General features: G+C 66.7%; 109 protein-coding genes and 1 pseudogene (2 of these 110 cut by a window edge). 74 read left to right on the forward strand and 36 right to left on the reverse strand.

Annotated elements, in window-relative coordinates; translation table 11 throughout:
* Together SLQ31_RS06670 and SLQ31_RS06675 are read left to right on the forward strand one after the other, a co-directional pair.
* Positions 1-213 carry the 3' portion of a WXG100 family type VII secretion target gene (locus tag SLQ31_RS06670; RefSeq protein ID WP_174397132.1) on the forward strand. It extends 96 nt beyond the left edge of the window, so 213 of the gene's 309 nt are visible here — the last part of the coding sequence; its start codon lies off the left edge, out of view; the stop codon is at positions 211-213.
* Positions 214-227: 14 nt separating this feature from the next.
* Positions 228-521: a WXG100 family type VII secretion target gene (locus SLQ31_RS06675; RefSeq protein WP_319430834.1), complete on the forward strand. Its 294-nt coding sequence runs from the start codon at positions 228-230 to the stop codon at positions 519-521.
* 59 nt (positions 522-580) lie between these two features.
* Here SLQ31_RS06675 and SLQ31_RS06680 read toward each other — a convergent pair whose 3' ends face one another.
* Complete coding sequence (locus SLQ31_RS06680) at positions 581-736, reverse strand: hypothetical protein (protein ID WP_319430836.1); 156 nt, start codon at positions 734-736, stop codon at positions 581-583.
* Positions 737-777: 41 nt separating this feature from the next.
* On the opposite strand from SLQ31_RS06680, the gene SLQ31_RS06685 reads away from it, so the two are divergent.
* From SLQ31_RS06685 to adhP, 3 genes are all read left to right on the forward strand, one after another.
* Positions 778-2073, forward strand: coding sequence for a helix-turn-helix domain-containing protein (locus tag SLQ31_RS06685; protein ID WP_319430838.1), 1296 nt, complete (start codon positions 778-780; stop codon positions 2071-2073).
* A gap of 98 nt (positions 2074-2171) precedes the next feature.
* Positions 2172-3695, forward strand: coding sequence for an aldehyde dehydrogenase (adh, locus tag SLQ31_RS06690; protein ID WP_319430840.1), 1524 nt, complete (start codon positions 2172-2174; stop codon positions 3693-3695).
* A 46-nt stretch (positions 3696-3741) separates the two neighbouring features.
* Positions 3742-4803, forward strand: a complete 1062-nt coding sequence (gene adhP / locus SLQ31_RS06695; RefSeq protein ID WP_319430842.1) for an alcohol dehydrogenase AdhP — start codon at positions 3742-3744, stop codon at positions 4801-4803.
* Here the strand turns inward: adhP and SLQ31_RS06700 are convergent.
* A complete protein-coding gene (locus tag SLQ31_RS06700; RefSeq protein WP_319430844.1) occupies positions 4794-5441 on the reverse strand; it encodes a GNAT family protein in 648 nt (215 codons plus the stop codon). The genes adhP and SLQ31_RS06700 overlap by 10 nt on opposite strands.
* Positions 5442-5503: 62 nt before the next feature.
* On the opposite strand from SLQ31_RS06700, the gene SLQ31_RS06705 reads away from it, so the two are divergent.
* From SLQ31_RS06705 to SLQ31_RS06735, 7 genes are all read left to right on the forward strand, one after another.
* The gene (locus tag SLQ31_RS06705; RefSeq protein ID WP_319430846.1) at positions 5504-6415 is read left to right on the forward strand and encodes a PaaI family thioesterase; all 912 of its coding nucleotides are present in this window, start codon (positions 5504-5506) and stop codon (positions 6413-6415) included.
* Between the two features lie 181 nt (positions 6416-6596).
* Positions 6597-7040, forward strand: coding sequence for a 50S ribosomal protein L13 (gene rplM, locus SLQ31_RS06710; protein WP_319430848.1), 444 nt, complete (start codon positions 6597-6599; stop codon positions 7038-7040).
* Positions 7041-7222: 182 nt separating this feature from the next.
* The gene (gene rpsI, locus SLQ31_RS06715; protein ID WP_319432896.1) at positions 7223-7630 is read left to right on the forward strand and encodes a 30S ribosomal protein S9; all 408 of its coding nucleotides are present in this window, start codon (positions 7223-7225) and stop codon (positions 7628-7630) included.
* A gap of 309 nt (positions 7631-7939) precedes the next feature.
* The gene (locus tag SLQ31_RS06720) at positions 7940-8419 is read left to right on the forward strand and encodes a hypothetical protein (protein WP_319430850.1); all 480 of its coding nucleotides are present in this window, start codon (positions 7940-7942) and stop codon (positions 8417-8419) included.
* A 150-nt stretch (positions 8420-8569) separates the two neighbouring features.
* A complete protein-coding gene (glmM, locus tag SLQ31_RS06725) occupies positions 8570-9907 on the forward strand; it encodes a phosphoglucosamine mutase (protein ID WP_319430852.1) in 1338 nt (445 codons plus the stop codon).
* Between the two features lie 49 nt (positions 9908-9956).
* Positions 9957-10238 (forward strand): type VII secretion target, encoded by a 282-nt coding sequence (locus SLQ31_RS06730; RefSeq protein WP_319430854.1) that lies wholly within the window; start codon positions 9957-9959, stop codon positions 10236-10238.
* Positions 10235-11557: a hypothetical protein gene (locus SLQ31_RS06735; RefSeq protein ID WP_319430856.1), complete on the forward strand. Its 1323-nt coding sequence runs from the start codon at positions 10235-10237 to the stop codon at positions 11555-11557. Before SLQ31_RS06730 ends, SLQ31_RS06735 begins: the two co-directional genes overlap by 4 nt.
* Before the next feature lie 90 nt (positions 11558-11647).
* On the opposite strand, the gene SLQ31_RS06740 is transcribed toward SLQ31_RS06735, so the two are convergent.
* Together SLQ31_RS06740 and SLQ31_RS06745 are read right to left on the reverse strand one after the other, a co-directional pair.
* Positions 11648-12688, reverse strand: a complete 1041-nt coding sequence (locus SLQ31_RS06740) for an LLM class F420-dependent oxidoreductase (protein ID WP_319430857.1) — start codon at positions 12686-12688, stop codon at positions 11648-11650.
* Positions 12689-12731: 43 nt separating this feature from the next.
* Positions 12732-13583 carry a hypothetical protein gene (locus SLQ31_RS06745; RefSeq protein WP_319430859.1) on the reverse strand — a complete coding sequence of 284 codons (852 nt, stop codon included), beginning with the start codon at positions 13581-13583 and terminating at the stop codon, positions 12732-12734.
* A gap of 53 nt (positions 13584-13636) precedes the next feature.
* On the opposite strand from SLQ31_RS06745, the gene glmS reads away from it, so the two are divergent.
* Positions 13637-15505 carry a glutamine--fructose-6-phosphate transaminase (isomerizing) gene (gene glmS / locus SLQ31_RS06750; protein WP_319430861.1) on the forward strand — a complete coding sequence of 623 codons (1869 nt, stop codon included), beginning with the start codon at positions 13637-13639 and terminating at the stop codon, positions 15503-15505.
* Here the strand turns inward: glmS and SLQ31_RS06755 are convergent.
* On the reverse strand, positions 15492-15872 hold the full coding sequence (locus SLQ31_RS06755; RefSeq protein ID WP_319430863.1) for a nuclear transport factor 2 family protein: 381 nt from the start codon (positions 15870-15872) through the stop codon (positions 15492-15494). The genes glmS and SLQ31_RS06755 overlap by 14 nt on opposite strands.
* Before the next feature lie 63 nt (positions 15873-15935).
* On the opposite strand from SLQ31_RS06755, the gene SLQ31_RS06760 reads away from it, so the two are divergent.
* The 3 genes from SLQ31_RS06760 to SLQ31_RS06770 are packed head-to-tail and all read left to right on the forward strand — an operon-like array spanning position 15936 to position 19242.
* Positions 15936-17357: an NAD(P)H-hydrate dehydratase gene (locus SLQ31_RS06760; RefSeq protein WP_319430865.1), complete on the forward strand. Its 1422-nt coding sequence runs from the start codon at positions 15936-15938 to the stop codon at positions 17355-17357.
* Positions 17358-17368: 11 nt separating this feature from the next.
* Positions 17369-18748, forward strand: coding sequence for a glutamate decarboxylase (locus SLQ31_RS06765; RefSeq protein WP_319430866.1), 1380 nt, complete (start codon positions 17369-17371; stop codon positions 18746-18748).
* A complete protein-coding gene (locus tag SLQ31_RS06770; protein WP_319430868.1) occupies positions 18748-19242 on the forward strand; it encodes a nitroreductase/quinone reductase family protein in 495 nt (164 codons plus the stop codon). The genes SLQ31_RS06765 and SLQ31_RS06770 overlap by 1 nt, the downstream gene beginning before the upstream one ends.
* Here SLQ31_RS06770 and SLQ31_RS06775 read toward each other — a convergent pair.
* Both SLQ31_RS06775 and SLQ31_RS06780 read right to left on the reverse strand, forming a co-directional pair.
* Positions 19239-21695: an FAD-dependent oxidoreductase gene (locus SLQ31_RS06775; protein ID WP_319430869.1), complete on the reverse strand. Its 2457-nt coding sequence runs from the start codon at positions 21693-21695 to the stop codon at positions 19239-19241. The genes SLQ31_RS06770 and SLQ31_RS06775 overlap by 4 nt on opposite strands.
* Positions 21696-21711: 16 nt before the next feature.
* Positions 21712-22632, reverse strand: a complete 921-nt coding sequence (locus SLQ31_RS06780; RefSeq protein ID WP_319430870.1) for a phosphotransferase — start codon at positions 22630-22632, stop codon at positions 21712-21714.
* A gap of 56 nt (positions 22633-22688) precedes the next feature.
* Between SLQ31_RS06780 and SLQ31_RS06785 the strand changes: the two genes are divergently transcribed.
* Positions 22689-23393 (forward strand): HAD family phosphatase, encoded by a 705-nt coding sequence (locus tag SLQ31_RS06785; RefSeq protein ID WP_319430872.1) that lies wholly within the window; start codon positions 22689-22691, stop codon positions 23391-23393.
* On the opposite strand, the gene SLQ31_RS06790 is transcribed toward SLQ31_RS06785, so the two are convergent.
* The gene (locus tag SLQ31_RS06790) at positions 23390-24205 is read right to left on the reverse strand and encodes a GntR family transcriptional regulator (RefSeq protein ID WP_319430874.1); all 816 of its coding nucleotides are present in this window, start codon (positions 24203-24205) and stop codon (positions 23390-23392) included. The genes SLQ31_RS06785 and SLQ31_RS06790 overlap by 4 nt on opposite strands.
* A gap of 96 nt (positions 24206-24301) precedes the next feature.
* Here SLQ31_RS06790 and alr point away from each other — a divergent pair, with 96 nt between their 5' ends.
* The 11 genes from alr (at position 24302) to SLQ31_RS29465 (ending at position 33428) form a co-directional block, all read left to right on the forward strand.
* Positions 24302-25489, forward strand: coding sequence for an alanine racemase (alr, locus tag SLQ31_RS06795; protein ID WP_319430876.1), 1188 nt, complete (start codon positions 24302-24304; stop codon positions 25487-25489).
* A 133-nt stretch (positions 25490-25622) separates the two neighbouring features.
* The gene (locus SLQ31_RS06800) at positions 25623-26678 is read left to right on the forward strand and encodes an alpha/beta hydrolase (protein ID WP_319432898.1); all 1056 of its coding nucleotides are present in this window, start codon (positions 25623-25625) and stop codon (positions 26676-26678) included.
* On the forward strand, positions 26671-27144 hold the full coding sequence (tsaE, locus tag SLQ31_RS06805; RefSeq protein ID WP_319430878.1) for a tRNA (adenosine(37)-N6)-threonylcarbamoyltransferase complex ATPase subunit type 1 TsaE: 474 nt from the start codon (positions 26671-26673) through the stop codon (positions 27142-27144). The genes SLQ31_RS06800 and tsaE overlap by 8 nt, the downstream gene beginning before the upstream one ends.
* The gene (tsaB, locus tag SLQ31_RS06810; protein WP_319432900.1) at positions 27141-27779 is read left to right on the forward strand and encodes a tRNA (adenosine(37)-N6)-threonylcarbamoyltransferase complex dimerization subunit type 1 TsaB; all 639 of its coding nucleotides are present in this window, start codon (positions 27141-27143) and stop codon (positions 27777-27779) included. The genes tsaE and tsaB overlap by 4 nt, the downstream gene beginning before the upstream one ends.
* Positions 27776-28231 carry a ribosomal protein S18-alanine N-acetyltransferase gene (gene rimI, locus SLQ31_RS06815; RefSeq protein WP_319430880.1) on the forward strand — a complete coding sequence of 152 codons (456 nt, stop codon included), beginning with the start codon at positions 27776-27778 and terminating at the stop codon, positions 28229-28231. Before tsaB ends, rimI begins: the two co-directional genes overlap by 4 nt.
* On the forward strand, positions 28228-29268 hold the full coding sequence (gene tsaD, locus SLQ31_RS06820; RefSeq protein ID WP_319430882.1) for a tRNA (adenosine(37)-N6)-threonylcarbamoyltransferase complex transferase subunit TsaD: 1041 nt from the start codon (positions 28228-28230) through the stop codon (positions 29266-29268). The genes rimI and tsaD overlap by 4 nt, the downstream gene beginning before the upstream one ends.
* Positions 29268-30260 carry an alpha/beta hydrolase gene (locus tag SLQ31_RS06825; protein WP_319430884.1) on the forward strand — a complete coding sequence of 331 codons (993 nt, stop codon included), beginning with the start codon at positions 29268-29270 and terminating at the stop codon, positions 30258-30260. Before tsaD ends, SLQ31_RS06825 begins: the two co-directional genes overlap by 1 nt.
* A gap of 211 nt (positions 30261-30471) precedes the next feature.
* On the forward strand, positions 30472-30774 hold the full coding sequence (groES, locus tag SLQ31_RS06830; RefSeq protein ID WP_036346100.1) for a co-chaperone GroES: 303 nt from the start codon (positions 30472-30474) through the stop codon (positions 30772-30774).
* Between the two features lie 85 nt (positions 30775-30859).
* The gene (gene groL / locus SLQ31_RS06835; RefSeq protein ID WP_319430886.1) at positions 30860-32479 is read left to right on the forward strand and encodes a chaperonin GroEL; all 1620 of its coding nucleotides are present in this window, start codon (positions 30860-30862) and stop codon (positions 32477-32479) included.
* A 116-nt stretch (positions 32480-32595) separates the two neighbouring features.
* Positions 32596-33063 (forward strand): cupin domain-containing protein, encoded by a 468-nt coding sequence (locus SLQ31_RS06840; RefSeq protein WP_319430887.1) that lies wholly within the window; start codon positions 32596-32598, stop codon positions 33061-33063.
* 245 nt (positions 33064-33308) lie between these two features.
* The gene (locus SLQ31_RS29465) at positions 33309-33428 is read left to right on the forward strand and encodes an excalibur calcium-binding domain-containing protein (protein WP_413641907.1); all 120 of its coding nucleotides are present in this window, start codon (positions 33309-33311) and stop codon (positions 33426-33428) included.
* Between the two features lie 50 nt (positions 33429-33478).
* Here the strand turns inward: SLQ31_RS29465 and SLQ31_RS06845 are convergent, their stop codons facing one another.
* Entirely contained in the window at positions 33479-33934 is a 456-nt protein-coding gene (locus SLQ31_RS06845; RefSeq protein WP_319430888.1) for an OsmC family protein, read from the reverse strand.
* A 76-nt stretch (positions 33935-34010) separates the two neighbouring features.
* On the opposite strand from SLQ31_RS06845, the pseudogene SLQ31_RS06850 reads away from it, so the two are divergent.
* Positions 34011-35241, forward strand: a pseudogene (locus SLQ31_RS06850) (HNH endonuclease signature motif containing protein).
* Between the two features lie 4 nt (positions 35242-35245).
* On the opposite strand, the gene SLQ31_RS06855 reads toward SLQ31_RS06850, so the two are convergent.
* On the reverse strand, positions 35246-35740 hold the full coding sequence (locus tag SLQ31_RS06855) for a hypothetical protein (RefSeq protein ID WP_319430889.1): 495 nt from the start codon (positions 35738-35740) through the stop codon (positions 35246-35248).
* Positions 35741-35794: 54 nt separating this feature from the next.
* A complete protein-coding gene (locus tag SLQ31_RS06860; protein ID WP_319430891.1) occupies positions 35795-36679 on the reverse strand; it encodes an IclR family transcriptional regulator in 885 nt (294 codons plus the stop codon).
* 64 nt (positions 36680-36743) lie between these two features.
* Here SLQ31_RS06860 and SLQ31_RS06865 point away from each other — a divergent pair, with 64 nt between their 5' ends.
* The 6 genes from SLQ31_RS06865 to SLQ31_RS06890 are packed head-to-tail and all read left to right on the forward strand — an operon-like array spanning position 36744 to position 43023.
* Positions 36744-37682 (forward strand): SDR family NAD(P)-dependent oxidoreductase, encoded by a 939-nt coding sequence (locus tag SLQ31_RS06865; RefSeq protein ID WP_319430893.1) that lies wholly within the window; start codon positions 36744-36746, stop codon positions 37680-37682.
* On the forward strand, positions 37679-38482 hold the full coding sequence (locus SLQ31_RS06870; protein ID WP_319430894.1) for an acetoacetate decarboxylase family protein: 804 nt from the start codon (positions 37679-37681) through the stop codon (positions 38480-38482). Before SLQ31_RS06865 ends, SLQ31_RS06870 begins: the two co-directional genes overlap by 4 nt.
* Positions 38483-38485: 3 nt before the next feature.
* Positions 38486-39700 carry an amidohydrolase family protein gene (locus tag SLQ31_RS06875; protein WP_319430895.1) on the forward strand — a complete coding sequence of 405 codons (1215 nt, stop codon included), beginning with the start codon at positions 38486-38488 and terminating at the stop codon, positions 39698-39700.
* Positions 39701-39713: 13 nt separating this feature from the next.
* Entirely contained in the window at positions 39714-40982 is a 1269-nt protein-coding gene (locus tag SLQ31_RS06880) for an amidohydrolase family protein (protein WP_319430897.1), read from the forward strand.
* Positions 40983-41002: 20 nt separating this feature from the next.
* Positions 41003-41812 (forward strand): enoyl-CoA hydratase-related protein, encoded by an 810-nt coding sequence (locus SLQ31_RS06885; protein WP_319432909.1) that lies wholly within the window; start codon positions 41003-41005, stop codon positions 41810-41812.
* Entirely contained in the window at positions 41809-43023 is a 1215-nt protein-coding gene (locus SLQ31_RS06890; RefSeq protein WP_319430899.1) for a CoA transferase, read from the forward strand. Before SLQ31_RS06885 ends, SLQ31_RS06890 begins: the two co-directional genes overlap by 4 nt.
* 1 nt (position 43024) lies before the next feature.
* On the opposite strand, the gene SLQ31_RS06895 is transcribed toward SLQ31_RS06890, so the two are convergent.
* Entirely contained in the window at positions 43025-43597 is a 573-nt protein-coding gene (locus SLQ31_RS06895) for a TetR/AcrR family transcriptional regulator (RefSeq protein WP_319430901.1), read from the reverse strand.
* 138 nt (positions 43598-43735) lie between these two features.
* Between SLQ31_RS06895 and SLQ31_RS06900 the strand changes: the two genes are divergently transcribed.
* The 6 genes from SLQ31_RS06900 (at position 43736) to SLQ31_RS06925 (ending at position 49570) form a co-directional block, all read left to right on the forward strand.
* Complete coding sequence (locus SLQ31_RS06900) at positions 43736-44674, forward strand: oxygenase MpaB family protein (RefSeq protein WP_319430903.1); 939 nt, start codon at positions 43736-43738, stop codon at positions 44672-44674.
* Between the two features lie 26 nt (positions 44675-44700).
* On the forward strand, positions 44701-45279 hold the full coding sequence (locus tag SLQ31_RS06905; RefSeq protein WP_319430905.1) for a cyanamide hydratase: 579 nt from the start codon (positions 44701-44703) through the stop codon (positions 45277-45279).
* A 35-nt stretch (positions 45280-45314) separates the two neighbouring features.
* Positions 45315-45680 (forward strand): nuclear transport factor 2 family protein, encoded by a 366-nt coding sequence (locus tag SLQ31_RS06910; protein ID WP_319430907.1) that lies wholly within the window; start codon positions 45315-45317, stop codon positions 45678-45680.
* A 129-nt stretch (positions 45681-45809) separates the two neighbouring features.
* Positions 45810-46844 carry a zinc-binding dehydrogenase gene (locus SLQ31_RS06915; RefSeq protein WP_319430909.1) on the forward strand — a complete coding sequence of 345 codons (1035 nt, stop codon included), beginning with the start codon at positions 45810-45812 and terminating at the stop codon, positions 46842-46844.
* Positions 46845-46862: 18 nt separating this feature from the next.
* A complete protein-coding gene (locus tag SLQ31_RS06920) occupies positions 46863-47840 on the forward strand; it encodes an aldo/keto reductase (RefSeq protein WP_319430911.1) in 978 nt (325 codons plus the stop codon).
* Between the two features lie 413 nt (positions 47841-48253).
* Entirely contained in the window at positions 48254-49570 is a 1317-nt protein-coding gene (locus SLQ31_RS06925) for an Ig-like domain-containing protein (RefSeq protein WP_319430913.1), read from the forward strand.
* Positions 49571-49602: 32 nt separating this feature from the next.
* Here SLQ31_RS06925 and SLQ31_RS06930 read toward each other — a convergent pair whose 3' ends face one another.
* The gene (locus SLQ31_RS06930) at positions 49603-50559 is read right to left on the reverse strand and encodes a LysR family transcriptional regulator (protein WP_319432911.1); all 957 of its coding nucleotides are present in this window, start codon (positions 50557-50559) and stop codon (positions 49603-49605) included.
* A 121-nt stretch (positions 50560-50680) separates the two neighbouring features.
* Here SLQ31_RS06930 and SLQ31_RS06935 point away from each other — a divergent pair, with 121 nt between their 5' ends.
* From SLQ31_RS06935 to SLQ31_RS06970, 8 genes are all read left to right on the forward strand, one after another.
* Entirely contained in the window at positions 50681-51556 is an 876-nt protein-coding gene (locus tag SLQ31_RS06935) for an SDR family NAD(P)-dependent oxidoreductase (protein WP_319430915.1), read from the forward strand.
* Positions 51557-51559: 3 nt separating this feature from the next.
* Positions 51560-52687, forward strand: coding sequence for a sulfotransferase (locus SLQ31_RS06940; protein ID WP_319430917.1), 1128 nt, complete (start codon positions 51560-51562; stop codon positions 52685-52687).
* Positions 52688-52703: 16 nt separating this feature from the next.
* Positions 52704-53765 carry a hypothetical protein gene (locus tag SLQ31_RS06945; protein ID WP_319430919.1) on the forward strand — a complete coding sequence of 354 codons (1062 nt, stop codon included), beginning with the start codon at positions 52704-52706 and terminating at the stop codon, positions 53763-53765.
* Entirely contained in the window at positions 53766-54536 is a 771-nt protein-coding gene (locus SLQ31_RS06950) for an SDR family oxidoreductase (protein ID WP_319430920.1), read from the forward strand.
* Positions 54537-54661: 125 nt separating this feature from the next.
* Positions 54662-55252, forward strand: coding sequence for a glycoside hydrolase (locus tag SLQ31_RS06955; protein ID WP_319432912.1), 591 nt, complete (start codon positions 54662-54664; stop codon positions 55250-55252).
* A gap of 5 nt (positions 55253-55257) precedes the next feature.
* On the forward strand, positions 55258-56178 hold the full coding sequence (locus tag SLQ31_RS06960; RefSeq protein WP_319430922.1) for a DUF4349 domain-containing protein: 921 nt from the start codon (positions 55258-55260) through the stop codon (positions 56176-56178).
* 1 nt (position 56179) lies between these two features.
* A complete protein-coding gene (locus tag SLQ31_RS06965; RefSeq protein ID WP_319430923.1) occupies positions 56180-57817 on the forward strand; it encodes a CocE/NonD family hydrolase in 1638 nt (545 codons plus the stop codon).
* Positions 57818-57897: 80 nt separating this feature from the next.
* Complete coding sequence (locus SLQ31_RS06970) at positions 57898-58647, forward strand: SDR family oxidoreductase (RefSeq protein WP_319430925.1); 750 nt, start codon at positions 57898-57900, stop codon at positions 58645-58647.
* Positions 58648-58721: 74 nt separating this feature from the next.
* On the opposite strand, the gene SLQ31_RS06975 is transcribed toward SLQ31_RS06970, so the two are convergent.
* On the reverse strand, positions 58722-59012 hold the full coding sequence (locus tag SLQ31_RS06975) for a WhiB family transcriptional regulator (protein ID WP_319430927.1): 291 nt from the start codon (positions 59010-59012) through the stop codon (positions 58722-58724).
* 378 nt (positions 59013-59390) lie between these two features.
* Between SLQ31_RS06975 and SLQ31_RS06980 the strand changes: the two genes are divergently transcribed.
* The 3 genes from SLQ31_RS06980 to SLQ31_RS06990 all read left to right on the forward strand — a co-directional run bounded on the left by SLQ31_RS06980 (position 59391) and on the right by SLQ31_RS06990 (position 62178).
* Positions 59391-60206 (forward strand): hypothetical protein, encoded by an 816-nt coding sequence (locus SLQ31_RS06980; protein ID WP_319430928.1) that lies wholly within the window; start codon positions 59391-59393, stop codon positions 60204-60206.
* Positions 60207-60293: 87 nt separating this feature from the next.
* Positions 60294-60872, forward strand: coding sequence for a sigma-70 family RNA polymerase sigma factor (locus SLQ31_RS06985; protein WP_319430930.1), 579 nt, complete (start codon positions 60294-60296; stop codon positions 60870-60872).
* Positions 60865-62178 (forward strand): anti-sigma-D factor RsdA, encoded by a 1314-nt coding sequence (locus SLQ31_RS06990; protein ID WP_319430932.1) that lies wholly within the window; start codon positions 60865-60867, stop codon positions 62176-62178. Before SLQ31_RS06985 ends, SLQ31_RS06990 begins: the two co-directional genes overlap by 8 nt.
* A 25-nt stretch (positions 62179-62203) precedes the next feature.
* Here the strand turns inward: SLQ31_RS06990 and SLQ31_RS06995 are convergent, their stop codons facing one another.
* Positions 62204-62608 carry a DUF5319 domain-containing protein gene (locus SLQ31_RS06995; RefSeq protein ID WP_319430934.1) on the reverse strand — a complete coding sequence of 135 codons (405 nt, stop codon included), beginning with the start codon at positions 62606-62608 and terminating at the stop codon, positions 62204-62206.
* Positions 62609-62707: 99 nt separating this feature from the next.
* Between SLQ31_RS06995 and guaB the strand changes: the two genes are divergently transcribed.
* The 3 genes from guaB (at position 62708) to SLQ31_RS07010 (ending at position 67322) form a co-directional block, all read left to right on the forward strand.
* Positions 62708-64285, forward strand: coding sequence for an IMP dehydrogenase (guaB, locus tag SLQ31_RS07000; protein ID WP_413641518.1), 1578 nt, complete (start codon positions 62708-62710; stop codon positions 64283-64285).
* A 17-nt stretch (positions 64286-64302) separates the two neighbouring features.
* Positions 64303-65430 (forward strand): GuaB3 family IMP dehydrogenase-related protein, encoded by a 1128-nt coding sequence (locus SLQ31_RS07005; RefSeq protein WP_319432916.1) that lies wholly within the window; start codon positions 64303-64305, stop codon positions 65428-65430.
* A gap of 155 nt (positions 65431-65585) precedes the next feature.
* On the forward strand, positions 65586-67322 hold the full coding sequence (locus SLQ31_RS07010) for a GMC family oxidoreductase (protein WP_319430936.1): 1737 nt from the start codon (positions 65586-65588) through the stop codon (positions 67320-67322).
* On the opposite strand, the gene SLQ31_RS07015 is transcribed toward SLQ31_RS07010, so the two are convergent.
* From SLQ31_RS07015 to SLQ31_RS07025, 3 genes are read right to left on the reverse strand one after another with little or no spacing between them, the layout of a single operon-like run.
* Positions 67319-69682, reverse strand: a complete 2364-nt coding sequence (locus tag SLQ31_RS07015) for a glycoside hydrolase family 65 protein (RefSeq protein ID WP_319430938.1) — start codon at positions 69680-69682, stop codon at positions 67319-67321. The genes SLQ31_RS07010 and SLQ31_RS07015 overlap by 4 nt on opposite strands.
* Positions 69679-70458 carry a beta-phosphoglucomutase family hydrolase gene (locus SLQ31_RS07020; protein WP_319430940.1) on the reverse strand — a complete coding sequence of 260 codons (780 nt, stop codon included), beginning with the start codon at positions 70456-70458 and terminating at the stop codon, positions 69679-69681. The genes SLQ31_RS07015 and SLQ31_RS07020 overlap by 4 nt, the downstream gene beginning before the upstream one ends.
* Positions 70459-70501: 43 nt before the next feature.
* A complete protein-coding gene (locus tag SLQ31_RS07025; protein ID WP_319430942.1) occupies positions 70502-71485 on the reverse strand; it encodes an alpha/beta hydrolase in 984 nt (327 codons plus the stop codon).
* A gap of 57 nt (positions 71486-71542) precedes the next feature.
* On the opposite strand from SLQ31_RS07025, the gene guaA reads away from it, so the two are divergent.
* Together guaA and SLQ31_RS07035 are read left to right on the forward strand one after the other, a co-directional pair.
* Positions 71543-73108, forward strand: coding sequence for a glutamine-hydrolyzing GMP synthase (gene guaA / locus SLQ31_RS07030; protein ID WP_319430943.1), 1566 nt, complete (start codon positions 71543-71545; stop codon positions 73106-73108).
* Between the two features lie 315 nt (positions 73109-73423).
* A complete protein-coding gene (locus tag SLQ31_RS07035) occupies positions 73424-74017 on the forward strand; it encodes a PPE family protein (RefSeq protein WP_319430945.1) in 594 nt (197 codons plus the stop codon).
* 8 nt (positions 74018-74025) lie between these two features.
* On the opposite strand, the gene SLQ31_RS07040 is transcribed toward SLQ31_RS07035, so the two are convergent.
* The gene (locus SLQ31_RS07040; protein ID WP_319430947.1) at positions 74026-74916 is read right to left on the reverse strand and encodes a fructose bisphosphate aldolase; all 891 of its coding nucleotides are present in this window, start codon (positions 74914-74916) and stop codon (positions 74026-74028) included.
* A 108-nt stretch (positions 74917-75024) separates the two neighbouring features.
* Between SLQ31_RS07040 and SLQ31_RS07045 the strand changes: the two genes are divergently transcribed.
* Positions 75025-75711 (forward strand): hypothetical protein, encoded by a 687-nt coding sequence (locus tag SLQ31_RS07045; protein ID WP_319430949.1) that lies wholly within the window; start codon positions 75025-75027, stop codon positions 75709-75711.
* Between the two features lie 30 nt (positions 75712-75741).
* Positions 75742-77298, forward strand: a complete 1557-nt coding sequence (locus SLQ31_RS07050) for a DNA polymerase Y family protein (protein ID WP_319432918.1) — start codon at positions 75742-75744, stop codon at positions 77296-77298.
* A 14-nt stretch (positions 77299-77312) separates the two neighbouring features.
* Here the strand turns inward: SLQ31_RS07050 and SLQ31_RS07055 are convergent, their stop codons facing one another.
* From SLQ31_RS07055 to SLQ31_RS07075, 5 genes are read right to left on the reverse strand one after another with little or no spacing between them, the layout of a single operon-like run.
* Complete coding sequence (locus SLQ31_RS07055; RefSeq protein ID WP_413641911.1) at positions 77313-78365, reverse strand: nucleoside hydrolase; 1053 nt, start codon at positions 78363-78365, stop codon at positions 77313-77315.
* Between the two features lie 49 nt (positions 78366-78414).
* Positions 78415-81030 carry a LuxR C-terminal-related transcriptional regulator gene (locus SLQ31_RS07060; protein WP_319430954.1) on the reverse strand — a complete coding sequence of 872 codons (2616 nt, stop codon included), beginning with the start codon at positions 81028-81030 and terminating at the stop codon, positions 78415-78417.
* Positions 81031-81089: 59 nt separating this feature from the next.
* Entirely contained in the window at positions 81090-82910 is a 1821-nt protein-coding gene (locus tag SLQ31_RS07065) for an SDR family oxidoreductase (RefSeq protein ID WP_319430955.1), read from the reverse strand.
* Between the two features lie 31 nt (positions 82911-82941).
* Positions 82942-83349 (reverse strand): thioesterase family protein, encoded by a 408-nt coding sequence (locus tag SLQ31_RS07070; protein ID WP_319430956.1) that lies wholly within the window; start codon positions 83347-83349, stop codon positions 82942-82944.
* A 1-nt stretch (position 83350) separates the two neighbouring features.
* Complete coding sequence (locus SLQ31_RS07075) at positions 83351-84058, reverse strand: histidine phosphatase family protein (protein WP_319430958.1); 708 nt, start codon at positions 84056-84058, stop codon at positions 83351-83353.
* Between the two features lie 92 nt (positions 84059-84150).
* Between SLQ31_RS07075 and SLQ31_RS07080 the strand changes: the two genes are divergently transcribed.
* Entirely contained in the window at positions 84151-85020 is an 870-nt protein-coding gene (locus tag SLQ31_RS07080) for a MaoC family dehydratase (RefSeq protein WP_319430960.1), read from the forward strand.
* A gap of 24 nt (positions 85021-85044) precedes the next feature.
* Here the strand turns inward: SLQ31_RS07080 and SLQ31_RS07085 are convergent, their stop codons facing one another.
* From SLQ31_RS07085 to helR, 5 genes are all read right to left on the reverse strand, one after another.
* Positions 85045-85770, reverse strand: coding sequence for a VIT family protein (locus tag SLQ31_RS07085; protein WP_319430962.1), 726 nt, complete (start codon positions 85768-85770; stop codon positions 85045-85047).
* Positions 85767-86459 carry a DUF899 domain-containing protein gene (locus tag SLQ31_RS07090; protein ID WP_319430964.1) on the reverse strand — a complete coding sequence of 231 codons (693 nt, stop codon included), beginning with the start codon at positions 86457-86459 and terminating at the stop codon, positions 85767-85769. The genes SLQ31_RS07085 and SLQ31_RS07090 overlap by 4 nt, the downstream gene beginning before the upstream one ends.
* Positions 86460-86526: 67 nt before the next feature.
* On the reverse strand, positions 86527-87309 hold the full coding sequence (locus tag SLQ31_RS07095; protein WP_319430966.1) for a hypothetical protein: 783 nt from the start codon (positions 87307-87309) through the stop codon (positions 86527-86529).
* 76 nt (positions 87310-87385) lie between these two features.
* Positions 87386-88213 (reverse strand): hypothetical protein, encoded by an 828-nt coding sequence (locus tag SLQ31_RS07100; RefSeq protein WP_319430968.1) that lies wholly within the window; start codon positions 88211-88213, stop codon positions 87386-87388.
* A gap of 204 nt (positions 88214-88417) precedes the next feature.
* Positions 88418-90637 (reverse strand): RNA polymerase recycling motor ATPase HelR, encoded by a 2220-nt coding sequence (helR, locus tag SLQ31_RS07105; RefSeq protein WP_319430969.1) that lies wholly within the window; start codon positions 90635-90637, stop codon positions 88418-88420.
* Positions 90638-90742: 105 nt separating this feature from the next.
* Here helR and SLQ31_RS07110 point away from each other — a divergent pair, with 105 nt between their 5' ends.
* Positions 90743-94036 carry an error-prone DNA polymerase gene (locus SLQ31_RS07110; RefSeq protein WP_319430971.1) on the forward strand — a complete coding sequence of 1098 codons (3294 nt, stop codon included), beginning with the start codon at positions 90743-90745 and terminating at the stop codon, positions 94034-94036.
* A gap of 19 nt (positions 94037-94055) precedes the next feature.
* Here SLQ31_RS07110 and SLQ31_RS07115 read toward each other — a convergent pair whose 3' ends face one another.
* Positions 94056-94466, reverse strand: coding sequence for a TIGR03667 family PPOX class F420-dependent oxidoreductase (locus tag SLQ31_RS07115; protein ID WP_319430973.1), 411 nt, complete (start codon positions 94464-94466; stop codon positions 94056-94058).
* Between the two features lie 23 nt (positions 94467-94489).
* Between SLQ31_RS07115 and SLQ31_RS07120 the strand changes: the two genes are divergently transcribed.
* Positions 94490-95131, forward strand: a complete 642-nt coding sequence (locus SLQ31_RS07120; protein WP_319430976.1) for a nitroreductase family protein — start codon at positions 94490-94492, stop codon at positions 95129-95131.
* Position 95132: 1 nt separating this feature from the next.
* Here SLQ31_RS07120 and SLQ31_RS07125 read toward each other — a convergent pair whose 3' ends face one another.
* On the reverse strand, positions 95133-95585 hold the full coding sequence (locus SLQ31_RS07125; RefSeq protein ID WP_413641913.1) for a tRNA (cytidine(34)-2'-O)-methyltransferase: 453 nt from the start codon (positions 95583-95585) through the stop codon (positions 95133-95135).
* Between the two features lie 56 nt (positions 95586-95641).
* Between SLQ31_RS07125 and SLQ31_RS07130 the strand changes: the two genes are divergently transcribed.
* The 11 genes from SLQ31_RS07130 to SLQ31_RS07180 all read left to right on the forward strand — a co-directional run bounded on the left by SLQ31_RS07130 (position 95642) and on the right by SLQ31_RS07180 (position 106568).
* The gene (locus SLQ31_RS07130) at positions 95642-96247 is read left to right on the forward strand and encodes a class I SAM-dependent methyltransferase (RefSeq protein ID WP_319430980.1); all 606 of its coding nucleotides are present in this window, start codon (positions 95642-95644) and stop codon (positions 96245-96247) included.
* 241 nt (positions 96248-96488) lie between these two features.
* On the forward strand, positions 96489-99083 hold the full coding sequence (locus SLQ31_RS07135; RefSeq protein WP_319430982.1) for an ATP-binding protein: 2595 nt from the start codon (positions 96489-96491) through the stop codon (positions 99081-99083).
* Entirely contained in the window at positions 99080-99493 is a 414-nt protein-coding gene (locus SLQ31_RS07140; RefSeq protein ID WP_319430984.1) for a roadblock/LC7 domain-containing protein, read from the forward strand. The genes SLQ31_RS07135 and SLQ31_RS07140 overlap by 4 nt, the downstream gene beginning before the upstream one ends.
* The gene (locus SLQ31_RS07145) at positions 99490-99846 is read left to right on the forward strand and encodes a DUF742 domain-containing protein (RefSeq protein WP_319430986.1); all 357 of its coding nucleotides are present in this window, start codon (positions 99490-99492) and stop codon (positions 99844-99846) included. The genes SLQ31_RS07140 and SLQ31_RS07145 overlap by 4 nt, the downstream gene beginning before the upstream one ends.
* The gene (locus SLQ31_RS07150) at positions 99827-100393 is read left to right on the forward strand and encodes an ATP/GTP-binding protein (protein ID WP_319430988.1); all 567 of its coding nucleotides are present in this window, start codon (positions 99827-99829) and stop codon (positions 100391-100393) included. Before SLQ31_RS07145 ends, SLQ31_RS07150 begins: the two co-directional genes overlap by 20 nt.
* Entirely contained in the window at positions 100393-100944 is a 552-nt protein-coding gene (locus SLQ31_RS07155) for a pentapeptide repeat-containing protein (protein ID WP_319430990.1), read from the forward strand. The genes SLQ31_RS07150 and SLQ31_RS07155 overlap by 1 nt, the downstream gene beginning before the upstream one ends.
* A gap of 245 nt (positions 100945-101189) precedes the next feature.
* The gene (locus tag SLQ31_RS07160) at positions 101190-102125 is read left to right on the forward strand and encodes a cysteine synthase family protein (RefSeq protein ID WP_319432920.1); all 936 of its coding nucleotides are present in this window, start codon (positions 101190-101192) and stop codon (positions 102123-102125) included.
* Positions 102112-103284, forward strand: coding sequence for an LLM class flavin-dependent oxidoreductase (locus SLQ31_RS07165; RefSeq protein ID WP_319430992.1), 1173 nt, complete (start codon positions 102112-102114; stop codon positions 103282-103284). The genes SLQ31_RS07160 and SLQ31_RS07165 overlap by 14 nt, the downstream gene beginning before the upstream one ends.
* Positions 103285-103320: 36 nt before the next feature.
* Positions 103321-104883 carry a sodium:solute symporter family transporter gene (locus SLQ31_RS07170; RefSeq protein WP_319430994.1) on the forward strand — a complete coding sequence of 521 codons (1563 nt, stop codon included), beginning with the start codon at positions 103321-103323 and terminating at the stop codon, positions 104881-104883.
* 27 nt (positions 104884-104910) lie between these two features.
* Positions 104911-105252: a hypothetical protein gene (locus SLQ31_RS07175; RefSeq protein ID WP_319430996.1), complete on the forward strand. Its 342-nt coding sequence runs from the start codon at positions 104911-104913 to the stop codon at positions 105250-105252.
* Entirely contained in the window at positions 105249-106568 is a 1320-nt protein-coding gene (locus SLQ31_RS07180; protein ID WP_319430998.1) for an LLM class flavin-dependent oxidoreductase, read from the forward strand. The genes SLQ31_RS07175 and SLQ31_RS07180 overlap by 4 nt, the downstream gene beginning before the upstream one ends.
* Before the next feature lie 60 nt (positions 106569-106628).
* Here SLQ31_RS07180 and SLQ31_RS07185 read toward each other — a convergent pair whose 3' ends face one another.
* Positions 106629-107030 carry a helix-turn-helix domain-containing protein gene (locus tag SLQ31_RS07185; RefSeq protein ID WP_319432922.1) on the reverse strand — a complete coding sequence of 134 codons (402 nt, stop codon included), beginning with the start codon at positions 107028-107030 and terminating at the stop codon, positions 106629-106631.
* 730 nt (positions 107031-107760) lie between these two features.
* Here SLQ31_RS07185 and SLQ31_RS07190 point away from each other — a divergent pair.
* Complete coding sequence (locus SLQ31_RS07190) at positions 107761-109062, forward strand: hypothetical protein (RefSeq protein WP_319430999.1); 1302 nt, start codon at positions 107761-107763, stop codon at positions 109060-109062.
* A 71-nt stretch (positions 109063-109133) separates the two neighbouring features.
* Here the strand turns inward: SLQ31_RS07190 and SLQ31_RS07195 are convergent, their stop codons facing one another.
* The 4 genes from SLQ31_RS07195 to SLQ31_RS07210 form a co-directional block, all read right to left on the reverse strand.
* On the reverse strand, positions 109134-109532 hold the full coding sequence (locus SLQ31_RS07195) for a nitroreductase family deazaflavin-dependent oxidoreductase (protein ID WP_319431000.1): 399 nt from the start codon (positions 109530-109532) through the stop codon (positions 109134-109136).
* A gap of 48 nt (positions 109533-109580) precedes the next feature.
* Positions 109581-110036, reverse strand: coding sequence for an MPT63 family protein (locus SLQ31_RS07200; protein ID WP_319431001.1), 456 nt, complete (start codon positions 110034-110036; stop codon positions 109581-109583).
* A gap of 84 nt (positions 110037-110120) precedes the next feature.
* Positions 110121-111413: a hypothetical protein gene (locus tag SLQ31_RS07205; RefSeq protein ID WP_319431002.1), complete on the reverse strand. Its 1293-nt coding sequence runs from the start codon at positions 111411-111413 to the stop codon at positions 110121-110123.
* A 117-nt stretch (positions 111414-111530) separates the two neighbouring features.
* Positions 111531-113185 carry the 3' portion of an FHA domain-containing protein gene (locus SLQ31_RS07210; RefSeq protein ID WP_319431004.1) on the reverse strand. 934 nt of this gene lie beyond the right edge of the window, so 1655 of the gene's 2589 nt are visible here — the last part of the coding sequence; its start codon lies off the right edge, out of view — the gene reads right to left on this strand; it ends in the stop codon at positions 111531-111533.

The following is a 113185-nucleotide window of genomic DNA, read 5'->3' on the forward strand; positions in this document are numbered from 1 at the left end:
ATCACCCGAATGGAATCTGTGCCCCCCACGGTGTGGGGTGGGCTGGCGGCGGCGCGATTCAAGACCGTTGTCGCGCACTGGAACAACGAGTCGACCAGGCTATCCAACGCTCTGGCCGGGATCGCCGACACGATCCGGAACAACGAACACGAACTGCGTGAGGCGGCGCAGCTCCATGCGCAGCGCATCGCCGATGTGACCGCAGATCTCTAGCGAAGGAGCGCGACGTGGACCCCATCCTTTCCTACGATTTTGCCGAGATCGACGCGGCGGTACTCGCCGACATCCAGGGCACATCGACTCGGCTCGGCGCTGCACTCGATGACCTCAGCCGGCAGATCGCACCACTGCGGGAGGTGTGGACGGCCGATGCCGCGGCCGCATACCAAGCCGAGCAGGCGAGTTGGCAGCAAGCGGCCTCGGCGCTGCGCGACATCCTCGTGCGCTTGGGAGTGGCCGTGCGCGACGGAGCGGCCGACGTCGCCGATGCCGACCGTCGCGCCGCCGGAATGTGGGGCTGACCGCCCACCGAACTCTGTGCGGCCCAGCCGGAGGAGAGGCCGACAGGGCCGCACAGTCACTACCGCGCAGTGCCCAGCTGCGCGCGGCGCCCCGGCGTCATGGCAACCCCCACCATGATGTCGGGGCGGTCGCGTCGGTCCTCGACCGTCCTCCCGGTCTCGATGTAGGGCAACGAGCACGTCACCGCGCCCGATGTGGCGTAGCGTGACCGCATACGCGCTGGTCGGATTGATCGCGCGAGGAGTGTGATCGCCGATGGGCTCATCCAGAACACCGCGAACCGGGGCCGGCGGCCCGCGACCGTCGGCGTTGCTGCGCGCAGTCCACGAGCTCTTCGTCGCCGGTGAGGTCGACGGCTCCTACCTGGAATCCAGCTCGCTGCGGCCGATCGTGGCCAAGAGCTGGCAGCGCAGCCTTGCCAAGGGCGTCGACCCCGACGGTGCGGCGCAACCCTCGCCGGTGGGTGAGGAACTGGCCCGGCTGCGCGATGCGCACCCGCTGGCACCGGCATTGCCGGTCATTCGGCGATTACTTGTCGACGACGCGGCGGGCTCCGGGGTGGTGGTCGCGGTGACCGGCGCCGACGGAACCCTGCTGTGGGTGGAGGGCGACCGCAATGCCCGCCGCCGCGCGGAGGAGATGAACTTCGTGCCCGGCGCGGACTGGAGCGAACGCGGCGCGGGCACCAACGCGCCCGGAACCGCCCTGGCACTCGACGCCGAGCTGCAGATTCGCGGTTCTGAGCACTTCTCCCGGATGGTGCAGCCGTGGAGCTGCACGGCGGTCCCCGTGCACGACCCGACCACCGGTGCCCTGCTCGGCGCCCTCGACCTGACCGGCGGACCGCGGGTGGCCACCCCGCAGGCGCTGGCCCTGGTCCGCGCCACCGTCGCCGCCGTCGAAAGCCACTTGGCGCTGATGCGGTTGACCGGAGCGGCCGTCGAGACGGCGCCGCGGCGCCCGCGGCTGGCGGTCCTGGGGTCCGAACGACCGCGCTGGCTGGTCACCGACGAGTCCGGGCACCTGCGCGCGACCCCGCTGACCGGCCGGCACGCCGACATCCTGGTGTTGCTCAGCCGGCACCCCGAGGGCCTGAGCGCCGACCACTTGGCAATGCTGCTCGACGACAAGGACCTCGACGTGGTGACGGTGCGCGCCGAGATGTCGCGCCTGCGCAAGGTCGTGGGCGCGGAGGCCATCGACTCACGGCCCTACCGGCTGCTGATGCCGATCACCACTGACATCGGCGAGGTGGACGAGGCGCTCGACGCCGGCGATGTGATGGCTGCCCTGGACCGCTATCCGGGACCGCTTCTCCCGCAATCGATCTCACCGGCGGTTGGGCGGCTGCGTACCGAGATGACGATGACGTTGCGCGGCGCTGTCCTGGCCACCGGTGATCCGGTGGTGTTGCGCCGCTGGCTGAACAGCCCCGACGGACGCGACGATCGGGATGGCTGGCGAGCGCTGCATGACGGCACCCTGCCTGGCTCGGTGCAGCAGGCGCAGGCGCACGGCAGGCTCGCCGGACTGGACATCGACCTGGCCTGAGGCTCGCTCGGCGATATGCAACCGTGCTGCAACCCTGCACTGCCTACCTTCAGTGATAACCGACACAATTCGTCGTCTTGAACAGGTAGGAGAACGCCATGACTGTGTATGCGAGGCCCGGGGCGGAAGGCTCCGTGATGTCGTTTGCGGCCCGTTACGAGAATTTCATCGGTGGTGAGTGGGTCGCGCCGGTGGGGGGCCGGTATTTCGAGAACCCGACTCCGGTGACCGGTGAGGTGTTCTGCGAGGTGGCGCGCTCGACCGACGCCGACATCGAACTGGCGCTGGATGCCGCGCACGCCGCCGCGCCGGGGTGGGGGAAGACGTCCGCGGGTGACCGCGCGCTGATCCTGAACAGGATCGCTGATCGTATCGAGGCCAATCTTGAGTCGATCGCGCTGGCCGAGTCCTGGGATAACGGCAAGCCGATCCGGGAAACCCTCAATGCCGATATTCCGTTGGCAATAGACCACTTTCGCTACTTCGCCGCGGCGATCCGCGCCCAGGAAGGTGCGCTGAGCCAGATCGACGAGGACACCGTCGCTTATCACTTCCACGAGCCGTTGGGGGTGGTCGGCCAGATCATCCCGTGGAACTTCCCGATCCTGATGGCGGTCTGGAAGCTGGCACCCGCGCTGGCAGCCGGAAACGCGGTGGTGCTCAAGCCCGCCGAGCAAACCCCGGCATCAGTGCTGTACCTGATCTCGTTGATCGCCGATCTTCTGCCGGCTGGAGTTCTCAACGTGGTCAACGGGTTTGGCGTGGAAGCGGGCAAGCCGCTGGCGTCCTCGAACCGGATCGCCAAGATCGCCTTCACCGGCGAAACCACCACCGGCCGGCTGATCATGCAGTACGCCAGCCAGAACCTGATCCCGGTCACCCTCGAGCTCGGCGGCAAGAGCCCCAACATCTTCTTCTCCGATGTGATGGCCGCCAACGACGACTACCAGGACAAGGCGCTGGAGGGCTTCACGATGTTCGCCCTCAACCAGGGCGAGGTGTGCACCTGCCCGTCGCGGTCGCTGATCCAGGCCGATATCTACGACGAGTTCCTGGCCATGGCCGCGATCCGCACCAAGGCCGTCCGGCAGGGCGATCCGCTGGATACCGAGACCATGATCGGTGCGCAGGCGTCCAACGATCAGCTGGAAAAGATCCTGTCCTACATCGAGATCGGCAAGAGCGAAGGCGCGCAGATCGTGACCGGCGGTGAGCGCGCCGACCTGGGTGGGGATCTCAACGGCGGCTACTACGTGCAGCCGACGATCTTCACCGGCCACAACGCCATGCGGATCTTCCAGGAAGAGATCTTCGGACCCGTCGTCGCGGTCACCTCGTTCACCGACTACGCCGATGCCATCGAGATCGCCAACGACACCCTCTACGGACTGGGTGCGGGGGTGTGGAGCCGCGACGGCAACACCGCCTACCGCGCGGGCCGCGATATCAAGGCCGGCCGGGTGTGGACCAACTGCTATCACGCCTACCCCGCGCACGCGGCGTTCGGCGGCTACAAGCAATCCGGCATCGGCCGGGAAAACCACAAGATGATGCTCGACCACTACCAGCAGACCAAGAACCTGCTCGTCTCGTACTCCAACAAAGCTCAAGGATTCTTCTGAGTTTAAAAGACCTCCACCGCAACCATTTTCACGAAGGAAAACAACCATGACTCAGACACTTGGCGCCCCCGCCACATCCGCGACCACCGGCACCATGCGTGCCGCCGTCGTCACCGAATTCGGCGCGCCCCTCCAGGTCGAAGACGTCGACCTGCCCACCCCCGGCCACGGCGAAGTCTTGGTCAAGCTGGAGACCTCGGGGGTGTGCCACACCGATCTCCATGCCGCCCACGGCGATTGGCCCGTCAAGCCGAAGCCGCCGTTTATCCCCGGCCACGAGGGGTACGGCACCGTCATCGCCCTCGGCGAGGGGGTCACGGACCTGAAGCTCGGCGACAAGGTCGGCAACGCCTGGCTGTGGTCGGCGTGCGGCAGCTGCGAGTACTGCCGCACCGGCTGGGAGACGCTGTGCGAGAGCCAACAGAACGGCGGCTACAGCGTCAACGGCAGCTTCGGCACCTACATGCTGGTGAATGCGGCCTACGCCGCGCGGATTCCCGACGGCCTCGACCCGCTCGAAGTGGCACCGATCCTGTGCGCGGGCGTCACCGTCTACAAGGGTCTCAAGGTCACCGACACCCGGCCGGGCCAGTGGGTGGCGATCTCCGGCATCGGCGGCCTTGGCCACATCGCCGTGCAGTACGCCCGCGCGATGGGCCTTCGCGTGGTGGCCGTCGACATCGATGACGCCAAACTGGCTCTTGCCGCGCGGCTCGGTGCGGAGGTCACGGTCAACGCCAAGACCTCCGACGTCGTCGCGGAAGTGCAGAAGGCCACCGGCGGCGTGCACGGAGTGCTCGTCACCGCCGTGCATCCGCAAGCGTTCGGCCAGGCGATCGGACTGACCCGGCGTGGCGGGACCATCGTCTTCAATGGCCTTCCGCCCGGCGACTTCCCGGCACCGATCTTCGATATCGTGTTGAAGGGCTTGACGATTCGCGGCTCGATCGTCGGCACCCGCCAGGACATGGCCGAAGCGCTGGACTTCTACGCCCGTGGCCTGATCCATCCCACCGTGGAGGCGGCCAAGCTCGACGACATCAACGAGGTGTTCGGCCGCATGGAGCGCGGTCAGATCGACGGCCGCGTGGTCATCGACTACCGCTGAGTCCCCAGCTGCGCGCGCACGGCTTCGATGCCGACCAGACGGATGTCGTCGCGTCGGATCGTGGCCCACCGCCCCGGCGCCATCGCAAACCCCACCATGGTGTCGGGGCGGCCGCGTCGGTCCTCCACCGTCGTGCCCGTCTCGACATAGGGCAGCGAGCGGGTCACCCCCAGCGATGCGGCGTTGTCATGCCAGGCCCGGGTGACGGACAGGCCGGCGTCGAAGCCCGCGAAGATCAGGTGCAGTGCGGCCTGACGCAGCTCCTTACCGACGCCCCTGCCCTGATGCGCAAGACCCAGCCACGAGCCGGTGGTCAAGCTCCGGTTCTGCGGAAAGTGTTCTGCGTGAACCGAACACATGCCGACCACCGACCCGTCGACCAGGACAGCCAGGTCGAGATTCCAGCGCGCAGTCGACGTCTCGGCCCGGTTGCGCCAGTAGTACTGCAGGCTGTTGCGTTCCAACTCCGGTGAGGGCACATCGGTCCACGGCTCACTGAACGGCATCGTCGCCGGATCGTGAATCCCTTTGGCCGCCAGTGTGGCCAGCTGCGCACCCAGCTCGTCGCTGACATAGCGCAGCACGACCCGTGGTGTCACCACCTGCAGATCGAACAGCGGCCAGATGTCGTGGGCCATGACTGCGATCCGACCACAGGCGGTGTCGGCTCCGAAACCGATTTACGGCAAGATGCCAGGTGATGAGCACACCTAACGGACCGCAGTCGGTTTTCTGCGTCGGCTTCACCCGGGTCAGCGAGGCCGGTATCTCGCTGGATCAGCAGGTGCACCAGACGCTGGTCGACCACCGCGGCCTGGTCGAGATGCCGGCGTATGCGGTGATGGCCGAATCGGTCACCAGCGGCGCCTACTGGTACACGTTCGCCGAGCCGGTCGCCACCGTGCAGTCCTGGCTCGCGCTCACCGCCGGGGCCCGGCCGAAGGTGGGGGATCGGCTGCACGCCGTGTCGGCCATGGCTCACCACGACGACGCCCACGGCACCGCCACCATGACCATCACCTCCGGAACCCACGACGTCGTCTGCTCGGGAGTGGCCCGCGCCGTCCGAGTCGGCCGCAGCACCGAAGCGCTGCGGGCCCTGGACAAGGACGCCATCGCGACCCCGGTCGAGACGCTGCCCGCACCGCCCGACGTCGACACCACCATCTCGGACATCGACCCGGACTGGGATGGCCGGCGCATCCTGACCGCGATCAGCCGCGGCGATATCGCCCGCGGACCATTGTGCGAACTGCTGGCCATGACCGTCGAAATCGAGGGCGAGCCCGTCATGACGGTCGCCCCGCAGCCGTGGATGGCCAACCCGCTCGGTGCCATCCAGGGCGGGGTCATCGCGTCGCTCATCGGCCAGGCCTGCTCGCTGGCCGGGCAGGCCCACACCGGGCCCGGCGACCGCTACACCCTGGCTGACCTGTCCGTTTTCTACTTCCGGTCGCCCCCGGTCGACGGGCGGCCCCTCACGCTGGCCACCACCACCGAACGCGTCGGGCGCCGGATGGGAACGGTCGAGGCGACCATGACCGACGCCGCCGGCACCCGCTATGTCCGCGCCGTCGCCAACATCGCCTACGAGCGGGCAACGGCGTTTTGACCTGCCCGGATCGTCGCAGGTAAGCTGCCACGTTGGCGTGCGGTACGCCGCGGTTTCGCACCGCGGGGTAAGCCGGGTTCTCGGGTCAGTGTTGGTCGCCGAGAAGCAACCCCACCGTCGCGCTCCGACCGGCACCGGGGTCAGACCCGGGATCAACCCGAGAAGAAAAGCAGGTAGTTCTGTGCCTACGTACACGCCGAAGGCGGGTGACACCACGCGTTCGTGGTACGTCATCGACGCCACCGACGTGGTGCTCGGCCGGCTCGCCGTTGAAGCAGCGAAGTTGCTGCGCGGCAAGCACAAGCCGACATTCACGCCCAATGTCGATGGTGGCGATTTCGTCATCGTCATCAACGCTGAGAAGGTCGCCATCAGCGGCGACAAGCTCACCAAGAAGTTCCTCTACCGCCACTCGGGTTTCCCCGGTGGTCTGCGTGCCCGCGCCCTCGGCGACGAGCTCGTCAAGCATGCCGATCGTGTCGTCGAGAACGCGATCATCGGGATGCTCCCGCACAACAAGCTGAGCCGTCAGGTGCAGAAGAAGCTCAAGGTCTACACAGGCCCGGATCATCCGCACGCCGCGCAGCAGCCGGTTCCGTTCGAGATCAAGCAGGTGGCCCAGTGAGCGAAACGACAGAAAACACGACTGAGGTCGAGGTGACCGAGGTTGTCGAGACCCCCGACGCTCCTGAGGTGACCGAGACCCCCGAGGTCGTCGAGGCCCCTGAGGTCGCCGAGGTCGCTGAAGTCGCCGAGACCCCTGAGGTCGTCGAGGTCGTCGAGGTAGAGGTCGTTGCCGAGGCGCCCGTGCGTGAGCCGATCATCATGGACCGTGCCATCCAGACCGTCGGCCGCCGCAAGGAGGCTGTCGTGCGGGTCCGGCTGGTGCCGGGCACCGGCCAGTTCCACCTGGACGGGCGCTCCCTGGAGGCGTACTTCCCGAACAAGGTGCACCAGCAGCTGATCAAGGCTCCGCTGGTGATCGTGGACCGGGTGGATTCGTTCGACATCCACGCCCACCTCCACGGCGGCGGCCCCTCGGGCCAGGCCGGCGCGTTGCGTCTGGCCATCGCCCGCGCGCTGATCATCGTGCAGCCCGAGGATCGTCCGGCCCTGAAGAAGGCCGGCTTCCTCACGCGTGACCCGCGTGCCATCGAGCGCAAGAAGTACGGCCTCAAGAAGGCCCGCAAGGCGCCGCAGTACAGCAAGCGCTGATCTGCCGCGTTTACCAACGCAACGGCTCGCCGGGCGTCTTCCAGTTTCGACTGGAGGCGCCCGGCGATTCGTTTGTGGGCTGAGTCACAACACGAACGCCCTGGTCAGGGCGCCTGCCGCGATCCATTGTTAAGTTTCGGTTTGAGTACTCGGCCGTTCGGCAACGCTCCTTGAAGCCGGCGTTACGTCGGCTGCCCGAGGTAGGAGAGGGACCCTTCGGGGGGTCGGTGCCTTCCTTCGGGGCTGTGTGGTGAATACTCCCGCAGCTCTGTGACTCCCTGCCAATAACAGGAAGATTGAGGAGCGAATATGAACACGATGACAAAGATGGCCGCAGGTGCGGTTCTCGGCGGATCGATGCTCGTCGCGGGTGGTTTTGGTCTCGCGAACGCGGCCCCGGAAGCCCCGGTTGTGCCGCAGCCTGACGCACCCCAGCCGGCGACCGGCGAACAGCTCAACGTGGGGCTCACCGTCAACGGCCAGCAGGTCGGCACCATCCAGAATGTGTCGCTGAACAGCGCGCAGACCCTGGCCACGAGCGTCTGCCCGAGTGACGACCTGTCGGACAAGCTGCCGCAGCTCGCCACCAACGAGATCCAGACCGTTCCGGCCTGCACCGGCGCTTCCGGTGTGAGCTACACGTTCACCACGAACGCGTCGGGTAGCTCGAGCATCGCCCCCGCTCAGAGCAGCGGCATGTCCGGCAGCGGCTCGTCGAGCATCGGTGCGACCGCGACCTCCACCGCGCCGGCGGCGCCGGGGGCTCCCGCGGCGGCTGAGGGCCGCTAACCCTCGTTAGCTCACGCTGCCCGCGCCTAGACCTGGTGCGGGCAGCGTTTTGCTGTGCGGACGTCTCGGCGCAGCGACGGTTCGGTGGAGACACGGCCGATAACCTCATGGGTTGTGTCTTGAGCCCGCAGTTATGAGAGGTTTGTCCGCATGGGTCGACTGTTCGGGACCGACGGGGTCCGAGGCGTCGCCAACCGAGAACTGACCGCTGAGCTGGGTCTGGCGCTGGGGGCGGCCGCCGCTCGACGGCTCGCTGCGACACGGACCTCGGGGCGGGGCGTGGCGGTCATCGGCCGTGATCCGCGAGCCAGTGGTGAGATGCTCGAGGCCGCGGTGATCGCCGGTGTCACCAGCGAGGGAGTGGACGCAATGCGGGTCGGGGTGTTGCCCACCCCGGCGGTGGCCCACCTGACAGCGGCCTACGGCGCCGACTTCGGCGTGATGATCTCCGCCTCGCACAACGCCATGCCCGATAACGGCATCAAGATCTTCGGCCCCGGCGGACACAAACTCGACGACGACACCGAGGACCGCATCGAGGAACTCGTCGCCCAGGGGCCCGGTCTGCGCCCGGTCGGCGCCGAGATCGGCCGCGTCCTCGACGCGAACGACGCGCTGGAGCGCTACCTGCACCACGTTCGCGCCGCGGCCCCGATCCGGCTGGACGGCCTGACGGTCGTCGTCGACTGCGCCCACGGCGCCGCATTCCAAGCCGCACCCCGCGCCTACCACGCCGCGGGTGCGCGGGTGATCGCGATCAACGCCGAACCCGACGGCCTGAACATCAACCACGGCTGTGGCTCGACGCATCTGGACCAGGTGCAGGCCGCAGTGTTGGCCCACCAGGCCGATATCGGCTTGGCCCATGACGGGGATGCCGACCGCTGCCTGGCGGTCGATGCGGCCGGCCGCGTGATCGACGGCGACGCCATCATGGTGATCCTGGCCCTGGCCATGCGTGATGCCGGTGAGTTGGCCTCGGAGACGCTGGTGGCCACCGTGATGAGCAACCTCGGTCTGCATATCGCCATGCGTGATGCCGGTATCACCGTGCGTACCACCGGCGTTGGTGACCGCTATGTCCTGGAGGAGTTGCGGGCCGGCGAGTTCACCTTGGGTGGTGAACAGTCGGGCCACATCGTGATGCCCGCGCTGGGCACGACCGGCGACGGGATCGCCACCGGGCTACGGCTGATGGCCAGGATGGCGCAGACCCGCTTGTCGCTGGCCGAGCTGGCAGCGCCGATGCAGACCATGCCGCAGGTCCTGATCAACGTCGTGGTCGCCGACAAGGCGACGGTCGCCCAGGCGCCTGCGGTGCAGAGCGCGGTGCGGGAGGCCGAGGCCAAACTCGGGGATACCGGGCGAATTCTGTTGCGGCCGTCCGGAACCGAGCAGATGGTGCGCGTCATGGTGGAAGCCGCCGATGAGGACACCGCCCGGCAGCTGGCGGTCCGCATCGCCGAATCCGTCAGCGCCGAAGGCTGATTTCACACATCCTGGAACCAATCAGCGCGTCCGTGCGTCATAGACGGACATGGGTAACACACGCGTGGACACGGCGGCGGTGCGCGCTGCCGCGCAACGTTTCGACACCGCCGCCGACGTGCTCGGCGGCGCGGCACTGAGCCGATTGGAATTCGACGGCAGCGTGGCCGGTCGGGTGCACACGGCCCACGGCGACGCGTTGCGCTCGGCATTGGACCGGTTGGTGGCCGAGGTGACGCAGTGGTCACGCGCCGCCGAGGAGGTCGCCGCCGCACTGCGGGTCACCGCGGATCGCTACGGGGACGCCGAGCTGCGCGCGGCCGGCCGATGACGCTGGACGTCGCCGCCCGGCTGGCCGCGGGGCGTCCCTCGGTGTCCAACACGCAGGCCTACGTGTCGGCCTGCCATACCGTCGGCTACCAGCATCCGGACCTGACTGCACACGCGGCGCAGGTTATCGAATGGTACTGCGGCGAAGACGGTTTGGATCTGCACGCACTGGATGCCGACTGCGCGCTGCTGCGAGCCGCGGCGGTCGCAGCCGACGAGGCGCTCCGCGTGACGCATGACGGGGGTGCTGCGGTATCGGCTGCGTGGCAGGGCGAGTCAGGCTCGGTGGCAACCGATTTCATCGACCGGCATTGCGCGGCCGGGGCGGCGGTGGCCCGTGCCTTGCATGCGGCGGCCGATGCCTACGAGGCGTTGCGGGACGGCCTTGGCCGGCTGGTCGACGAGAAGGTTGGTGCGGCGGTGTCGATCGACGACCGGCGCGCCGGTGAGCGGCCGGTGTGGCTGGCGGCGGCGACCACGGTGTCGGGTGGGGGAGCGGGACGTGAGGAGGCCGTCGGGATTGTCACGCAGCAGATCACGCCCTATGTCGAGGCCGACATTCGCACCGGATGGCTCACCGAGATGCGCTCGGCGACGACATCGGTTGCGGCCGCCTACGAGAACGCGCTGCGAGAGTTGAATGCTGTTCCGGCAGCATATTTCGACATCCCCGGTGCGTTCGGCGGCCCGTCGGTCCCGCCGCCGGATGCGGTACCGGCCGCAGCGCAGACGGTGCCCGCCGCGGCGTTGCCCGCCGTCGCGCCCGCGTCGTTCTCACCCACACCGTTCGGTGAACCCGCGCTCGATCCCGTGCCAGCCCCGGCGTCACCGATGCCGGAAACCACGGTAGACCAACCACTTCCGCCTGCACCGCTAGCTGAGTCGCCGGCCGGCCTCGGCGCCGCCGCGCCGCCCGCCGGTCTGCCCACCATGCCCGATGCCGGCGGTGGCATGTCCGGCCTGGTGGGTCAGCTCGCCGATGCGCTGGGCGCGCTGTTCGACGGAGTGCCGGACAGTGCCGCCGCCGATGACCTGCCGGAACTCGACGACCCCGTCGAGCAGGACGACGACGAGGACGAGCCCGACGACGTCATTGAGAAAGACGCCGAAGATGCTGTGCCCGAAGATGTTCCGACGATAGAGGAGACCGCCGACGAGGGCCAGCCGGCGGAGGAGCCCGCCACCCCCGATGCGGAACCTGTCGACGCCATGCCGGCTCCACCGCCGCCGGAGCCGCCACCGGCCGACCCACCCCCGCAACCTGACGAGCAAACTCCGTGTGAGATCGCCGCCGACGAACTCGCGCAGGTCGGTCAATGACCGCCGACCGCGACAGGCCCGTCGTGCCCGCGTCGCAACGCCGCGTCCTGCGTCCGGCCGACGAGCAACGCGCCGCGCGCCCACCGGTGATCAGGGCAGCAGCTGCTGCAATTCCTCGACCCAGCTGATGTATTCGGCTGCGTCGGTGGTGGTCGGGGTGGCCAGCAGCGTGGTGACTCCGGCCTCGGCGAATGCGGCGATGCGCTCCTTGACGAACCCGCGCGGGCCAATCAGGTTCACCGCGCGCACCAACTCATCGGGTACCGCGGCGATCGCCTCGGCTTTACGGCCGGACAGGAACAGGTCCTGGATGTGGTCGGCCACCTCGCCGTACCCGTACCGGGTGGCCAGCTTGTGGTAGAAGTTCTGGCCCCTGGCGCCCATGCCGCCGATGTAGAGCGCCAAATGCGGTTTGGCCCAATTCAGTCGCTCCTCGACATCGTCACCGATGGCCAGTGACACACCGACCATCACGTCGAGGTCGCCGAGTTGACTGTCGCGCTTGGCTTTTCCGGCCCGCAGTGCGTCACCCCAGACGGCATCGGCCTTCTCCGGGTAGAAGAAAACCGGCTGCCACCCCTCGGCGATCTCGGCGGTCAGCTCGACGTTCTTGGGCCCCAGTGCGGCGATGGTGATCGGAATGCGTTCGCGCACCGGATGATTGATGAGTTGCAGTGGCTTACCCAGGCCGGTGCCCTGGTCGGCCGGCAGCGGGATCTGGTAGCTGCGGCCCTGATGCTGCACACGTTCGCGGCGCCAAACCTGGCGACAGATGTCGACGACCTCGCGGGTGCGGCCGAGCGGGGCGTCGAACGGCACCCCATGGAAACCCTCCACCACCTGCGGGCCGGACGTGCCGATGCCGAGCCGAAAGCGGCCGTCGGACACGAAGTCCAGGCCGGCGGCCGTCATCGCGAGCAGCGACGGGGTCCTGGTGTAGATGGGGAAGACGCCGGAGCCCAGCTCGATCGTCGACGTCCGGGCCGCCAGGTAACCCAGCTGGCTGACGGCGTCGTAGGAGTAGGCCTCGGCGACCAGGGTGATGTCCACCCCGGCCTTCTCCAACACCACGATGTGCTCGACGGCCTCGCGGAAGCCGCCCGAATAGTCCAGAAAGATTCCGGTACGCATCAGCACGTTATATCACCAACCAGTTGGTTGGCCGCCCGTCGGGTTACTTCAGCAGCGCGACGATCTGCTCTTCGGTGGTCACCGGCGGCGCCTCGGGATCGAGTGGCTCGGTCTTGGGCAGCAGGGCCTCGGGATCGGCGAACTCCCGGTAGTCCTTGTCGCCGGTCAGGTGAAACAGCAGGAAACCGGTCAGCAATGCACGCGCCGTCTTCTGCGTGCGCCGATCCGAACCGGGCAGGCCCAACGCCCCGGCAAAGCGCCGCTTCTCGGCCAGCCCGGCGGACTCCGCCTTGCTGACGATGTGCAGCACCGATCCCTTCCAAGCGCCGGCCAGGTCCAGGGCATCGGTGCGCAGCGAGTGCGGATCGTCGGGCGCACTGAGTACCAGGCCAGGCACCTTCAGCGCCGCCGCGGGCTGGTGAGCAGGCGGTTTGGTCACCGACGGGAACAGCGCCGCGACGGCCTTGGGTGCGGTGGCACCCGCACCAGACAGGCCCGCGGCGGCGAACACCGCGGCAGAACCGCCGAAGCCGTGCCCGGCCACGCCCAGTTTGGTGGGGTGCACGCTGATCTGGCCGGGGCCCAGCCGCACCCCGGTGATGATGTCGAGGGTGGTGCCCAGGTCGACCGCCAGGTTCAGCACCGACGGGGCCAGGCCACGTTCGGTGTCCGGGGCGGCCGCGACGATGCCCCACGAGGCGAGATGCTCGAGCGTTTTCACGTAGTGATCGACGTCTGTGAGCCAATCGTGGCCGAAGGCCACCCCGGGCAGATTGAAGCCCGACGCCGGGGTGTAGACGATGCCGGGGAGCCCGGCAAAGGCCAGGTCACCGCGTAGAACCTGATGCCGACCGCGGCGAGTCAGTGCCGCGAAGAGCTTGCGAGTCCGGGCCACCCCACGAACCTAGTCCACCGGGTCGAGCCTGCAACTGCACTACCCTGGTTCAGATGTGCGGAATCGTGGCTTACGTCGGCCATCGTCGCGCCCAAGGTGTGGTTGTGGACGCACTGCGCCGGATGGAGTACCGCGGCTACGACTCCTCCGGTATTGCTCTGCTGGACGGAGAGGGCGGCCTGACTGTGCGTCGCCGCGCCGGCCGGCTGACGAACCTCGAGCAGGCACTCGCCGAGACGGATCAGGCCGCGCTGACCGGCGTCGCGGGCATGGGCCACACCCGCTGGGCCACCCATGGCCGGCCCACCGACCGCAACGCTCACCCGCATCGCGATGCGGCGGGCAAATTCGCCGTCGTGCATAACGGCATCATCGAAAACTTCGCCATCCTGCGCCAGGAACTCGAGGGCGAGGGTGTCGAGTTCGCCAGCGATACCGACTCCGAGGTCGCCGTCCACCTGGTCGCCCTCGCCTACCGGCAGGGCCCGACCGCCGGCGATTTCGAGGCGTCGGTGCTGGCGGTGCTGCGCCGCCTGGAGGGGCACTTCACCCTGGTGTTCACCCACGCCGACGACCCCGGCACCATCATCGCCGCCCGGCGGTCCACCCCGTTGGTCGTCGGAATCGGCGACGGCGAGATGTTCCTGGGCTCCGACGTCGCGGCCTTCATCGAATTCACCAGGGACGCCGTCGAACTGGGTCAGGACCAGGCGGTGGTCATCACCACCGACGGCTACCGGATCACCGACTTCAACGGTGTCGATGCGACCGCGAGTGCTCGGGAATTTCGTATCGACTGGGACCTGTCGGCCGCCGAAAAGGGCGGTTACGAGTACTTCATGCTCAAGGAGATCGCCGAGCAGCCGCAGGCAGTGGCCGACACCCTGTTGGGCCACTTCGTCGACGGCCGGATCGTGCTCGACGAACAGCGGTTGAGCGACCAGGAACTGCGCGAGATCGACAAGGTCTTCATCGTCGCCTGTGGCACCGCGTTCCACTCGGGGTTGTTGGCCAAGTATGCGATCGAGCACTGGACCCGGCTGCCGGTGGAGGTCGAGCTGGCCAGCGAGTTCCGCTACCGCGACCCGGTGCTGGACCGCGGCACCCTGGTGATCGCGATCTCCCAGTCCGGCGAGACCGCCGACACACTCGAAGCCGTTCGGCACGCCAAGAGCCAGAAGGCCAAGGTGCTGGCGATCTGCAACACCAACGGCAGCCAGATCCCGCGCGAGGCCGACGCGGTGCTCTACACCCGCGCCGGACCCGAGATCGGGGTGGCCGCCACCAAGACCTTCCTGGCCCAGGTCGCCGCCAACTATCTGGTCGGCCTGGCGCTGGCTCAGGCCCGTGGCACCAAGTACCCCGACGAGGTCAAGCGGGAATTCGACGAGTTGGAGGCGATGCCCGACCTCATCGCCCGGGTACTGAACTGTATGGAACCCATCACCGAGCTGGCGCAGCAATTCGCGTCGTCGCCGACGGTGCTGTTCCTGGGCCGCCACGTCGGCTACCCGGTGGCGCTCGAGGGTGCGCTCAAGCTCAAGGAACTGGCCTACATGCATGCCGAAGGCTTCGCCGCCGGCGAGCTCAAGCACGGTCCGATCGCGCTGATCGAAGAAGGCCTGCCCGTCATCGTGGTGATGCCGTCGCCGAAGAATGCCGCGACCCTGCACGCCAAACTGCTGAGCAACATCCGCGAGATTCAGGCCCGCGGGGCGGTCACCATCGTGATCGCCGAGGAGGGCGACGACACGGTGCGCCCCTACGCCGATCACATCTTCGAATTACCTGCGGTGTCAACGCTTTTCCAGCCGCTGCTGTCGACGGTCCCGTTGCAGGTGTTCGCCGCTGCGGTGGCCCGGGCTCGCGGCTACGACGTCGACAAGCCGCGCAACCTGGCCAAATCCGTCACGGTCGAGTGACGGGCGTCTGTTGGTATAGCGCGAGCCGCCACCTGCCGTCGACGCGCTGATACACCGACGACATGGCACCGACGAATGGCTCGTCGGCACCGTCGCGCTCGGCCGTGCCGATGTACACCAGAGCCGCCGCGTCGGGCCCTACCGGGATGACCCTGGGTTCGGACAAGTCGAATCGCTTCCACGGCGGAGACTGTCCGAGCGCGGCGGTCACCGCCGCCTTGTCCATCACCGCACCGTTGGCCAGCACCATCACCGCGTCGTCGGTCATCACGTCGCCGTAGAAGCGGTCACCGGCGCACTCGCACAGCGACTGCCACCCCTCGTGTTCGATCGTCAGTAGTTCCCCGAGCAATTGTGAATCTGTCATGCCGTGCGAATACCCTGTCGGACTTGGCCGCTATCGCCCGCCCAGCACGTAGCCTTGGTGCCGATGCGGCACTACTACACCGCGGACGCGATTCGCGCCGCCGAGGCGCCTTTGCTGGCCGGCCTGCCCGATGGTGTTCTGATGCGTCGTGCCGCCTACGGCCTGGCCACCGCCATCGCCGCGGAGTTGCGCGACCGCACCGGTGCGTTGGCGGGCCGCCACGTGTGCGCGGTCGTCGGGTCGGGTGACAACGGCGGTGACGCGCTGTGGGCGGCGACGCTCCTGCGCCGCCGGGGTGTGGCGGCGACCGCGGTGTTGCTGAACCCCGAACGGACCCATGCCAAGGCGCTGGCGGCGTTTCGTGGCGCGGGCGGCCGGGTGGTTCCCGCGGTGCCGCCGTCGACGGATCTGGTGCTCGACGGAGTCGTCGGCATCTCGGGGAAGGGCCCGCTGCGCGAGTCGGCCGCCGAGGTATTCGCCGCCGCCGAGCACGCCGCGATCCCGGTGGTGGCCGTCGACATTCCCAGCGGCATCGACGTGCAGACGGGTGCGATCACCGGACCCGCCGTTCACGCCGCGCTCACCGTGACCTTCGGTGGGCTCAAACCCGTTCACGCCCTGGCCGACTGTGGCCGCGTCGAACTCGTCGACATCGGGCTGGACCTGCCGGCCACCGATCTGCTGAGTTTTGAAGCGGCCGACGTCAAGGCCCGCTGGCCGGTGCCCGGCGTGCACGACGACAAGTACAGCCAGGGCGTCACCGGCATCATGGCCGGCTCGTCCACCTATCCCGGCGCCGCGATCCTGTGCACCGGGGCCGCGGTGGCCACGACCTCGGGCATGAAGCGCTATGCCGGGTCCGCTGCGGCCGAGGTGGTGTCCCATTGGCCCGAGGTGGTGGCCGCGCCGAACCCACATGCCGCAGGCCGGGTGCAGGCCTGGGTCGTCGGACCCGGGCTGGGCACGGACGAAAAAGCCTTTGGTGCTTTAACTTTCGCGCTCAGCACCCCTCTTCCTGTGGTCGTGGATGCCGACGCCCTGACCCTGTTGGCCGCCCAGCCGGACCTGGTGGCGGGGCGCAAGGCCCCGACGGTGCTGACGCCGCACGCCGGTGAGTTCGCTCGGCTCGCCGGTGCCCCGCCGGGGGAGGATCGGGTGGCCGCGACCCGCAGGCTTGCCGACGCGTTCGGCGCCACCGTGCTGCTCAAGGGAAATGTTACGGTGATCGCCGATCCCACCGGAGGGGTGTACCTGAATCAGGCCGGCGGGTCATGGGCGGCGACCGCTGGATCCGGTGATGTGCTGTCCGGCATGATCGGTGCGCTGCTGGCCTCTGGCCTGCCGCCGATCGAGGCGGCCGCCGCGGCGGCGTTCGTGCACGCCCGCGCCGCTGAGGCCTCCGCCGCCGACCCCGGCCCGAGGCCGGTGCCCACATCGGCGTCGCGCATCCTCGCCCACATTCGTCAAGCCATCGCAGAACCGTAGAAAGGACCCTTGTGCCCCACGTCAAGTACCGTTCCCCGTCGATCGCACCGGCCTATACCGGGCGACTGTCCACCGATCCCATCCCGTCGCTACGGCTGCCCGACGAGGCGATGGAACCCTCTGCGGCATACCGGTTCATCCACGACGAGCTGATGCTCGACGGCAGCTCCCGGCTCAACCTGGCGACGTTCGTCACGACCTGGATGGACCCAGAGGCTGAGAAGCTGATGGCCGAGACCTTCGACAAGAACATGATCGACAAGGACGAGTACCCGGCCACCGCCGCCATTGAGTCGCGTTGTGTGGCAATGGTTGCCGATCTGTTCCACGCCGAGAACCTGCGCGACGACGACGCCGCGACCGCGGTCGGCGTATCCACGGTCGGTTCGTCGGAGGCGGTGATGCTCGGCGGGCTCGCGCTGAAGTGGCGGTGGAAGGAGCGCGTCGGGGACAAGTGGAAGACGCGGACCCCCAATCTGGTGATGGGCTCCAACGTGCAGGTGGTGTGGGAGAAGTTCTGCCGCTACTTCGAAGTCGAGCCGCGCTACATCCCGATGGCCGAGGACCGCTTCGTGATCACCCCCGAACAGGTCCTCGAGTACGTCGACGAGGACACCATCGGGGTGGTGGCGATCCTGGGCACCACCTACACCGGTGAACTGGAGCCGATCGCCGAGATTTGCGAGGCCCTGGATAAACTGCAGCAGGACAAGGGACTTGACGTCCCAGTGCATGTCGACGCCGCCAGCGGCGGGTTCGTGGTGCCGTTCCTTCACCCAGATATCAAGTGGGACTTCCGGCTGCCACGGGTGGCCTCGATCAACGTCAGCGGCCACAAATATGGACTGACCTATCCGGGCATCGGATTCGTGGTGTGGCGCAACGCTGATGCCCTGCCCGAAGACCTGGTGTTCCGGGTCAACTACCTCGGCGGCGATATGCCGACGTTCACGCTCAACTTCTCCAAGGGCGGCAACCAGGTTGTCGGCCAGTACTACAACTTCCTGCGCCTGGGCCGAGCCGGCTACACCCATGTGATGCAGTGCCTGGCGGCTACGGCGCGCTGGCTGTCCGACCAGTTGGAGGGCTGCCAGCACTTCGACGTGATCTCCGACGGGTCAGCTATTCCGGTGGTGGCATTCCGGCTGAAGGGCGGCTACGGCTACAACGAGTTCGACATCTCGGCCGGCCTGCGCTCCTACGGCTGGCAGGTACCTGCCTACACCATGCCCGAAGGCGCCGAGAATATTACGGTGCTGCGGGTGGTGGTGCGCGAGGGCTTCTCCGCCGACCTGGCCCGCTCGCTGTGGGCCGACCTGAACGCCGTGCTCACGCACATGGACGCGATCAAACCCGACGGGTACTTCACCCAGGAACACTTCTCACACTGATGGCCGACGCAGACGCTGCAGCATTACGCGCCAGCCGTGCCGACTGGACGGCTCAACACCTCGCGACATACCTCGAATCCGGTGGCGCGCAGGGGCACATCCTCAACCTGAACGATGTCGGTGGCCGTACGTGCACCACCCACGGCCTGATTCGCTATACCGGACGCAAGTCCGGTCAGCGCTACATCAAGCCGCTCATCTACGGCAACTTTGGCGGTGAGATCGTGATCGTCGCGTCGAAAGGTGGTGCCGATAGTCATCCGGAGTGGTACCGCAACGTCGTGTCCCACGACACGCTGGACGTACAGATCGCGACCCAGGCCTTCGAGGCCTCATGGCGCGAACCCGAGGGTGAGGAACGGCATCAGGTGTGGGAGTACATGTGCCATCTGTATCCGCCCTACATCGCGTATCAGCAGTCCACGAGCCGACGCATTCCCATCGTCATGCTGAATCTGTTGCGACCGACCGCGATATTCACGGCGGAAAGCTAGCGCACCCGCTCATTGGCTGGGTCGTAGATTGCCTTGAGCGACACGGTGATCGGGTAGGTATCGCCGCCGACGTTGACGGCGTAGGAACCTGCCCGCACCCAGTCGGGTGTGACGACCGCGTCGTCGGGGGACCGGACGTAGGCCAGGCCGACGCAGGCCCCGGTGGTGGCTCCCCACGCCGCCGAACTGACCTGCCCGGCGACGGCGCCGTCCCGCAGGATCAGCTCGCCGCCCCACAGCATCGGCTCCGCTGAGTCGACGGCGAAGCTGACCAGTCGCCGGCGCGGGCCTTCGGCCTTGGCCTTCTCCACCGCGGCACGGCCGAGAAAGTCGATGTCGGACTTGAGCTTGCAGGCGAACAGCAGGCCGGCTTCGACAGGATTGTCGCTGGGGGTCAGTTCCCGGCCGAACGCGCGGTAGCCCTTCTCCAGCCGCATCGACTCGATCGCGTAGTAGCCACCGCGGGCGATGCCGAACCGCGCACCGGCCGATAACAGGTCCTCGTAGACCCCGACCGCGAATTCGGCGGGAACGTAGAGCTCCCAACCCAGTTCGCCGACATACGTGATGCGGGTGGCCCGCACCGTCGCGTAGCCCAGCGAGATCAGCTGGCTGGTGGCGAAGGGGAACGCCGCGTCGGACAGGTCGGCGTCGGTCAGGCTGCCGAGCAGCTCACGTGACGCCGGGCCCATCACCCCGAACACCGCCATCGACGACGTGACGTCGACCAGCTCGGCGTGCGCCCCGGCCGGCAGGTTCTTGCGGATGTGATCCTTGTCCCGCTCGGTGGTGGCCGCGCTGCTGACGATCAGGAACTCCTGCGCCCCGGTGCGGGTGACGGTGACGTCGGACTCGTAGGTGCCGCGTTCGTTGAGCAGGCCGGTGTACACCGACTTGCCCACCGGCACAGCGACATCGGCGGTGCACAGCCACTGCAATGCGGCCTCGGCATCCGGTCCGGCAAGCACGTACTTCGAGAACGAGGTCTGGTCGAAGACGGTGACCGCGGTGCGGGTGTTCACCTGTTCGGCCGCCGACCAGGGCAGCCAGTTCTGCTTGCCCCACGAGTATTCGATGACCGGCTCGCTGCCCGGCGGGGCGAAGAAGTTGGCCCGCTCCCAGCCCATCCGGCTGCCGAAGTTGGCGCTGGCGGCAACCAGCAGATGGTGCACCGGTGAGCGACGGAACGGCCGTGCGGTCGCCAGTTCGCGGTTGGGCCAGGGAATCTCGTAGTGCACGCCGAGGATCTCGGCAACCCGGTCGTGCAACCAGGCGACGTTGCCGTTGAACGGCGCGAAGCGACGGATGTCGACGCCGGTGAGATCGCTGGTGGGGGAGCCGTTGACGATCCACTCCGCCAGCGCGCGACCGGCGCCGCCGGCCGACGCGATGCCCACCGAGTTGAAGCCCGCGCCGACGAAGAAGTTGGCGCACTCGGGTGCCTCGCCGAGGATGAACTGGTTGTCCGGAGTGAAACTCTCCGGCCCGTTGTAGAGCTTCTTCAGCCCGGTGTGCTCCAGGGCTGGAATCCGCAACAGCGCGTTGTCCATCAGGATTTCGAAGTGCTCCCAATCCTCGTCGAGGAGCTGAAATTCGAACGGGTAGGGGATCTTGTCGGGTGCCACCCACGGCTTGGCCTCCGGCTCGAAGCCCCCGATGACCAGGCCGCCGACTTCTTCCTTGAAGTAGGTGTAGCCGTCGGGGTCGCGCAGGATCGGCAGGTCGGGGTGCACGCCGGCGATGGTCTCGGTGACGACGTAGAAGTGCTCGGCGGAGTACAGCGGCACGTTGACTCCGGCCATCGCGCCGATCGCCTTGGCCCATTGCCCGGCACAGTTGACCACGATCTCGGCTTCGATGTCGCCGGCGTCGGTGCGCACGCCGGTTGCCCGTCCCTCGTCGGTGAGCACGTCGAGCACGCGGACGTGTTCGAAGACCTTCGCACCGCGCTGCCGGGCGCCCTTGGCCAACGCCATCGTCAGGTCCGTCGGATTGGCCTTGCCGTCAGCCGGCAGCCAGATCGCGCCGACCAGATCGTCCACCCGGATCACCGGGTACCGGTCGAAAGCTTCGTCGGGGCTGAGCAGTTCGCAGTCGAGCTGGTAGGCCGCCGCGTTGGCGGCCGTGCGGCGCAGCTGTGTCATCCGATCCTCGGTGCGGGCCACCGTCACTCCGCCGCACTGCTTGTAGCCGGCACTCAGCCCGGTCTCGGCCTCCAGCTCCGCGTACAGCTGGGTGGAGTACTGCACCAGCCGGGTGCCGCTCTCCGAGGCGCGCAGCTGCCCGACCAGACCCGCTGCGTGCCAGGTCGTTCCGCAGGACAGCTGACCTTGCTCGAGCAGCACGACGTCGGTGTGGCCGAGCTTGGTGAGGTGGTAGGCGACGCTGGTGCCGATGACGCCGCCACCGATGATGACGATCTGGGCGCGGTCGGGCAGCGGTGCGGTCGGCATGGGTTCCTATCGGTCGTCAGTCGGATGCTTGTGCGTCGGCCAGCAGGCGGGGAAAGTCTGGTCCGCGGAATTCGGCGATGGCGGACTCGTAGCGTTCCATCGCCCATTCCCAAAAGTCGAAATCCAAAGAGCTGGAGCCATTCTGGATACATCCCCACAAAGTCCAGCCGTACTTGCCGATGATTCCCTGCAGGCGGGCCCTGGCTGTCTTGTGCCGCAGCCGGCGGCCGTAGTACAGCGTGACCAGTTCATCGAGCTGATCGGTGGACAGCCCGCACTCGGCCCCGATGTTGCCCAGCTCGAAACACGGATCGTTGTTGCCGGAGTACTCGTAGTCGATCAGCCAGACCTTCTCGCCGGTGTCGACGAAGTTCCCCGCCAGCAGATCGTTGTTGCACGGGACGGTGATGTGCTCGGAAGGGCCGAGAATCCTTCTTACCGCCTGGAATTCGCGGGTGTAGTACAGGTAGTCGGTCGGTATGCGGAAGCCACGCTCTTGCACCACCTTCAGGTAGGCGGGCTGGCGCTCGAACATGTTGAACTGGTCGCGGAAGCGGGGTCCGGCGTGCAGGGCCCGGCAGCCGGCGGCCACCCGCGCCAACACATCGGGGCGCTGCAGGTCGGCGTTGGTCAACGTGGTGCCCTCGAGGAAGCCCACCAGCAGGATGCCCAGATCGGGGCGGTAGTCGATCACCGGTGCGCCGACACCGGCCTGCGCGGCGGCCTTGCTGTTGTAGTACTCGTTGTCGCGATCGATGCCGAGGAGGTTCGTGCTGTTGACGCTGCACCGGGCGACGTACGTTCCGGCCGGCGTGACGATCTTGATGTTGCGGTTGGTCAGGCCGCCCGAGAGTTCCTCGAGCTGGCGCGGCTGGCCGGCCAGTACCGGCAGCTGGTCCAGCAGCGCATCCAGTTCCGGGTCAGACGGGAACGGCATACCAACATCCTCGCGCCGGGAGGGGCATCGCGTCTAAAAGACTAGACTATTGACTTGTGTCGGTGCCAATGCTCGCTCGTGCGGTGATATCGGACTGGGCCAATGCCCAGCGGCCCGCGGTGATCTTCGATTTCAACGGGACGCTGTCCGATGACGAGCCGATCCTGTTCCGCATCTTCAGTGAGCTGTTCGGCGAACACCTGGGCTGGGCGATGACCCAGCAGGACTACGACAGTCAGCTGCTGGGCCACAGCGACCGCGAGATCGTCGAGAAGGCCCTTCAGATCACCGGTGCCCACAGCGATATCGACGCGCTGCTCGCCTTGCGCAAGAAGCGCTACCGCGAACTGGTGGCCGGCGACAACCCAATCCAGCCTGACACCGTGCGGCTGGTGCAGTTGCTGGCCGAGCACGGGGTACCGCTGGCCATCGTCACCGGCGCCCAGCGCGACGATGTCCGCGCCGTCCTGGAAAGCAGTCCGGTCGGTGAGCTGATCGGCATCGTCGTCGCCGAAGAGGACGTCACCCGCGGTAAGCCCGATCCGGAAGGATTCCTTACTGGAGCGGCCCAACTCGGCTGTGCACCAACCGATATCGTGGTCTTCGAAGACTCGGTGCCCGGGGTGCGGGGCGCGCTCGCGGCGGGTATGCGCTGCATCGCGGTGGGTGCAGCGCCCGGCGACGAACTGAAAGCGGTGGCGCCAGCGCTAATCCCGCGGCTCTCGGCAGACGTCATCGAGCACGTGCTGCGCGAGCTCTAGGACGCCGGCGAGGTCTCCACTTCGGCATCGGGGCCGCGGTCCACGCCGGAGCGCACCCGGATGCGGGTGCGGTCGGAGCGGAAGTAGTCGTGAGAGAACTCCACCGGAACGCCATTGCGGTCGTATGCGGTTCGCGTCACCAGCAACAGCGGGTCGCCGACGGCAACGCGGAGCAGTTCGGCCGACGACTCGGACGCCGAGGTGGCCTCGATGTGCTCGTCTGCCGAGAACAGCGGGGTGTCGAAGTCGTCGGCCATCAGCGTGTACACCGAGCCGGTCAGATCGGCCGACAGCAGGCCGGGGAACCGGGCGGCCGGCAGATAGGTCTCCTCCAGCAGCACGGGCGTGTTGTTGGCCGATCGGATGCGGATGATCTGGTGCACCGGCAGGCCGCGCTTGAGCTGCAAGGCGTGCCGGACATTGCCGGTCGGCTGCCGGGTCGCGGCCCGGATCACCCGCGCGCCGGCGGACATGTCCAGCCGGCGCAGCTGCTCGGTGAAGCCCGGTAGCCCGATGTGGTCGAACTCCAGGCGGGGCGTCTCGACGAAATTGCCCCCGAAACGTCCCCGGCTGCGCCGGATCAGCCCCTTGGCCTCGATGGCGGCCAGTGACTGCCGCAGCGTCATCCTGCTCACGCCCAGCGCACAGGCGATCTCGACTTCGGGGGGCAGCTTGTCGCCGGGCGTCAACCGGCCGGTGACGATGAGTTTCTCCAGCCAGACGGAAATCCGGGAATGGGCCGGCTGCTCGGACGGGCCGCCGAGGTCCGGCCGCTGGGCCAGCACGGCGTCGTCCATCGACAGCACCCGCATTCCGACGACTCTACCGTCCCCAGCGGCCACGAAATGACAGGTCAGCGCCCTATGCGAGCTTCTACGCCGGCTTCTGGGACAATTGGCGGCGGTGACATGAATATGCACACGACTTCGTTGACCCCGTCGACGCAACCCCAGGTTTCCGGTCCAGGTGCCGAAGCGCGGGTTGATCTTGGGGCGATCGCCCACAACGTGCGCGTTTTGCGTGAGCACGCGGGATCCGCACAGGTGATGGCGGTCGTCAAAGCCGACGCCTACGGCCACGGCGCGGTCCAGGCCGGCCGGGCAGCTCTGGCCGCCGGGGCTGCCGAACTCGGCGTCGCGACCATCGACGAGGCGGTGGCACTGCGTGACGGCGGCATCACCGGGCCCGTGCTGGCCTGGCTGCATCCGCCCGGCACCGACTTCGCTCCCGCCTTGACCGCCGACATCCAGGTCGCGGTGTCCTCGGCACGCCAGGTCGCCGAACTGCTCGACGCGGTCGACCGCACCGGGCGCACGGCCGAGGTCACCATCAAGGTCGACACCGGGCTCAACCGCAACGGCGTCAGCCTCGCCGACTTCCCGGCGGTGCTCACCGAACTGCAGCGCGCCGTGGCCGCCGACGCGATCCGGCTGCGCGGGATCATGTCGCATCTGGCCAACGGCGATGTGCCCGATGATCCGCTCAATGATCTTCAGGCGCAGCGCTTTACCGAGGTGATCGCTGAAGCACGCAGGCGGGGAATCGAATTCGAGGTTGCCCATCTGTCGAACTCGCCCTCGGCGATGACGCGGCCCGACCTGGGTTTCGACATGGTGCGTCCCGGTGTCGCGGTCTACGGGCTGAGCCCCATCCCGGACCGCGGTGACATGGGGCTGCGTCCGGCGATGACGCTGAAATGCGCCGTGACGATGGTCAAGCCGGTCAAGGCCGGTGACGGGGTGTCCTACGGGCACACCTGGATCGCTGAGCGGGACACCAACCTGGCCTTGCTGCCCATCGGCTACGCCGACGGGCTGTATCGCCCGCTGGGCGGCCGCATCGACGTGCTCATCAACGGCCGGCTGCGTCGCAGTGTCGGGCGGGTCTGCATGGACCAGTTCGTCGTCGACCTCGGCCCCGGTGTTCCCGACGTGGCCGAGGGTGACGAGGCAATCTTGTTTGGCCCTGGCACATCCGGGGAACCAACGGCCCAGGACTGGGCCGACTTACTCGGCACCATTCACTACGAGGTGGTCACCAGCCCGCGCGGCCGGGTGGTGCGCACGTATCGGGAGGCCGACACTGGTGGGCAGTGACGACGAGACCAGCTCGAAGCGCGGGATCGACGAACGGTTGGCGCGCCGTGCCGCGAAGAGTGCCGAGCGGTTGGCGCGCAAAGCCGACCATCCCGGACTCGGCGTCGGCAAGAAAGCCGGATTGCTGGCCGGAATGGCGGGGCTGAGCGCGGTCGGCACCGTCGCCGGGGTATCGGCGGCCCGCGCAATCGGGCACCGCTCCGAGGTCGAAGATCTCTACCAGCGTGAGGATTTCGGGCTTCTGGACGCCGACCGCGGCTGTGTGGTCACCACGCCCGACGGCATCCCGCTGGTGGTGCGCGAGGTCGGCCCGACCACCGCACCGCTGACGGTGGTCTTCGCCCACGGGTTCTGCTTGCGGATGGGATCGTTTCACTTCCAGCGCGCGGCCTTGGCGGCCCGCTGGGGCGATCAGGTCCGGATGGTGTTCTATGACCAGCGCGGACACGGTCAGTCCAGCTCCGCCCCGGTCGACACCTATAACGTGACCCAGCTGGGCCAGGACCTGGAAACCATTCTGCAAGTGATGGTTCCACGCGGACCGGTCGTTCTCGTCGGTCATTCGATGGGCGGGATGACCGTGCTCTCGCACGCCCGCCAGTTCCCCAAGCACTACGGCAGCCGCATCGTCGGTGCGGCGCTGATCTCCTCGGCGTCCGAAGGGCTGTCCCGCTCGCCGCTGGGCGAGATCTTGCAGAACCCCGCGCTGGAGGCGATGCGCTTCGCCGCGCGCTACGCGCCCAAGCTGGTGCACCGCACGCGCGGCGCGGCCCGGTCGGTGATTCGCCCGATCCTGCGGGCCGCCTCCTACGGCGACGACCACATGAGCCCCCGCGTTGTGGCGTTCTCCGAGGAGATGATTCACGACACCCCGATCGCCACCCTGGTCGAGTTCCTGCACGCCCTGGAAGTCCACGACGAGAGCGCGGCGCTGCCGGTGTTGGCCAAGATCCCAACGTTGATCGCCTGCGGTGACCACGATGTGCTGACCCCGATCGTGCACTCCGAGGAAATGGCCGCGGTGTTGCCGAACAGCGAACTGCTGATCGTCGGCGGTGCTGGTCACCTGGTGCAGCTCGAGCAACCCGAGCTGATCAACGACGCACTGGTGCATTTGGTTGAGCGGGCGACCCCGTCGAAACTGGTGGCCTTCACCCGCCGGCTCAAGGACCGGGCCGCCCGTGGATAGGACGCAGGTACGCAGCGGTACGACCGAGCTGCCGACCGTTGACGACACCATCGCATTCGGTGAGCAGCTCGGCCGGCAACTACGCACCGGCGACGTCGTTGTCCTGTCCGGCCCGCTCGGGGCCGGAAAGACCGCCCTCACCAAGGGAATCGCGCTCGGCATGGATGTCGAGGGACCGGTGACCTCACCGACGTACGTGCTGGCTCGCGTTCATCGGGCCCGCCGGGCCGGACAGCCGGAACTTGTGCACGTCGACGTCTATCGCCTGCTCGACCACACCGGCGCCGACCTGCTGGCCGAACTGGATTCGCTGGACCTCGACGCCGATCTCGACGACGCCGTCGTCGTGGTCGAATGGGGTGAGGGCCTGGCCGAGCGGCTCTCGGCGAACCACCTCGACATCACCCTGGCGCGCGGCGCCGACAGCGACGTGCGCACGGTGACGTGGCAGTGGAACCACGAATGATCCGCAATATTCTGGTCATCGACACCGCCACGCCGGCCGTCACCGCGGCGGTGGTGGTCCGTGACGGCGGCGTCGCGGTGGCCGGCGAACGAATCACCCTCGATGCGCGCGCCCACGCCGAGACGCTGACCCCCAACGCGGTGGCGGCGGTCGCCGACGCCGGGCTGACGATGGCCGATCTGGATGCCGTCGTCGTCGGTTGCGGCCCAGGGCCGTTCACCGGTCTGCGGGTCGGGATGGCCACCGCCGCGGCCTACGGCCATGCCCTGAACGTGCCCGTCTATGGCGTGTGCAGCCTCGACGCCATCGGAGTGCTCACCACCGGCGAGGTGCTGGTGGTCACGGACGCCCGCCGCCGCGAGGTGTACTGGGCGCGGTATCGCGACGGGGTGCGCATCGAGGGCCCGGATGTGGCCGCGCCCGGCGACGTGCCGGTCGGTGATGCCGAAACCGTCGCGGGATCACCTGAGCACGCCGCTCTGTTCGCACTTCCCGTCGTCGGCGCTGCCTACCCGACCGCGGCGGGTCTGGTTGCCGCCGTTGCCGATTGGAACGGCGAGCCCGCCCCGCTGGTGCCGCTGTATCTGCGCCGCCCCGACGCCAAGACCCTGGCCGAACGGGGCGTGTTGCGGTGAACGTCCTGTACGGCCCGATGCACAAAGCCGACGCTGCCCGCTGCGCCGAGCTGGAGAACATGTTGTTCGACGGGGACGACCCGTGGCCGGATTTCGCGTTCATCCGTGAGCTGGACGCCCCGCACAACCGCTATGTGGCTGCCCGGGTCGATGACAAGCTTGTCGGTTACGCCGGCATCTCCCGGCTGGGCCGCGCCGAGCCGTTCGAATACGAAATTCACACCGTAGGTGTCGATCCCGCATATCAGGGGCACGGGATCGGCCGGCAGATGATGATCGATCTGCTCGGCGCGGTGGGCCCGGAGTCGTTGGTGTACCTGGAGGTTCGCACTGACAACGAGGCGGCGATCGCGCTCTACACCAGCCTCGGTTTCGCCAGGGTCGGGGTGCGCAAGCGCTATTACCGGGTCAGCGGCGCCGATGCCTACACCATGCGACGGGACCCGGCATGATCATCCTCGCCATCGAAAGCTCTTGTGACGAAACCGGAGTCGGCATCGCCCGGCTGGACGACGACGGCACGATCACGTTGCTGGCCGATGAAATGGCCTCCAGCGTCGACGAGCACGCCCGGTTCGGCGGGGTGGTTCCCGAGATCGCGTCGCGGGCCCACCTGGAAGCTCTGGGGCCGACCATGCGCCGCGGGCTGCAGACCGCAGGCATCGACAAGCCCGATGTCGTCGCGGCCACCATCGGACCGGGCCTGGCCGGCGCGTTACTGGTCGGGGTGGCTGCGGCCAAGGCCTACGCCGCCGCGTGGGGCGTGCCGTTCTACGCCGTCAACCACCTCGGCGGGCACCTGGCCGCCGACGTCTACGACCACGGCCCGCTGCCCGAATGTGTTGGCCTGCTGGTGTCTGGCGGGCATACCCATCTGCTGCACGTGCGCTCGCTGGGTCAGCCGATCATCGAACTCGGCAGCACCGTCGACGACGCGGCGGGGGAGGCCTACGACAAAGTGGCCCGGCTGCTGGGCCTGGGCTATCCGGGCGGACGCCCCCTCGACGAGCTGGCCCGCACCGGCGATCGCAACGCAATCGTCTTCCCGCGCGGCATGACCGGTCCCCGCGACGAACCGTTCGCGTTCTCCTTCTCCGGGCTCAAGACCGCCGTCGCCCGCTACGTCGAAAACCATCCCGACGCGCCGACCGCCGACGTCGCTGCGGGGTTCCAGGAAGCCGTCGCCGACGTGCTCACCGCCAAGGCAGTGCGGGCAGCCGGCGAACTCGGGGTGTCGACGCTACTGATCGCCGGTGGGGTGGCGGCCAACTCGCGGTTGCGGGAATTGGCCGAAGAGCGTTGTGCGGCAGCGGGTTTGACGCTACGGATTCCGCGACCGCGGTTGTGCACCGACAATGGGGCAATGATCGCCTCGTTTGCCGCGCACCTCATCGCCGCCGGAGCGGCTCCGTCGCCGCTGGACGTGCCCAGCGACCCCGGCCTGCCGGTCGTGGCCGGCCAGGTCACCACGAGCCGATCTGCTCGTTGATGCACTACGACATCAGGTTGCGTCCCGCGCAGCCGGCCACCCCAGCGTCGGACGCCTTCGCCATCCACCGTCGCGAGGTGCCAGCCAGTCCGGGCCGTGACGGCCTGACGGTCGCCTACGTCCACGAAGGTATCGGCGGTTATCCGCTGCTCCTGCTGCACGGCTATCCCGAGACCAAACGGATCTGGTGGCGCAATATCGCCGCGCTGGTCGCCGCGGGCTACGAGGTGATCGCCCCGGATCTGCGCGGGCACGGTGACTCCGATCTGTCCCAGGACGACGTCTACGACATCGCGGCCTACAGCCGGGATATCTACCTGCTGGCCCACGACGTTCTCGGCCACGCGCACTGCGGGGTGGTCGGCGGCGACGTCGGTGGCGTGGTCGCGGTGGACCTGTTGCACCGGTATCCGGGCTTCGTCGACAAGCTGGTCTTCTTCGACACCGTGCCGCCCCTGGTGTTCGAGGACTACGTCGCCGCCGGGATCGACCCGGCCGCGATCTTGAGCGACGGACCGACCGGCGACTACCGCCACCGTCAGGGCGAGACGCCGGACGAGCTGGCCGCCGAGCTGGACACCGTCGACAAGCGGCGGCGCTACGTCGGCGAGATGTACGGACACCGGCTGTGGGCGTCGCCGGGCACGTTCGACAAGGCCGACGTTGACTTCATGACCGAACCCTTCGGCACTGAGGAACGGCTGCGGGCCGGCTGGGCCGTCTACCAGCTGGCCTACGGCAGGCCGTCGAGCGAGCCGCCGATCATGGACCGCAAGGTCGATGTGCCGACCCTGATCCTTTACGGCATGGATGACCACGTCGTCGGCCCGGAGTTTGTGCACCTGTGCGAGGTGGCCTTCACCAACCGCACCGGACCCGTCGTGTTGCCCGGAGCCGGGCACTTCCTGCAATGGGAACGAGCCGATCTCTTCAATGCCCTGGTCATCGCGTTCTTTGGCGACCTGCGCGTGCTGCACGAGCGACCGGTCTGAGCCCTGGCTTCCGCTCTCGGCGAATCCGCAGGAGGCCACCCTTGAGTGCTAGCACTCGCATGTATAGAGTGCTAGGTGGCTTGCGGACAAACCCCTGTGTCGGCTCCCGCGACGACGACGCGAGGGTGTGGACGTATGCCGAACACCTTGTAATTCCGACTGGTCCGGGTGCACAAGCCCCGGCCCGCAAGCTAACTAAGTGGAGGACTCCATCGTGGCCGTGAACATCAAGCCACTCGAGGACAAGATCCTCGTACAGGCCAATGAGGCCGAGACGACCACCGCGTCGGGTCTGGTCATCCCGGACACCGCCAAGGAGAAGCCGCAGGAAGGCACCGTCGTTGCAGTCGGCCCCGGCCGCTGGGACGAGGATGGCGAAAAGCGGATTCCGCTCGACGTCGCCGAGGGTGACACCGTCATCTACAGCAAGTACGGCGGCACCGAAATCAAGTACAACGGCGAGGAGTACTTGATCCTGTCGGCGCGCGACGTGCTGGCGGTCGTCAACAAGTAACAACCGTGAACCGCCCCGGAGATCCCCGTATTCGTACGGGTGGTTTCCGGGGCGGATCGCGCTTAAGCCAAGTCAGGACTGACATATGAGCAAGCAGATTGAGTTCAACGAGACTGCGCGCCGGGCCATGGAGATCGGCGTCGACAAGCTCGCCGACGCCGTGAAGGTGACGCTGGGCCCGCGTGGTCGCCACGTAGTGCTCGCCAAGGCGTTCGGTGGCCCGACGGTCACCAACGACGGCGTGACCATCGCCCGCGAAATCGAGCTCGAGGATCCGTTCGAGAACCTCGGCGCTCAGCTGGTGAAGTCGGTGGCCACCAAGACCAACGACGTCGCCGGTGACGGCACCACCACGGCCACCGTGCTCGCACAGGCCATCATCAAGAACGGCCTGCGCAACGTGGCCGCGGGTGCCAACCCGATCGCGCTCGGCACGGGCATCAGCCGGGCGGCCGACGCCGTGTCCGAGGCGCTGCTGGCGGCGTCCAAGCCGGTGTCGGACAAGGTCGCCATCGGCCAGGTCGCCACCGTTTCCTCGCGTGACGAGGAAGTCGGCGAGCTGGTCGGCGAGGCGATGACCAAGGTCGGTACCGACGGTGTGGTCAGCGTCGAGGAGTCCTCGACCATGAACACCGAGCTGGAGATCACCGACGGTGTCGGTTTCGACAAGGGCTTCATCTCGGCCTACTTCGTCACCGATTTCGATTTGCAGGAGGCCATCTTCGAGGACGCGCTGATCCTGCTGCACCGCGACAAGATCAGCTCGCTGCCCGACCTTCTGCCGCTGCTGGAGAAGGTGGCCGAGTCCGGTAAGCCGCTGTTGATCGTTGCCGAGGACGTCGAGGGTGAGGCGCTGTCGACCCTGGTCGTCAACGCCATCCGCAAGACGCTCAAGGCCGTTGCCGTCAAGGCGCCGTTCTTCGGTGACCGCCGCAAGGCGTTCCTCGATGACCTGGCGGTCGTGACCGGCGGTCAGGTGGTCAACCCCGACGTCGGCCTGCTGCTGCGTGAGGTCGGCCTCGAGGTGCTGGGCTCCGCGCGCCGCGTGGTGGTCAGCAAGGACAGCACCGTCCTCGTGGACGGCGGCGGCAGCGCCGACGAGATCGCGGGCCGCGTCAAGCAGCTCAAGAGCGAGATCGAGGCGAGCGAATCCGATTGGGACCGCGAGAAGCTGCAGGAACGCCTGGCCAAGCTGGCCGGCGGTGTTGCGGTGATCAAGGTCGGTGCGGCCACCGAGACCGCGCTCAAGGAGCGCAAGCACCGGGTCGAGGACGCCGTTGCGGCTGCCAAGGCTGCGGTCGAGGAGGGCATTGTCGCCGGCGGCGGTAGCGCCCTGGTGCAGGCGAACAAGGCACTCGATTCGCTGCGGGCAGAGCTGTCCGGCGACGAGCTGCTCGGCGTCGAGGTGTTCGCCTCGTCGTTGTCGGCACCGCTGTTCTGGATCGCCACCAACGCCGGTTACGACGGTGCCGTCGTGGTCAACAAGGTCAGCGACCTGCCCGTCGGGCACGGCTTCAACGCCGCGACGCTGACCTATGGCGACCTGATCGCCGATGGTGTGATCGATCCGGTGAAGGTGACCCGCTCCGCGGTGCTCAACGCCGCATCGGTGGCACGCATGGTGCTCACCACTGAGACCGCGATTGTCGAGAAGCCTGCCGCGGCAGTCGACGACGGTCACGGCCATCATGGGCACGCGCACTAAATAGCTTCAACGAAACACCCCCGGTCCTGTTGGGCCGGGGGTGTTTTCGTGTCTAGTCCTTCGCGTGCCACAACAGATCTGGCGTGGCACTGCACCGGCGTGCATACTTTCGACGCATGAGCATGGCATACCTGGCGCAACCGAACCAGCAGCAACAGTTGGAGTGGCTCGATGGCGGCACGCTGGCGATCCTGCTCGACGGCAAGGCCACCGACGGCCAGTTGATGGTTGGGCGATTCGATGTCAGTGAGGGTGAAGCACCTCCGTATCACAAGCACACGCGTGAGGATGAGGTCTTCATGCTGATCAAGGGGACCGCATTGCTCTGGCTCGATGAACAGGAGATGGAACTCGCGGAAGGCGGGATTGTCTTCTTGCCCAAAAACATTCCGCACGCATACCGCATAACGTCGAAGAAGGCGGACCTGCTGATGATCAACACCCCTGCGGGAATCGAAGGAATGTTCCGGTACGCAGGCCGAGACAAGGCAACGCCGCGCCCGGACGGTTTCGAAATATCACCCGCACGGATGGCTGAAGGGGCCGACAAGTTCGGGCAGATTATTCTCGGCCCCCCGCGCTGACCGCGGAGACAGCCGACGAGCATGCCGGCCAGGACTCGTACGGACATACAACGGCCCAATAAGGGGCCCGCCGATTTTGACGTTTCGGTCAATTGACAGAAAGTTCCCCATATTCTCCCAGTGACCAAGGATCAGGGACGGGGACGGGGATTTTCATTGTGATTCGATCTATCGGCTTGCTTGCCGTATCGGCTTTTGGTGTCATCGCTATCGGTGTCGCGGCACCCGCGAGCGCACAACCAACGGTGCCGTTCAAGAACTGCACGGCGGCCAAAGCGGCTGGGTATTGCGACATACCTTCTAACAGCTCGTTGTATACGTCGAGCCAGGACCGCGACAGCGACGGCGTCGCGTGTGAGTGCTGATTAGCCGGGCCGCATAGCACCAGACCGATCCTATTGGGCCGGAGGTGTTTTCACACCAGCGAGGTTGCGATGTCGACCTCGGACGTCAGTGTCTGGTGGACAGGGCAACGGTCGGCGATCTCCAGAAGCCGCTGGCGTTGGGTGTCGTCGAGATCGCCGATCAACTCGATAGAGCGATCGATGTGACTGATCAAGCCCTTGGTGGTCTCACAATGCGCGCAGTCCTCGGCGTGAATGCGGCTGTGCCGCAACGTCACCTCGACCCGCTCGAGTGGCCAGCCCTTTTTGTTGGCGTACATGCGCACCGTCATCGAGGTGCATGAACCGAGGGCGGCGAGCAATAGGTCGTAGGGCGTCGGCCCGGCGTCGTCGCTGATCGGCCGCGGTTCGTCTGCGACCAGCTGATGCGGACCTGCCGTGATCTGTTGCGTGTAGGTCCCCGAACCGGTTTCGGTCACGGTCACTGTGCCCTCGGAAGCGGCAGAGCCGGTGGTAGATGTCGTCATGGCTCAATCCAACATCACCGATCCAGGGGTCGGTGACATTTCAAAACTTGTCGTACCCTGCTGCGATAATTTCGTTATGTCCTCGATGGCCGTGCTCAGTTCTCAGGAGCGCCTTGAGGTGTTGTTCGAGGAGTTGTCGGAGCTGGCCGGTCAGCGCAACGCGATCGATGGTCGCATTGTGGAGATCGTCGCCGAGATTGACCACGACGGGATCTGGGGCGCTACCGGGGCGCGTTCGGTTTCGGCGATAGTGGCGTGGAAGCTGGGTACCTCATTGACCACTGCCAACACCATCTCGGCTGTCGCGCACCGGCTCCCGGAGTTCCCCCGCTGCGCCCAAGGCATGCTGGAGGGCCGGCTGTCGGTGGACCAGGTCGGGGTCATCGCCGCACGGGCCGCCGACGGATCCGATGAGCACTACGCCCAACTCGCCTCGGTCGCGTCGGTCAGCCAGCTGCGTACCGCCGTCAAGCTCGAGCCCCGACCCGAACCCAACCGCTGGCAGGAACCGCAACGCTGCGTCAAGAAAAACGTCCAACGACGACTCCACCAGCTGGAAGATCACCCTGCCAAACGATGAGGCCGGGACCTTCGACGCCGCCCTGCAGTCCCATCACGATGCGCTGGTCGCCGACTGGAAACGCGATCACGACGATGCCGACGGTTCCGATAATGCGCCGCCGTTGCCGAACACCACTGATGCGTTCATGAGTCTGGTCGAAGCCGGCTGGGACTCCGATGTGGACCGCCGTCCCCACGGGCAACGCACCACCGTCGTCGTGCACCTCGATGTTGAACAACGTATTGGGGCACTACATCTGGGCCCGCTGCTCAGCACGGCTGACCGCCAATACCTGACCTGTGATGCCACCTGCGAGGTGTGGTTCGAACGCGACGGCCAGCCCATCGGCGCGGGCCGCACCACCCGCACCATCAGCCGCCGACTGCGCCGCGCCTTGGAACACCGCGATGCCACCTGCGCAATACCGGGCTGCACCGCCACCCGCGGACTGCACGCCCACCACATCCAACACTGGGAAGACGGCGGACCCACCGAACTACACAACCTCGTGCTGCTGTGCCCCTATCACCACCGGGAACACCACAAACGCGAGATCACCATCAGCGGCCCCGCCGACCACCTCACCGTCATCGACCGCGACGGCAAAACACTCACCCACAGGTCCCTCGCACGCCCACCAAACCTGCCCCCACCACCGGTCCCACCAATGAAGGGACCAACCGGCGAACACATCGACTGGAAGTGGTACCACCCCTTCGAACCCAAAGTCCCGCCAGACAACTAGCGCATTACTGTGCTGTCGGCTGAATCGACACCAGCCGCAAGGTGCCCGGCGAGGCGTCATCCGGCGTGAAACGAACGATTAGGACATCCGGCGGGAACTGCGTCGCAAGATCATTCAGCGTCCTGGGCATGAACACTCGGGACTTGGCATTGCCATACCAGCCGGGGTCGGACGGGTCGACGCTGAGATTGCTCACGCTGTCGATGCTGGCGTCCCAGCGTCGGACGGGGTCCGGCACAGCATCGCCGAATCCCGCCGACTTCTGGTACGCATCCAGTTGTCCGGCAAGGGTGATCGCCGCTCCGCCACCGACCGGTGCGGCGGTGATCGTGCCGTTGATGACGTCAGCGGTCACCGACGTCAGGCGTGCGGTGCACACGTTGTCGACAACGGTGGACGGCACACAGAATTCGGGCAGCGGATCCGCGTGGGCCGGGGCGATATTCAGGACGGCGGGCAGCGCGACCACAGCGACGGCGGCTAGCGCGCGCATTGCCATCGGTACGTCCTTCCTTGAGTCACTGAAATGTATTCGGCCCCACGGGCGCAGGAGTTACACGTCGTCGGTCAATGCGGCACTGAGTCGGCGGGTCACCGACGCGAGCTGCTCACCCATCCGGGTGACGTCCGAACCGCTCATCGGCTCTGCACTGGGCACCAAGCTCAGCATCAGGGAAATGCGAGAGTCCGGCCCGAGGATCGGGGAGTCGATATGGCTCACCGTGTAGGTCGCCTCCGGCGCGAGGCTGACCGGGAACCACTCCTCCTGATGGATCAGTTCGTCGGTCAACGCTTGGGCCAATTGGCTCAGGCGGGTCGACCGAACCTCCGCACTGCGCACGATCAACGCCAGCTCCTGCAGGCGTAGGTCAGGCAGCAGATGCAGCCCCACCGCATAGCCCCGCCCCGCGGCGTTGGTGATGGCTTCGCGGTATCGGGCGCGCACATCCTCGGGTAGCGCACCCAGCCAGCGTTCGCGGGCTTCCGGGCCGGCCCACGCGACGGTCGACGCCCCATACGGTGGGCGGTGCGGGAATTGGGTGCCGATCGGCATCGGGTGACCGCCGCCGTGACGGCTGCGGATCTGATCGACGACGGTCGAATAGTCCTCGTCCACCGAGAACGCCACGCAATGGGCGCCCGTCGCGGCCGACAGCTCGGCCATCGCCGAGCGGGCCAACACCAGCGCCGGATAGCGGCCGGCCGCTTCTTGTCCGAGGCGGACCAGTGCGGGGCCGAGGTGGTACGTCTTGCGAACCGGATCGCGCAGCAGCCAACCGGCTCGCAGCAACTCCGACAACATCGAATGACAGCTGGCTTTGTGAACGCCCAAATGACGCGACACCTCGGCCAACGTCATGCCCTTGCTCCCATCGCCCGCCAGATGCTCGAACAGGTTCACGACCCGTTCGGTCTGAGGGGAGGGGCGGGGAGTCATGGGCCGATGGTCGCATAGTGCGACTGCTTGCGGTGTTATAAGTGACCATGTGACGATAGCCACAATGAACGACCTTCGAGGCAAAGTCGCCGTCGTCACCGGGGGAGCCGGCGGGATCGGCCGCGCCATGGGCAGGCGTTTCGGGCAAGAGGGCATGAAGGTGGTGCTGGCCGATGTCCTCGCCGAACCACTCGACGACGCCACCCGCGCGCTGACCGACGAGGGCGTCGAGGCGATCGGCGTGGTCACCGACGTGACCGACTATCCGTCGGTCGAATCGCTCGCCAAGGCGGCGCTCGATCACTTCGGTTCGATCCACGTCGTCTGCAACAACGCAGGCACCGGCGCGGTCTCCGAGGGATACATGTGGGAACACGACCTCGCCGACTGGCGCTGGGGGATCGACGTCAACGTGCTCGGCGTCATCCACGGCATCAAAGCCTTCGTGCCCATCCTGCTCGAGCAGGGCGACGGGCATGTGGTCAACACCTGTTCGGGCAATGGCGGGTTCGCGCCGATCGCCAGGGGCGCGATGGGCGGACCGGCCACAGCCGTCTACCCGATGACCAAGGCCGCCGTGCTGTGCCTGACCGAAAGCCTTTACACGCATCTGGAGATGACGGAAACCGGGGTGCGAGCCCACGTCCTATTCCCCGGGGGCTTCTTGAACACCGGCATCTGGGAGTCGTGGCGGCATCGGCCCGACCAGTACGCGGCAACCCAGGAACGACGCACACCCGTCCAGACACTGGACAAGGTGGTGGACCGCTTCGAATCTGCCGGTGTCCACATCGAATTCACGCCGCTGGAGACGGTCGCCGACCAGGTGATCGAGGGAATCCGGACGGACAGCTTCTGGATGATGGGCCCGCCCGCACCCTCGGATCAGGTTGTGAGCACCAAGGCCGCGTCGATCCTGGCACGCGGCAAGCCCGACTACCTGGTCGACGTCCTCGGCAAGCACGCCGCGAACGCGTCGGAATCCGAAGGAGGAAAGCGTTGAGCACCAACACAGTTCGTTACGGACCTCGCCCACCCGCGGCTCGGGTGGACCACGAGATCGACGCCACCAAGGCGCCGATCGCCACCGAGGCAGTCACCGTCACCTACCTCACCGACCCGGAGATCGTCGCGGCGGTCTTGCCCAAGCCGCTGGAGCCGGCGGGCGAGCCGCTGGTGCGCGTTCAGCTTCAGCGGGTTCAGATCGAGGGTAGGCCGCCGTTCGGGTCGGCGGTGTTTTCGGTGACCGCCCGCCACGGCGACCTGCTGGGCGACTATCCGCTCTTCATGCCGCAGTCCACCGAACAGTCCGTCACGGGCGGGCGCGAAACCTTCGGCGAACCAAAGAAACTGGCCGAGATCGCCGTCGAGCGCGACAGCGACCGCGTCACCGCCACCGTGGCCCGGCTGGGGTATCGGCTGATCACGGTCGACGGCCGGATCGCCGGCCCGGCGGAGTTGCCGCCCGACCAGGTGAACACCGAGTTCTACTTCAAGTTCCTGCGCGCGCCCGACGGTGGCGGCATCACCGACCCGCACCTGGTCTACGGCGAATATCACCGGCATTACGAGCTGCTCGAAACGATCGATGGCACCGTCGAACTGGGCGAGTCACCGCTAGACCCGTTGGCGGACATCGTTATCCGCGAGATCAAGTCGATCACGTGGTGTCGTCGGCGCACGGTCCAGGTGGGCCGGATCGCGGAACGCGTGCCGCAGGAGTGGCTGTTGCCTTATGTGCACCAGCGCTATGACGACGTGGCCCTGCTCGCCGCCCCCAGGCCCGAGCCGACGCGGGTGTAGCCCATGGACCGCTACACCGTGATTTCGGCTGACTGCCACGCGGGAGCCGACCTGCTCGACTACCGCGACTATCTCGACCCGCTGTATCGGGACGAATTCGACAGCTGGGCAGCGGCATACGTCAACCCGTTCGCCGACCTCGCTGATGCTGACGCAGAACGCAACTGGGACAGCGACCGGCGCAACGCTGACCTGGACAGAGAGGGCGTCGCGGGGGAGGTCATCTACCCCAACACCATTCCGCCGTTCTTTCCTTCCTCAAGCCTGGCGGCCGTCCCACCGGAGACCGCCCGCGAACTGGAGTTGCGCTGCGCGGGCCTGCGTGCGCATAACCGGTGGCTGGCCGACTTCTGCTCCCGGTCGCCCGAGCGGCGTGCCGGGGTGGGCCAGGTCATGCTCCAAGACCTCGATGAAGCGATCACCGAGGTGGCGCAGATCGCCAAACTCGGTCTGCGGGGCGGTGTTCTGCTGCCCGGAATCCCGCCCGGGGCCGCCATTCCGCAGCTCTACGCCGAACACTGGGAGCCACTGTGGGCCGCCTGCGCCGAGGCCGGTGTCGTGATCAACCACCACGGTGGCAATGCCGGACCCAGCCCGCTCGACGGATGGGGCAGCTCGTTCGCGATCTGGGTATACGAGACGCACTGGTTCGCCCACCGGGCGTTGTGGCACCTGATCTTGAGTGGCGCAATGGATCGCCATCCGGACCTCACCGTGGTCTTCACCGAGCAGGGCGCCGGGTGGATTCCGGCGACCCTCGATTCACTCGACGTCGCGGCGGCCCGCTACGCGCGAGAGGGCTCGGCGATCGCCCGCTTCGCCGGGCCCACCGCGGGCTCGCTGAGTCTCAAGCCCAGCGAGTTCTGGTCGCGCCAGTGCTACGTGGGTGCGAGCTTCATGCGGCCTGTTGAATGCGCCGAGCGTCATGACATCGGCGTCGACCGCATCATGTGGGGCAGCGATTACCCACACCTCGAAGGAACGGCCCCCTTCACCCGAGAAGCGTTGCGTTACACCTTCTCCGACGTCCCGGCCGACGAAGTGGCGGCGATCCTCGGCGGAAACGCGGCAGCGGTCTACGGTTTCGACCTCGCTGCGCTGCAACCCTTGACCGACCGCATCGGACCGACAGTGGCCGAGGTCGCCGAACCACTGGCGTCGGTACCGGCGGGTGCGAGCAGCACGGTCTTCGAGCCCGACCCGATTCGTACCTGGTAGCGAAAGGACCATTGTGGACCCGTACACCATCATCTCCGCAGACACCCACGCGGAGCTGCCGACCGAGCAGTACCGCGAGTACGTCGACCCCGAATACCGGGAGGATTTCGAGGCCTACCTCGCTGAGAAGGTCGCGGCATCGCAGGCCGGCGGGTTCATCGACGAGGAGTTCGCCGAGCAATGGTTCGACGAGAACGGCGAAGGTATCGCGGGCGGATGGGATGTCGCACAACGCGATAAGGAGCTCGACGGCGACGGCGTCGTCGGCGAGGTCATCTTCCCCGACGCCGATGCCGTATCGGGCGTTGCCGGGGCGCCCTTCGGCGCCGGCCTCGGGCAGTCGGGCGACCTCGACCCGGGCCGGGCGATGGCCGGGGCGCGGGCCCACAACCGTTGGCTGGCCGAGCTGTGCAGTCACAGCCCCGAGCGACGGGCTGGGGTCGCGGTGATCCCCATCCTGGCCGACGTCGACGCCGCGGTCGCCGAAATCGCCCGAGCCGCAGAGTCGGGACTGCGCGGCGGGATCCTGATCCCGGTGCTCTGGGGTGACTACCCGCCGTACCACGACCGCCGCTACGACAAGGTCTGGGCCGCCTGCCAGGACCTGAATATGCCGGTGCACACCCACGTCGGTCCGGCCCCGAGCGCGGACTACGGACAGCACTTGGGCATTTACACGACCGAGGTGCGGTGGTGGGGAGCCCGCCCCCTGTGGTTTGCCCTGTGGGCCGGCGTATTCGAGCGCTTCCCGAAACTGCGCTGGGGCGCTACCGAGTGCGGTGCGTTCTGGGCCAACGACCTGCTCTGGCTGATGGACACCCGCTTCCTGCGTGAGCACTCGGCGAAGAAGATGAGCCGCCTGCTTGAGGGCGATCTGACGATGCCACCCTCGGCGTACTTCGACCGGAACTGCTTCATCGGCGCCACCACGACCGAGCGCCGGGAACTGGCGCGACGCTACGAGATCGGTGTCCCGAACATGCTGTGGGGCAACGACTATCCGCATCCAGAAGGAACCTGGCCCAACACCCGCAAATGGCTGCGGCACGCATTCTGGGACATCCCCATCGACGAGACCCGGCAGATGCTGGGGCTGGCCGCAGCCGAGATCTACAACTTCGACCTCAAGGCTCTCGCACCGCTCGTCGCACGCATCGGCCCGACACCTGACGATCTCGGCCAGGACGATGCGGTGAGTATCCCCAAATGGGAGGCGGCCCGCCAGGCCGGACGTCACTGGCTGACCGACGCGGAGCCCATTCCCGATCTCGTCGAGAACTGATATAGAAAGGCGTGACGAATCTGGCCGATGAGCCGCACCTGAAGTTCGAGCGCGACGGCAACGTCGTCGTGCTGACGATGAACAACCCGCAGCGGCGAAACGCGCTGACACCGTCGATGATCACGTTGATGGCGCAGGCGTGGGATGAGATCGACGCCAACCCCGAGATTCGCGCAGCGATCCTCACCGGGGAGGGCTCGGCGTATTGCGTGGGCGGCGACCTCGCCGACGGCTGGATGGTCCGCGGGTCGTCGGACAAGGGTTCCGCGCCGCAGGCAGAACGTAAATCCGCTGGGAGCGTCATCACCGACGGGCTGCTTCTGTCCCGGTCGTTGGCCACCCCTCTGATCGCCGCTGTCAATGGGGCGTGCCTGGGCGGCGGCTGTGAGATGTTGCAACAGACCGATATTCGGATCGCTGAAGAGCACGCGGTCTTTGGGTTGCCCGAGGCAAAGCGGGGCTTGATCGCCGGCGCCGGATCGACGGTCCGGCTGAAGCGGCAGATTCCCTACACAAAGGCCATGGAGATGATCCTGACCGGCGAGCCGCTGACCGCCGCGGAGGCCTATCACTTCGGTCTGGTCGGGCACGTCGTTCCGACGGGCCACTCGCTGGAGAAGGCGCGGGAGATCGCCGCGAAAGTCTGCGCCAATGGTCCACTCGCAGTGCGCAATGCGAAAGCATCGATTGTTGCCAGCGGGTGGCTCGACGAAGGCGAAGCCCGTCAGATCGAACAGCGGTTCGTGGTCGAGGTGATGCGCTCCGAGGACGCCAAGGAGGGTCTCGCCGCCTTCCGCGACAAACGTGCGCCGCGTTTCACCGGACGATGACCGACAGGACTGGCATGGAACACAGTGGGCCATTGAGCGGTATTCGGGTGCTGGAGTTGTCGATTGCGCTCACGGGTCCGTACATCGGTGCCCTGTTCGCTGACCAGGGTGCCGATATCGTGAAGATCGAACGTCCCGACATCGGCGACATCCTGCGGTGGATTGGCCCGAGCGTCAACGGATTAAGCGCTGTCTTCCGAGTCTGCAACCGCGGTAAGCAGTCGATCGCCGTGGATATCCGTACCGACGTCGGTCGGGAGATCGCACTCGAGCTGGCCGCGCAGGCCGACGTCGTCATCCAGAACTTCCGCCCCGGCGTGGCAGAACGTCTTGGTGTCGGATACGAGAACGTTGTCGAGGTCAACCCCGACGTTGTCTATCTGTCGCTGAGCGGATTTGGCGAGGTGGGGCCGTACCGTGATCGCAGCGCCTACGACACGGTGATGCAGGCCTACGCCGGTGTCGCGTCGAGCCAAGCCGCGCCGGGGGTCGGGGAACCGATCTTCCTGCAGCAAGTGCTCGCCGATAAGGTCACCGCTCTGTATGCCAGCCAGGCCGTCACCGCCGCACTGCTCGCGCGTGCGAACGGCCGTGGTGGACAGCATGTGCACGTCTCGATGGTCGATGCGGTCGTGTCGTTTCTGTGGACGGACGCGACCGGCAATGAGGTGCTGCTGGACGCGGACGGCTCACAGCCGTCGAGTTTCACCTCCGGTTTCAAGCCGTTCCACTTCATCGATGGGTGGGGTGTGGTGACGCCGATCTCGGACTCCGACGTCATCGGAATGTGCCGCGCGTTGGACGCACCAGGGGCCGATGATCCGCGGCTTGCGACCGCTGAGCTTCGCAACCAGCATCGTCCACTGATGGCGCAGGTGATGGAGTCGTGTTATGCGGGTGCAGAAAAGCTCACCGTGGAGCAAGCGACAGCGCGCTTCGAGGCCGAGGATGTGCCCTACGCCATGATCGTGCCGCCCACCGAATTGCCCAATGACCCGCATGCCATCGCGATGGGGTTGTTCGTCGAGGCCGACGATCCGGTGGTGGGGCGCACCCGCATCCCGAGACATCCGGCTCTGTTCGACGCCACGCCCGCTGAACTGGCCGGGCCCGCGCCAGCTTTGGGTCAGCACACCACCGACGTGCTGGGTCGCCTGGGTCGCTCCGATCAGGAGGACGAACTGCGGCAAGCGCGCGTCATCGCGGGATGAGCTATGTCTGCTCGCGACCGCCGACGAGCAATCCGGCGGAGGCGAACTTCAGCCCAGCGCGTAGTTCGTCGAGACGGATCGGGTCGTCGGACTCGATATAGCGCATGGTCGTCGCCACGGCCATGTTGAAGAACAACCACGCCAACGCACTCGTGCTCAGCTCGCTTCGGTACTGGCTTCGGTAGTGATTCATGTGCAGCCTGGTCATCGCGAGCAGGGTGGCGTTGAGTCCGGAGACGCTCTCGAAGGTGCGGACGTGATCGGGGCGTTCGGCGAGGTAGCGGATCAACCGGCGGTTCGCGATCGTGTAGTCGATGAGGATGTCGATCGATGACTCCATGGCCGACTCCGGCCGGTCGAGAGTGGTCGCCCGCAACATCTCCTCGATCGCCGGCGCCTGCTGGGCGGCGAGCTGCTCGATCGCGGCGTTGATCATCTGATCCTTGTTCGCGAAGTACTGATAGATCGACCCCTTGCTGATGCCTGCCTTCTCGGCGATCAGGTTGGTGGTGATGTGCTCGGGGGCGTGCTTGCGAAGCAAGAATGCCGTTGTCGAGACAATTTTTGCGACCATCTCGCGGGAGCGCTCCTGCTGTGGTGCTTTGCGTCGCTCTGACCTGGGTTTTGCTGTGCTCACAGAATGCTCCTGACGCGACTTGAATGCGACCTGACAGTCAGGTTAGCGTCTCGTCAATCGACAGGAGGGTCACAGATGACCGCCACACAAGATCTCGATGTCCAGCAGGCGGCCGACGATTCAGGCCCGATCGAGCTGGTTCCGCCGGACTCCCTGACCGCCGAGCACACAGGGCACTGGACATTCCTCGTCCTCGAGGGCGCGGCGTTCATGATGCAGGCCATGCACCCGGTCATCGCCGAGGTCACCGGAAAATACTCCGCCGCCTTCCACGGCGACCCGGGCGGTCGCGCGATCCGGTCCGTCGACTCCGTGCTGCGCTGGACCTACGGGGGCACCGAGGCCATCGCCGAGGGCGACCGGGTTCGCGACCTGCACAAGCCGATCACGATGAAGAGTGCCGAAACCGGCAGGCAGATCAGCGCTTTGAACCCGGAGGCCTATCAGTGGGTCATCGCCACCGGCTACATCGTCAACGCAGAAGCCGGGCGGCTGATGATCGGCCGGGAGTTCAACACCGCCGAGAAGGACGAACTGCTGCGGGACAATCGCCGGCTGGCTCGGCTGCTCCACGTGCCGATGCGCGGTTATCCCGAGACGCAACAGGAAATGGCCGACTACTACGAGGCCATGATCGACACGCTGCAGGGCACGCCACAGGCGCTGTCGCTGATCGAGGATCTGAAGATCGGCAAGGTCGAGGTGCCGCCCTCTACCCCGAAGCCGGTGGCCGCGCTGGCGCAGGCAGCGCTCAAACCCGCGCTGCGGCTGAACTACTTGTCGATCGTCGGGCTGCTGGATCCCCGTCTTCGGGAGAAGCTCGGCGTCACCTGGAGCGCTGACGAGGAACGTCAGCTCACGCGGAGATACACCGCGATCCGGACCGCCTACCGGGTGCTGCCCGAACGGCTGACCTATTTTCCGTTGGCGTATCACGCCCGCAAGCACCACAAGTGCCTTGAGAAAATGAAGCAGCGCCAACAGAAGTCGTTCGCCTACAACCTGCCGAAGTAGGCGACTGCGGCGGAGAATGTGGACTCATGCCTCCCTCCACACCAGCGGCCGCAGCCGCAATTTCCGTAGCGAGCCGGTTTTACACACCGGCGCTGTTCAACCATTGCGCACGTTCGTATCTGTGGGGCACGAGTTACGCCGCCGCACATGGGATCACGTTCGACGATGAGCTTTATTTCGTCTCGGCGATGCTGCACGACGTCGCTCTCACCGACCCGTTCGACAGTCACCGCATGCCCTTCGAGGAGGCGGGCGGCGACTTGGCCTGGGTGTTCGGGGTAGCGGCCGGCTGGCCGCCGGATCGGGCCGCGCGAGCCGAGGAGATCATCGTGCTGCACATGCGCGACGACGTCTCGGCGGCCGCCGATCCCGAGTCGCACATGTTGCAGGTCGCCACCGCCTGGGACGTCGCCGGGCGGCGAGCGGAGGAGTTCGCTTCGGGCGACCGGGCGGAGGTGCTCGGGCAATATCCCCGATTGGGGTTCGGCGAAGAGTTTCTGGCGTGCTTCGAGGATCAAGCGAAACGCAAACCCGACGGCACTGCGGCGGCAGCGCTCGCCAGCGGCGGCGCCGCACGGATCAGGGCGAACCCGCTCGACGAGTAGGAATAGGCACGGGCAGATGACCGTTTGCAGACAGCATGACTGAGCGGATCGTCGAACTCCTGCACCGGAACCTTCAAGAGGTCTTCGGCGAGGGGGATGCGACACGGCGGCGCGCCGCCGTCGATGAGTTCTACACCGACGACTGCGTCGTCCATGCCCCCGACGGAATTTTGGTCGGGCGCGACGCCGTCGATACATTCGCCGGTGAATTGCGGGGGATGCATCCGAATTTCGTCTACACACACCGTGGCGAGCCTGCGGTGCTTCACGATGCAGGTCTTCTCGCATGGGGCTCAGGGCCAGAGGGCGGATCGCCCGAGTACACCGGGCTCGACCTCATTCATGTCCGCGACGACAAGATCGCCGTCCTCTACGTGTTTCTCAATCCCGAATTGGCCTAGAAGTGCACGCATGGCCCGTCAACGTGTGGGACGTGCCGACGGCAACTCCTCCTGGCTGACCGCCCAGGAGGCGAGCAGTGTGAGCCCGTCCCTCCTCGGGCCACAGGCGGGCGATCTAGTGTCGAAAGCATGCGAGCAACCGTGATGTACGAGGCCGGCGACGTGCGTGTGGAAGACGTGCCTGACCCCGTCCTGAAGAATCCGACCGACGCGATCGTGCGGGTTACGCAAGCGTGCATCTGCGGCAGCGACCTGTGGCCCTACCAATCCATGCCGCACAAGGAGGGTGGCCGGCGGATGGGCCACGAGTTCATCGGCATCGTCGAAGACGTCGGCGCCGAGGTCACCGGCTTGCAGCGCGGCGATCTGGTCGTCGCTCCGTTCGTCTGGGCGGACAACACCTGCGACTTCTGCCGGGAGGGCCTGCAGACTTCCTGCCGCCATGGCGGTGGCTGGGGTGGTCGGGGCGTCGATGCCGGGCAGGGTGAAGCCGTGCGTGTTCCCCAGGCGCAGGGCACCCTCGTCAAGCTCCCGGTTGCGGCGGATTCGGCGCTGATGCCGTCGCTGCTGACGTTGTCCGACGTGTTCTGTACCGGTCACCACGGTGCGGTGACCGCCCGCGTGCGGCCGGGATCGTCGGTCACGGTCATCGGTGACGGCGCAGTCGGGTTGTGCGCGGTACTGGCCGCCAAGCGGCTCGGCGCCGAGCAGATCATCCTCAATGGCCGCCACACCGACCGCACCGATCTGGGCCGCGACTTCGGCGCTACCGACGTGGTGGCCGAGCGCGGCGACGAGGCCTTGGCCAAGATTCGAGAACTCACCGGCGGCGACGGCACACATGCGGTCATCGAATGCGTCGGGACCGAGCAGTCATTGGTTACCGCTATTGGCGCCGTCCGCGCCGGTGGCACCGTCAGTAGGCTCGGTGTCGCTCAATATCGGCAGGCGCCAATGGGATTCGACGTCATGATGCGCAACGTCACCCTGACCGGTGGCGCCGCCCCCGCCCGGGCCTATATCGAGGAACTCATGCCCGACATCCTCGACGGGACCATCGAACCGGGCCGGGTCTTTGACCGCACGATCGGCCTCGACGAGACACCCGGCGGGTATCGCGCGATGGCCGACCGCACAGCCCTGAAAGTCCTTATCCAACCCTAGATTTAGGAGCAGTCAGCCATGAAGCACGCTCACCTGCGCGATCTTGACGTCGCCCGCATCGGCCTCGGGGCAATGGGTATGTCGTTCGCATTCACCGGCGCCGGCAGTGACGACGCGGAATCGATCCGCACCATTCACCGCGCGATCGACCTCGGCGTCACCCTGATCGACACCGCGGAAATCTATGGTCCGTACATCAATGAAGAACTCGTCGGACGCGCGCTGAAGGGCCGACGCGACGACGTTGTGCTGGCCACCAAGTTCGGCATGATCTCCCACGCCGGGGCAGGCCCGGGGAACCTCGACAGCAGCCCGGCCAACATCCGGACTGCCGTCGAAGGCTCGCTGACGCGACTCGGCACGGACCGTATCGATCTGTACTACCAGCACCGGGTCGATCCGGACACGGCCATCGAGGACACCGTCGGTGCCCTCGCCGAACTGGTGGCCGAGGGCAAGATCCGGCACATCGGGCTCTCGGAAGCGGGAACGTCAACGATCCGGCGTGCCAACGCCGTTCATCCCATCACCGCACTGCAGTCGGAGTACTCACTGTGGACCCGCGACCCCGAACCCGAGACGTTGCCGCTGCTGCGCGAACTCGGTATCGGGTTCGTGCCGTACTCCCCGCTCGGCAAGGGCTTCCTGACGGGCGCGATTCGCTCGACCGATCATTTCGACAAGAGCGACTTCCGGGCCAGCAACCCGCGCTTCACCGGCGAGAATTTTCAGCGCAACCTCGCTATAGCGGATGAGGTGGCGGCGATTGCGGCCGAGGTTGGCGCCACGCCGGCGCAGGTCGCGATCGCCTGGCTGCTCACCAAGGGCGACGACATCGCCCCCATTCCGGGCACGAAGCGCGTCTCCCGGCTCGAGGAAAACGTCGGTGCCGACGCGGTCGAACTCACCACCGAACAGGTCACCAAGCTCGACAACCTCACGCCGGCGGCGGGCGAGCACCACAACGAAGCGCAGATGGAGATGATCGGCCGCTGATCTCAGCTGTCACCCGGGTTGCAACGCAACGCTGGTGACGGTGGAGATAATTTGCTATCTTCACGCCAAGCCGCCATTCAGCCAGTGCACAGTCTTCGCATAGCTTTTTGGCGGGGTGGCTGAATGATGCGAACCGGGGGGTTTCAGTGTCGGGTGTCAACTGTGGGGTACGAGTCGGGGCGGCCGCGTTCTTGCTGGGGCTGGGACTTGCCGGACCGCAAGTGCTCGGGGTGGCAAGCGCGGACAGTAGTGGTTCGGACGGAGCCTCGTCATCGGCTGGTCCGGCCAAATCGGCCAGCGCTTCCGGACCGTCCAAGCATTCCGCGGCCGCGGCGGCGAGCCGCAAGCCCACGACCAGTGGCCGGCCGCAGGCAGCCAAGCAAACGGCAAGCACGTTCCACGCTCGGGGATCGGTGACCGCGGTTGCAGTCCGACCCGCGCCATCCCTCAAGTCGGCGACGACGGCCAACGCGACGGGAAATCCGATTCTGGATCTCTTCAACGGGTTCGGGTTCGCGATCCGCCGTAGCTTCTTCAACCAGGCACCCAAAGTCAAACCGATCCAGATCAGCGGGCAGACGATTGGGGTGATCACCGGCACGATCGCCGCGGTCGACCCCGAAGGTGACCCGATTGAATACACGCTAAAGAAAGCGCCGGAGTTTGGCACTGTCGTGTTTGGGCCGGCGGGCACCTACACCTACACGCCGGGGGCCGGTTTCGACGGAACCGACCAATTCATCGTGACGGCAAAAGATACCGGCATCCATATCAACCTTCTCAGTAACCCTTTCACGTGGTTCAGCGGACGAGGCACCCGCGCGGTGGCTCACATTGATCAAGCCTTCACGCCGCCGCCAGCCTGCACGACCACGTGTGTGACGTTCACCTTTAAATACGGCGAGGGTGCGGATTGGTGGACTCCTGAGGCCCGCGCGGCGCTGCAGGCGGCGGCGGACTCCCTGTCGTCCTATCTGGTGGTTACCAACGCAGTCAATATCACCTACGACATCACCGCGAGCGACAAGGTGGTCGGGGGGAACGAATTTGGATCGGCGCTGGGCACTGGCTCGAGTTCCTACGCATCCGGGGACGGGGTGTTCCATGACACTGTGGTGGGGCACAAGATTCAGACCGGCGTCGATCTCAACGGCCAAACGGCGGACGGCAAGATCTGGTTTCAAACCCAGGAACCATGGTCGTTCGGCGGCACCCTCGCCGCTGACCACTTCGATTTACAATCCGTCGCGTTGCACGAACTGCTCCACACCCTGGGCTTCGTTTCCTCGGTGCAGGCCCCCGGCTCCAACCCGAATTACGGTGTAACGCGAACGGTCTGGGACAGCTACATGGTCACCGGCACCAGTGCGCACCCGATTTCCAGCGACGGGCGGTGGGACCCCCGCTACGACTACAGCGCGATCGGGAGCGTTGGCTTCATCGACACGGGCGAATACTTGACCGGGGGCCTGTACTTCGGCGGAGCGAACGCAGTCGCCGCATACGGCGGATTGATTCCGCTCAACACTCCGGGCGAGTTCGAACCTGGTTCCTCGCTCTCGCACCTCGCGTTTCCTGGTGGAGACAGTTTCGGAGGTGGCGATGCGCAGCTCGTCATGGCGCCCTCGGCGGTGTACGGGAGGGCCCAGAAGCTCAGTCCGGTCGAGCTCGGGATCCTCGAAGACCTCGGCTACACCGTGATCCCCGGCTACGCCGATATCGTGCTCTAAACGACTTTCCGAATCAGTTCCGCCGCAACGACTTATTCGCTCAAGGTGGGATTCCAGTTGCCCGATGCGATGAACTCGGCGGGCCACCGCCCGGACTTGACCAGGGCTGCCACCTCATCGCGAATCGTGGTGCCCACCTTCACCATGACCTCACGCGGTAGGTCCAGTTGGGACGTCGCGGCGACGCCGATGCGCTGAGACAATGCCGGTTCGCAGATCGGCGCGAACCGCATTCGGCCCTGGTCGATCTCGCGGCGACAGGCGGACAGCGGCAGCATCGCGTAGACGAGACCCGCTTCGACGAGTCTGAGCACCACCGGCAGCGAATCGGTGGTAGTGCGGTGGCTGACAGTGACTTTCGCCCGCAGCGCCGCATTCTGAAGCAGCGTGCCGATCCCCGCCGACGACCGCGGGATCACCAGCGGCAGTGCGACGGCGTCGATGAACGGAATCGTCTGAGCCGGATCGAGATCCGACTCCGGTCCGCCCACCAGCACGAGATCCTCGGCCAACAGTTCGCGGTAGAACACCCGCTCGTCGGGAACCGGGTTGATGACCGCCACGTCCACGACCCCCTTGAGCATCGCTTCGACCAACTGCTCGGTGCTTCCGGTCGCCACCGAGAACGTGGCGTCCGGGAAGACGGCGGTCAAGCTACCGAGCAGCGGTGCGGCGAGAACATCGACCGAGGTCTCCGCCAGGCCGAGCAGCAGGTTGCGGTTCAGCCGTGCCACCGGAGACCCCGCGTACTGCACCGCGAGTTCCAGCTGCCGCAGCGGGCCTGCCGTCGACGCGCGCAGCCGTTCACCTGCGTCGGTGAGCTCCACACCGCGGCGCGTCCGGCGGAACAGAGCGATGCCGAGATCGTCTTCCAGCAGCTGAAGTTGGCGGCTCAGGGCGGGCTGGGCGATACCCAGCACGCCGGCCGCACGCGTGATCGATCCCTCTTCTGCGATCCGCAGGAAGTACTTCAGTCGATGCGTGTCCATCGTGACCAGAGGTATACCAGCCATCGAGAATCGGCATGACTGAACCCCGTAATTGGTATTACCTGCCCGGGCTCCGCGGACCCTATCGTCGGCACTCGTAGGGACGGCGACAGGAGAGCTGATGACGGTTCAAGACGATGCCGCGGCCATCGCGGCGTTGAATCTCGACAGCCTGCCGCACCACATCATCGACAAGCGCGTCACCGAGCTGATGGACCTCACCGGCAAGAAGGCGTTCGTGACCGGCGCCGGCGGGGACGGGCTGGGTCAAGCCATCGCCAACCGGCTGGCCGGCCTCGGCGCTGACGTGGCCCTGATCGGGCGCACCTTCGAGAAGGTCGAACGCCGGGCCAAGGAGATCGAGCAGCGCTGGGGTGTGAACGCATTCCCGGTGAAGGCGGACATGTCCGACTGGGATCAAGTTCACGAGGCGATCCGCGTCGCCCACGGTGAGCTCGGCGGCCTGGACATCATGGTGAACAACCCGGTGATGGTGGTCGGCGGACCATTCGAGAAGCACACCAAGGCCGACATCGATCACACCGTGCTGGGCAGCCTGACCATGATGATGTACGGGGCCCACGCCGCTTTGGAATTCCTGCTGCCGCAAGGGTCCGGCAAGATCATCAACATCGGCTCGGTCGGTGGCCGCATCCAGCAGCGCGGCCTGGTCGTCTACAACTCGTGCAAGGCCGGAGTCATCGGCTTCACCCGCAACCTTGCCCATGAGATGGCGCCGCGTGGCGTCAATGTCCTTGGGGTGGCGCCCGGCATCATGATCAAGCCCGAGATGATGGAGTACCTACTGCATCCGCAGAACGACCAGCACCTCGCTGGTCGTGGAGCCATCTTGGAAGCGATCACCACGCAGGTTCAACTCGGCCGGGCATCACTGCCCGAAGAGGCGGCGAACATGGTGGCGTTCCTGGCATCCGAGGCGGCCGACTACCTGTGCGGGCAGACGATCGATGTCGCCGGCGGGCAGTGGATGGGCTGAGCGATGACAGGCGTCGACGAACTGAAGGACAAGGCCGTTGAACAAACGGGTTTGACCGACTTCGGGGTGGACTCGTTCGAAGAAGGCCTTGGCATTCTGCTGGCGTCCCTTGCCGACGAAGCCCGGCTCAATGCTCGCGGTGAGGCGTTCATCTACCACCGCCTCACCGGATATCTGGCCCAGCGCCTGCAGGTGGAGGACTGGTACCGGCGCCACCCGGAGATCGACGACGCGGCTATCGTCGCGCCGCTGATCGGATTGGGCTTGCCCCGAACAGGATCCACCGCGCTGTCGATGCTGCTGGCCCAAGACCCCGACGTCCGGTATCTGCGGCGGTGGGAGTCGTCGCAGCCGTGTCCGCCACCGTCGACCGTGGTCGGTGTCGATCCGCGCGTCCCGCCGGACAAGGGCGAGATGATCGGCACGCGCTACCACGTACCTGCCGACACCCATGGACCGATGGAATGCCATGAACTGATGGCACTGGATTTCAAGTCGCACCTGTTTCAATCGTTCGCCCAGGTTCCCACCTACTCGTCCTGGTTGGTCGAAAAGGCCGATCTGACAACGACGATGGCCTATCAGCGGCGGGTCATGAAGCTGCTCCAGTGGGGTGAACCGACCCGGTCTTGGCGCCTCAAATGCCCGTCGCACGTGCTGTGGCTCGACGCCGTCGACGCGGCCTTCCCCGATGCCAAATACGTGATGACGCATCGCGACCCGACCGATGTCATCCTCTCCGTGGCCGACCTATACGCCGATATCGTCGGGACCTTCACCGACGACATCGACCGGCCCTATATCGGCCGGCTCAACGTCGAGCACTGGTCCCGTGGCATGGATCGAGCCATGGAGTTCCGGGCTGACAGCGCCGAAGACCGCTTCTACGACATCGACTTTCGGGCCATGCAGGCCGATCCGATCGGTGAGGTCACCGGGTTGTACACCTGGCTGGGCGCGCCGGTCACAGACGAATTCGAGCAGCGTATGCACAGCTGGTGGCAGGAAGCCGCCAATGAACGCGAACCCAGCTCGCACGCCGACGCGACAGCGTTCGCCATTGACGTCGACCAGGTTCGGCCCCGCTTCGCCCGCTACGTCGAACATGCCATCCGCTGGACGAACCACTGATGCACCAGGAGCCGCCATGCCGACCGACCTGACCGGCGGGATCGACCCGTCACGCGAGTACGTGTTCGCCCGACGTCCGGACAATCCGGACATGCGTGACTCGGTGAGTTTCTGGACGGTCGATGACCAGGGTCGAATCGGGTTGCCCCGCATCGGAATCGAAGCGGTCGCCGCGAACTGGGACAACCACGAGCTGCAGATCAACATCGCCTTCCCCGACGGCAGGGTGTACCGGCTGCGGGACGGCGGAGCATCGCTGCCCGCACAGGGCCCCGACGGTAAGCCCACTGTGCTTGGCGCGGGCGGGCTGGCGTTTCGCTGCGTCGAACCGTTCGCCACCTGGACGATGTCCTACGACGGCAAGGCCGTCCAGACCTCCTCGGCCGATCTGGTCGCCGGCCGAACCGGCGGACCACTGGTGGACGTGACCTTCACCGTCGAGGCGACGATGGCAGTACCACCCTGGATTCAGGGCGCCTTGCAGCGCGACGCCGCCGAACAGATCAAGAAGTCCGTCGAGGGTGACCTGATGGGCGGACCCCGCTACGAGCAGCTGTTCCGGGCCCGCGGGTCGGTGACCATCGGCGGGCAGACCCAGGACTTCACCGGCAGCGGGCTGCGGATCCGCCGCCAGGGTGTGCGCAAACTCGCCGAATTCTGGGGTCACGCATGGCAATCGGCGTTGTTTCCCAGCGGCAAGGCATTCGGTTACATCGCGTACCCGCCGCGACCCGACGGTCAGCCGACGTTCAACGAGGGCTATCTGTTCACCGGAGATGGCGGCCTGATCCCGGCCCGCGCGGTGCAGGCGCCCTGGCTGACCAAGCTGCGCGATGTCGGCGAAGACGTGTCGGTGGTGCTGGAGACGGCCGACGGCACCGTGCGCATCGACGGCGAGACGGTGTTCTCCACCCACGACATCCACCACAACGACAACACCTTCTCGGTGCGGGAGATGAAGAAAGAGAACCCGAGTTTCCCTGCGCTGCAACAGGCCGGGGTGCGCTACCGATGGGACGGCGAGGAGACCTACGGCATGCTCGAGCGCTCCAACCCGATCGAGAAGATCGAGTTCTAGATGCGAGGACTGGACGGCAAGACCTTCATCGTCGCCGGGGGAGCCACCGGAATCGGTGCTGGAACCGCCAAACGCCTTGCCGCCGAAGGTGCGTCGGTGACCGTCGGTGACGTCAGCATTGCCGGCGCCAACGCTACCGTCGGGCAGATCACCGACTCGGGTGGCAGCGCCATCGCGGTGGAATTCGACCTTGCCGACGACGACTCGGTCCGCCACCTCGTCGAGGCCACGATCGCCGAATTCGGCGCGATACACGGCTTGGACAACGTCGGCGCCGACCTGTCCGACGACAATCTCGGCCGGGATACCACGATCCTGGACACGCCATTCGAGGTGTGGCACCGCACCCTCGACGTCAACTTGCTCGGTTACGTCCGAACCATCCGCGCGGTGCTTCCGCATCTTCTCGAGCAGGGCGGCGGCGCCATCGTCAACACCTCCTCGGGCGGATCGTTGGGCACCGACCCCATGCATGTCGCCTATAACGCGGCGAAGGCAGCGGTCAACCAGATCACCCGCCACGTCGCCAACAATTACGGGGCGAAGGGAATTCGGAGCAATGCCGTGATGCCCGGCCTGGTCATGGGGGAGACCCAGGAACGGCAGAACGACCAGCAGATGCAGGAGATGTTCCTGATGGCGGCCAAGGTGACCCGCCTGGGTAGGCCATCCGATCTCGCCGCCGTGGCGGCGTTCCTGCTGTCCGATGAGGCCGAGTGGATCAACGGGCAGACCTGGTATATCGGCGGGGCATCCCACATGCGGCAATAGCCAGCACGCGAAGGTTGCCACATCGGGTCGATCACCGCAGTAAAGTGCTGGTCGTGGTCAGAGTGTTCGCCGGCGCCCGCGGTCGCTGGCTTGCGGTAGCGGCGTCGGTCGCGCTCGCCTCGGCCATGTTCTACGCCCAGAGCAATGAAAAGCAGTGTTGTGTTGCCGCGCCTGCTGTTTCACATGCCGGGCAGGCATCGGTGGTGCCCGACGCGCCTCGCGTCGTGCAGCCCACCGAAGCGGAATTGCTGGCCGCCAGTGCACCCGTCACCAGCGCGGACTTCCAGCTCGCGCTGCCGCGGGGCGTCGCGCCCGAAGAGGGATTGCAGGTCCACACCGTCTGGGTGGCCAGGGCCATCAGCGTGATGTTCCTCGAGATCAAGACGATCGGCGGCTACCGCCAAGACCCGTTGCCGTGGCACCCGAACGGGTTGGCGATCGACGTGATGATCCCGAACTTCCACACGCCGGAGGGCATCGAGCTGGGCAATCAGATCGCCGGGTTCGCCCTGGCCAATGCCAAGCGGTGGGGCGTGCTGCACGTGATCTGGCGGCAGGGCTTCTACCCGGGCATCGGCGCGCCGAGTTGGACCGCCGACTACGGCAACGAAACCGCCAACCACTACGACCATGTGCACATCGCCACCGATGGCGGTGGATACCCGTCCGGACGCGAAACCTATTTCCTCGGGTCGATGCGCTCCGAACCGACCTAATCGGAATGGAAAACGTGCTGCGGACTTCGTGTGCTCGCTTGGCCGTGCTGTTGGTGGTGGGGGTGGCTGCGCTGACGGCCTGTAGCGGGCCATCCGTGCACCCCCCGACCGAGCCGGCGCCGTCCGTCAGCTCGGGGGAGGTCGCAGGCGCACCCATGCCCCAGGATGCGCCGGGCCAGCCGCCATCGGTCAAACGCGACGTGGTCAAGACGGCAGCCATGACGATCTCGGTGGCTCAACCCGCCGAGGCCGCGGATAAAGCCGCCGTGCTCGTCGCGAACGCGAACGGGCGCGTCGACAACCGCTCCGAGGATGCGGGATCGGGCACCGGCCGGGCACGCGCGTCGGTGGTCTTGCGAGTTCCCGCCGCGAAGCTCGACGACGTGTTGGGCCAACTCAAGGCGTTGGGCACCGTCGAACACGTCGAGATCGCCTCCGACGATGTCACCGCTCAGCGCGTCGACCTCGACGCCCGGATCAAGGCGCTGCAGACGTCCGTCGACCGGCTACTGGGCATCATGCGTGATGCCAGGGATCCCGATTCGCTGATCAAGGCCGAGGGCGCGCTTTCCGAGCGCCAGGCGGAGCTGGACAGCCTCCGGGCGCAACGCGAGGCGCTCGGCGACCAGATCGACTACAGCACCGTCAACGTCACCTTCGTCGCTCAGACGATCGGTGGCCCCGCGCCAACCGAGTACCGGGGCTTCTTCGGACAGATCGAACGAGGTTGGGACGGTTTGGTTTCCGTGGTCGGCAACCTGGTGCTGTTGGTCGGGTTGCTGCTGCCATGGTTGGTGGTGCTCGCGGTCGCCGGTGTCATCGTCTACGGCGTGGTGCGGCTGGCGAGGGCGCGGCGGCCCAAGCCCACACCTCCGCAGCCTGCCACGGTGGATCACCCGGTCGAGGACGAAGCCCCACCCAGCTGAGATGGCGACACGATACGACCGGCCGCGGCGGCGGCCCGGCACGGCGGCCTATGCGCGCCAACGAGTCCGGGCCTTCCTGCATCCACCGATCACAGTCGTTCCCGCCCCGGCCGACCTGATCAAAGACCACGACGTCGCCGTACGGATGCGCGACGGAGTCACGGTGCGCGTCAACGTCTATCGTCCGTCGGGTGACGGCCCGTTCCCGGTGATCCTGTCCGCGCACCCCTATGGCAAGGACGTGCTGCCGCGGCGCACCCGTCGTGGCTGGCGCTTGAGCTTCCAGTTCCGGATCATGAATCAGCCGCAGCCGTACCAGATTTCGAGCGAAACCGGCTGGGAGGCGCCGGATCCGGTGACATGGGTCGCGCGGGGCTACGCGGTGATCAACGCCGACACGCGCGGCGCAGGCACCTCCGATGGAGTCGGTTCGCTGCTGTCCGACGACGAGGCCCGTGACGTCTACGACCTGATCGAATGGGCTGGGACGCAACCCTGGTCGAACGGCCGGGTCGGGATGCTCGGAGTGTCGTATCTGGCTCTCTCGCAATACAAAGCGGCCGCACTGCACCCGCCGCACCTCGCCGCGATCTGTCCCTGGGAAGGGTTTACCGACGCCTACCGTGACTTCATGACACCGGGCGGCATCCCCGAACGGGGCTTCTCGGTGATCTGGACGGCGATCACCCGCCGCAATGCCCGGCTGTCCGTCGACCTCGGGGCGCAACGGCGCGAGCATCCGCTACACGACGCCTGGTGGCAATCGATCACCCCTGACCTCGCCCGCATCGAGGTGCCAATTCTGGCCTGCGCCAGCTTCTCTGACCACAACCTGCACAGTCAGGGCTCGTGGCGGCTGGTCGAGCGGGCGGGATCGTCGGAGTGCAGTGCCTACACCCACCGCGGCGGGAAATGGGCCGTCTTCTACGGCGAAGAGGCGCAGCGCGCACAGACCGCTTTCTTCGACCGCCACCTGCGTGCGCTCGACCTACCCGCACCGCCGCGGGTCCGCCTCGAGGTGCGTGAACGCCGCGACGCGGTGGTCGCCGTGCGCGAGGAACAGGAATGGCCGCTGGCCCGCACTAAGTGGACGGCCCTGCAGCTAGGCGACGACGGCACCCTCGGTGAATCCGAGCCGACCGCCTCGGGCACCGCGGCATTCCGGCTGCGGCGCCAGGCGGTTGCGTTCTCCCACCGCTTCGACCGGGATGTCGAGCTCACCGGGCCGATGAGCCTGCGGTTGCGCATCGCGTTGGACGGCGCCGATGACGCACATCTGTTCGTCGGCGTGGAGAAGTGGAGCGCCGGGCACTACGTACCGTTCGAGGGCTCCTACGGGTACGGCCGCGACCGCATCGCCGACGGCCGGCTGCGGCTGGCGCTGCGGGAATCGCTGGACGCCCTGCGCCCACTGCGGCCGGGCGAAATCGTGGATACCGACATCGAGCTCAGCGCCTCGTCGACGCTGTTCCGCGCGGGCGATGAGCTACGGCTGATCGTCGCCGGCCGCTATCTCGAGCCGTTCAACCCGCTGTTCGGGCATCTGCCTGCGCGCTACGTATCGAGCCGACGGGGCCGGGCGGTCGTGCACTGGGGGCCGGGCGCCTCGGCACTCACGATCCCGGTGATCCCCGGCTGAGCTGGTCATCCTTGGATGAGAAGGCCGTGGCGTCGGCGTTGGGTTTTTCAGATGCCCACAACGATCTCTGGAGGTAACACATGCGAATCGCGGTAGCCGGTGCGACCGGCAACATCGGAGCTCGCACCGTCGCGGCACTCGAACGCAACGGGCACGACGTCGTGCGCATCAGCCGCTCGCTGGGTGTCGACCTGCTCAGCGGCGACGGTCTGGATGCGGCGCTCACCGGCGTCGACGCGGTGGTCGACGCCATCAGCGCGCCACCCGTCGGCCCGGAGGAGACCCGTGAGTATTTCGCAACAACGACGACAAACCTCCTCGAAAGCGAACAACGGGCCGGTGTGCGCCATCATGTGCTGCTGTCGATCGTCGGTATCCACAAGATCGACGGCGGCACCGCGCACTACGAGGGCAAACGCGAACAGGAACGGCTGATCGAGGCGGGCCAGGTGCCGTGGACGATCGTCCCGGCCGCGCAGTTCCATGACTTCGCGGCCATGGCGGCCAGCTGGACCGAACAGGACGGCGTCGCGCTCATCGCCCCGTTGCTGGTGCAACCGATCGCACCGGACGACATCGCGGAGGTGCTGGCAGAGCTGGCCGTCGGGGCGCCGCAGGGCCGCTATGTCGATGTCGTCGGTCCCGAGACCCAGGATCTGGTGGACATGGCCCGGCGCACCCATGCCGTAACGGGCCATTCGGTGAAGCTCGTTCCGACGTGGTCCGGTCCGCTGGGGCCGGAGTTGGCGGGCAATGTCCTGCTTCCTGGCGACGGCGCTCGCATCGCCCCCACGACCTTCGAGCAATGGCTGGCGGCCGGCGCCCGGTGAGGCGATAGGGCCCTGACCGCCAAAAGAGGCCCATCCCGCATCGGGATGGGCCTCTTTTGGTGTTTGCTGTCAAATCAGGCGCTGCGGCGAATTCCACGCTTGAGCAACAACTCGCGCTCTGCTTCGCTCAATCCACCCCAGATGCCGTAAGGCTCGCCGACGGCCAAAGCGTGCGAACGGCATTGAGTGATCACCGGGCAACTCCGGCACATTTCCTTGGCACGCATCTCACGCTGTGCGCGGGCGCGGCCACGCTCCCCGTCGGGATGGAAAAACACGGACGAATCGACACCTCGGCAGAGGCCTTGCATCTGCCAATCCCAGATGTCGGCGTTTGGGCCGGGTAGCTGTTGCGGCTGTGGCATTGGAAAACCCCTCTCTCCGCACATATTTCACGTGCGTGAGTTGTGGAACCGATCCGAGCACTGTCGCCTATGACTACTCGTGTCACCAAAATTAGGGGTGCTTTGCAAAGCGAGTCAATACCCACACCATGTGCGCAATCACATAATCGCAGCTCGAGAATTTACATCACGTTCATCATTGCGACCCATCGCGGCCGAGCGAGGTGCTATCTGGTGCGTTCTGATCGTGATGATTTTGTGATTTGTGCAGTACGAGCCCCCCGGCGTCATCGCTCGATTTCCTAGCGCTCAATAGGTAGTAAACACAGCCGTAACATCACGACCACGAACTGTTAACTGACATGAGGCGCTCGGCCGGTTGATAGCGTCCCGGGTCAGATGAACTCCACCGCACTGGCCGTCGCCGCCTTCGGCGACAACCCGGGCTGCTGGCCGCTGCCCGCCGCCAGCACGCCCGCGCAGCTATGGCTGCGGGCCGTCGCCGCCGCCGGTCAGGGTCGATACAGCAGTGCCCGTGCCGACCTCGCGGACCTGCGCCGCCGCCAACCCGCCGGGGCCCTCGCGTCGCTGTCGTTGAGTACCGAGGCGTCGTTGCTGCGTCAGCTCGGTGGCCATCACCGTGCTGCCGGCTGGGACGGCCGTGCGCTGGCGCTGGCGCAGACCGCGGGTGACGACCCGATGGGGGTGGAAGCCCGCGTCGACGCCGTCGTCGGGTTGGCCGCCGATGCGCTGGGCGTGGGTCGGCTCGCGGCGTCGGCGCGGCTGCTCGAGCGAGCCGAGGAGATGATGGACTGCGCCGAGGCGCCGCCGACGCGACTGGCCATCCGGCTGGCGTGGGTCAGCGCGGAATTGGCGATGGCCGGTGGCCGCGGAGCGGACGCCGTGATGCACGCGCGCCGAGGGGTGGAGATTGCCGACGGCGCGCTGCCGCAGTTGCGGCGCCATCGAGTCAAGAGCGACGTGGTGCTCGCCGCGGCGCTGTGCTGCGCGGGGTCGGTGGAGACCTCGCGGGAGGTCGCCGACGCGGCGCTGAGCGACACGCAGGCCCACGGCTTGGTTCCGCTGCGGTGGGCGCTGGCGTGTCTGCTGGCCGATATCAATAGCGCAACACTTACGTCACAGCAGGTCTCGGCCATCCGAGACGACTGTGCTGGCGTTATCACACGGCGCGGCGGGCGGTGGAGCCGCAGGTAACGCCCAATCGGCAGGTTGGGCCGATATTGTCTAGCGCAGTGCCTGCCGGGAAGCGTCCCGTTCGTAACGTTGGAGATATCGCCGTCGATGACAATTCCAGGGGATCGTCTCGACGCAGCCGTTGCTGAAGCGGTGGCTGGCAGTCGTGATGCCCTCCGAGAAGTTGTAGAGACCATCCGCCCCATCGTGGTCCGCTATATCCGGGCTCGCCTGGGTTCCACGGAGCGGGTTGGCCTCTCTGCCGACGACGTCGCTCAGGAGGTTTGCTTGGCCGCCATCCAGGCGCTGCCGCGCTACCAGGATCAGGGTCGCCCCTTCCTGGCCTTCGTGTACGGCATCGCTGCTCACAAGGTCGCCGACGCTCACCGCGCCGCTGGCCGGAACAAGTCCGACCCCACCGATGTGGTGCCGGAGCGGCTCTCGCTTGAAGCGGGTCCCGAGCAGATGGCGGTCAACTCCGATTCCGCCGCCCGGATGAGCAAATTGCTGGAGATCCTGCCCGAAAAGCAGCGCGAGATCCTGATGCTGCGCATCGTGGTCGGGTTGTCCGCGGAGGAGACCGCCGAGGCGGTCGGCAGTACCCCAGGAGCTGTCCGAGTCGCCCAGCACCGGGCGCTGGCCAAGCTGAAAACCGAGATCACGGCCGGAGGTCAGAGCTATGCCTGACTTCGGACGCAACTCACGCAACGACGATCCGTCGCTCGACGCCATCATCAACAGCGACCGCTTCATCGACGCCCTGGCCAATGCCCAACCCGCCGCCCCGCAGGACCAGGGCGATGCGATGCTGGCCGAACTGCTCGGGGGGTGGCGCGACGAGATGCGCTGGCCGCCGGCGAACGGACTGATCACCGAGCGTGACGCCGTCAACGCACTGCGTACCGGCCTGGCCGAGAAGCAGCGCAGCGGGCGCAGCCGGCGTGGCCTGAGCCTCGTCGGCGCCGCGGCAGCCGGTGTGCTGGTGTTCGGCGGATTCGGCGCTGTTGTGTACGGTGCCGGCCCCGGCGACGCCCTCTATGGGCTGCACACGATGCTGTTCGGTCAGCCCAAGCAGGTCCGCGACGACCAGGTCACCCTGGCCTCCGCCACGGAGCAACTGAAGCAGGTTCAGCAGCTGGTCGACCAGGGCGACTGGCCTGCGGCCCAGGCCAAGCTGGTCGAGGTCAACTCGCAGGTGAACAGCGTCGGTGACACACCGCAGAAGCAAGACGTGCTCGACCAGTGGAACGAGCTGTCGGCGAAGGTCGTCCAGAAGGACCCCGAGGCCACGGTGCCGCCTGGCATCACCTACACGGTGCCGGCATCGGCCACCGAGCTCGTCCCGGCGGCGATCACCCCGACCACCGGGCCCGAGGTGCCGCCGACCGACGCGTGCCGATCCGCCGGTTGCGATTCGCCGATCACGCTGTCGACAACGCCGGACGGCACCGACACGGTGAGCCCGTCGCCGTCGGACACCCCGACGTCGTCGGTGGAGCAGACCGAACCGACGAGCTCGACGACGGTGCCGACCACGTCGATGACGGCTGCACCGACGACGACCACGTCTGTCGCGCCGACGACCACCACGTCCGTCACCTCGACGGCGACCACCACGACCACGACGGTTGCGCCGACGACCACCACGACGACGACCACCGGGGCCGGAGCTACCACCACCAGCGCGTCCGCCGCGGCGCAGGCACCCGCGGTCGCGACGACCACGGGGCCGGCTGCAGCGGCGGAGTCCCCGGCTGCGGCGGCGACCACCTCGACGGTTGTCCAACAGTCGGCGCCGGCGGTCGCGTCAGCACCCAGTGCCACTGAAGTACCCAGTGCTACTCAGCCACAGCCGATCGTCTCGATACCGTCGACGGTCATTCAGGCGCCGAAGACACAACCACCGGCTGCTGTGATCACCACCACGATGATGCCGGTACCGCAGGCGCCGAAGTCACCGAGTTCCGGTGGCGGGCATGGCAGCGGGAACTGAATTCAGCGGAAGCTGTCGCCCGCGTTCAGCGGAATCCGTCGTAGTCCGAGGTTGCTTCGTTCAAGGACGCGTCGGCATATCCGCGGCAGTAGTCCCACGTGACGTAGGCGTCCGGCTCAGGGTCGTAGGCGGGCTCGTGCGGGCGCACTGTGCCGTCGACCAAAAGTTGAAGTAGGTTGGCGCGCAACATATCCCAGTCGTGATAGTGGTCCTGCTGGCATTCGTCGCAGCACACCACCAGGCCGCGAATCCCGCGGTGCGCGAGCAGTGCCTCGTACACGGCCAGATCGGCCAGATCGGCCTCGACCGCGGAGCGCTCCTGGGGATCCAACGGTTGTCCCGGCTCGATCGCATCCAACGCAGCCGACGGGTCGGCGGGGTCGTCGGCGAACGGATCTGGTGGCAGGCCTGGTGGAAGGTGGTCGCGCACGACACCACATTACGCAGCGCAGCGGGTATCGCGCCAGGGAACCTGACGGCGAGCCGATAGGATGGTGTCCACATTCCGCCAGCTGATGGGGGCCTCCCGATGACCATTGCCGAAGGTAGCGCCGGCCGCATCGACGACGTGACCGCGCACCTGAACGGCCTGCTGGGGGATTGGGTTCCCACCGGCGGCGACGACCCGAACAAGATCGCGATGCTGGGCCTGACATTTGACGACGTCCTGCTGCTTCCCGCGGCCTCCGACGTGGTGCCCGCGGATGCCGACACCTCGAGTCAGCTGACCAAGAAGATCCGGCTCAAAGTGCCGCTGGTCAGCTCCGCGATGGACACCGTGACCGAGGCGCGGATGGCCATCGCGATGGCCCGCCAGGGCGGCATGGGCGTGCTGCACCGCAACCTGTCGATCGCCGAACAGGCAGGCCAGGTGGAGACGGTCAAGCGCTCCGAGGCCGGCATGGTGACCGACCCGGTGACGTGCTCACCGGAGAACACGCTGGCCGAGGTCGACGCGATGTGCGCCCGGTTCCGTATCTCGGGCCTGCCGGTGGTCGACCCGCAGGGCGCACTGGTCGGGATCATCACCAACCGCGACATGCGCTTCGAAGTCGACATGAACAAGCCGGTCGCCGAGGTGATGACCAAGGCGCCGCTGATCACCGCCCAAGAGGGTGTGACGGCAGACGCCGCGCTGGGATTGTTGCGGCGCAACAAGATCGAGAAGCTACCGATCGTCGACGGGCACGGTCGGCTGACCGGACTGATCACGGTCAAGGACTTCGTCAAGACCGAGCAGCATCCGCTGGCCACCAAGGACAGCGACGGGCGGCTGCTCGTCGGTGCCGCGGTGGGCGTCGGGGACGACGCGTGGGATCGCGCGATGGCGCTGGTCGACGCCGGGGTGGACGTGCTGATCGTCGACACCGCCCACGCCCACAACCGCCGGGTGCTCGACACCGTCGGCAAGCTCAAGGCCGAGGTCGGTCACCGGGTCGAGGTGGTCGGCGGCAACGTCGCCACCCGCAGTGCGGCCGCCGCGCTCATCGAGGCCGGCGCCGACGCCGTCAAGGTCGGGGTTGGACCCGGATCGATCTGCACCACCCGCGTCGTGGCGGGGGTGGGTGCACCTCAGATCACCGCGATCCTGGAAGCCGTTGCGGTGTGCGCGCGGGCCGGTGTGCCGGTGATCGCCGACGGCGGTCTGCAGTACTCCGGTGACATTGCCAAGGCGCTGGCGGCGGGTGCGTCGACCGCGATGCTCGGCTCGTTGCTGGCCGGTACCGCCGAAGCGCCCGGCGACCTGATCTTCGTCAACGGCAAGCAGTTCAAGAGCTACCGCGGCATGGGGTCGCTGGGCGCCATGCAGGGGCGCGGGGCCGCCAAGTCGTACTCCAAAGACCGCTACTTCCAGGACGACGTGCTGTCCGAGGACAAGCTGGTCCCCGAGGGCATCGAGGGCCGGGTGCCGTTCCGCGGCCCGCTGTCGACCGTCATCCACCAGCTCACCGGTGGTCTGCGCGCCGCCATGGGTTACACCGGCGCGTCCACCGTCGGGGATCTGCAGCACGCCCAGTTTGTGCGGATCACGGCGGCGGGGCTCAAGGAGAGCCACCCGCACGACATCGCCATGACTGTCGAAGCCCCCAACTACTACGCCCGCTAGGGGTGCCGATGCGTGACATGGTTGAAATCGGCATGGGCAGAACTGCCCGCCGTACTTACGAACTCGACGACATCAACATCGTTCCCTCGCGGCGGACCCGCTCGTCCCAGGATGTGTCCACCGCTTGGCAGCTCGACGCCTACCGGTTCGAGATCCCCGTCGTCGCCCACCCGACCGACGCCCTGGTCTCCCCGGAGTTCGCCATCGAACTGGGCCGCCTCGGCGGGCTCGGGGTGCTCAACGGCGAAGGCCTGATCGGACGGCACGCCGACGTCGAGGCCAAGGTCATCGAGGTCATCGAGGCCGCCGACAAGGAGCCCGAGCCGACGGCCGCGATCCGGCTGCTGCAGCAACTGCATGCCGCGCCGCTCAATCCCGAGCTGCTGGGTGCCGCCGTGGCCCGCATCCGCGACGCCGGGGTCACCACCGCGGTTCGGGTGAGCCCGCAGAACGCGCAGGCGCTGACGCCGGCGCTGGTCGCGGCGGGTATCGACCTGCTGGTGATCCAGGGCACGATCATCTCTGCCGAGCGGGTGGACTCCCACGGGGAGCCGCTCAACCTGAAGACGTTCATTTCCGAGCTGGACATTCCGGTGGTGGCCGGCGGGGTGCTGGATCACCGCACCGCGCTACATCTGATGCGCACCGGCGCGGCCGGCGTGATCGTCGGCTACGGCTCGACGCTCGGGGTCACCACCAGCGACGAGGTGCTGGGTATCAGCGTGCCGATGGCCACCGCGATCGCCGACGCGGCTGCTGCCCGGCGTGAATACCTCGACGAGACCGGCGGGCGCTACGTGCACGTGCTGGCCGACGGCGACATCCACACCTCCGGTGACCTGGCCAAGGCCATCGCCTGCGGCGCCGACGCGGTGGTGCTGGGCACGCCGCTGGCCGAATCCGCCGAGGCACTCGGTGACGGCTGGTTCTGGCCGGTGGCCGCGGCGCACCCGTCGCTGCCTCGTGGCGCGCTGCTGCAGATCGCGGCGGGGGAGCGCCCGTCCCTGGACCGGGTGCTCAATGGGCCCTCCGACGACCCGTTCGGCTCGCTCAACCTGGTCGGTGGCTTGCGCCGGTCGATGGCCAAGGCCGGGTATTGCGATCTGAAGGAATTCCAGAAGGTCGGACTGACCGTCGGCCGCTAGAGGACTTCTCCCGCGAGCTTCTCCGGCGAGCGTCACACCAGAGTCACTGTCGACGGCGAACGCGGCCCCAGGGTGACGCTCGCGGGAGGAGCGCGGCAGGGGAATTAGGCGCCCCTCTCTAGCTTGTTACTTGTCGGTAAGTTCATACTGGTTCGATGGAGCCGGATTTCGACGTGCTGATCATCGGTTCGGGTTTTGGCGGCAGCGTCAGCGCGCTGCGGCTCACCGAAAAGGGCTATCGAGTCGGCGTTCTGGAGGCCGGCCGCCGCTACGCCGACCACCAGTTCGCGAAGACGTCCTGGCGGCTGCGCGAGTTCCTGTGGGCGCCGCGGCTGGGCTGCTACGGCATCCAGCGGATCCACCTGCTGCGCAACGTGATGATCCTGGCCGGCGCCGGCGTCGGCGGCGGGTCCCTGAACTACGCCAACACCCTCTACGTGCCGCCGGACCCGTTCTTCAACGACCCGCAGTGGAAGCACATCACCGACTGGCGTGCCGAGCTCATGCCGCACTACGACCAGGCGCAGCGAATGCTGGGGGTCATCAAGAACCCGACCTTCACCGACGCTGACCGCATCATGAAGGAGGTGGCCGACGAGATGGGGGTGGGCGACACCTTCACGCCCACCCCGGTCGGGGTGTTCTTCGGGGTCAACGGCGAGAAGGCCCCCGGCAAGACGGTGCCTGACCCGTACTTCGGCGGTGTCGGCCCCGCACGCACCGGCTGCATCGAGTGCGGCGAGTGCATGACGGGCTGCCGGCACGGCGCGAAGAACACGCTCGTCAAGAACTATCTCGGCCTGGCGGAACGAGCTGGGGCGCAAGTCTTTCCGATGACCACCGTCACCGGATTCGCGCAGCGTCCCGACGGAGTCTGGGACATCCACACGGTGCGGACCGGCCGATGGGCCCGCAAGGACCGCCGGACGTTCACCGCGCGCCAGGTGGTCCTTGCGGCGGGCACCTGGGGCACCCAGCAGCTGCTGTTCAAGATGCGCGACACCGGCACGCTGCCCAAGCTCTCCGACAAGCTCGGGGTGCTGACCCGCACCAACTCGGAATCGATTGTGGGCGCGGGACGTCTGCAAGCGCGTCCCGATCTCGACCTCACCCACGGCGTGGCCATTACCTCGTCGATTCATCCGACCCCGGACACCCACGTCGAACCCGTGCGCTATGGCAAGGGATCCAACGCGATGGGCCTGTTGCAGACGCTGATGACCGACGGGCCCGGCCCCGAGGGCAGCGACGAGCCGCGCTGGAAGCAGTTGTTCACCAACGCTTCCGATGATCCGCGGGCGATGCTACGAATGCTCAGCCCCCGCCGCTGGAGCGAGCGCACCATGATCTCGTTGGTCATGCAGCATCTGGACAACTCGATCACCACCTATACCAAGCGCGGTGTGTTCGGGAAGCGCAGGATGGTCAGCAAGCAGGGCCACGGCTTACCGAACCCGACCTGGATTCCGGCCGGTAACAAGGTCACTCGCCGCGTCGCTGAGAAGATCGACGGCGTTGCCGGCGGAACCTGGGGCGAGCTGTTCAACATCCCACTGACCGCCCACTTCCTCGGTGGCGCGGCGATCGGCGACAAGCCCGACCACGGTGTCATCGACCCCTATCAGCGGGTGTACGGCTACCCGACGCTGCACGTGATGGACGGCGCGGCGGTCTCGGCCAACCTCGGCGTCAATCCGTCGCTGTCGATCACGGCCCAGGCCGAGCGGGCAACGTCGTTGTGGCCCAACAAAGACGAGGACGACCAGCGTCCCGTGCAGGGGCAGCCGTACCGTCGACTAGCTCCTATCGAACCGAAGAACCCCGTGGTGCCCACCGATGCGCCAGGCGGGCTGCGTCACCTGCCGATCGAGCCGATCAACACCGGCGGCTAACGCTCCCCACGTTCGATGTGCCGACGTGGCGCCCGTCCGGGCGGCTGCTCAGGAGTCGGGAGCAATGCCTTGCGGGTCCGCAGCGCCACCGTGGTGGGTTCGCGTGTGGTCAACGTCAACTCGTCGCCGGCATGCCGGATGGTGAGTTGCCCGTTGGGCCCGTCGCGCAGGGTGTAGGTCACCTCGCGGTGGTCGACCTCGGCGGACAGTTGGTATTGGCGCCAGCGCACCCCGAATTTCAGCCGTGAGATCTCTTCGGGCAGTTGAGGATCCAACGACAGGATGTGCTCGTCGTCGCGCAGACCGCCAAAGCCGGCCACCAGCGCGGTCCACGTTCCGGCCAGCGACGCCATGTGCAGGCCGTCGCGGGTGTTGTGGTGCAGGTCCCGCAGGTCGATCAGGGCCGCCTCCTGGGTGTAGGAGTGGGCCAGCTCGAGGTGGCCGACCTCGGCGCACATGACCGCCTGGGTACAGGCCGACAGTGACGAGTCGCGCACCGTGCGCCGCTCGTAATAGTCGACATTGCGGGCTTTCTCGTCGTCAGTGAACGCATAGCTGTGCCACTGCATCGCCAGCACCAGGTCGCACTGCTTGATCACCTGCGCGGGATAGAGCCGAACGTACGGCTGGTGCAGAAGCAGTGGATAGATGGTGTTGGCGCTGAAGTCCCACTCCTGCAGTCTGGTGAAACCCTCGCATTGCTGGTGCACGCCCAGATCTTGGTCGTAGGGAATGTGCACACTGTCGGCCGCATCGCGCCACGCGGCGGTCTCTTCGTTACTGATGCCCATGGCAAAAGCGGCGTCCGCGTTGCGATTACAGGCCTCGGCGGCCGTGCGGAGGTTCTGTGCGGCCATGAGATTGGTGAACACGTTGTCGCGCACGACCGCGGTGTATTCGTCGGGTCCGGTGACTCCGTCGAGATGCCACACGCCATCGCGGTCGTGATGGCCCAGCGAGATCCACAGCCGGGCGGTCTCGACGAGAACCGCCAGCCCGCAATCGGATTCCAGTGACTGATCCCCGGTGACCGTGCGATACCGTTCGAAGGCCATCGCGATGTCGGCGTTGACGTGCCAAGCCGCGGTGCCCGCCGGCCAGTAGGCCGAACACTCCTCGCCGCGAATCGTCCGCCACGGAAACGCCGCACCTTGCAGGTCGAGCTGCTCGGCCCGCTTCTTCGCAAGATCGAGGATCGAGGCGCGCCAGCGCAGCGCGTCAGCGGCCGCCTCCGGCTTGGTGTAGGTCAGCACCGGCAGCACGAAAGCCTCGGTGTCCCAGAACGCGTGGCCGTCGTAGCCGGGCCCGGTCAAACCCTTGCCGGGAATCGCACGGCGCTCGGCGCGAGCACTGGCCTGCAGGACGTGGAACAGGCCGAAGCGCACTGCCTGCTGGCAGCCCGGGTCGCCGTCGACCTCGACATCGGCGCAGTCCCAGTATTCGTCGAGGTACTCGCGCTGTGTCTGCAGCAGACCGTCCCAGCCGGTGTAGCGGGCCCCGGCCAGCGCGCCGGCCACCTGGTCGTGCAGCGCGGGACGTGACCGCAGGCTCGACCAGCCGTAGGACAGGAATTTCACGATCCGCAGCTGCTGACCGGGCCGCAGCCCGCAGATGACGGTGGTGCGGGCGAGGTTTTCCGCAGCCATGGTGTCGATTTCCACCCGGCCGGGGACCTCGACCAGATGGTCCATCGCCGCGGCCATCATCAGCTGACTCGCCCGGGTGCGGTGAATCAGCAGCGAGCCGTCCTCGGTGGACTCGTGGTGGACTGGCTCCAGCGGGTGCTTCAGCACCGCGGAAACCCGAGGGTCGTTGGACTGCTCGGGTTGATCCTCGTTGGCGACGAGTTCGGATTGCACAGTGACACGGGCGAATTCGTCCACCGCTTCGACCACATACTCGATGGCCGCCACGGACCGTTGCACCAGGGACACCAGCCGCGTCGACACCAGCCTGATCTTCTTGCCCGCTGGTGAGCGCCAGACTGCCCGTCGTGTCAGTGTTCCGGCGCGCAGATCGAGAGTTCGTTCGTGCTCGCCGAGGTCGCCGTAGCGCACGTCGAACGGCTCGTCGTCGACCAGCAGCCGAAGGATCTTGCCGTTGGTCACGTTGACGATCGTCTGGCCGTCTTCGGGATACCCGAATCCGGACTCGGCATAGGGCAGTGGCCGGGTCTCGTAAAAGGAGTTCAGGTAGGTGCCTGGGATTCCGAAGGGCTCACCCTCGTCGAGGTTGCCTCGTAAACCGATGTGCCCGTTGGACAACGCGAACAACGATTCCGACTGGGCGATCTGGTCCAGGTTCAGGTGGCTTTCCCGGACCTGCCACGGCTCGATCGGGAAAGCGTCGCCGTTGATCACTGCTTATCCAGCAGTTGCGCAAGGTCGGTAACGACGACGTCGGCGCCGTTGCGCCGCAATGCATCCGCATGACCCAGGCGATCGACTCCGACGACGAACCCGAAATGTCCGGCCCGGCCGGCAGCCACGCCGGCGAGCGCGTCCTCGAACACCGCCGCGTGCGCCGGCTCGACATCGAGCAGCTGCGCACCACGCAGGAACGCATCGGGGGCCGGCTTGCCGCGCAGGTGCTCATCGCGAATCGTGATGCCGTCAACCCGCTGCTGCACCAGCTTGTCGAGCCCGGTGATCTCGAGGACCTGGCCGGTGTTGGCGCTGGAGGACACCACCGCGGCGGGTATGCCCGCGGCGTGCACGGCCTCCAGGTAGCGCCGCGACCCCTCGAACACGTCGACGCCGTTCTTCTGCAGGAGCTGCTGGAACAAGGCGTTCTTGCGGTTGCCCAACCCGTAGACGGTTTCGGCGGTGTTCGGGTCGGACGGGTCGCCCTCGGGAAGGGTGATATCGCGGCTGGCCAGGAAGGAGCGGACGCCGTCTTCACGCGTTTTTCCGTCGATGTAGGTGGGGTAGTCCTCCGCCCTGTCGAACGGCACGAACGCGGTGTGGGCCCGCTGTGCCCGCCACTCGAGATAGGCGTCGAACATCCCCTTCCAGGCCCGGGTGTGCACCCGGGCGGTGTCGGTGAGCACGCCGTCGAGGTCGAACAGACAAGCCTTGACCTCGTCAGGCAGTCCTAGCACGCGCCACCTCCTGTAGCTCCATTCCTCGCTGTCCATTCCCCTTCTGGCCGCAGAACATGCCTGGATGGACAGGGAGGTCTCATAGGTGGCTGCGCAGGTGATCCGTTAGCCCCCGGCGAAATGCCTGCATCGCAGGTACTTTGGCGGCCAGTCCGTCGGCGCCGTGGTACATCCCGGGCACGGTCACCAGCTCGCACGTGACGCCGGCCGCACGGAGCCGATCGGCATAGTCGACGGACTCGTCGTAGAACAGATCAAGCTCGCCAACACCTATCCATGCCGGCGCCAGGCCGGACAGGACATCTCGCCGGCCCGGTGCGGCGTACTCGGGTGCATCCGACAGCCGTGGTGGGCGACCGAGGTAGGCCGTCCAGCCCAACCGGTTCGACGCCGGGGTCCACAGGAATCGGCCGCGCCCGCCGTGGTCGTCCCGCAACACGGTGCGGTCGTCGAGCATCGGGTAGGCCATTGCCTGGGCCCGTAATCGGATTCCCTCGTCGTGGGCGCGTTGGGCGACGGCAGCGGTCAGCCCGCCGCCCGCGCTGGACCCGGTGACCGCGATGCGGTCTGGATCGATGCCCAGTTCGGTGGCGTTGTCGCGCATCCAGTACAGGGTCGACATGCAGTCGTCGAGGGCAGCCGGGTACGGGTGCTCGGGCGCCAGTCGATAGTCCGGCGAGACGACGACGGCGCCGAGTTCGCGGGCGAGCTTCGCGGCGCCCCTGATCTCCGACTGCGGTGAGCCCACCACCATGCCGCCACCGTGGATGTAGAGCAGTGCCGCCCGGGATGGGTGTGTTGGCGTCAACACGAGCACCAACCGCCCGGCGATCTGGCGTTTTGTCAGGGTGACCCCGGCGCCGGGCGGGATAGGCAGCCGACCGCTCAGCCTGCTGGCCTTCAGCGAGCGTGTGGTGATGTCGACGGCCAGCATCGGCAGCAGCGGGCTGCGCAGCTCGGTAGGCACGGCGGCGAGGCCGTTGCGGCCGGACAGATAGCGGCGCAGCACCAATGTCGTCGTAGCGACGACAGCGACTCCTGCGGCCGCTGGCAGGGCTTTCATCAGCGAAAGGCTACCTGCGGCTGCTGAGCGGGTCGGCCGATCCGGCGCACTAGACTCATGCGCGTGACATCCCCATCGCCTCGTCCCGTGTTGGTGGTCGATTTCGGTGCCCAGTACGCCCAGCTGATTGCCCGGCGAGTCCGGGAAGCCCGGGTGTTCTCCGAGGTCATCCCGCACACGGCGACCGTCGAGGAGATCAAGGCCAAAGATCCGCAGGCCATCGTGCTCTCCGGCGGACCGTCCAGCGTGTACGCCGAGGGCGCCCCGCAGCTGGACCCGGCCGTGTTCGACCTCGACATACCGGTGTTCGGCATCTGCTACGGCTTTCAGGCCATGGCCCAGGCGCTCGGCGGGACCGTCGCGCGCACAGGCACCAGCGAATACGGCCGTACCGAGCTGGAAGTCGTTGGTGGCGACCTGCATTCGGGTTTGCCCGGCACGCAGCCGGTCTGGATGAGCCACGGCGACGCGGTCACCTCCGCACCGGCGGGCTTCGAGGTGGTGGCCGTCAGCTCCGGCGCCCCCGTTGCCGCGTTCGAGAACCGGGCCCGTCGGCTGGCCGGGGTGCAGTATCACCCCGAGGTCATGCACACCCCGCACGGACAGCAGATCCTGAGCCGGTTCCTGCACGACTTCGCCGGAATCGGGGCCAGTTGGACGCCGGCCAACATCGCCGAGAGCCTGATCGAGCAGGTGCGCGAGCAGATCGGCGACGGTCGGGCCATCTGTGGTTTGTCGGGTGGCGTGGACTCCGCGGTGGCAGCGGCTCTGGTCCAGCGGGCTATCGGAGACCGTCTGACGTGTGTGTTCGTCGACCACGGACTGTTGCGTGCCGGCGAGCGTGAACAGGTGCAGCGTGATTTCGTCGCCGCCACCGGTGCCAAGCTGGTCACGATCGACGCTGAAGAGCGCTTCCTGCAAGCACTTACAGGCGTGCATGATCCCGAAGGTAAGCGCAAGATCATCGGCCGCGAGTTCATCCGTGCTTTCGAGGGAGCGGTGCGCGACATCGTGACCGACGGCGCCGGCGAGGTCGACTTCCTGGTTCAGGGCACGCTGTATCCCGACGTCGTCGAGTCCGGCGGCGGCACGGGGACGGCAAATATCAAGAGCCACCACAATGTTGGCGGTCTGCCCGCGGATCTGAAGTTCAAGCTCGTCGAACCGCTGCGGTTGCTGTTCAAGGATGAGGTGCGTGCGGTGGGCCGGGAGCTGGGCCTGCCGGAGGAAATCGTTGGCCGCCAACCCTTCCCGGGACCCGGGCTGGGTATCCGGATCGTCGGCGAGGTGACGGCGTCCCGGCTGGACACGCTGCGCCGTGCCGATCTGATCGCCCGCGAGGAGCTGACGTCTGCCGGTTTGGATAACCAGATCTGGCAGTGCCCGGTGGTACTACTGGCTGACGTCCGGTCGGTGGGTGTGCAGGGCGACGGACGCACCTACGGCCATCCGATCGTGCTGCGGCCGGTGTCCAGTGAGGACGCGATGACCGCCGACTGGACGCGGGTGCCCTACGAGGTGCTGGAGCGCATCTCGACGCGCATCACCAACGAGGTGCCCGAGGTGAACCGAGTGGTGCTCGACGTCACGAGCAAGCCGCCGGGCACCATCGAGTGGGAGTAGCCAGCTTCCCTGTCGCGCCCAGTTATCGGTGAATTACCGTTAACTAGCGTGCTACCTTGAGTTTGCTGTGCCGGGTTCCGGCGCATTCTCGGGGAGGTTTCCGTGGTCAGTCAATGGCGATTCTGGATGGGCGCGGGAATCCTCGCCGTGGGTGCGGGGGCCGTGCTGGCCGGTGGGTCGGCGGTCGCTCACGCCGATAGCACCGCGAGTTCTTCTGCGGCGTCCCATAACCAGAGGCACACGGCGGGGCCGGCCGCGCGGTCGCAATCGGCTCCGTCTGTCGGAAAGACGGTAAAGCGCACCGCCGCCGTCCGCGTGAATGCCACCGCTGCCAACGCAATTACTGATCAAGACAAGGCGATCGCTGAGGAAAAGAAGGCGATCATCGAGCAGAAAAAGGACTTCGGCCAGGACGTGCGGCGAGTCCTGACGACCACCGACTTCTCCGCCTTCCCCCCAGAGGTCAACAACACTCGGTTGTACACCGGCGCGGGTTCTGCCGCGTTGCTACAAGCTGCGTTGGCCTGGAACAACCTTGCCGACGAGCTCAATGCGGCGGCGCAGGGCGTTGATTGGGTGTCCCAGAGATTGGGGTCAGCACCCTGGGCAGGGCCGGCTTCCGCAGCTGTGACAGCCGCGACGTCACCTGTTGCCGGATGGTTGACCTCCGCTGCAGGGAAAGCTGAGAGTGCCGCTGTCCAGGCGTCGGCCGTGGCTGCGGCCTTTGACGCGGCGTTCGCCGCAAATGTGTCGCCGCCGGCGATCGCCGCCAACCGTGCGGTTCTGCTTCAGTTGACCGCCGTGAATTTTCTCAGCGGCAACGTCCCCGCGATCCTCGCCACGGACCTCATGTACGAAGAGATGTGGGCGCAGGACGTAGGGGCGATGCTCGGATATTACGCACCGTAGGCGGCTCGTTAAGTTCTTGAGGCAGAAGCGATTTCGGTGATCGCCTCGTCCAGGGTCTTGTCGAATTCGTCGTCGCTCTGCTGTGCGGTCAGGCCCTCGGTCAGCGCCCGGGAGAAGCTGGCGATGACGCCGTGGTTGCGGGCCAGCCGCTCGCAGGCGTCGGTGCGGGAGTAGCCGCCGGACAATGCGAGCACCCGCATCACCTTGGGATGCTCGACCAGCTCGCCGTACAGGTCGTCGGTGTCGGGCAGGGTGAGCTTGAGCATCACCTGCTGATCGAGGGTGTCGAGGTGGCGCAGGATCGCGGCCTTGAGCTGGTCCTCGGCTTCACCCTTTTCGGGTGAGTGGATGTCGACTTCGGGCTCGATGATCGGCACCAGTCCGGCACCCAGGATCTGGCGGGCGACCTCGAACTGCTGATCGACCACGGCCTCAAGGCCACCGCCGGGCAGCGTGATGACCGAGCGCATCTTGGTACCGAAGATGCCTTTGCCGACCGCACGGGCCAGCAGCTCGTCCAGGCCGTCGATGGGCTTCATCACCTGGGCGCCGTCCTCTTCGGCGGCCAGCCCCTTGTCGACCTTGAGGATCGGCACGACCTTCTTGACGTTCCACAGGTAGTCGGCGGTCGGGCGGCCTTCGATCTCGCGGTCCATGGTCATCTCGAACAGGATCGCGGCGACGATCCGGTCGCCGCCGAAACTCGGGCTGGTGATGATCCGGGTGCGCATCTGGTGCACCAGGTCGAACATCTGCTCGTCGCCGGAGTACTCGTCCTCGGCGATGCCGTAGAGCTTCAGCGCCTTGGGGGTACTGCCGCCGCTCTGGTCCAGCGCGGCGACGAAGCCGGCCCCGTGAGCGACCTTCTCAGCCTGTTCGGTGTTCGTCATGGCATGCATCGTGCCAGGTGCGTTTTCGCCTTGACGCTGTCGGGGGGTGGGTGTTTACTCGTGGTATCGAACATACTTTCGAACACAGTGAATGGCGATCGCAGCTGGAGGTGGGCGATGACGGTGGCGATTGCCCAGGGGAAACGGCAGCTTGACCGCGCTGAGCAGCTACAACAGCTCCGACGCCAGATGGCTGCGGTGGCGGGGAAGGTCGGCGTCGCCCGGCCTGTTGCGGATGTGGCTGATGAGGTTTTACCGGCCTCGGAAAGTTTGCTACCGATCCCCGAATCGCTGGCTGGACCGCTGCCGATGGGGTTGCCGCGCGGTGTGGTCGCAGTGGTGTCGGGGGCCCGCTCGCTGCCGGTGAGCATGGCTGCGGCGGTGACGGCGGGCGGTGGGCATGTGGCCGTCGTCGGGGTGCCGGACTTCGGCCTGCTGGCCGCCGTGGAAATGGGTGCGGACCTGAGTCGGTTGGCGGTGATTCCGGACCCGGGCACCGATCCCGTCGAGGTGGCCGCGGTGCTGATGGACGGGATGGATCTGGTGATACTCGGCCTGGCCGGCCGGACGGTGACGGCTACCCGGGCGCGGGCGGTGGTGGCCAGGGCCCGGCAGAAGGGCTGCACCCTGCTGGTTGCGCGGGGGGACTGGCAGGGCGCGACGATGCGCCTGGATGCGCGGGTGAGCGGTTATGAGACCACCGCAGGTCACGGTGATGCCCCGGTGTCGGGGTCTGGACGTATCAGCCGGGTCCGGTTGTCCGTCCGCGCGCACGGCCGCGCGGCACGATCCAGGGTGAGCTGATTGACCGGCCGGGTGCTGGCGATCTGGTGCATGGATTGGCCTGCCGTTGCCGCTGCTGCGGCGGCCGGGCTGCCGGCGACGGCCCCGGTCGCGGTCACCTTGGCCAACCGGGTGATCGCCTGTTCGGCGGCGGCCCGCGCAGCCGGGGTACGCCGAACTCTGCGCCGGCGCGAGGCACAGGCCCGTTGTCCGCAGCTGCATGTGGTCACCGCCGACCCGGCCCGCGATGCTCGCCACTTCGAAGGGGTGACGGCGGCCGTCGATGAGGTGGTGCCCCGCGCCGAGGTACTGCGGCCGGGGCTGCTGGTGCTGTCGGTTCGCGGTGCGGCCCGCTACTTCGGTTCTGAACCGGCCGCTGCCGAGCGGTTGGTCGACGCCGTCGCCGCCGTGGGTGCCGAATGCCAGGTGGGGATCGCCGACCAGCTGCCGACGGCTGTCTTCGCCGCGCGCGCCGGTCGGATGATCGAGCCCGGTGAGGACGCCGCGTTTCTGTCGGCATTGTCTATCCGCCAGTTATCCGGTGAACCCAGCCTGTCCGGTCCTGGCCGGGAAGAATTGGCTGATCTGTTGTGGCGCATGGGGATCCGCAACCTCGGTCAGTTCGCGGCGCTGTCCCGCAGCGATGTGACCTCCCGGTTCGGGGCCGATGCGACAGCCGCGCACCGTTTCGCCCGCGGCGAGCCGATGCGCGGGCCGTCCGGCCGGGAGCCGGCAGCCGAGCTCGATGCGGTGCTGAACTGCGACCCGCCGATCGACCGGGTCGACGCGGCGGCGTTCGCCGGCCGGACGCTGGCCAGCGCCCTGCACCGCAGCCTGGAGGCGGCAGGTGTGGGATGCACCCGGCTGGCCATCCACGCCGTCACGTCGGGCGGCGGTGAGCTGACCCGGGTATGGCGGTGTGCCGAACCGCTGACCGAGGACGCCACCGCCGACCGGGTGCGCTGGCAGCTCGACGGCTGGCTGAATCGGCGCAACCCGAACGACCGGCCGAACTCGCCGGTGACGGTGCTTCGGCTGCAGCCGGTGGAAGTTGTTTCCGCAGAAGCACTTCAGCTGCCACTGTGGGGCGGTATGGGGGAGGAAGACCGGTTACGGGCCCGTCGCGCGCTGGTCCGGGTGCAGGGTTTACTGGGGCAGGAGGCCGTCCAACTGCCGGTGTTGTCCGGCGGTCGCGGTCCAGCCGAACGCATCACCTTGACCCCGCTCGGCGACGAGCTGGTGCCCCTGGCCGACCCGGACCGGCCGTGGCCCGGTCAGCTGCCTGAGCCCGCTCCGGCGGTGATCCTCGACGACCCGGTGGAACTGCTTGACGCTCAAGGCAATCCGGTTCGGGTAACCGGACGGGGGATGTTCACGGCCGAACCGGCGCAGTTGGACGGTGCGGGTCATCACTATCGGGGTGCGCTGCGTTGGTGGGCTGGGCCGTGGTCGGTGGACGAGCGGTGGTGGGATCAGGGCGAGCAGTCCAGGACGGGTCGGACGGCACGCGCCCAGGTGTTGGTGGACGGCCAGCCAGGTGAGCCGGGATCCGCGCTGCTGCTGTGTTATCGGCAGCGGCGGTGGTATCTGGAAGGCGTCTACGAATGAGCCAGCCACGCTGCTTATCTGTCGGCTTGCAGCCGACGTGCGAACGGGCCGACCCGTTCGATGAACCGATAGAAGAACGCCGCCGGATCGACTCCGACGCCGACGTGCGCGTTGGATTCCCGGCCCCACCGCCGGCTCCAGTCGGCGATGGTCATGCCACGGGTCAGCGTCCCGGTGAGCTCCACGTCGACGGTGGTCGCCCGGGTCTGGACCAGGCCGGGATCCAGGGCTACCGCGGCCGCGAGCGGGTCGTGCAGATGCGCCAGGAAACCCTCGCCCTGATCGAAGTGGAACTCGAAGTAGAACCGCATCGCGTCCTCGAGTGCACGGATCAAGGGGTTGTCGGCGCTCGATCGCGTGCCGCGGGAATCGAGCACGCTCATGGCAGTCGTGGTCGTCTCCGCCGCACCGGCCAGGCGGCTCAGGATCGTCGGTGTCAGCATGATGTTCTCAGTCAGGTTCAGCCCGCATACAATCGGAAGCTGATGCGGCTGAATAACTTTGGCATCCGCGGCCCGCCCCCACGCGTCGAAGACCTCGGCCGCGGCCTCTGGGTCGACGCTGATGTTCCATTCGGCCACCGGAGTCGTATTACCGCGGTAGTCGAAGGCGCCACCCATGATGACCAGCCGCCGTAACAGCGACGGCAGGTTCGGCTCGTCGCGCACGGCGAGTGCGAGGTTGGTCAGCGGTCCGGTGACCAGACCGATCAGCTCGCCGGGCTGCGCGTGAGCGGCGCGCACCCACGCCTCAGCCGAGTCGTATTCGGTGAGTTCACGTTGGTGCGAGGGCAGTTCGGCATAGCCGAGCCCAGCGGGACCGTGGGTATCCTCGGCGGTGCGCAGTGCGGTGCTCAGAGGCTGATCTGCGCCCCGGGACACCGGAATGGCGCCGGCCCGGCAGAGCTCGAGTAGCCCGAGGTTGTTGCGGCACACCTGATCCACCGCGACATTGCCACCGGTGGAAGCGATTCCGACGAGGTCCGCGTCGGAGCTGGCCAGCAGGTACACCAGTGCCATGGCGTCGTCGACGCCGGTGTCCACGTCAGCGAAAACGGGCAGCGCAATAGCCTGGTCTTCCCCGACGCTCACCGCGGTAACGATACCCGTCCCGGCATCAGGTTCCGGTGTGGCGGCGCGGACCGCCCTCGCGGATGATGGCGGCCAGCCCATCGCGATCGGACACACCGAGTTTCAGACATGCCCGGTACACGTGACCCTCGACGGTGCGAACCGAAACCGACAGCTGCTCGGCGATCTCCCGATTCGACGAGCCGGCGGAGACCAGCTCGGCGACTTCGAGTTCGCGCGCTGTCACCGGCAGTGGGCGCGCGGCACCCCGGACGGCGGGCGAGGAGGCACCCCCGCACGAGGACGCGAGACGCATTGCCCGGGTGACCGATTCGATCTCCCGGCGGCGGGCGCCGTGTTGCTCGTGGAATCCGGCGGCCTGTGCGGCAGCGTCGGCGGCCGACAACAGCAGCCCGGCTTGTTCGAAATCGATGCTGACCGCGTCCAGCGCATCCCCGTCGGCGTCGGCCAACGCGGCGGCGTGGCGGGCGTACAGCTTCGGCAGCGGACCGTCGATGGACGCCACCAGCGATTGCAGCCGGTGACTCAGCTTGCGGTCGCCGAATCGGACCGCGTCGTGCAATGCCTCGGCTTCCACCGCGAACTGACCGCTGCGGTGTGCGGCGTCGGCCGCCGCGCGGGACAACTCGACAGCGCGGCGGCCGCCACCGCGTGCGGCAGCGATCCACGCCTTGACCACCAGCAGCTGCGGGTCGAACAACGCCACTGTGGGGCCGGCGTGTTCGGCGGCTTCGGCCAGCACTCGGTCGGCGTCATCCGGTCGGCCCGAGCCGGCGTAGGCGCGGGCAAGCAGGAGCCGGCCGGGCAGCCGCCACGGCAGCGAGTTCTCCGCATTGAGTGCGGCCAGCGCCTGTTCGACGGTCGGGACCGCCTCGGCAAACCTGCCCCGACAGATCGCCACGACGGCCGTCATCATCTTGGCCACCGCCCACCCGAGAAACTCTCCGGAGGACGAGAACTCGCCATAGGCCACCGCACGTTTTTCGGCCTTGTCCAGCTCGCCGATGGACACCAGGGCCAGCACCTCGCCGTAGCGGGCCATCATCCGGATCAGGCCATCGGTGGATCGCTGGGTGTCGAAGCAGCGCTCGGCGATCACCACGAAGTCCGCGCCACGGCCGGCCAACGGCATGGCCAGCCCGGCAGCGAACGCCGCCGTCTCCACCGCTTGTTCCGGCGCCTCGGGATTGGCCAACACCGCCTCGACCATCGCCAAACCTTCGGGCAGCTTGTTCTCGAAGATCGTGAAGGCCGCGTCGGCGGCGTCGACCATCGGCCGCAGAATCGGATGGCTGACCCGAGTCCGAAGCAACTGCATCACCTCATGGGCGCGCGCCACCTCGCCGAGTGACCAGAACACGATCGACGCCCGCGGGATCCCCCACAACACCAGCTGGCTCTCGTCGAGGTCGTCGGGGTCGAACCGGGCCAGGATCTCGTCGGCCTCACCGGGCCGGCCCTGCCACATCAGCGCCCTTGACAGCAGATGCGCTGCCCGCATTCCGTAATCGCGCTCGAATGCGGTGCGTGCCAGTCGTTCACCCAACGGCGCATTGGCAAGCGACACAGCATCTTTGGCGGCCGCGACCAGGAGGCCCGTTTCGGCGGTCTGATCACTGTCCAGATATAGCTGTGCCAGCCGGATCCGGCTGGCCGCCGACGTCGGCTTGTGCCGGTTGAGCACCGTGACGACCTGGCCGCGCAGCATCCGCGCCGACGCGGTGCCGATCTGGCGCAACACCACGTCGCCGTACAGCGGATGGCTGATCCGGGCGTTGAGAGCCGGTCCGTCGCGGTCGATCCGGATCAGCTGGGCCTTCTCCGCGGCATCGATTGCCTGCTCGCCGGCGAGTTCCACCAGCGCGTCGATGTCCAGCGGTTCGCACAGCGCCAGCAGCCGCAGCACCGTGACGGCTTCGGGGTCGGCGTTGTCGAAACGGTTCTCCAGCAGCGTGGCCAATCCCGAGGACACCGTGGTCGCCCCACGCAATTGCCAGACGCCGTTGACCTCGTCCAGGGTGCCGGCTTCCAATGCCGCCTCGACCATGTGCCGCAGGAACAGCGGGTTGCCGCCGGACTGTGACCAGATGACGTTGGCGCTCAGCTCTTCCAGGGTGCCGCCGAGAACCGACTCGACCAGGGCGGTGCATTCCCGCCTGCTGAACGGCTCCAAGTCGATGCGGCGCAGATAGCCGTCTTTCCACAGCGTCATCACCGAGTCGGGCACCGGTTCGCCAGTGCGCACTGTCGCGACGATCGACCCGGTGCGTTCCACCGCGATCTGATGCAGCAGCGTGGCCGACAGCTGGTCGAGCAGATGAGCGTCGTCGACACCGATCACCGCAGGCCCGTCGGCCAGCAGAGATTGCCGCGCCGAGACCAGCAGCTCGATCGGATCGCGGGCGTCGGTGGGTTTGACCCATTGGGCGAACGCGCCGAGCGGGATGCTGCTGGACGACGCCGTGCACGCGGCCCACCGGGCGTTGCCGGGAAGAGACGCGGTGACCGACCGGGCCAGGGTGGTCTTGCCGACCCCCGCAGGGCCGGTGATCACCACGCCTGAGGTTTCGCTGTCGGACAGCGCGGACGTGATGACCTCGTGCTTGGCCGGCCGCTCCAGTAGCTGCCACCCCGTCGCCATGCGAGCAGCCTAAGTGGCGACCCCGCCCGCCGCTGACTCTCGCGCCGATCCGGCTGAGCTCACCAGTGCACGCCGGGCACCAGCCGCACCACTCGCTTGACCGTTCGGGGTGCGCGAAGCCGCACCGTCGGCAGGCGCGGGCCCGGGGATGACGGCCGCCGGACCTCGCCGCGCGCGGCAGGCGAGTCGGGATAGCCCAGGTAGAGCTGGTGCAGCACCCGGCGGGCCAACTTCGGGGTGAAGTACTGGCCGGCGTCGGCCAGGGTCCCCAGCGGCGTGTCGATGCGCACCGGCTTGTCCACCAGCGCGCGCACCACCATGGCCGCCGCATGTTCGGCGCTGATCGGCGGCACCGGGTTGAGCCGGCCGGACGGCGCGATCATCGGCGTTTTCACCAGCGGCATGTGGATCGTCGTGAAGGTGATGTTGTCCGAAAGGGTTTCCGACGCCACCACGTCGGTGAACGCATCAAGGGCGGCCTTGGTCGGTAGATACGAGCTGTACTTCGGATTGCGTGCCTGCACACCGGCGCTGGATACGTTGACCACATGGCCGAACCGGCGCGCCTGCCAGTGCGGCAGCAGCGCGAGCACCATCCGAACCGCGCCGAAGTAGTTGACCGCCATCACCCGTTCGTAGTCGTGCAAGCGGTCGGTCGAGGCGCTCACCGAGCGCCTGATCGAACGGCCGGCGTTGTTGACCAGATAGTCGACGTGGCCGAAGCGGTCGAGGATTTCGGCGATCGTCGTGTCGACGGACTCGGTGTCGGTGACGTCGCAGCTGAACGCGAACGCGTGGCCGCCGTCCGCTTCGATCTCCTCGACGAGCTCCTGCAGCGCTGCGCCATTGCGCGCCAAGGCGAACACCGTGGCGCCGCGTGCGGCGACCGCCATCGCCGCGGCCCTGCCGATTCCGCTCGATGCCCCGGTGATGATCACGTGCCTGCCCACCAGCGGTCCGTCCGGATCGTCGCTGCGGGTGAGCTCGGGGTCGAGGTGCTCGGCCCAGTACCGCCACAACGCGGGGGCGTAGGCCGAGAACTCGGGCGGCTCTATTCCGCTGGCGCCCAAAGCATTTCGGGTCGATTCCGAATGAAAAACCGCGGCCGTCTCAAGGCTGTCGATGGCTTCGGGTGGCACACCGATCTGGGTGGCGGCCATGTCCCGCAACACTTTCGCGCGTCCGCGCACCCCCAGCAGCGGTTCCGCAACGCGGCGGGGTAAGCCACCCCGCAGCGGTGGCAGCCCCGCAGTGCGCGCCACACCGCGGTAGATCTTGCGCAATCCGATCGATTCGACCGCGGTCAGGTGGAAAGTCTGCCCGTCCCGGCCATCGGTATGCATGAGCTGCACCAGCGCCGCGACGACATAGTCAACCGGGACGACGTTGATGTGGCCGATGTCGGGCAGTGGAATCGGGGTCACCGACGGCAGCCCGGCCAGTCGGGCCAGCAGCCCGAAGACGTGATAGGGCCCGGTGATTCGATCCGTCTCGCCGCTACGGGAGTCGCCAACGACCACACCGGTCCGATAGATCCGCCAACGCACATCCGACGACAATCGCACCAGCTGCTCGGCGTCGAAGGCGACCCGGTGCCTGCGGCTGGGCAGCTGCTGACCGACGTCGAAATCGTCCTCGGTGTATTCACCAGCGAAGTCGCCGGCCACCGCAACCGAGGACAGCTGGTGCAGTGTGGCGCCTAACTCGCGGCACAGGGCCAGGGCCGCCTCGGTGTCGGCCGGCCTGCAGTTGATGACGTGGTCGGCGCCGTCCGGCTGGGAATCGGCAGACAGAACCTCGGCGTCGGGATACCGATCAAGAAGGTGGGTGACGACCCGGCGCTCCAGGAACCCGGTACCGCCGGTAACGACATAGCGCATGGGCCATCTTTGATCGGCGATCATGCCGAGGTCAATGGGGCGGGGCGATCCGATCCCGAAACCAGTCGGGCCACGGCTGCTTTTCGAACGTCGCGGCGTCGACGCACACGTGGATCATCGCCGCCTCGGCGATCAGATCCTCGCCGCGGCGGATCTCATAGGTGCTGCGCAGGGACGTGCGGCCCAGCGGATCGAATCCCACCCCGACCACCAGGTCATCATCGAAATGCGCGGGCTGGCGGAACTGCAGTTCGGCCGCGGCCACCACGAAATCGATGCCCGCGTCGGTCAGCGTCTGGTAGTCGCCGAAGATCTCGCGGAGGGCTTCATTGAGGGCCATGTCGATCCAGGTCAGGTAGTGGCCGTTGAAAACCCGACCCTGCATGTCGCATTCGACATACCGCACCCGCAGCGGCATGCGGAATTGTTCGGAACCCATCTCAGAACGCGGTGATGCCGTCCCAATCCACGAGTGTCCATCCGATCACCGGGTTGCCGGTCAGCACCACGCGGCCGGTATTGGGCAGCGGGTGATCAGTCGCCAGGCTGTTCTTGCCGTTGCGCGCGTTCATCAGGGTCCACATCATGATCGAGGCGGCGCTGGAGAAGGCGACGGGCTTGTTGTTGCCGCTGGCGTAGATGCGCTGCACCGCCGCGGTGAACTTGCCGTTGAAGTCGGTGCCGCTGACCGATCCCGGGATGCTGAAGCTGGTGTCGCCGCGCAGCCAGTCGGCCGGGGCCACCATGTAGGTGATCGCGGCCTTATCCACGCTGCGGCCGTCGAACCAGCCCGCCGAGATCTCGTTGAGGCCCGGCAACACGGTGACCTGTTCGCCGAGTTCCTTGGACATCGGGGCGGCGGTCTGCTGGGTGCGGACCATCTCCGAGGCGTAGATGCCGTCGTATTTGTTGCTTTCCAACCGGCTGGCCACCGCCGCGGCCTGCTGTTGCCCGGTCGGTGTCAGTGACGGCCCTGGCACCGAGGTGTCGATGATGCCGCTGGCATTGGCATCCGACTCGGCGTGCCGGATGAACGTCAGCGTGATCGTGCGCTCGCTCGGCGTGGACGAACTGCATGAGGCGAGCAGAACGGCCGCCAAGAGCGCGGCGACGATCGCGACGAGGGTCCGGGTGCGGGAAACAGGCATGGTCCTAGCGTGCACTGTCGACCGCTGTGGCGGGTGAGATTTCCGCAGTGCAACTATGGAGTTTCTCGATCCACGACCCCAGGAGTGCGGCAATGCCCATCGACCCCACGGCAATCGGAGCGGTCACCGACGCTCAGCCCTACCAGTGGACCGATCGCGACACGATGCTCTACGCGCTCGGCGTGGGCGCGGGCACCGACGACCTGCCTTTCACCACCGACAACAGCCACGACATCGCCCAGCAGGTCCTGCCGACCTTCGCCGTCATCTGCTGCCCGGCATTCGGCGCTGCCACCAAGGTCGGCTCGTTCAACTGGGGCATGCTGCTGCACGGATCCCAGGAGATCCGGTTGCACGCACCGCTACCCGCCTCCGGTGAACTGTCGGTGGTCTCCGAGGTCGCCGACATTCAGGACAAGGGCGAAGGCAAGAACGCGATCATCGTGATGCGCGGCCGCGGCACCGATCCGGCCACCGGCGAATTGATCGCCGAGACGCTGTCGACCGCCGTCATCCGCGGCGAGGGCGGCTTCGGCGGGCAGCCCGGTCAGCGACCGGCCGCCCCGGAATTCCCCGACCGCGAACCCGATGCCCGCATTGCCATGCCCACCCGCGGCGATCAGGCGCTGATCTACCGCCTGTCCGGTGACCGCAATCCGCTGCACAGCGATCCGTGGTTCGCCCGCGAGCTGGCCGGTTTCGACACGCCGATCCTGCACGGGCTGTGCACCTACGGATTTGCCGGGCGCGCACTGCTTTCCGAGCTTGCCGGCAACGACGCGTCAAAGCTCACCGCGGTCAGCGCACGGTTCTCGGCGCCGGTCTTCCCTGGTGAGACGTTGACGACGTCGATCTGGCGCACCGAGCCGGGGCGGGCGGTCTATCGCACCGAGGCCAGTGGGCCGGACGGCTCCAACACCCGGGTTGTGCTCGACGACGGCTCGGCTGAGTACTCGAACTGATCGCGGCGGCCGTCGCGCCGACGGTCAACCGACCACGCCGCCAACGAGGTGGCCGATGCCGAACGTGATCGCCATCGCCAGCGCGCCGCCGATGACCACCCGATAGACCGCACGTCGTGGGTGGGCGCCGCCGAGGCGCGCACTGATCACGCCGGTGACGGCAAGGGCGATCAACACGGCGATGAACGTGATCGGCACCCGCATCGACGGCGGCGGTAACAGGATCGCGAGCAGCGGCAGTAGGGCACCGACGGTGAACGCGATCGCCGAGGAGATCGCGGCTTGCCACGGGTTGGTCAATTCCTCGGGGTCGAGGCGTAGTTCGGCGTCGACGTGGGCGGCGAACGCGTCGTGGTCGGTGAGTTCCTCGGCCACGGTCCGCGCGGTCGCCGGGGTCAGGCCCTTGGCCTCGTAAAGCGCTGCGAGCTCGTCGAGTTCGGCTGCCGGGTCGGTCGCCAGCTCGCGACGTTCGAGCGTGAGCATCGCGTTCTCGGAGTCACGCTGGGTGCTGACCGACACATACTCGCCGACGGCCATCGACAGCGCCCCAGCGGCCAGCGCCGCGATTCCGGCGGTGACGATCGGTCCGCGTTCGGTCGATGCCGCCGCCACCCCGACGACGATGCCGGCCACCGAGACGATCCCGTCGTTGGCCCCGAGCACTCCGGCGCGCAACCAATTCAGCCGGCTGCCGAACGCACCGTGGTGCGGTTCGTAGGGGTGCGCCGGCAGGTCCGGAGGCGTTGTCACGTGTGCAGCGTAGGACTTTCGCCATAGGCCTGCGCGATGTCTTGCGAACCTGCCCAGCCGGAGTACGTCGGCCGCTGCGGCCAGCCGTCGGGGGAGTCCTGCCATTCCTCCTGGCGACCCCACGGCAGCAGGTCGATGAGCGCGAACGAGTGACTGAGCTGTTCGGTGCCGCGGCCGTTGGTGTGCCAGGTGCGGTAGACGGTGTCACCGTCACGCACAAAGACGTTGACCCCGAACCCCTCACCCGGGGCGGCGTCGACATCGGCGCCGAAGGAACTGTCCGACGACGAGTACCAGTCCATCTTGTTGCCCACTTTGGCCTTGTACGCCAACGCTTCTCGGATGGGCCCGTTGGTGACGATGACGAAGCGAGCGTCGTAGTTGTCCAGGAAATCCAGCCGGGTGAACTGTGAGGTGAACCCGGTACATCCCGGGCACTGCCATTCTTCGCCGTCGGTCCACATGTGGTTGTAGACGATCAGTTGGGAACGCCCGTCGAACACGTCGGCCAGCGAGACCGGCCCGTCGGCGCCGACGAGGGTGTACTCGGGCAGCTGGACCATCGGCAGGCGACGGCGTTGCGCGGCTATTGCGTCGAGTTCACGGGTGGCGGCCTTCTCCCGCTTGCGGAGTTCGTCGAGTGCGGCGCGCCAGGTCTGCTGGTCGACTACCGGGGGCAGGGCGGACATGTGAGGCTCCTTGTCGTCGGGTTCCTTCACAAGGATTGACTCGCCCCGCCCTCGTTAGTCATCGCACCTAGCCGCGCTTGCTGTGCCGGGCGCCGCCATTACTGGCTTTAGCGGACACCGCCTTGCGGCTACTCGCTGGCGCCTTGGGCTTCGCCCGGGTCGACGATGCCGTGGCCGACTTCGCGGCGGCGGCCTTCTTGAACGGCAGCCCCGCAGGCGGTGTGGTGTAGATCGCCTTGGCCAGCGCATTGCGGACGATGAGCCCAAAACCGATCGGACCAATCTGGCCAAGCAGACCCGCCGGACTGTTGAGGGCGACGTCGAGGAATATCGCGGGTGCGAAGAGCAACCCGGCCAGCGGATTGGGGGCAGCGCCGATGGACTCGAGCGCTAGCTGGGTGGCGACAAACGGTACTTTCAGCCCCTCGCCGATGACCTCGGGCAGGGCAGACAAGACCTGAACGGCGATAGTCCCGACGCCCTGCAGATGGGTGACAATCTCACCCGGGATTTGGCCACCTTTGCCGGTGAGCAGCTGTGCCACGTAGATGACCTGGTTCAGCACCAGCTGCGTGGCGACCGGGGCGAGGGGAAGGGTCGGGGAGGGCAGCGGGTAGTTGTTGTCCGTTCCGAGGAACATCTTCGTGAGCCCAACAACACTCATGCGTGTGTGGTTTGCCAGGTCGGACCAGGCATCAGTGAGCTGAACCGCCTGAGTGGAGACGCGGGCTGCCGAGATGGCGGGCGTGTGCAGTTCGGGCGGTGCGACCGAGATCGGTGCCAGGGCCAGTGCCCCGGCGGTGGTCATGGCGGCGACGGCGAGCATCGGACGACGGGCGGCGCGTTGCATACGAGTTTCTCCTTGGTGGGCGATGGCGCCGACGACCGGGCATCGTCGGCTTCGGTTGAGCAGCAGGGAATCTGGCTTACTTGCGCTTGCTGTGCCCGGCCCCGGCAGCGGAGTTGTTGGCTTTGGCGGCTGCCGTTTTGCGGCTACTCGCCGGCGCCTTCGGCTTCGACGGGGCCGAGGATGCCGTGACCGACTTCGGCGCGACCGTGGCGACAGCCGCTTTGGGTGTCGACTCTGCGGCGGCCGGCTTCTTGAACGGCAGCACGACCGTGGGCAGCGGAGTGGAGATCGCCGTAGCCAACAGGTTTCGGATGATGATCGGAACCGCGATCGGTCCGGTGGCACCGAGGAGTCCGTACTGGCTGTTGAGCGCGAGATTCAGGAATATCGCCGGCGCTTCGAACAATCCGGTCAGCAGGTTGCCGGCGGTGATGGAATCCAGAGCTTCCCTGGCGGCGAGAAACGGGGTCAGAATCTGCTGCACGACGGCCGGAGGTAAGTCGGTTGCCAGTTGCTTGGCAAGGTTGACGACGTTGGTGAGGTGGGTGCTGATTTCACCCGGGATCTGGCCGCCCTTGCCAGTGATCAGCTGCACGGCGTAGATCAGCGGGTTGAGCACCAGCTGGGTGGTGACGGGTGCGAGCGGAATGGTGGGATTCGGCAACGGGAAGTTGTTGTCCGCCCCGAGGAACACGCCTCCGAGGTAGGTCAGGCTTCCGGCGGTGTCGGCGAACAGGTCAGACCAGGCGTCGGTGAGTGCAACCGCCTGCGTGGAAATGCGGGCAGCGGAGAGGCTCGGCGCGTGCAGTGCGGGTGGTGCGCCCGCAATGGGCGTCAGGGCCAGCGCCCCGATGGTGGTCATTGCGGCGATGGCAAACATCGGGCGACGGGCGGCATGTTGCATCAGAGGTTCTCCTTCATGGCGGCACCGGCGACGGGGCATCGTCGGCTTCCATTCCCTGGGGCTGGGAATCCGCTGTGGGTGAGCATTCCAGCAGCATGCAGTCGCGGCATAGATATTTGCCAGATCTGTCAATAATCCCTATTTAGGGTGATCAGAGTCGCAGGGCGGCCCAGCCTCGCCTGCGCTTACTCAGCGCGTACGCCGCTATTTGCGCGTGCCGTGGCCGACGGAATCCGCCAGCCCAGTCAGCGCCGCGGGCAGCGAGCCCGAATACAGCACACCCAACCGCTGGGTGGCACGGGTGAGGGCGACATACAGCTCGGCCGCACCGCGCGGTCCGTCCGCGAGGATGCGGTCCGGCTCCACCACCAGCACCGCGTCGAACTCCAGACCTTTGGTTTCCGAGGGCGCGACGGCTCCGGGCACGCCCGGCGGCCCGATCACGATGCTGGTGCCCTCCCGGGCCCCTTCTTCGGCCACGAACTCCTCGATCGCGGCCGATAGGCCGTCCGCGGTGACCTGACGAGACCAGGGGCGGATGCCGCAGGCGCGGACCGACTCCGGTGCCCGGACATCGGGCGCGAAGTCGGCGAGAACCGCGGCAGCGACGGTCATGATCTCAGCGGGGGTGCGGTAGTTCATCGACAGTGACCGGTACACCCACCGGTCGGGTACGTACGGCTCGAGCATCTCGGCCCACGACGTCGCCCCGGCCATCGAACGGCGTTGCGCAAGGTCGCCGACCACTGTGAAGGACCGGCTCGGGCAGCGGCGCATCAGCACCCGCCAGTCCATCTCCGAGAGCTCCTGTGCCTCGTCGACCACGACGTGCCGGTAGGTCCAGTCCCGGTCGGCGGCGGCACGTTCGGCGAGATCGCGCGTGTCGCGCTCGAGGTAGCGCTCGGCGAGGCCTTCGGCGTCGATCAAGTCCTGCGCGAGCAGATGATCCTCGTCGTCCATCAGATCCTCGTGGGCGACCATGTTTTCCAAAACTCCTGCGGCGTATTCCTTTTCGGCTTCGCGTGTCCGTTCGGCGGCTTCGTCGGCCCGCTTGTCGCGACCCAGCAGGTCGACCAGTTCGTCGAGCAGTGGCACATCCGACACTGTCCAGGCGGCACCGACTTCCCGCCATAGCGCCGGGTCGGCGCCGGCGGCGCGTAGCCGCTCGACCGACGTGTATAGCGTGGCCAAAAGGTCCTCCGGCGTCAGGACCGGCCAGAGTTCGTCGAGGGCGGCGGCGAACCGGTCACTCTCGTCGAGCTCGGAGAGCAGATCGGTGCGCACCTTCTCCCAGGCTTCGCGATTGTCGCGGGTCAGCCAGCCACGGCCGATCCGGGCGATCCCGCGTTCGGTCAGGACATAGGTGATGATCTCCCGGAACACCGCGCGGGCCGCGTTGTGCGGCAGCCCGGTGGCGCGCGCTTCGTCGATCGCCCACTGGGTGGTGTCGGCGGCGATCCGCATCGTGACGTCGGCCAAGGGGATCTCCAATGGCTGCTCGGGCAGCCGTTGGCGGTCCGCGATCGCTGCCGCGAGGACGTCGACCATCGCGCGAGAGCCCTTGATCCGGACGACGTCTGGGGTGTCCTCGGCGGTGACATTCAGTCCGGGAAGCAGATCGCCGACCGTCATGAACACCACCTCCGACTCGCCTAGCGACGGCAGCACGCGGCCGATGTGGTTCATGAACGCCTGGTTGGGGCCGACGACCAGCACCCCGTGACCTTCGATCCGCTTCCGCTGGGTGTAGAGGAGGTACGCGACGCGGTGCAGCGCCACCACGGTCTTGCCGGTGCCGGGGCCGCCCTCGATCACCAGCACGCCCGGATGATCGAGCCGGATGATCTCGTCCTGCTCGGACTGGATGGTCGCCACGATGTCGCGCATGCCCTCTCCGCGGGGCGCGTTGACCGCCGAGAGTAGGGCCGCATCGCTGCTGAAGGGGCTGTCGTCGCCGGCGCCGGGGTCGGGGCGGCCGAAGACCTCGTCGGTGAAATCGACCAGGCGTCGTCCGATGGAATGGAACTGGCGACGCCGGCGCATGCCCTCGGGGCTGGCGGCGGTGGCTACATAAAAGGCACGCGCGGCCGGTGCCCGCCAGTCGAGCAGCAGCGGTTCGTGGTCGTGGTGCTCGTCGAGGATGCCGATGCGGCCGACGTAGATCCGTTCGCCCGAAATGGCGTCCAGTCGTCCGAAACACAGCCCTTGGTCAGCCACGTCCAACCGCGTCACCGATCGGGCCAGCGCGCGCACCTCGGCGTCGCGGGCAACCAGGGTTCCGCCGTCCTGGACGTCGATCGGCCCCCCGAGCGCGGCACGGTACTGAGCCTTGACCCGCATGCGCTTAGCGTCGAGCCAGTCATAGAGTCCGGCCAGGTAGTCCCGTTCGGACTCCAGTTCGTGCTCGTACGCGTCAGTCGGCATACCTGTCGGTTCCTCCGCAATATCGTCGTCACTTCCGGCGTCCATCTTCGTCCCTATTTGAGTCCGCAACTCCCGCGTAGAACATATGTTCGATAAACTCGCCGGATGAGCTGGTTCAACGGGCCGCCGAGTTGGTCGGAGATGGAGCGGGTGCTCAACGGCAAGCCTCGCAGGCCGGGGTTGTCGCTCGGGGAGCCGCACGCCGACGGCGGAGACAGCCCGGCCTGGTCACGCCACCGGGAACCCTACGAACCGCCGGGGGAGCGCCCGCTGCGCTCGGCCGTGCCCTACGCCGAGCTGCATGCGCATTCGGCCTACAGCTTCCTCGACGGGGCCAGCACCCCCGAGGAGCTCGTCGAGGAGGCGTCCCGGCTCGACCTGCGGGCCATCGCGCTGACCGATCACGACGGCCTCTACGGCGTGGTGCGATTCGCCGAGGCGGCCAAGGAGCTCGACATGCGCACCGTCTTCGGTGCCGAGCTGTCGCTGAGCAATACCCCCCGCACCGAGCTGCCCGACCCGCCCGGTCCGCACTTGCTGGTGCTTGCCCGCGGCCCGGAGGGCTATCGCCGACTGTCTCGTCAGCTGTCCGCCGCGCATCTGGCCGGCGGCGAGAAGGGCAAGCCGCGTTATGACTACGACTCGCTCACCGAGGCCGCGGGCGGGCATTGGCACATCCTCACCGGCTGCCGCAAAGGCCATGTCCGGCAGGCTCTTTCGGAGGGCGGGCCACAGGCGGCCGCCGCGGCATTGGCCGATCTGGTGGACCGCTTCGGTCGCGACCGGGTCAGCATCGAACTCACCTGCCACGGTGATCCGCTCGACGACGAGCGCAACGCCGCGCTGGCCGCGCTGGCACCGCGGTTCGGGGTCGGCGTCGTCGCCACCACCGCCGCCCACTTCGCCGAGCCGAGTCGCGGTCGGCTGGCCATGGCCATGGGGGCGATCCGGGCGCGCCAGTCGCTGGATGAAGCGGCCGGTTGGCTGGCCCCGCTGGGCGGCGCACATCTGCGCTCCGGTGACGAGATGGCGAGGATGTTCGCCCGCTATCCCGACTCTGTCAGCGCCGCAGCTGATCTCGGCGAGCAGTGCGCCTTCGGACTGGCACTGATCGCCCCGCAGCTGCCCCCGTTCGATGTGCCCGACGGGCACACCGAGGACAGCTGGCTGCGTGAGCTGGTGATGGTCGGTGCCGCCCGGCGCTACGGGCCTCGATCCGGCGCGCCGGAGGCCTACGCTCAGCTCGAGCGCGAGCTCGATATCATCGCCACGTTGAAGTTCCCGGGGTATTTCCTGGTGGTCCACGACATCACCCGGTTCTGCCGGGACAACGACATCCTTTGTCAGGGAAGGGGATCGGCGGCCAACTCCGCGGTGTGCTACGCGCTGGGCGTCACCGCCGTCGACCCGATCGCCAACGAACTGCTCTTCGAACGGTTCCTGTCCCCGGCCCGCGACGGACCACCCGACATCGACATCGACATCGAATCGGACCTTCGAGAAAAGGCCATCCAGTACGTCTACGAGCGCTATGGCCGCGACTACGCCGCACAGGTCGCCAACGTCATCACCTATCGGGGCAAAAGCGCGGTGCGCGACATGGCTCGTGCGCTCGGCTTCTCCCAAGGACAGCAGGATGCCTGGAGCAAGCAGATCAGCCACTGGCACTCCGGAGCCGATTCGCCGGACGTCGAGGGCATCCCCGCACCGGTGGTCGATCTGGCAACCCAGATCAAGAACCTGCCGCGGCACATGGGCATCCACTCCGGCGGCATGGTGATCTGCGACCGCCCGATCGCCGACGTGTGCCCGGTGGAGTGGGCTCGCATGGAGAACCGAAGCGTGCTGCAGTGGGACAAAGACGATTGTGCGGCAATCGGTTTGGTCAAATTCGATATGCTCGGCCTCGGCATGCTCTCGGCGCTGCACTACGTCATCGACCTGGTCGCCGAGCACAAGGGCATCGAGGTCGATCTGGCTCAGCTGGATCTCACCGAACCGGCGGTCTACGAGATGCTGCAGAAGGCCGACTCCGTCGGGGTGTTCCAGGTGGAGTCGCGCGCCCAGATGGCCACCCTGCCGCGGCTCAAGCCGCGGGTGTTCTACGACCTCGTGGTGGAGGTGGCGCTGATTCGCCCCGGGCCCATCCAGGGTGGCTCGGTGCATCCCTACATCAAGCGACGCAACGGACTGGAACCCGTCACCTATGACCATCCGTCGATGGAACCTGCGCTGCGAAAGACGCTGGGGGTGCCGTTGTTCCAGGAACAGCTCATGCAGCTGGCGGTGGACTGCGCGGGCTTCTCGGCCGCCGAGGCCGACCAGCTGCGACGGGCCATGGGGTCCAAGCGCTCCACCGAGAAGATGCGACGGCTGCGGGACCGGTTCTACGCCGGGATGGCCCAGCGGCACGGTATCACCGGCGAGGTTGCCGAACGGATCTACGAGAAGCTGGAAGCTTTCGCCAATTTTGGCTTCCCGGAGAGTCATTCGCTGAGCTTCGCCTCGCTGGTGTATTACTCCTCGTGGTTCAAGCTGCACCATCCGGCGGCGTTCTGTGCCGCGCTGCTGCGTGCCCAGCCGATGGGCTTCTACTCGCCGCAGTCGCTGGTTGCCGACGCCCGCAGGCACGGGGTCGAGGTGCACGGGCCCGACGTCAACGCCAGCCTGGCGCATCCCACGCTGGAGAACTCCGGACTGGATGTGCGCCTCGGGCTGGGCACCGTGCGGCACATCGGTGACGAGTTGGCCCAGTGCATCGTCGACCAGCGTGACATCGGCGGTCCGTATACCTCACTGCTGGATTTGACTGGACGGGTGCAGCTTTCGGTGCCGCAAACCGAGTCGCTGGCCACCGCGGGGGCGCTGGGTTGTTTTTCGGTCACTCGTCGGGAGGGGTTGTGGGCGGCCGGTGCGGCGGCCACGCAGCGCCCCGGCCGGCTGCCCGGTGTGGGCTCGTCGTCGCACGTGCCTGCGCTGCCCGGCATGACCGAGGTGGAATTGGCCGCCGCCGATGTGTGGGCCACCGGTATCTCGCCGGACAGCTATCCGACGCAGTTCCTGCGGGAAGATCTCGACGCGATGGGGGTGCTCACGGCCGACCGGCTGCTGCAGGTGCCCGACGGCAGCCGGGTACTGATCGCCGGTGCGGTGACGCATCGGCAGCGCCCTGCCACTGCGCAAGGCGTGACGTTCATGAACATCGAGGACGAGACCGGCATGGTCAATGTGCTGTGCACCCCGGGGGTGTGGACCCGGCATCGCAAACTGGCGCAGACCGCCTCGGCGCTGCTGATCCGTGGCCAGGTGCAAAATGCCACGGGGGCAGTGACAGTGATGGCCGAACGGATGGGCCGCATCACCTTGAAGGTGAGCTCCCGCTCGCGTGACTTCCGTTAGGGCTTGAGCCGCTAGGGCACTACTCGGTCGGCGTCGTCCACACCTTGTCGATGCTGATCCGCAGCCGCAGGTTGAACCCGCCCATCGTGTCGGTGAGGCCGAATTGATCTGACAGAGCACCGTATTTCGCCCAGTACGGCGCGTCGTCGCGAGGGTCGGCGTCCTCACTGTCGACGGTGGCGGGTCCGCCGACGACGATGATGCCGCCGCCGTTGCCGTCGGAGTCCAGGTTCAGACTGACGTGGGGATGCGCCTGAATGTGGCGCACCTTGGCCGAGCTCGGCGCGGTGTAGACGACGATGTCGGTGCCGTCATAGAAGAACCACACCAACTTGGGTACCGGTTGGCCGGATTTGGCGACCGTGGTCAGCCAGCCGTAGTCATCTCCGGTGAGCCGATCGAGCACGTCTTGACTCAGTTCAATTGCCATGGAGCCGAATGTAGTCTCAGCTCATGACACTGCCCCTGAGCGTTGATGAACTCCTGACCTCCACCCGATCGGTGCGCAAGCGGCTCGACTTCGACCGGCCGGTGCCGCGCGACGTGCTGATGGAGTGTCTGGATCTCGCGCTGCAGGCGCCCACCGGATCCAATGCTCAAGGCTGGCAGTGGGTATTCGTCGAGGACCCCGCCAAGAAGAAGGCACTGGCCGACATCTACCGGGCCAATGCCACGCCTTACCTCGACATGCCCAAGCCAGTGCGCGGCGACATCCGCGACCAGCAGATGGATGCCGTGATGGACTCGGCCAAGTACCTCAACGCGAACCTCGAGAAGGCGCCGGTGTTGCTGATCCCGTGCCTGGAAGGCCGCCCGGACGGCGCGCCGGCGGGGATGAGCGCGTCGTACTGGGGGTCGCTGATTCCTGCGGTGTGGAGTTTCATGTTGGCGCTGCGCTCCCGCGGTCTCGGCTCGGCGTACACGACGCTGCATCTCATCGGGGACGGGGAGAAGCAGGCCGCCGAACTGCTCGGCATCCCCTTCGATCAGTACGCCCAGGGTGGGTTGTGGCCGATCGCCTACACCAAGGGCACCAACTTCAAGCCCGCCAAGCGGCTGCCGGCCGAGCAGCTCACCCACTGGGACACCTGGTGAGCTAGACCGCCCCCGAAAACCCCTGCTGCCGCCACGCCTCGTAAGCCGCCACCGCCGCGGCGTTGGACAGGTTCAGTGACCGCCGGCCCGGCAGCATCGGGATGCGCACCTGTTCGGTGATATGCGGATCGGCCAGCGTCACGTCGTCCAGACCCGTCGGCTCCGGACCGAACAGCAGCACATCGCCCGGCCGGTAGGCGATTTCGGCGAACGACCGCTGCGCATGCGCGGTGAACGCGAACACCCGCGCGTCACCGATTGCCGCCCACGCCTGCTCGAGGCCGGCGTGCACCGTCACCGACGCCAGGTCGTGATAGTCGAGCCCGGCACGGCGCAGCTTCGGTTCGGAGAGGTCGAAACCCAACGGCTCGACCAGATGAAGTTCACAGCCGGTGGCCGCCACCATCCGGATGGCATTGCCGGTATTGGGTGCGATACGCGGCGAATAGAACATCACGTTGAACACAACGCCGCCTCCTCGGTGTGGCCATGGGAGGGGATACTGGCGGCATGGTCGAGACAAGTATCTGGATGCAGAAGGTCGCGGCCGATCCGGGGCATTCGCATTGGTATATCGAACGTTTCCGCGCGATGGCGCGTGGTGGTGACGACCTGGCCGGCGAGGCTCGCTTCGTGGACGCGATGGCTGCCCGCGGTGCCCACATTCTCGATGCCGGCTGCGGTCCCGGTCGGGTCGGCGGGTATTTGGCCGCGGCCGGTCACCAGGTGGTCGGTGTCGATGTCGATCCGGCGCTGATCGAGGCGGCCGGGCAGGACCACCCCGGGCCGCAGTGGCTCGTCGGCGACCTCGCCGAGCTCGACTTGCCCGCGCGGGGCATCACCGAACCGTTCGACATCATCATTTCGGCCGGCAACGTGATGACGTTCCTTGCCCCGAGCACCCGAGTCCGGGTGCTGTCCCGGTTGCGTGCCCACCTCACAAGCACGGGGCGAGCGGTGATCGGCTTCGGCGCGGGGCGCGACTATGCGTTCAGCCAGTTTTTCGACGACGCAGCCGATGCTGGATTGACCCCCGATCTGCTGCTGTCGTCCTGGGATCTGCGGCCGTTGCGCGACGACTCCGAATTCCTCGTCGCGGTACTCCGGCCCGTGTAGGTCGTTCGCTCGATTAGTGGCGATACACGGCGAATAGACCATCGGTTGATGATCTCAGTTGCGCCGCAGCGCAATTTGCTCGACACCCCATTGGGGCGAATGAATGGGTCGCGCCGGTATCTCTCTGTTCAGTAACGACTCTGGAGATGCTGCGAGAGGGCTGTCATACTCGACGAATTGCCAGGGGTTATGCGCAGCTCCGTTGTCGCCAACACGGGCAGCGATGACCAGGAAAGTCCGGATGAATCAGACTCAACAACCGACAACCGTGCCGCCGAAGCGGCCGTCGCGTTGGTCGCTGCGCAATTGGCCGGTGCGGGGCAAAGTCTTTGCGATCGTGGCCGTTCCGCTGGTACTCGCGCTCGCCTTCGCCGGCGCCCGACTCTGGGGCGAGGCCAATTCGGCGCGAGATCTGCAGGTGGCCGCCGATCGCGTCGAGATGATCCCGGTGATCGAAAGCTATGTCAGTGCGGTGGAAGGTGTCCTGTTCTCCTACAGCTCCGGCGGGGACACCCAGGGGAAAGCAAACACATTCGACAAAGCCAAGGCCACCCTGCAGAACAAGCTGAACTCCACCGACGTCGACCCCGATGTCCGCACCGGGGTGACCAACCTGCTCACCGGTGGTCAGCAGCTCGTCGGCGCGGTGTCGGCGAACACCATCGGCCTGCGGGACCGGATCACCACCTACGCGCCGATCCTGTTGACCGCCGAAGACGCGATCAACGGTTCGGTGCGTCTCGACGACGAGCGGCTCCGCGCGCAGGCCCAGGGCCTGAGCCGCGCCGTCGGCGCCCGCGGCCAGATGCTGATGCAGGAGCTGCTCATCGAGCAGGGTGGCGACCTGGCCGAGCCGGAGCTGCGCACGTCGATGATCACGCTGGCCGGCACCGAGCCGTCGACGTTGTTCGGCATGAACCAGGTACTCGGCGTCGGCTCCCAGGACGCCAAGGTGCTGCAGAGCGAGATGGTCCGTCGAATGGGCATCATGTCCAACCCGGACGCCGCCCTGGTCGGCAACGCCGACCTGCGCGAGTCGCTGCAGACCACCGACACCATCGCCGGCCAGGTCATCAAGACCACCACCGAGCAGGTCACCACCGCCGTGCAGCAGCAGGCCAGCGATCGGCGCAGCGCAGTCATCCGCGACTCCCTGCTGGTCGCGGCGGCGTTCATCATCGCGCTGCTGGTGGTGTTCCTGGTGGCTCGATCACTGGTCAGGCCGCTGCGCATCCTGCGCGACGGCGCCCTGCGGGTCGCCCACACCGATCTGGAGCAGGGCATCGCCAGGGTCCGTGCCGGCGACGAACGCGAACCCGAACCGCTGGCCGTCTACACCACCGAGGAGATCGGCCAGGTCGCGCACGCGGTCGACGAGTTGCACGCGCAGGCGCTGCTGCTGGCCGGTGACGAGGCGCGGCTGCGGCTGGTGATCAACGAGATGTTCGAGACGATGTCGCGGCGCAACCGCTCGCTGGTCGACCAGCAGATCGCGCTGATCGACCGGCTGGAAAAGAGTGAGGACGACCCCGAACGGCTGGACAACCTCTTCCGGCTCGACCACCTCGCCACCCGGATGCGCCGCATCGGCGCCAACCTGCTGGTCCTCGCCGGCGCGCAGGTGTCCCGCGACCACCGGGAGTCGCTGCCGCTGGCCAGCGCGGTCAATGCCGCGGTCTCCGAGGTCGAGGACTACAAGCGGGTGGAGGTCGGCGAGGCGCCGGACTCGGCGCTGGTCGGCCGGATCTCCGCCGACGCGGTGCACATGCTGGCCGAACTGATCGACAACGCGCTGCGCTATTCCCCACCCATCTCGCCGGTGCGAGTCAGTGCGGAACTCACCAGCAACGCCGGACTGCTCATCGAGGTGCACGACGACGGCATCGGCATGACCGACAGCGACCTGCGGATCGCCAACATGCGGCTGCACGCCGGTGGTGAGGTCAGCCAGGACAACACCCGGCACATGGGGTTGTTCGTGGTCGGCCGGCTCGCGCATATGCACGGGATGACCGTGCGGCTGCGCAACGCGGTGGAGGGAGAGACGTCCTCGGGGACCACTGCCGAGCTCTACATTCCGCCGAAACTGCTCGAGCACGGCGCGTCGATCCCCGCCGACGCCCGGCGCTATCACGCTCCTTCGGCGGCCCCCGGCGAGGAAGGCCTGTATGCCGCGCCGTCCGCGGCGGTCGTCGACTCGGATCCGGTCGAGGCGAGCGGCCTGCCGCGCCGCGCGCCGGGTTCCAGCGGCATCACCGGGTCACCACCGCCGCACGCCGAACCCGAGCCCGACGCGCAGCCCTCGCAGTGGTTCGCTCATGCCGAGGAGTCCGCACCGGCCCGCGAGAACCCGTCGAACACCGCGCCGTTCTTCATGTCCCGTGCTCGCGCCGGGGAGGCGCGCGAGGAGAACATCGACATCAGCGACATGGATGTGCTCGCTGCCGACTTGTCGGCGCCCGAGCCCGATCCTGAGAACACGGATACCGACTTCATCTATCAAAAGATGCTGAACGAGATCATGGTCGACCCACACGAGCTGGTCCTGCCCCAGGATTGGAAGTCGGTGTGGGACAACGGTTGGGAGACGGCTGCCGAGGTGGAGAACGTTCCGGTGCAGGCGCACACCGAACACGGCCTGCCGGTTCGCGATCCCGGTGCCCGGCTGGTGCCCGGCGCCGCCGAGGTGGTCGAGGATGCGCCGCCAGCCCCCGAACTTCCACAGCGTGATCCCGACGCGGTCCGAGCATCCTTCAGCAGCCACTTCGGCGGCGTGCGGGCCGCGCGTTCCGATATTGAGGCCGGATCGGCAGAGAACGGACGAGAACACCAATGACCAATCCACCACGCCCGCCGGGTAATTCGCTGGACTGGCTGGTGTCCAACTTCGCCCGCGATATACCGGGCGTCTCGCATGCGGTGCTGGTGTCGGTCGACGGCCTGCTCATCGCGGCCAGCGAGCAGTTGCCGCGCGACCGTGCCGAGCAGCTGGCCGCGGTGACCTCCGGGCTGGCCAGCCTGGCGGCCGGGGCAGCGCAACTCTTCGAGGCGGGTCAGGTGCTGCAATCGGTGGTGGAGATGGCAGGCGGCTACCTGTTGGTGATGCGGGTGGGCGACGGCTCGCACCTGGCCACCCTGGCCGCGCCCAACTGTGACATCGGCCAAATCGGTTACGAGATGGCAGTTTTGGTTGAGCGAGTGGGCAATGTCGTCTCCTCGTCCCGGCGCGCACCGCAACCTTCGTGACCGAAGATGTCGAGGCGAACCTGGTTCGCCCGTACACGCTGACCGCGGGGCGCACCGACACCACCGTCGAGCTTCCGGTCGAGGCGCCGATCCAGGCATTGCCGTCGGCGGGGCAACACCATTGGCCATCCGGCGATGTGCGCGGGCGAATCTGCCGGTTGTGCAGCGACAGCCCGTCAGTGGCCGAGATCTCCGCCCTGCTGGATCTTCCGCTCGGCGTCGCGCGCGTCCTCGTCGGAGACCTGGTGACGGCGGGCTATCTTCGGGTACAGACCACTTTGACCGACCGCTCGTCACCTGACGAGCGCCGCGACCTCATAGGAAGGACCCTTCGTGGCCTACGAGCCCTCTGAGGGGCGGACATCCGCCTCGACGAAGATCGTCGTCGCGGGTGGGTTCGGCGCCGGCAAGACCACGTTCGTCGGGGCGGTGTCGGAGATCATGCCGTTGCGCACGGAGGCGATGGTCACCGACGCGTCCACGGCGGTGGACGTGCTGGAGTCCACTCCGGATAAGACGACGACGACGGTGGCGATGGACTTCGGTCGAATCACCCTCGACCGCGATCTGGTGCTCTACCTGTTCGGCACCCCGGGGCAGCGCCGGTTCTGGTTCATGTGGGACGACCTGGTACGCGGCGCGATCGGGGCGATCATCCTGGTCGACGTGCGCCGGCTGCAGGACAGCTTTGCCGCGGTCGACTTCTTCGAGCACCGCAAGATGCCGTTCTTGATCGCGGTCAACGAATTCGACGGCGCGCCACGGTATCCCACCGATGAGGTGCGCCGTGCGCTGACCTTGCCGGATACCACGCCGGTGATCACCCTGGACGCCAGGGACCGCAAGTCGGCCACCGATGCGCTGGTCGCGATCAGCGAGTACGCGCTGGCGAAGCTTTAGTGGAGCACTGGACCGACCGCGAGTTCACCGGCCACGACTTTCGCGACGAGGATCTCTCCGGCCTGCAGACCGAGCGGGTGGTGTTCACCGAATGCGACTTCGGCGGCGCCAACCTGTCGGAGTCGACACACCTGGGGTCGGCCTTTCGCAACTGCCGGTTCCTGCGGACCACGCTGTGGCACAGCACGTTCCGCAACTGCAGCATGCTGGGATCGACCTTCGAGAACTGCCGGCTGCGACCGATCGTCTGCGACGAGGTCGACTTCACCCTCGCTGTCCTGGGTGGGGCGGACCTGCGCGGGGTGGACATGTCCGGGTGTCGGCTGCGGGAAACCAGCCTGGTTCAGGCCGATTTGCGCAAGGCGGTGCTGCGGGGAGCCGACCTGAGCGGGGCGCGCACCATCGGATTGCGACTCGAGCAGGCCGATCTGCGGGGCGCGCGCATCGACCCCACACTCTGGACCACGGCGGCCTGCCGGGGCGCACGCATCGATGTCCCCCAGGCGCTGGCCTTCGCGGCCTCACACGGCCTCGACGTCGGCGGTGAGTGAGCCGTAACCTCGGCGAATTCAATTCAGCTTGCTTTTATCGGTTTCAAAGACCCCAGGGCGTTGCTAGTTTTCTTGTCGACCCCATGGCCCCTCATCCCCATGTCGTCGCTGACCGGGAAGATCGAATAGCGTTATGGGACAGTGCATCCCGGGTTTGTGGTGCGATTTCCACAACGACGAACAAACGGATACGAGACAACGTGGCAACCGGCCAGAAACGAATCTTCGACGACGTCACACAAACGGTGGGACATACCCCCCTCGTACGTCTGAACCACCCTCTCGTCGTGGGCGACACAGAGCTGTTGTTGAAGCTTGAGTACTACAACCCGACAGCCAGTGTGAAAGACCGACTTTCGGTCGGTGCGATCAACTTCGCGGAGAAGAGTGGACAGCTGCAACCGGGCGGCACCATCGTCGCTGCGAGCAGCGGAAACCTCGGAATCGGACTCGCTGCCGCGGGAGCCGCCCGCGGTTATCGCGTCGTCATCGTCATCTATGAAGACACGAGTTACGAGCGGAAAGTTGTCATCCAAAACCTGGGCGCGGAGCTCGTCCTGACACCGAAGGAAGACGGTGTCCGAGGCTCGGTGGAGGAAGCCGAGAGAATCGCCAACAACACCCCCGGCGCATTCTTCGTGCACCAGTTCATCATTCCGATCAACCGCGAAATACATCGGCAGACCACGGGACCCGAGATTTGGAACGACACCGCCGGCGACGTCGACGCAGTGGTGATCGGAGTCGGCTCAGGCGGGACGATCAGCGGTGTCGGATCGTTCCTGAAGGAGAAGAATCCGGGCATCAAGATCTTCGCGGTCGAGCCGGACAACGCCGCGGTGCTGAGCGGCGAGGAATTCAATCCGCACAAGATCTACGGCTTGGGGCCCAACTTCAAGAGTCCGAATTTCGCAGACGAGGTCGTCGACGAGATCCTTCGGGTCACCGAGCACGACGCGGCCGCGACTGCCAGGGAGCTCGCCCGGTACGCCGGAATTCCCGCCGGCCTCAGTGGGGGCGCCGCGGTGGCCGCCGCCAGGCAGGTCGCCGAACGCCGTGACCCGTCGATCCGAACGATCGTCACGCTCGTGCCGGATTCGGCCGATCGCTACATATCGAGCTTCCTGTTCCAGGACGCATTCGACGAGAACGGAGTGCTCCGCGAGCATGTCAGCGTCTGAGCAGCTGGAAGAGCGCGCGGCGCGTCTGCGTCAACCGGGTAAGCAATTCACACTGGGATTCTTCACTCAGGTACCCCACCCAGCGGACCGGCCGGCGCGGCGCACCTACGACGAGCTCATCGAAAGCATTGTCGCCGCTGAGGAAATCGGATACGACAGCGTCTGGATCGGGCAACACCACTTCAGCCCCGAGGACGGTGGGGTGCCATCCCCTCTGGTCGTGCTCGCCGCTGCCGCGGCACGGACCAAGCGGATCCAACTGGGGACGGCGGTCGTCGCCCTGCCCTTCGAACATCCGATCCGGCTCGCCGAGGATCTCTCGGTGCTGGACGAGATCTCGGGCGGCCGAGTTCAGGTCGGGCTAGGTGGAGCCAGAGGAGATCTGCAGGCCTTCAACACGTTCGGGGTCGACTTCTCGGCCCGGCACGAGCTGTTCGACCGCAATCTCGAGATCCTTCACCACCTGCTGGAAGGCCGGTACTGTACGGAGTTCGCCAAACCGGCGAATGCTCCTCTTGAGCTCTCGTCTTCAGGGCGACTGTCCTCGTCGGATTCAGTGGCAGGACAACAGGCGTCAGCGGACGTGGAGCCAAAGCGGCTCTTCCCCAGCGTTACCAGTCTGCGGGGCCGCCTGTGGCAGACGGCCAGCAGCGAGGACAGAGCGCGCTTGATCGCCCGAAACGGTAACGGGCTCATGATTGGCGCGTTCCATGACCACGTCATCTTCCATCAGCTTCTGTTCATCGTCGGATACCTCGAAGAATGGCTGGCAATCCACGGGAACCTCGAAGACGCCCGAGTGGGGGCGCAGCGCTTCACCTTTCACGGCGAGAGTGCAGACGCGATCGCGAATGACCTCGGACCGCACGTGGCGGCCACGCAACGGACTCTGGATGCCCGCTTCCCGCAACTGGGAGCGCTGTCGCCGAAGGAGTATCTGGCGACAGTGACGCGAACCGGCACCGCAGCGGACATCGTTCGTCAGCTTCAGGAGGATCCCGCACTGTTGGGGTTCGTCACCGACTTCTTCCCGACCACCGGGCTGTTCCCGTCGGTCAGGACAGGCACTGCTGGAGCGGATCTCAACGTCGAACGATTGCGAATCTTCGCCGAGGAGATCGCGCCGGAACTCGGCTGGAAACCCGCGGCAAACCCGTAACTTCACCACTTCATCACCCACACAAGGAGACCGGCCGTGCCGCACCTCGAATTCATCCAGCAGTCAGGCGCATTGGGCTATGCGCTGCTGTTCGGTCCGGGCATCGTCCTGTTGCTCATCGCCCTCGCGGTGAAGGGCGCCGTCAAGACGACCCACAACTTCGTGATCTCCGGCCGACTGCTCGGCTTCGGGTTCGGGGTGGCGTCGCTCATCTCGGTGTGGACGTGGTCGATGGCGGTGATGCTGTCATCCGCTCAGGCCTACACCTGGGGCACCTCGGGCCTGGTTTGGTTCATCGTGCCCAACGGGCTCGCCGTGATCATCATGGTGCCCTTCGCGTTGAAGCTCCGACAGAAGATGCCGTCCGGATACACGCTCGCGGAGTTCATCACCGCACGATTCCAGAACAAGATCAGCAGTGTGGCGACCCTGATCTTCCTGATCGGTGCGCTGCTCGGTGTCATCATGATCAACCTCGCCGGGCTGGTGCTCGTCATGAACAAGATCTTCGGACTCACCCCGGTCGGCATCGTCATCACCGGCATCGTCGTGGTGACCGTCTACTCGTACTTCGGCGGGCTGACCACATCCGCGGTCACGGGCACGTTGAACACGCTGCTGCTCGGCGTCGGCTCGTCCGTGGTCGTGCTGTTCGCCCTTGCCAAGGCCGGCGGCGCCGACCTCATCTTCACCAAGGTCGAGGCACTCGGCGACCAGCATCTGAACCCCTTCAATCCCGTCACCGCCGCGAGCTTCGGTCTCGCCTTGGCGCTCGGATTGCTGACCAACGTCATCGCCGATCAGTCCTTCTGGCAACGTGTTTGGGCGATCAGGCCCAAGGATCTCGGCCGCAGCTTCCTGTGGGCAGGCGTGTGGTTCTACCCCATTCCGCTGGCACTCGGCCTGCTCGGGTTCATCGGCGTCGCCTACGGCGTCACACCCGCGCAGCTGGGCTCGCTGGGCGCGGGGGCGATCGGCCCGCACGTCATCGCCAGTCTCGGTCTGCCGGTGTTCATCGTCGCCCTCTACACGCTCGTGGTCGTCAATGCGTGCTTCGCGGCGATCGACGGCGCCCTGTCCGGTGTCACCTCGTTGGTCGCAGTCGATATCGTGCATCGTTATTGGCCGAAGGTGTCCGAGCGCAGGCTGCTCACCATCACGAAGGGCAGCATGATCGTCGCGGCAGCGGTCGCGGGTGGTGTGGTGTTGACCGGTATCGACTACGTGAATCTGGTTACGACGGTCTACTTCTACGGCACCAGCCTGCTCATTCCGGTGACCCTCAGCATCTTCTGGTCGCGCATGACGGGGACGGGGTATGTCGCGGGTGTGCTTGCGGGTATCGCGGTCGGCGGTCCGCTCCGGGAGACGCTCGGGCCCACCTACGGACCGCTCTTCGGAATCATCGGCTTGATCGCCGGGTCGGCGATCGTCTCGGTCGTGGTGAGCTTGCGCGCCAACACTGTTTTCGACTTCGACAGCCTGTCTGAGGGCAAGGCGGCACTGCTCGAACGCGACAGCGCAGCTGCGGCCGCGGAGACGCACGAGGACCCGACGCATCCCGCTCCCGATGACGCTGTCGTCGCCGGCCAGCAGTAACAGCCGAAACACTCGAAAGGCACTGTCGTGACATTGTTTTACATAGGTGCGAGTATCGGCTTGGTGCTCGCGGTCATCTACCTGACTGTCGGCACGCTGAGCTTCCTGCGGATCCGGCGAGAGTTGGCCGCCGGCACGGGAGTCGACGCATTCCACAACGAAATCGACTCGTCGGAGATCGCACTGGTTCCGGGCTTCACGTGGAAGGCCACGCTGGCTGTCCTGACCTCGTTCGTGCTGTTGGTCGTTGCGTCCTACAGCGGCGTCTTCTGGTATGTCCTTGCGTTCAGCGGACTCGGTACCGCCGCGGCGGTGATCGTGGCGTTCGTCCTTGAATTGCGCGGTGACCGCGCCGGGTCCGCCACGTGACCAAGAAAAAGGCGCACCTGCTGGGATTCGTCCAGCACGGCGTGATGAACCACGCCTCAACGATGTGGGCCCACCCGCGCGACAAAGTCGGCTATCACTGGTCGCGGCCGGAATACTGGCGCGATCTCGGAAGAACCATGGAGCGCGGCCTTTTCGACGCGATGTTCATCGCCGACGAACTCGCGCCCTACACCACGTACAAGGGCAACTCGGATCCGGTGGTGAAGTTCGCCGGTCAGTGTCCGGTGCACGAGCCCGCCAGCGTGGTGCCAATCGTCGGCGCCTTCACCAAGAACCTCGGCATCGGCATCACCCTGTCGACTTCCTTTGTGCCGCCGTACATGATGGCCCGTCAGCTCTCGACGCTGGATCACTTGACCGGTGGCCGCGTCGGCTGGAACATCGTCACCTCATACTCCAAGAGCGAGTTCCAGGCGATGGGCAAGGAGAACTTGACGCCGCGCGACAAGCGCTACGAGGTCGTCGAGGAGTACATGCAGCTGCTGTACCAGCTGTGGGATTCGTGGGATGACGACGCCATCGTCTACGACCGGGAGAACGGTATCTTCGCCGATCCGTCCAAGGTCCGCGAAGTCGACTTCCAAGGCGAGTTCTTCAAGTCCAAGGGCCGGCACTTCGTCGCTCCGTCGCCGCAGAAGCGGCCGGTGTTGTGGCAGGCCGGATCGTCAGAACAGGGCCGTGAATTCGCGGCCAAGCACGCCGAGTCCGTGTTCGGCATCTTCCCGACACCCAAGAGCATGCGGGCCTACGCCGACGACATCCGCACCCGCGCCAGCAATGCCGGGCGCGACCCGGAATCGGTGAAGCTGATCTACGGCCTGCAGACCATCATTGACCGCGACAAGGGCCGTGCAAACGACCGCTACTCCGAGTTCGTCGAGAAGGTGCAGATCGAGAGCGCACTCGGAATCCTGTCCGGCCACACCGGATTCGACTTCTCCACCCTCGGCCTCGACGACAACGTGGTGGACGCCGACGTGCAGGGCATCCGCGGACTGTTCGACGCCATCCTGGAGGCCAAGGATGGCGCCCCGGTGACGGTGCGCGAGGCCGCGCAGATCTACGGCGTCTCGATGGGCGCACCGGTGGCTGTCGGCACGCCGTCCGATGTCGCGGACCAAATGGAACAGTATCTCGACGAGGGCGGCTGCAACGGCTTCATGATGCTGGCCACCGATACGCCGGGCTGCTTCAACGACATGACCGAGCTGCTGGTGCCCGAGCTACAGCGCCGCGGCCGCTTCCGCACCCGCTACCCCGGTACCACTCTGCGAGAAAGCCTGCAGGAGTACTGAGTTACTTCCAGAGCGGCAGGTCGTCGAAGGTAGCGCGCGGTGCGGTCGTAGTTGATCTGATTAGTGGTCGCGCATATGTGCATGGGTGGCGTCCGGCAAAATCCCAACGGCAAGCTTGCCGAAACGTCGAACGCCCTCGTCACGCGTATTCGCCAGCCACGTCAGTTCTTTGTCCAACTTTTCGTAGTACGCGTCGTCCGTGAAGAAGTCCGGCTTGATATGGAAGAAGTTGGCGAGACCAGCCATCGCCTCGGCCGACGGCCGACGCTGAGCACCCGAGCGTAATCGTGACAAATACGGGGCCGACATGACGATGCCCTTGTCTCTAAGTGCGGCGATCACTTCAGTCGCCGTATGTGGCCCACGGCCGGGCGGGTGAACCGTGTCAAATAGGCGGTTCAGGCGAGACGCAAAATCACTATCGACTGCCTGCGATTCCTGTGCTCCGGCACCGTCCGTCACCTGATCGCGCGATTGTTCGTTCTGCTGTCGGGCGAGCTCGTCAACTCCGTGTGCGCCTTCTAGCACCCGCAGTGCCCGCAAACCTTTAGGGGTCAACTCCCACCAATTGCGACGTCCGAATAGGCGGCTTGCGACCAGGCCGCGTTCCCGCAGCTTGCGGCCGACCCGACTGATCTCCGTATCGTCAACGCCGAGGCGCTCGGCAAGCTCTTTATTGGCAAGGCCAGGCTCCGTGGCGAGCTGCCGCAGAAAGTTGTTCGCGTGGCTGCCGCGTTCAAGAGTGGCCAGATCGTCGGCTGGCAAGGCCCGCTCGATCGCCCAATGACTGGCGTCGAGCAGGCCAAGTAGCCGGCCCGCCAGTTCTGGGTTCATGCGACGGTCGCCCAAGCCGCGGGCGCGTTCGTCACGCAACCATGCCTGAAGCGAGCGCAACGACCCTTCGTCGCCGTTGAGGCTGCAGTCAATCAACAGCATCGCTAGCGCATTGAAGTCGCCATCAGTGGTGGCACCCCCGTCTTTGTTGATCGCTTCGAGCAGCGGCGCAACCGTCGATGTACTCGAATCTGTTTCGCCGTCAAACACACGGGCTAGTGTTTGCTTCGTCACAATGATCCTTTGGGGGTGTCTCGCCTGGCCGATTCATCGACCTCGCTCCAGATTGCGCCAGATGTCAAGGGTTTGTCAAGTGTCTAGGAATCCAGCTGACGCCTTTATCGACATCTTCGACACGGTGCCTGACGAGCTGTTCCTCGGAGATGACGCCGAGCAGCTTCGCCTTCTCCCCGCTGTACAACGCGAGGCCCGCGACGTGGAGGCGGCGATCCTCGTGGACGGAAAGGCGCCGGATTCGATTACCGACTTGCCGGACGACGGCACGCGGGATGCCATCGCGCTCGGGCGGTTGATCGGCTTGGACCTGATCCTTCGACGCGTCCATCCCAATGCGGGCGCCCCGCCACCGCCGGAGCTCCAAGAACTAGCTTTCACCTACGCCCGCCGGGGCTATTTCAATTCGACGACTGATTCGGGGCTACTCCTGCCGCGACTGATGGCGTACGGCGCTCCCGATCACCTCGAGTACAAGGGCGACCTCTTTTCCGTCGTGCGCGTGGAACCTCACAAGATGAAGCGCGTCCGCTTCAGTTTCATCGGTTCACGCGGCTGGCCGACGGTCAAAGGCAAAGACGACATCGTCGTGGCCTGTGTGCCCTTCCTCGACACGATCGACGATGTCTCATTGAAGCGGGTGGAAAAGTTCGGTGGGGGTCGATACCAATTGGGCCCCAAGGGCGCACATCTCAAGCGGCGTATCGACGAGGTCATCGGTGAACTCGACCGCTCGGGTGCAACGATTGGTGTGATACCCGAGGGCGCTCTGTCGGAAACCCTTCTGACGCAATGGAAACAACAACTGGCCAAGACGCCGGCGACACCGGGCTCTCGTATGTCGTTGATCATCATCGGGACTGGCCCCGTCACTGGTGACAAACCGGCACGAAACCGCGCGGTCGTCCTCGACCGAACCGGCGAGTCGTTGTGGGAGCAGGACAAGTTGTGCGACTACACCCTGACCCGCTCAACGATCGACTTCTGGGAGCTGCCGAACCTCGGTGACGACGGTGATCTGAAAGAAGACATTCATCGTGGCAGCCAACTTTTCGTGGCGGAGACAACCTTCGGCCGCATTGCCATCCTCATCTGCGAAGACTTGCAACGCTCCCACACGAGAGATGTCGTGCCTCGCCATCTCGGCGTTTCACACATCTTCACGCCCGTGTTCGACCGCCTGCTGGAATCGGGACGGTGGCATAAAGGTGCAGCAGAACCCCATTTGAACTACACCGGATCACGCGTCGTCGTCGCCAACAGCCGAGTTGTCGGGAATCTGATGGGAAAAAAGTCACCCATGTCGACCGCCCTGGCGCTCTCGCCCCCGCCGGGCGACCGAGGCTATGTTGAAGAAATCGCGGCAAGCAACTCCGCTGTCGATGCTGTCTGCGTCACGATGGCCGCTCTGGGTCCGCCGCCTTAGTAAGGCGAGTTATGTTGTGAGGTAGCATATTTCGATCGTATCGTCCCCACTCAATCGAGGTCCGATCGCGGTCAGATCGAACACGACGGAGCAAGCGCGAACGTGGGGTGATCAGCATCGGCGGGCAGCTTTGCGAAGTACCGACCGACGAGCAATTTGCCCAGTATGGGTCTGAATCCCGCGATGACCGGCGCCCGTTCCTGCACCGGCACCTCAGCTGCAATGTACGCGGTGGACTTGCCCTTCACAGTAAGGGTCACCTCGGGGTTCGCGCGGATGTTCTTCACCCACTGGCTTTCCCCGCGCGTAGACACCAGGTATTTCACGCCGTTCACGTCGACACTGGTGACGGCCACCTGTCGAGGATCGCCGCTGACGCGTCCGGTCACCGTTAGCCTCTCAGCGACGTTGGCCCCGGCCATGATGCTGCTGAACTTCTTCGCAAACCAGGTCGGCTTGAGATACGCCATAGGAACACTATGGCGCACGGCCTCGACGTCAGCGGTGACTGAACGCAGTTACTTCCAGACCAGCAGGTCGTCGACGCCGTTGTTGTAGACCACCTGCGTTGGCGCCGGGCCGGTCACGTCGAAGTACAGCTTGCCCCAGGCCTTGTCGCCCTGCTGCAGCGTCCCGCCACTGATGCCAGCCGGGGTGGCGGCCTGCCACAGCACCGGGTAGTTGGCGTCGCCCGCGCGGGCGTTGAAGTCCGGAATGATCGGCGTCACGGAGCCTTTGGCGGCACGCACCTTGGCGGTGGCCTCCCACAGCTTGCCCGCCAGCGGGTAGCCGGGGATGGTGTCGGTGCTGGGCTTCAGATCACTGATCTTCCAGATCGTGATCACCTGGCCGCCGTTGTCGACAAGGTGGTTCCAGCCGCCGAATTTGTCCACGCTCGGATCGGCTGCCGCGGTCGGGGCCAACACGATCGACAGGCTCACTGCTGCGGCCAGCGCCGCCGCTTTCATCCTCATGCGCCGAACGCTATGGACGTTGGATGAACGGAATTCAACCGCGACACGAATTCCAGTAGCAGTGCGGCTCAACGGGAGCTGGCCTCAGGCGTGATGACCAAACGAACCCGGACGACCGCTACGGCCGGTGTTGCCGTTGGTGGTGGTTCCCGAGGTGCTGGTGGCAGTCCCGCCGGTGCCGCCCCCGCCGCCGGCAGCGAACGGCCCGCCGCGGCCACCTGCGCCACCGTTACCGCCAACGGCGGGCTGGTCGACGGTGGCGGCGCCACCGCCCTTACCGCCTGCCCCGCCCGGCGTGGAGACACCGCTGCTGCCGCCCGTGCCACCCTCGGCGGCCGTCACACGCCCGCCGGCCAACTCGGCTTCCACTTTGCCTGCGTTGCCACCCGCTCCGCCGGGTCCGACCAGGGTTGTGCTGCCGCCGTTTCCGCCCCTGCCTCCGGTCGCCGTTGCGGTCCCGGTGTGGCCGAAGCCGCCCGCCCCGCCGGCACCGCCTGAGCCGATGGTGGAATCGCCGCCGTTACCACCGGCGCCCGCGGTGGCTGTCCCGTTCTCCGCGTACGCAAATCCACCGCTCACGAAGACGCCCGAGGGCTCCATGTACGCCGAGCCGCCGTCGCCCGAAAGCAGACCACCCCGACCACCGTTACCGCCCACACCGCCGACCGCATAGACCGTCGGCGAGGGGTCGCCCGTGGTGCCGTCGTTGCCCCAACCGCCCATGCCGCCGGCGCCGACCAGGCCCGCAGCGCCGCCGTTGCCGCCGCTGCCGCCGACCGCGCTGCCCAGAAAGGTAAGTGCCCTGCCGGCGTTGCCACCGTCGCCGCCGCCGCCCGAGATCAGCCCGCCCCGCCCACCTTTTCCGCCGTTCGCACCGGTGGCTCCAGGTGATGCCGTCACCAGCGCGGGGACCGGTGTGCCGGTGTCGTCGCCGCCACGGCCGCCGTTGCCGCCCTTGCCGAATAGTCCTGCGGCGCCGCCCTTTCCACCGGCGGTCGTCGCGTTGAGCAAGGCACCCGTCAACGGGTCGTACTTCGCGTCAATGCCCCGCCCACCGTCGCCGCCGTCGCCCAAAAGGAAACCCGCACGGCCACCGGCGCCCCCGAGCGCGCCGTCGCCGCCGTTGCCGACCAGAATGCCGGCATTGCCCCCGCTGCAGGGTGCGCTACACGTAGCCGGGTCGGCATCAGCGCCGTCGCCGATGAAGAACCCGACGAAATGGGTGATGTCAGAACTGAGCGACGTCAACGCGATCGCTTCGGATCGGACTACTGGAGTTGGTGCCGCGACCACTGGGGTCGGTGCCATGGCGATCATCGCGCCGACCCCGATGAGTGCGATGGCTGGCGAGGCAAACCGGCGCGAAGCGAGCGGCATCTTGAGTCCCCCGGGTGGCTGGAGTTGTCGACCTCAGAGCACCACTGTGCGCCCTTTGTGCGATTTCGGCGCGGAAACCGCCGCTCAGCGAACGTTTCCGCGCCGAAATCGCAGGGGTCAGGCGCTCTTGAGCCGGATCTTCCAGCGCACCAGGCTCAGATAGCCGACGCAGAGCGCCCCGAGCATGCCCATGTCGAACCACCACGCGGACGCGGTGTGTTTCCAGTGCGCGTCCTTGGGGGTCAGCGGACCGGGCACCAGCTTGATCAGATCGACCGTCGAGGCCGACGCCGCGAAGCCCCAGCGCGCCGGCGTGATCCACGACAACTGGTCGAGCACCAGGCGGCCGGTCACCGGGATCATGCCGCCGGAGAACACCAGCTGGCTCATCACCGCGACAACCAGCAGCGGCATGATCTGCTCGTTCGACTTGGCCAGCGCGGACAGCGCCAGACCCACCATCGCCGCGGTGACCGTCGTCGCGGCCATCACCACGAACAGCTCCAGCGTCGGGCTCAGGAACGTCAGCGAACCCTGCGTCGGCCCGCCCTTGCCCGCGACGGTGATCGCGGTGACGATCGAGGACTGCACGATCGCGAACACCGCATAGATGCAGACCTTCGCCAACAGGTAGGCCGTGGTCGACAACCCGACCGCCTGTTCTCGGCGGAAGATCGGTCGCTCACCGATCAGATCGCGAACCGTCAGCGCCGTGCCCATGAAGATCGCGCCGACGTTGAGCAGCACCAGGATCTGGCCGGGCTCGTTGGGCGCGTCACCCATCGGATCGGGCACCCCGAAACCGACGGTGCCGGGCACCGACAGCGACAGCACACCCATGATGAACGGCAGTATCGCCAGGAAGATGAAGTAGCCGCGGTCGGAGATGATCAGCCGCATCTGGCGGCGCGCGATCGTGGAGAACTGCCGCAACAGGCTGGTGTGTGTCGGCTCGCCCATATTGGACGGCGCCTCCAGTGGCGGCGGTGGGGGAGCAGGTCCGGTCTGCGTCAGGTAGCGCTGATGGGCGGCGCCGGGGTCGCCCGCGACGCTGCTGAAGATGTCGGCCCAGTTGGTGGTGCCCATCGCGTGGCCGATCTGGTTGGGCGGACCGCAGAACGCGGTCATGCCGCCCGGAGCGAGCAACAGCACCTGGTCGCACACGTCGAGATAGGTCAGCGAGTGCGTGACCACCAGTACCACGCGACCGGCGTCGGCCAGCTGGCGCAGCATCGTCATGACCTGGCGGTCCAGCGCGGGGTCCAGGCCCGACGTCGGCTCGTCGAGGATCAGCAGCGACGGCCCGGTCAGCAGCTCCAGGGCCACCGACGCGCGCTTGCGCTGCCCGCCGGACAGTTTGTCGACCCGGGTGTCCGCGTGCTGGGTCATCTCCAGCTCGCCCAGCACCTGGGCCACCACCTGCTGGCGGTCCTCCTTGGTGGTGTCCGGCGGCAGCCGCAGTTCGGCGGCATACATCAGCGCCTGGTTGACCGTCAGCTGACCGTGCACCACGTCGTCCTGCGGCACCATGCCGATCCGGGAACGCAGCGAGGCGTACTCGGCGTGGATGTTGTGACCCTCGAAAGTGACTGTGCCACTTGTCGGATGGGTGTAGCCGGCGACCAGTCGCGCGAAGGTGGACTTGCCTGCGCCGGACGGGCCGATCACCGCGGTCAGCGTGCCCGGGCGGGCCGTCAGCGAGATGTTGTCCAGCAGTGTCTTGTTGTTCTCGATCGTCCACGTCACCGCGCGCACGTCGAGACCGCCGGTGG

This window comes from Mycobacterium sp. RTGN5 (assembly GCF_033804465.1).
GTDB lineage: Bacteria > Actinomycetota > Actinomycetes > Mycobacteriales > Mycobacteriaceae > Mycobacterium.

What these genes read in the sequence shown, in the direction of transcription:
- SLQ31_RS06680 (WP_319430836.1), bottom strand. Translation starts at nt 736, where the DNA reads ATGCGGTCACGCTACGCCACATCGGGCGCGGTGACGTGCTCGTTGCCC.
- SLQ31_RS06685 (WP_319430838.1), top strand. Translation starts at nt 778, where the DNA reads ATGGGCTCATCCAGAACACCGCGAACCGGGGCCGGCGGCCCGCGACCG.
- adh (WP_319430840.1), top strand. Translation starts at nt 2,172, where the DNA reads ATGACTGTGTATGCGAGGCCCGGGGCGGAAGGCTCCGTGATGTCGTTT.
- adhP (WP_319430842.1), top strand. Translation starts at nt 3,742, where the DNA reads ATGACTCAGACACTTGGCGCCCCCGCCACATCCGCGACCACCGGCACC.
- SLQ31_RS06700 (WP_319430844.1), bottom strand. Translation starts at nt 5,441, where the DNA reads ATGGCCCACGACATCTGGCCGCTGTTCGATCTGCAGGTGGTGACACCA.
- SLQ31_RS06705 (WP_319430846.1), top strand. Translation starts at nt 5,504, where the DNA reads ATGAGCACACCTAACGGACCGCAGTCGGTTTTCTGCGTCGGCTTCACC.
- SLQ31_RS06720 (WP_319430850.1), top strand. Translation starts at nt 7,940, where the DNA reads ATGAACACGATGACAAAGATGGCCGCAGGTGCGGTTCTCGGCGGATCG.
- glmM (WP_319430852.1), top strand. Translation starts at nt 8,570, where the DNA reads ATGGGTCGACTGTTCGGGACCGACGGGGTCCGAGGCGTCGCCAACCGA.
- SLQ31_RS06730 (WP_319430854.1), top strand. Translation starts at nt 9,957, where the DNA reads ATGGGTAACACACGCGTGGACACGGCGGCGGTGCGCGCTGCCGCGCAA.
- SLQ31_RS06735 (WP_319430856.1), top strand. Translation starts at nt 10,235, where the DNA reads ATGACGCTGGACGTCGCCGCCCGGCTGGCCGCGGGGCGTCCCTCGGTG.
- SLQ31_RS06740 (WP_319430857.1), bottom strand. Translation starts at nt 12,688, where the DNA reads ATGCGTACCGGAATCTTTCTGGACTATTCGGGCGGCTTCCGCGAGGCC.
- glmS (WP_319430861.1), top strand. Translation starts at nt 13,637, where the DNA reads ATGTGCGGAATCGTGGCTTACGTCGGCCATCGTCGCGCCCAAGGTGTG.
- SLQ31_RS06755 (WP_319430863.1), bottom strand. Translation starts at nt 15,872, where the DNA reads ATGACAGATTCACAATTGCTCGGGGAACTACTGACGATCGAACACGAG.
- SLQ31_RS06760 (WP_319430865.1), top strand. Translation starts at nt 15,936, where the DNA reads ATGCGGCACTACTACACCGCGGACGCGATTCGCGCCGCCGAGGCGCCT.
- SLQ31_RS06770 (WP_319430868.1), top strand. Translation starts at nt 18,748, where the DNA reads ATGGCCGACGCAGACGCTGCAGCATTACGCGCCAGCCGTGCCGACTGG.
- SLQ31_RS06775 (WP_319430869.1), bottom strand. Translation starts at nt 21,695, where the DNA reads ATGCCGACCGCACCGCTGCCCGACCGCGCCCAGATCGTCATCATCGGT.
- SLQ31_RS06780 (WP_319430870.1), bottom strand. Translation starts at nt 22,632, where the DNA reads ATGCCGTTCCCGTCTGACCCGGAACTGGATGCGCTGCTGGACCAGCTG.
- SLQ31_RS06790 (WP_319430874.1), bottom strand. Translation starts at nt 24,205, where the DNA reads ATGCGGGTGCTGTCGATGGACGACGCCGTGCTGGCCCAGCGGCCGGAC.
- alr (WP_319430876.1), top strand. Translation starts at nt 24,302, where the DNA reads ATGAATATGCACACGACTTCGTTGACCCCGTCGACGCAACCCCAGGTT.
- SLQ31_RS06800 (WP_319432898.1), top strand. Translation starts at nt 25,623, where the DNA reads ATGGCGGGGCTGAGCGCGGTCGGCACCGTCGCCGGGGTATCGGCGGCC.
- tsaB (WP_319432900.1), top strand. Translation starts at nt 27,141, where the DNA reads ATGATCCGCAATATTCTGGTCATCGACACCGCCACGCCGGCCGTCACC.
- tsaD (WP_319430882.1), top strand. Translation starts at nt 28,228, where the DNA reads ATGATCATCCTCGCCATCGAAAGCTCTTGTGACGAAACCGGAGTCGGC.
- SLQ31_RS06825 (WP_319430884.1), top strand. Translation starts at nt 29,268, where the DNA reads ATGCACTACGACATCAGGTTGCGTCCCGCGCAGCCGGCCACCCCAGCG.
- groL (WP_319430886.1), top strand. Translation starts at nt 30,860, where the DNA reads ATGAGCAAGCAGATTGAGTTCAACGAGACTGCGCGCCGGGCCATGGAG.
- SLQ31_RS06840 (WP_319430887.1), top strand. Translation starts at nt 32,596, where the DNA reads ATGAGCATGGCATACCTGGCGCAACCGAACCAGCAGCAACAGTTGGAG.
- SLQ31_RS06845 (WP_319430888.1), bottom strand. Translation starts at nt 33,934, where the DNA reads ATGACGACATCTACCACCGGCTCTGCCGCTTCCGAGGGCACAGTGACC.
- SLQ31_RS06855 (WP_319430889.1), bottom strand. Translation starts at nt 35,740, where the DNA reads ATGGCAATGCGCGCGCTAGCCGCCGTCGCTGTGGTCGCGCTGCCCGCC.
- SLQ31_RS06860 (WP_319430891.1), bottom strand. Translation starts at nt 36,679, where the DNA reads ATGACTCCCCGCCCCTCCCCTCAGACCGAACGGGTCGTGAACCTGTTC.
- SLQ31_RS06865 (WP_319430893.1), top strand. Translation starts at nt 36,744, where the DNA reads ATGAACGACCTTCGAGGCAAAGTCGCCGTCGTCACCGGGGGAGCCGGC.
- SLQ31_RS06875 (WP_319430895.1), top strand. Translation starts at nt 38,486, where the DNA reads ATGGACCGCTACACCGTGATTTCGGCTGACTGCCACGCGGGAGCCGAC.
- SLQ31_RS06890 (WP_319430899.1), top strand. Translation starts at nt 41,809, where the DNA reads ATGACCGACAGGACTGGCATGGAACACAGTGGGCCATTGAGCGGTATT.
- SLQ31_RS06895 (WP_319430901.1), bottom strand. Translation starts at nt 43,597, where the DNA reads ATGGTCGCAAAAATTGTCTCGACAACGGCATTCTTGCTTCGCAAGCAC.
- SLQ31_RS06900 (WP_319430903.1), top strand. Translation starts at nt 43,736, where the DNA reads ATGACCGCCACACAAGATCTCGATGTCCAGCAGGCGGCCGACGATTCA.
- SLQ31_RS06905 (WP_319430905.1), top strand. Translation starts at nt 44,701, where the DNA reads ATGCCTCCCTCCACACCAGCGGCCGCAGCCGCAATTTCCGTAGCGAGC.
- SLQ31_RS06910 (WP_319430907.1), top strand. Translation starts at nt 45,315, where the DNA reads ATGACTGAGCGGATCGTCGAACTCCTGCACCGGAACCTTCAAGAGGTC.
- SLQ31_RS06915 (WP_319430909.1), top strand. Translation starts at nt 45,810, where the DNA reads ATGCGAGCAACCGTGATGTACGAGGCCGGCGACGTGCGTGTGGAAGAC.
- SLQ31_RS06920 (WP_319430911.1), top strand. Translation starts at nt 46,863, where the DNA reads ATGAAGCACGCTCACCTGCGCGATCTTGACGTCGCCCGCATCGGCCTC.
- SLQ31_RS06930 (WP_319432911.1), bottom strand. Translation starts at nt 50,559, where the DNA reads ATGGACACGCATCGACTGAAGTACTTCCTGCGGATCGCAGAAGAGGGA.
- SLQ31_RS06935 (WP_319430915.1), top strand. Translation starts at nt 50,681, where the DNA reads ATGACGGTTCAAGACGATGCCGCGGCCATCGCGGCGTTGAATCTCGAC.
- SLQ31_RS06940 (WP_319430917.1), top strand. Translation starts at nt 51,560, where the DNA reads ATGACAGGCGTCGACGAACTGAAGGACAAGGCCGTTGAACAAACGGGT.
- SLQ31_RS06945 (WP_319430919.1), top strand. Translation starts at nt 52,704, where the DNA reads ATGCCGACCGACCTGACCGGCGGGATCGACCCGTCACGCGAGTACGTG.
- SLQ31_RS06950 (WP_319430920.1), top strand. Translation starts at nt 53,766, where the DNA reads ATGCGAGGACTGGACGGCAAGACCTTCATCGTCGCCGGGGGAGCCACC.
- SLQ31_RS06955 (WP_319432912.1), top strand. Translation starts at nt 54,662, where the DNA reads ATGTTCTACGCCCAGAGCAATGAAAAGCAGTGTTGTGTTGCCGCGCCT.
- SLQ31_RS06960 (WP_319430922.1), top strand. Translation starts at nt 55,258, where the DNA reads ATGGAAAACGTGCTGCGGACTTCGTGTGCTCGCTTGGCCGTGCTGTTG.
- SLQ31_RS06965 (WP_319430923.1), top strand. Translation starts at nt 56,180, where the DNA reads ATGGCGACACGATACGACCGGCCGCGGCGGCGGCCCGGCACGGCGGCC.
- SLQ31_RS06970 (WP_319430925.1), top strand. Translation starts at nt 57,898, where the DNA reads ATGCGAATCGCGGTAGCCGGTGCGACCGGCAACATCGGAGCTCGCACC.
- SLQ31_RS06975 (WP_319430927.1), bottom strand. Translation starts at nt 59,012, where the DNA reads ATGCCACAGCCGCAACAGCTACCCGGCCCAAACGCCGACATCTGGGAT.
- SLQ31_RS06980 (WP_319430928.1), top strand. Translation starts at nt 59,391, where the DNA reads ATGAACTCCACCGCACTGGCCGTCGCCGCCTTCGGCGACAACCCGGGC.
- SLQ31_RS06985 (WP_319430930.1), top strand. Translation starts at nt 60,294, where the DNA reads ATGACAATTCCAGGGGATCGTCTCGACGCAGCCGTTGCTGAAGCGGTG.
- SLQ31_RS06990 (WP_319430932.1), top strand. Translation starts at nt 60,865, where the DNA reads ATGCCTGACTTCGGACGCAACTCACGCAACGACGATCCGTCGCTCGAC.
- guaB (WP_413641518.1), top strand. Translation starts at nt 62,708, where the DNA reads ATGACCATTGCCGAAGGTAGCGCCGGCCGCATCGACGACGTGACCGCG.
- SLQ31_RS07005 (WP_319432916.1), top strand. Translation starts at nt 64,303, where the DNA reads ATGGTTGAAATCGGCATGGGCAGAACTGCCCGCCGTACTTACGAACTC.
- SLQ31_RS07010 (WP_319430936.1), top strand. Translation starts at nt 65,586, where the DNA reads ATGGAGCCGGATTTCGACGTGCTGATCATCGGTTCGGGTTTTGGCGGC.
- SLQ31_RS07020 (WP_319430940.1), bottom strand. Translation starts at nt 70,458, where the DNA reads ATGGACAGCGAGGAATGGAGCTACAGGAGGTGGCGCGTGCTAGGACTG.
- SLQ31_RS07025 (WP_319430942.1), bottom strand. Translation starts at nt 71,485, where the DNA reads ATGAAAGCCCTGCCAGCGGCCGCAGGAGTCGCTGTCGTCGCTACGACG.
- guaA (WP_319430943.1), top strand. Translation starts at nt 71,543, where the DNA reads ATGCGCGTGACATCCCCATCGCCTCGTCCCGTGTTGGTGGTCGATTTC.
- SLQ31_RS07040 (WP_319430947.1), bottom strand. Translation starts at nt 74,916, where the DNA reads ATGCATGCCATGACGAACACCGAACAGGCTGAGAAGGTCGCTCACGGG.
- SLQ31_RS07045 (WP_319430949.1), top strand. Translation starts at nt 75,025, where the DNA reads ATGACGGTGGCGATTGCCCAGGGGAAACGGCAGCTTGACCGCGCTGAG.
- SLQ31_RS07050 (WP_319432918.1), top strand. Translation starts at nt 75,742, where the DNA reads ATGGATTGGCCTGCCGTTGCCGCTGCTGCGGCGGCCGGGCTGCCGGCG.
- SLQ31_RS07060 (WP_319430954.1), bottom strand. Translation starts at nt 81,030, where the DNA reads ATGGCGACGGGGTGGCAGCTACTGGAGCGGCCGGCCAAGCACGAGGTC.
- SLQ31_RS07065 (WP_319430955.1), bottom strand. Translation starts at nt 82,910, where the DNA reads ATGCGCTATGTCGTTACCGGCGGTACCGGGTTCCTGGAGCGCCGGGTC.
- SLQ31_RS07070 (WP_319430956.1), bottom strand. Translation starts at nt 83,349, where the DNA reads ATGGGTTCCGAACAATTCCGCATGCCGCTGCGGGTGCGGTATGTCGAA.
- SLQ31_RS07075 (WP_319430958.1), bottom strand. Translation starts at nt 84,058, where the DNA reads ATGCCTGTTTCCCGCACCCGGACCCTCGTCGCGATCGTCGCCGCGCTC.
- SLQ31_RS07080 (WP_319430960.1), top strand. Translation starts at nt 84,151, where the DNA reads ATGCCCATCGACCCCACGGCAATCGGAGCGGTCACCGACGCTCAGCCC.
- SLQ31_RS07090 (WP_319430964.1), bottom strand. Translation starts at nt 86,459, where the DNA reads ATGTCCGCCCTGCCCCCGGTAGTCGACCAGCAGACCTGGCGCGCCGCA.
- SLQ31_RS07095 (WP_319430966.1), bottom strand. Translation starts at nt 87,309, where the DNA reads ATGCAACGCGCCGCCCGTCGTCCGATGCTCGCCGTCGCCGCCATGACC.
- SLQ31_RS07100 (WP_319430968.1), bottom strand. Translation starts at nt 88,213, where the DNA reads ATGCAACATGCCGCCCGTCGCCCGATGTTTGCCATCGCCGCAATGACC.
- helR (WP_319430969.1), bottom strand. Translation starts at nt 90,637, where the DNA reads ATGCCGACTGACGCGTACGAGCACGAACTGGAGTCCGAACGGGACTAC.
- SLQ31_RS07110 (WP_319430971.1), top strand. Translation starts at nt 90,743, where the DNA reads ATGAGCTGGTTCAACGGGCCGCCGAGTTGGTCGGAGATGGAGCGGGTG.
- SLQ31_RS07115 (WP_319430973.1), bottom strand. Translation starts at nt 94,466, where the DNA reads ATGGCAATTGAACTGAGTCAAGACGTGCTCGATCGGCTCACCGGAGAT.
- SLQ31_RS07120 (WP_319430976.1), top strand. Translation starts at nt 94,490, where the DNA reads ATGACACTGCCCCTGAGCGTTGATGAACTCCTGACCTCCACCCGATCG.
- SLQ31_RS07125 (WP_413641913.1), bottom strand. Translation starts at nt 95,585, where the DNA reads ATGTTCTATTCGCCGCGTATCGCACCCAATACCGGCAATGCCATCCGG.
- SLQ31_RS07130 (WP_319430980.1), top strand. Translation starts at nt 95,642, where the DNA reads ATGGTCGAGACAAGTATCTGGATGCAGAAGGTCGCGGCCGATCCGGGG.
- SLQ31_RS07135 (WP_319430982.1), top strand. Translation starts at nt 96,489, where the DNA reads ATGAATCAGACTCAACAACCGACAACCGTGCCGCCGAAGCGGCCGTCG.
- SLQ31_RS07140 (WP_319430984.1), top strand. Translation starts at nt 99,080, where the DNA reads ATGACCAATCCACCACGCCCGCCGGGTAATTCGCTGGACTGGCTGGTG.
- SLQ31_RS07165 (WP_319430992.1), top strand. Translation starts at nt 102,112, where the DNA reads ATGTCAGCGTCTGAGCAGCTGGAAGAGCGCGCGGCGCGTCTGCGTCAA.
- SLQ31_RS07195 (WP_319431000.1), bottom strand. Translation starts at nt 109,532, where the DNA reads ATGGCGTATCTCAAGCCGACCTGGTTTGCGAAGAAGTTCAGCAGCATC.
- SLQ31_RS07200 (WP_319431001.1), bottom strand. Translation starts at nt 110,036, where the DNA reads ATGAGGATGAAAGCGGCGGCGCTGGCCGCAGCAGTGAGCCTGTCGATC.
- SLQ31_RS07205 (WP_319431002.1), bottom strand. Translation starts at nt 111,413, where the DNA reads ATGCCGCTCGCTTCGCGCCGGTTTGCCTCGCCAGCCATCGCACTCATC.